106 protein-coding genes (2 of these 106 cut by a window edge) are annotated in these 112271 nt (G+C 70.7%); 58 read left to right on the top strand and 48 right to left on the bottom strand.

Annotation, left to right across the window (positions count from 1 at the left end):
* Positions 1–145: the start of a ribokinase gene (locus tag AB4112_RS11390; RefSeq protein WP_441719598.1), read on the bottom strand. The gene continues 779 nt to the left of window position 1, outside the view; only the first 145 of its 924 coding nucleotides appear in the window; its start codon is at positions 143–145; its stop codon lies off the left edge, out of view.
* Positions 146–353: 208 nt separating this feature from the next.
* Here AB4112_RS11390 and AB4112_RS11385 point away from each other — a divergent pair, with 208 nt between their 5' ends.
* Positions 354–1559 (top strand): M20 aminoacylase family protein, encoded by a 1206-nt coding sequence (locus AB4112_RS11385; protein WP_309797972.1) that lies wholly within the window; start codon positions 354–356, stop codon positions 1557–1559.
* A 149-nt stretch (positions 1560–1708) separates the two neighbouring features.
* On the opposite strand, the gene AB4112_RS11380 is transcribed toward AB4112_RS11385, so the two are convergent.
* Together AB4112_RS11380 and AB4112_RS11375 are read right to left on the bottom strand one after the other, a co-directional pair.
* Positions 1709–2326, bottom strand: coding sequence for a hypothetical protein (locus AB4112_RS11380; protein WP_441719596.1), 618 nt, complete (start codon positions 2324–2326; stop codon positions 1709–1711).
* 79 nt (positions 2327–2405) lie between these two features.
* Positions 2406–3029 carry a TetR/AcrR family transcriptional regulator gene (locus AB4112_RS11375; protein ID WP_309797976.1) on the bottom strand — a complete coding sequence of 208 codons (624 nt, stop codon included), beginning with the start codon at positions 3027–3029 and terminating at the stop codon, positions 2406–2408.
* Between the two features lie 311 nt (positions 3030–3340).
* On the opposite strand from AB4112_RS11375, the gene hemA reads away from it, so the two are divergent.
* From hemA to AB4112_RS11360, 3 genes are all read left to right on the top strand, one after another.
* Positions 3341–4558, top strand: a complete 1218-nt coding sequence (hemA, locus tag AB4112_RS11370) for a 5-aminolevulinate synthase (RefSeq protein WP_309797978.1) — start codon at positions 3341–3343, stop codon at positions 4556–4558.
* Positions 4559–4619: 61 nt separating this feature from the next.
* Positions 4620–5231: a hypothetical protein gene (locus AB4112_RS11365; protein WP_441719592.1), complete on the top strand. Its 612-nt coding sequence runs from the start codon at positions 4620–4622 to the stop codon at positions 5229–5231.
* 262 nt (positions 5232–5493) lie between these two features.
* The gene (locus tag AB4112_RS11360; RefSeq protein ID WP_441719589.1) at positions 5494–6099 is read left to right on the top strand and encodes a LysE family translocator; all 606 of its coding nucleotides are present in this window, start codon (positions 5494–5496) and stop codon (positions 6097–6099) included.
* On the opposite strand, the gene AB4112_RS11355 is transcribed toward AB4112_RS11360, so the two are convergent.
* The 5 genes from AB4112_RS11355 to AB4112_RS11335 form a co-directional block, all read right to left on the bottom strand.
* Positions 6096–7001 carry an acyl-CoA desaturase gene (locus AB4112_RS11355; RefSeq protein ID WP_441719586.1) on the bottom strand — a complete coding sequence of 302 codons (906 nt, stop codon included), beginning with the start codon at positions 6999–7001 and terminating at the stop codon, positions 6096–6098. The two genes, AB4112_RS11360 and AB4112_RS11355, sit on opposite strands and share 4 nt — an antisense overlap.
* A gap of 66 nt (positions 7002–7067) precedes the next feature.
* Positions 7068–7964, bottom strand: coding sequence for a bifunctional 5,10-methylenetetrahydrofolate dehydrogenase/5,10-methenyltetrahydrofolate cyclohydrolase (locus AB4112_RS11350; RefSeq protein ID WP_309797984.1), 897 nt, complete (start codon positions 7962–7964; stop codon positions 7068–7070).
* 89 nt (positions 7965–8053) lie between these two features.
* On the bottom strand, positions 8054–8860 hold the full coding sequence (locus AB4112_RS11345; protein WP_309797987.1) for a carbohydrate ABC transporter permease: 807 nt from the start codon (positions 8858–8860) through the stop codon (positions 8054–8056).
* Positions 8857–9726: a carbohydrate ABC transporter permease gene (locus AB4112_RS11340; RefSeq protein ID WP_441719582.1), complete on the bottom strand. Its 870-nt coding sequence runs from the start codon at positions 9724–9726 to the stop codon at positions 8857–8859. Before AB4112_RS11340 ends, AB4112_RS11345 begins: the two co-directional genes overlap by 4 nt.
* Positions 9727–9819: 93 nt before the next feature.
* Complete coding sequence (locus AB4112_RS11335; protein WP_441719579.1) at positions 9820–11085, bottom strand: ABC transporter substrate-binding protein; 1266 nt, start codon at positions 11083–11085, stop codon at positions 9820–9822.
* Between the two features lie 260 nt (positions 11086–11345).
* Here AB4112_RS11335 and AB4112_RS11330 point away from each other — a divergent pair, with 260 nt between their 5' ends.
* Positions 11346–12377, top strand: a complete 1032-nt coding sequence (locus AB4112_RS11330) for a LacI family DNA-binding transcriptional regulator (RefSeq protein WP_309797995.1) — start codon at positions 11346–11348, stop codon at positions 12375–12377.
* A gap of 4 nt (positions 12378–12381) precedes the next feature.
* Here the strand turns inward: AB4112_RS11330 and AB4112_RS11325 are convergent, their stop codons facing one another.
* Both AB4112_RS11325 and AB4112_RS11320 read right to left on the bottom strand, forming a co-directional pair.
* Positions 12382–13170, bottom strand: coding sequence for a phosphodiesterase (locus AB4112_RS11325; protein WP_309797997.1), 789 nt, complete (start codon positions 13168–13170; stop codon positions 12382–12384).
* A gap of 173 nt (positions 13171–13343) precedes the next feature.
* Complete coding sequence (locus AB4112_RS11320; protein ID WP_309797999.1) at positions 13344–14402, bottom strand: trypsin-like peptidase domain-containing protein; 1059 nt, start codon at positions 14400–14402, stop codon at positions 13344–13346.
* 329 nt (positions 14403–14731) lie between these two features.
* On the opposite strand from AB4112_RS11320, the gene AB4112_RS11315 reads away from it, so the two are divergent.
* Entirely contained in the window at positions 14732–14968 is a 237-nt protein-coding gene (locus tag AB4112_RS11315; protein WP_441719574.1) for a hypothetical protein, read from the top strand.
* 156 nt (positions 14969–15124) lie between these two features.
* On the opposite strand, the gene aroC is transcribed toward AB4112_RS11315, so the two are convergent.
* The 3 genes from aroC to fabI are packed head-to-tail and all read right to left on the bottom strand — an operon-like array spanning position 15125 to position 17562.
* The gene (gene aroC, locus AB4112_RS11310; RefSeq protein ID WP_309798003.1) at positions 15125–16201 is read right to left on the bottom strand and encodes a chorismate synthase; all 1077 of its coding nucleotides are present in this window, start codon (positions 16199–16201) and stop codon (positions 15125–15127) included.
* An 18-nt stretch (positions 16202–16219) separates the two neighbouring features.
* Positions 16220–16714, bottom strand: coding sequence for a GNAT family N-acetyltransferase (locus AB4112_RS11305; protein WP_441719572.1), 495 nt, complete (start codon positions 16712–16714; stop codon positions 16220–16222).
* Positions 16711–17562 (bottom strand): enoyl-ACP reductase FabI, encoded by an 852-nt coding sequence (gene fabI, locus AB4112_RS11300; protein ID WP_441719570.1) that lies wholly within the window; start codon positions 17560–17562, stop codon positions 16711–16713. The genes AB4112_RS11305 and fabI overlap by 4 nt, the downstream gene beginning before the upstream one ends.
* A 112-nt stretch (positions 17563–17674) precedes the next feature.
* Between fabI and AB4112_RS11295 the strand changes: the two genes are divergently transcribed.
* A complete protein-coding gene (locus tag AB4112_RS11295; protein ID WP_309798010.1) occupies positions 17675–19042 on the top strand; it encodes a YihY family inner membrane protein in 1368 nt (455 codons plus the stop codon).
* Positions 19043–19084: 42 nt separating this feature from the next.
* On the opposite strand, the gene AB4112_RS11290 is transcribed toward AB4112_RS11295, so the two are convergent.
* Positions 19085–19555 (bottom strand): RT0821/Lpp0805 family surface protein, encoded by a 471-nt coding sequence (locus tag AB4112_RS11290; RefSeq protein WP_309798011.1) that lies wholly within the window; start codon positions 19553–19555, stop codon positions 19085–19087.
* 118 nt (positions 19556–19673) lie between these two features.
* Between AB4112_RS11290 and pdxH the strand changes: the two genes are divergently transcribed.
* From pdxH to sppA, 4 genes are all read left to right on the top strand, one after another.
* Positions 19674–20348 carry a pyridoxamine 5'-phosphate oxidase gene (pdxH, locus tag AB4112_RS11285; RefSeq protein ID WP_441719566.1) on the top strand — a complete coding sequence of 225 codons (675 nt, stop codon included), beginning with the start codon at positions 19674–19676 and terminating at the stop codon, positions 20346–20348.
* Positions 20345–21331, top strand: coding sequence for a cation diffusion facilitator family transporter (locus tag AB4112_RS11280; protein WP_441719563.1), 987 nt, complete (start codon positions 20345–20347; stop codon positions 21329–21331). Before pdxH ends, AB4112_RS11280 begins: the two co-directional genes overlap by 4 nt.
* A 90-nt stretch (positions 21332–21421) precedes the next feature.
* On the top strand, positions 21422–21994 hold the full coding sequence (locus tag AB4112_RS11275; protein WP_441719561.1) for a peroxidase-related enzyme: 573 nt from the start codon (positions 21422–21424) through the stop codon (positions 21992–21994).
* Positions 21995–22013: 19 nt separating this feature from the next.
* Positions 22014–23759 (top strand): signal peptide peptidase SppA, encoded by a 1746-nt coding sequence (sppA, locus tag AB4112_RS11270; RefSeq protein ID WP_309798018.1) that lies wholly within the window; start codon positions 22014–22016, stop codon positions 23757–23759.
* A gap of 47 nt (positions 23760–23806) precedes the next feature.
* On the opposite strand, the gene AB4112_RS11265 is transcribed toward sppA, so the two are convergent.
* Positions 23807–24550, bottom strand: coding sequence for a TlyA family RNA methyltransferase (locus AB4112_RS11265; RefSeq protein ID WP_309798020.1), 744 nt, complete (start codon positions 24548–24550; stop codon positions 23807–23809).
* Positions 24551–24659: 109 nt separating this feature from the next.
* Here AB4112_RS11265 and AB4112_RS11260 point away from each other — a divergent pair, with 109 nt between their 5' ends.
* Positions 24660–25739 (top strand): Gfo/Idh/MocA family protein, encoded by a 1080-nt coding sequence (locus AB4112_RS11260; protein WP_309798021.1) that lies wholly within the window; start codon positions 24660–24662, stop codon positions 25737–25739.
* Positions 25740–25767: 28 nt separating this feature from the next.
* Here the strand turns inward: AB4112_RS11260 and AB4112_RS11255 are convergent, their stop codons facing one another.
* Positions 25768–26181 carry a hypothetical protein gene (locus tag AB4112_RS11255; RefSeq protein ID WP_441719556.1) on the bottom strand — a complete coding sequence of 138 codons (414 nt, stop codon included), beginning with the start codon at positions 26179–26181 and terminating at the stop codon, positions 25768–25770.
* A 276-nt stretch (positions 26182–26457) separates the two neighbouring features.
* Here AB4112_RS11255 and AB4112_RS11250 point away from each other — a divergent pair, with 276 nt between their 5' ends.
* The 4 genes from AB4112_RS11250 (at position 26458) to AB4112_RS11235 (ending at position 33178) form a co-directional block, all read left to right on the top strand.
* Positions 26458–27525, top strand: coding sequence for an efflux RND transporter periplasmic adaptor subunit (locus AB4112_RS11250; protein ID WP_309798024.1), 1068 nt, complete (start codon positions 26458–26460; stop codon positions 27523–27525).
* Position 27526: 1 nt separating this feature from the next.
* Positions 27527–30640, top strand: coding sequence for an efflux RND transporter permease subunit (locus AB4112_RS11245; RefSeq protein WP_441719553.1), 3114 nt, complete (start codon positions 27527–27529; stop codon positions 30638–30640).
* A gap of 173 nt (positions 30641–30813) precedes the next feature.
* Positions 30814–32265: a hypothetical protein gene (locus AB4112_RS11240; protein WP_441719550.1), complete on the top strand. Its 1452-nt coding sequence runs from the start codon at positions 30814–30816 to the stop codon at positions 32263–32265.
* A 118-nt stretch (positions 32266–32383) separates the two neighbouring features.
* Positions 32384–33178, top strand: a complete 795-nt coding sequence (locus AB4112_RS11235) for an undecaprenyl-diphosphate phosphatase (RefSeq protein WP_441719547.1) — start codon at positions 32384–32386, stop codon at positions 33176–33178.
* Between the two features lie 25 nt (positions 33179–33203).
* Here AB4112_RS11235 and AB4112_RS11230 read toward each other — a convergent pair whose 3' ends face one another.
* From AB4112_RS11230 to AB4112_RS11220, 3 genes are all read right to left on the bottom strand, one after another.
* Positions 33204–33569, bottom strand: coding sequence for a hypothetical protein (locus tag AB4112_RS11230; RefSeq protein WP_441719544.1), 366 nt, complete (start codon positions 33567–33569; stop codon positions 33204–33206).
* A gap of 124 nt (positions 33570–33693) precedes the next feature.
* Complete coding sequence (locus AB4112_RS11225) at positions 33694–34917, bottom strand: family 1 glycosylhydrolase (RefSeq protein ID WP_309798036.1); 1224 nt, start codon at positions 34915–34917, stop codon at positions 33694–33696.
* Positions 34875–35210, bottom strand: coding sequence for a cupin domain-containing protein (locus AB4112_RS11220; RefSeq protein WP_441719540.1), 336 nt, complete (start codon positions 35208–35210; stop codon positions 34875–34877). Before AB4112_RS11220 ends, AB4112_RS11225 begins: the two co-directional genes overlap by 43 nt.
* Positions 35211–35354: 144 nt before the next feature.
* Here AB4112_RS11220 and AB4112_RS11215 point away from each other — a divergent pair, with 144 nt between their 5' ends.
* The 3 genes from AB4112_RS11215 to mdh all read left to right on the top strand — a co-directional run bounded on the left by AB4112_RS11215 (position 35355) and on the right by mdh (position 37937).
* Positions 35355–35780, top strand: coding sequence for an acyl-CoA thioesterase (locus AB4112_RS11215; protein ID WP_309798041.1), 426 nt, complete (start codon positions 35355–35357; stop codon positions 35778–35780).
* A gap of 97 nt (positions 35781–35877) precedes the next feature.
* Positions 35878–36861 (top strand): malate dehydrogenase, encoded by a 984-nt coding sequence (locus AB4112_RS11210; RefSeq protein WP_309798044.1) that lies wholly within the window; start codon positions 35878–35880, stop codon positions 36859–36861.
* A 116-nt stretch (positions 36862–36977) separates the two neighbouring features.
* Positions 36978–37937 (top strand): malate dehydrogenase, encoded by a 960-nt coding sequence (gene mdh / locus AB4112_RS11205; protein ID WP_441719536.1) that lies wholly within the window; start codon positions 36978–36980, stop codon positions 37935–37937.
* Positions 37938–37994: 57 nt separating this feature from the next.
* Here mdh and AB4112_RS11200 read toward each other — a convergent pair whose 3' ends face one another.
* Complete coding sequence (locus AB4112_RS11200) at positions 37995–39017, bottom strand: alpha/beta hydrolase (protein WP_309798049.1); 1023 nt, start codon at positions 39015–39017, stop codon at positions 37995–37997.
* Positions 39018–39264: 247 nt separating this feature from the next.
* On the opposite strand from AB4112_RS11200, the gene AB4112_RS11195 reads away from it, so the two are divergent.
* Entirely contained in the window at positions 39265–39480 is a 216-nt protein-coding gene (locus tag AB4112_RS11195) for a hypothetical protein (protein ID WP_309798052.1), read from the top strand.
* Between the two features lie 4 nt (positions 39481–39484).
* On the opposite strand, the gene panC is transcribed toward AB4112_RS11195, so the two are convergent.
* From panC to AB4112_RS11160, 7 genes are all read right to left on the bottom strand, one after another.
* The gene (gene panC / locus AB4112_RS11190) at positions 39485–40330 is read right to left on the bottom strand and encodes a pantoate--beta-alanine ligase (RefSeq protein WP_309798053.1); all 846 of its coding nucleotides are present in this window, start codon (positions 40328–40330) and stop codon (positions 39485–39487) included.
* Entirely contained in the window at positions 40327–41151 is an 825-nt protein-coding gene (gene panB / locus AB4112_RS11185; RefSeq protein WP_309798056.1) for a 3-methyl-2-oxobutanoate hydroxymethyltransferase, read from the bottom strand. Before panB ends, panC begins: the two co-directional genes overlap by 4 nt.
* A gap of 143 nt (positions 41152–41294) precedes the next feature.
* Positions 41295–41771: a carboxymuconolactone decarboxylase family protein gene (locus AB4112_RS11180; protein ID WP_309798059.1), complete on the bottom strand. Its 477-nt coding sequence runs from the start codon at positions 41769–41771 to the stop codon at positions 41295–41297.
* A 123-nt stretch (positions 41772–41894) separates the two neighbouring features.
* On the bottom strand, positions 41895–43685 hold the full coding sequence (locus AB4112_RS11175) for an ABC transporter ATP-binding protein (RefSeq protein ID WP_441719529.1): 1791 nt from the start codon (positions 43683–43685) through the stop codon (positions 41895–41897).
* A 429-nt stretch (positions 43686–44114) separates the two neighbouring features.
* A complete protein-coding gene (locus AB4112_RS11170; RefSeq protein ID WP_441719526.1) occupies positions 44115–45698 on the bottom strand; it encodes a M28 family metallopeptidase in 1584 nt (527 codons plus the stop codon).
* 316 nt (positions 45699–46014) lie between these two features.
* Positions 46015–47613, bottom strand: a complete 1599-nt coding sequence (locus AB4112_RS11165) for a M20/M25/M40 family metallo-hydrolase (protein WP_441719523.1) — start codon at positions 47611–47613, stop codon at positions 46015–46017.
* A 288-nt stretch (positions 47614–47901) separates the two neighbouring features.
* Positions 47902–48513, bottom strand: coding sequence for a glutathione S-transferase family protein (locus AB4112_RS11160; protein WP_441719520.1), 612 nt, complete (start codon positions 48511–48513; stop codon positions 47902–47904).
* A gap of 199 nt (positions 48514–48712) precedes the next feature.
* Between AB4112_RS11160 and sucC the strand changes: the two genes are divergently transcribed.
* The 11 genes from sucC (at position 48713) to queC (ending at position 61347) form a co-directional block, all read left to right on the top strand.
* On the top strand, positions 48713–49909 hold the full coding sequence (sucC, locus tag AB4112_RS11155; RefSeq protein ID WP_441719518.1) for an ADP-forming succinate--CoA ligase subunit beta: 1197 nt from the start codon (positions 48713–48715) through the stop codon (positions 49907–49909).
* A complete protein-coding gene (sucD, locus tag AB4112_RS11150) occupies positions 49909–50784 on the top strand; it encodes a succinate--CoA ligase subunit alpha (RefSeq protein ID WP_441719515.1) in 876 nt (291 codons plus the stop codon). The genes sucC and sucD overlap by 1 nt, the downstream gene beginning before the upstream one ends.
* Before the next feature lie 384 nt (positions 50785–51168).
* Entirely contained in the window at positions 51169–54081 is a 2913-nt protein-coding gene (locus AB4112_RS11145; RefSeq protein WP_441719791.1) for a 2-oxoglutarate dehydrogenase E1 component, read from the top strand.
* Between the two features lie 42 nt (positions 54082–54123).
* Entirely contained in the window at positions 54124–55383 is a 1260-nt protein-coding gene (gene odhB, locus AB4112_RS11140) for a 2-oxoglutarate dehydrogenase complex dihydrolipoyllysine-residue succinyltransferase (protein WP_441719512.1), read from the top strand.
* A 51-nt stretch (positions 55384–55434) separates the two neighbouring features.
* The gene (locus tag AB4112_RS11135) at positions 55435–55938 is read left to right on the top strand and encodes a hypothetical protein (RefSeq protein WP_309798074.1); all 504 of its coding nucleotides are present in this window, start codon (positions 55435–55437) and stop codon (positions 55936–55938) included.
* Positions 55939–56011: 73 nt separating this feature from the next.
* The gene (locus tag AB4112_RS11130) at positions 56012–56581 is read left to right on the top strand and encodes a TetR/AcrR family transcriptional regulator (protein WP_309798076.1); all 570 of its coding nucleotides are present in this window, start codon (positions 56012–56014) and stop codon (positions 56579–56581) included.
* Positions 56582–56713: 132 nt separating this feature from the next.
* Complete coding sequence (locus AB4112_RS11125; protein ID WP_441719508.1) at positions 56714–57169, top strand: (2Fe-2S)-binding protein; 456 nt, start codon at positions 56714–56716, stop codon at positions 57167–57169.
* Between the two features lie 13 nt (positions 57170–57182).
* Positions 57183–59402, top strand: coding sequence for a molybdopterin cofactor-binding domain-containing protein (locus AB4112_RS11120; RefSeq protein ID WP_441719505.1), 2220 nt, complete (start codon positions 57183–57185; stop codon positions 59400–59402).
* A gap of 218 nt (positions 59403–59620) precedes the next feature.
* On the top strand, positions 59621–60253 hold the full coding sequence (gene queE / locus AB4112_RS11115) for a 7-carboxy-7-deazaguanine synthase (RefSeq protein WP_441719502.1): 633 nt from the start codon (positions 59621–59623) through the stop codon (positions 60251–60253).
* Between the two features lie 13 nt (positions 60254–60266).
* Positions 60267–60623 carry a 6-carboxytetrahydropterin synthase QueD gene (gene queD / locus AB4112_RS11110; protein WP_441719499.1) on the top strand — a complete coding sequence of 119 codons (357 nt, stop codon included), beginning with the start codon at positions 60267–60269 and terminating at the stop codon, positions 60621–60623.
* Positions 60613–61347, top strand: coding sequence for a 7-cyano-7-deazaguanine synthase QueC (queC, locus tag AB4112_RS11105; protein ID WP_441719496.1), 735 nt, complete (start codon positions 60613–60615; stop codon positions 61345–61347). The genes queD and queC overlap by 11 nt, the downstream gene beginning before the upstream one ends.
* Here the strand turns inward: queC and AB4112_RS11100 are convergent.
* A complete protein-coding gene (locus AB4112_RS11100; protein ID WP_441719493.1) occupies positions 61331–62593 on the bottom strand; it encodes an MFS transporter in 1263 nt (420 codons plus the stop codon). The genes queC and AB4112_RS11100 overlap by 17 nt on opposite strands.
* Before the next feature lie 220 nt (positions 62594–62813).
* Here AB4112_RS11100 and AB4112_RS11095 point away from each other — a divergent pair, with 220 nt between their 5' ends.
* Entirely contained in the window at positions 62814–64202 is a 1389-nt protein-coding gene (locus AB4112_RS11095) for an FAD-binding oxidoreductase (RefSeq protein ID WP_441719490.1), read from the top strand.
* Positions 64203–64472: 270 nt separating this feature from the next.
* A complete protein-coding gene (locus AB4112_RS11090) occupies positions 64473–65375 on the top strand; it encodes an SDR family oxidoreductase (protein ID WP_441719487.1) in 903 nt (300 codons plus the stop codon).
* On the opposite strand, the gene AB4112_RS11085 is transcribed toward AB4112_RS11090, so the two are convergent.
* Entirely contained in the window at positions 65372–66280 is a 909-nt protein-coding gene (locus AB4112_RS11085) for a choline sulfate utilization transcriptional regulator (protein WP_441719484.1), read from the bottom strand. The two genes, AB4112_RS11090 and AB4112_RS11085, sit on opposite strands and share 4 nt — an antisense overlap.
* Positions 66281–66413: 133 nt before the next feature.
* Between AB4112_RS11085 and betC the strand changes: the two genes are divergently transcribed.
* On the top strand, positions 66414–67946 hold the full coding sequence (gene betC, locus AB4112_RS11080; protein ID WP_441719481.1) for a choline-sulfatase: 1533 nt from the start codon (positions 66414–66416) through the stop codon (positions 67944–67946).
* 39 nt (positions 67947–67985) lie between these two features.
* Positions 67986–68933: a choline ABC transporter substrate-binding protein gene (locus AB4112_RS11075; protein ID WP_441719478.1), complete on the top strand. Its 948-nt coding sequence runs from the start codon at positions 67986–67988 to the stop codon at positions 68931–68933.
* A gap of 279 nt (positions 68934–69212) precedes the next feature.
* Here AB4112_RS11075 and AB4112_RS11070 read toward each other — a convergent pair whose 3' ends face one another.
* On the bottom strand, positions 69213–70052 hold the full coding sequence (locus AB4112_RS11070; RefSeq protein ID WP_441719475.1) for an alpha/beta fold hydrolase: 840 nt from the start codon (positions 70050–70052) through the stop codon (positions 69213–69215).
* Positions 70053–70369: 317 nt separating this feature from the next.
* Here AB4112_RS11070 and AB4112_RS11065 point away from each other — a divergent pair, with 317 nt between their 5' ends.
* Positions 70370–70834: a MarR family winged helix-turn-helix transcriptional regulator gene (locus AB4112_RS11065; RefSeq protein WP_441719472.1), complete on the top strand. Its 465-nt coding sequence runs from the start codon at positions 70370–70372 to the stop codon at positions 70832–70834.
* A gap of 106 nt (positions 70835–70940) precedes the next feature.
* Complete coding sequence (gene lpdA / locus AB4112_RS11060) at positions 70941–72341, top strand: dihydrolipoyl dehydrogenase (protein WP_441719469.1); 1401 nt, start codon at positions 70941–70943, stop codon at positions 72339–72341.
* 186 nt (positions 72342–72527) lie between these two features.
* On the opposite strand, the gene AB4112_RS11055 is transcribed toward lpdA, so the two are convergent.
* Positions 72528–73217, bottom strand: a complete 690-nt coding sequence (locus AB4112_RS11055; protein WP_441719466.1) for an IclR family transcriptional regulator — start codon at positions 73215–73217, stop codon at positions 72528–72530.
* Positions 73218–73372: 155 nt separating this feature from the next.
* Here AB4112_RS11055 and AB4112_RS11050 point away from each other — a divergent pair, with 155 nt between their 5' ends.
* The 5 genes from AB4112_RS11050 (at position 73373) to AB4112_RS11030 (ending at position 78527) form a co-directional block, all read left to right on the top strand.
* Complete coding sequence (locus AB4112_RS11050; RefSeq protein ID WP_441719463.1) at positions 73373–74572, top strand: CaiB/BaiF CoA transferase family protein; 1200 nt, start codon at positions 73373–73375, stop codon at positions 74570–74572.
* On the top strand, positions 74569–75435 hold the full coding sequence (locus AB4112_RS11045; protein ID WP_441719460.1) for a citryl-CoA lyase: 867 nt from the start codon (positions 74569–74571) through the stop codon (positions 75433–75435). The genes AB4112_RS11050 and AB4112_RS11045 overlap by 4 nt, the downstream gene beginning before the upstream one ends.
* Before the next feature lie 74 nt (positions 75436–75509).
* Positions 75510–76490: a Bug family tripartite tricarboxylate transporter substrate binding protein gene (locus AB4112_RS11040; protein ID WP_309798109.1), complete on the top strand. Its 981-nt coding sequence runs from the start codon at positions 75510–75512 to the stop codon at positions 76488–76490.
* Positions 76490–77017, top strand: coding sequence for a tripartite tricarboxylate transporter TctB family protein (locus AB4112_RS11035; protein ID WP_441719457.1), 528 nt, complete (start codon positions 76490–76492; stop codon positions 77015–77017). Before AB4112_RS11040 ends, AB4112_RS11035 begins: the two co-directional genes overlap by 1 nt.
* A 1-nt stretch (position 77018) precedes the next feature.
* Entirely contained in the window at positions 77019–78527 is a 1509-nt protein-coding gene (locus AB4112_RS11030; RefSeq protein WP_309798113.1) for a tripartite tricarboxylate transporter permease, read from the top strand.
* Positions 78528–78531: 4 nt separating this feature from the next.
* On the opposite strand, the gene AB4112_RS11025 is transcribed toward AB4112_RS11030, so the two are convergent.
* On the bottom strand, positions 78532–78762 hold the full coding sequence (locus tag AB4112_RS11025) for a hypothetical protein (protein ID WP_309798117.1): 231 nt from the start codon (positions 78760–78762) through the stop codon (positions 78532–78534).
* A gap of 107 nt (positions 78763–78869) precedes the next feature.
* On the opposite strand from AB4112_RS11025, the gene AB4112_RS11020 reads away from it, so the two are divergent.
* Together AB4112_RS11020 and AB4112_RS11015 are read left to right on the top strand one after the other, a co-directional pair.
* Positions 78870–79943, top strand: coding sequence for a LacI family DNA-binding transcriptional regulator (locus AB4112_RS11020; protein WP_441719453.1), 1074 nt, complete (start codon positions 78870–78872; stop codon positions 79941–79943).
* An 88-nt stretch (positions 79944–80031) separates the two neighbouring features.
* Complete coding sequence (locus AB4112_RS11015; protein WP_309798121.1) at positions 80032–80343, top strand: hypothetical protein; 312 nt, start codon at positions 80032–80034, stop codon at positions 80341–80343.
* Positions 80344–80364: 21 nt separating this feature from the next.
* Here the strand turns inward: AB4112_RS11015 and AB4112_RS11010 are convergent, their stop codons facing one another.
* Together AB4112_RS11010 and AB4112_RS11005 are read right to left on the bottom strand one after the other, a co-directional pair.
* Positions 80365–81066 (bottom strand): haloacid dehalogenase type II, encoded by a 702-nt coding sequence (locus tag AB4112_RS11010; protein WP_309798122.1) that lies wholly within the window; start codon positions 81064–81066, stop codon positions 80365–80367.
* A 45-nt stretch (positions 81067–81111) separates the two neighbouring features.
* Positions 81112–81507: a winged helix-turn-helix transcriptional regulator gene (locus tag AB4112_RS11005; RefSeq protein ID WP_309798124.1), complete on the bottom strand. Its 396-nt coding sequence runs from the start codon at positions 81505–81507 to the stop codon at positions 81112–81114.
* 56 nt (positions 81508–81563) lie between these two features.
* On the opposite strand from AB4112_RS11005, the gene AB4112_RS11000 reads away from it, so the two are divergent.
* Positions 81564–81893, top strand: coding sequence for a nuclear transport factor 2 family protein (locus tag AB4112_RS11000; protein WP_441719448.1), 330 nt, complete (start codon positions 81564–81566; stop codon positions 81891–81893).
* Positions 81890–82696 (top strand): SDR family oxidoreductase, encoded by an 807-nt coding sequence (locus AB4112_RS10995; RefSeq protein ID WP_309798128.1) that lies wholly within the window; start codon positions 81890–81892, stop codon positions 82694–82696. The genes AB4112_RS11000 and AB4112_RS10995 overlap by 4 nt, the downstream gene beginning before the upstream one ends.
* A gap of 166 nt (positions 82697–82862) precedes the next feature.
* On the opposite strand, the gene AB4112_RS10990 is transcribed toward AB4112_RS10995, so the two are convergent.
* Positions 82863–83807 carry a 2-hydroxyacid dehydrogenase gene (locus tag AB4112_RS10990; RefSeq protein ID WP_309798130.1) on the bottom strand — a complete coding sequence of 315 codons (945 nt, stop codon included), beginning with the start codon at positions 83805–83807 and terminating at the stop codon, positions 82863–82865.
* A 239-nt stretch (positions 83808–84046) separates the two neighbouring features.
* Here AB4112_RS10990 and AB4112_RS10985 point away from each other — a divergent pair, with 239 nt between their 5' ends.
* The 3 genes from AB4112_RS10985 (at position 84047) to AB4112_RS10975 (ending at position 87519) form a co-directional block, all read left to right on the top strand.
* Positions 84047–84586, top strand: coding sequence for a glutathione peroxidase (locus tag AB4112_RS10985; protein ID WP_441719443.1), 540 nt, complete (start codon positions 84047–84049; stop codon positions 84584–84586).
* 298 nt (positions 84587–84884) lie between these two features.
* Complete coding sequence (locus AB4112_RS10980) at positions 84885–86126, top strand: MFS transporter (protein ID WP_441719440.1); 1242 nt, start codon at positions 84885–84887, stop codon at positions 86124–86126.
* A gap of 1 nt (position 86127) precedes the next feature.
* A complete protein-coding gene (locus AB4112_RS10975) occupies positions 86128–87519 on the top strand; it encodes an FAD-binding oxidoreductase (RefSeq protein WP_441719437.1) in 1392 nt (463 codons plus the stop codon).
* Here the strand turns inward: AB4112_RS10975 and AB4112_RS10970 are convergent, their stop codons facing one another.
* Positions 87520–87948, bottom strand: coding sequence for a MarR family winged helix-turn-helix transcriptional regulator (locus AB4112_RS10970; RefSeq protein ID WP_309798138.1), 429 nt, complete (start codon positions 87946–87948; stop codon positions 87520–87522).
* Positions 87949–88051: 103 nt separating this feature from the next.
* Here AB4112_RS10970 and AB4112_RS10965 point away from each other — a divergent pair, with 103 nt between their 5' ends.
* The gene (locus tag AB4112_RS10965; protein WP_441719433.1) at positions 88052–89905 is read left to right on the top strand and encodes a chloride channel protein; all 1854 of its coding nucleotides are present in this window, start codon (positions 88052–88054) and stop codon (positions 89903–89905) included.
* 3 nt (positions 89906–89908) lie between these two features.
* Here AB4112_RS10965 and AB4112_RS10960 read toward each other — a convergent pair whose 3' ends face one another.
* Positions 89909–90691: a gamma-glutamyl-gamma-aminobutyrate hydrolase family protein gene (locus AB4112_RS10960; RefSeq protein WP_441719431.1), complete on the bottom strand. Its 783-nt coding sequence runs from the start codon at positions 90689–90691 to the stop codon at positions 89909–89911.
* 232 nt (positions 90692–90923) lie between these two features.
* On the opposite strand from AB4112_RS10960, the gene AB4112_RS10955 reads away from it, so the two are divergent.
* Both AB4112_RS10955 and AB4112_RS10950 read left to right on the top strand, forming a co-directional pair.
* Positions 90924–91325 carry an SET domain-containing protein gene (locus AB4112_RS10955; protein ID WP_309798144.1) on the top strand — a complete coding sequence of 134 codons (402 nt, stop codon included), beginning with the start codon at positions 90924–90926 and terminating at the stop codon, positions 91323–91325.
* Positions 91322–91813 (top strand): GNAT family N-acetyltransferase, encoded by a 492-nt coding sequence (locus tag AB4112_RS10950; protein WP_441719428.1) that lies wholly within the window; start codon positions 91322–91324, stop codon positions 91811–91813. Before AB4112_RS10955 ends, AB4112_RS10950 begins: the two co-directional genes overlap by 4 nt.
* A 16-nt stretch (positions 91814–91829) precedes the next feature.
* Here the strand turns inward: AB4112_RS10950 and AB4112_RS10945 are convergent, their stop codons facing one another.
* From AB4112_RS10945 to AB4112_RS10935, 3 genes are all read right to left on the bottom strand, one after another.
* Positions 91830–93077 carry an MFS transporter gene (locus AB4112_RS10945; RefSeq protein ID WP_441719425.1) on the bottom strand — a complete coding sequence of 416 codons (1248 nt, stop codon included), beginning with the start codon at positions 93075–93077 and terminating at the stop codon, positions 91830–91832.
* Positions 93078–93178: 101 nt separating this feature from the next.
* Complete coding sequence (locus AB4112_RS10940; RefSeq protein ID WP_441719422.1) at positions 93179–94087, bottom strand: LysR substrate-binding domain-containing protein; 909 nt, start codon at positions 94085–94087, stop codon at positions 93179–93181.
* 71 nt (positions 94088–94158) lie between these two features.
* Positions 94159–94788 carry a LolA family protein gene (locus AB4112_RS10935; protein ID WP_309798152.1) on the bottom strand — a complete coding sequence of 210 codons (630 nt, stop codon included), beginning with the start codon at positions 94786–94788 and terminating at the stop codon, positions 94159–94161.
* A 222-nt stretch (positions 94789–95010) separates the two neighbouring features.
* Here AB4112_RS10935 and AB4112_RS10930 point away from each other — a divergent pair, with 222 nt between their 5' ends.
* Both AB4112_RS10930 and AB4112_RS10925 read left to right on the top strand, forming a co-directional pair.
* Positions 95011–96228: a mandelate racemase/muconate lactonizing enzyme family protein gene (locus AB4112_RS10930; RefSeq protein WP_309798153.1), complete on the top strand. Its 1218-nt coding sequence runs from the start codon at positions 95011–95013 to the stop codon at positions 96226–96228.
* Between the two features lie 10 nt (positions 96229–96238).
* The gene (locus AB4112_RS10925; RefSeq protein ID WP_441719418.1) at positions 96239–97852 is read left to right on the top strand and encodes a GMC family oxidoreductase; all 1614 of its coding nucleotides are present in this window, start codon (positions 96239–96241) and stop codon (positions 97850–97852) included.
* 102 nt (positions 97853–97954) lie between these two features.
* On the opposite strand, the gene AB4112_RS10920 is transcribed toward AB4112_RS10925, so the two are convergent.
* The 5 genes from AB4112_RS10920 to AB4112_RS10900 all read right to left on the bottom strand — a co-directional run bounded on the left by AB4112_RS10920 (position 97955) and on the right by AB4112_RS10900 (position 103358).
* Positions 97955–98377, bottom strand: coding sequence for a hypothetical protein (locus AB4112_RS10920; protein WP_309798155.1), 423 nt, complete (start codon positions 98375–98377; stop codon positions 97955–97957).
* A 287-nt stretch (positions 98378–98664) separates the two neighbouring features.
* Entirely contained in the window at positions 98665–98886 is a 222-nt protein-coding gene (locus AB4112_RS10915) for a hypothetical protein (RefSeq protein ID WP_441719415.1), read from the bottom strand.
* A 165-nt stretch (positions 98887–99051) separates the two neighbouring features.
* Positions 99052–101688 carry a DNA translocase FtsK gene (locus tag AB4112_RS10910; RefSeq protein ID WP_441719412.1) on the bottom strand — a complete coding sequence of 879 codons (2637 nt, stop codon included), beginning with the start codon at positions 101686–101688 and terminating at the stop codon, positions 99052–99054.
* A 10-nt stretch (positions 101689–101698) separates the two neighbouring features.
* Positions 101699–102940 (bottom strand): aminotransferase class I/II-fold pyridoxal phosphate-dependent enzyme, encoded by a 1242-nt coding sequence (locus AB4112_RS10905; RefSeq protein WP_441719410.1) that lies wholly within the window; start codon positions 102938–102940, stop codon positions 101699–101701.
* Between the two features lie 271 nt (positions 102941–103211).
* Positions 103212–103358 (bottom strand): hypothetical protein, encoded by a 147-nt coding sequence (locus AB4112_RS10900; RefSeq protein ID WP_441719407.1) that lies wholly within the window; start codon positions 103356–103358, stop codon positions 103212–103214.
* Between the two features lie 111 nt (positions 103359–103469).
* On the opposite strand from AB4112_RS10900, the gene AB4112_RS10895 reads away from it, so the two are divergent.
* Positions 103470–104696, top strand: a complete 1227-nt coding sequence (locus AB4112_RS10895) for a UbiH/UbiF/VisC/COQ6 family ubiquinone biosynthesis hydroxylase (protein ID WP_441719405.1) — start codon at positions 103470–103472, stop codon at positions 104694–104696.
* Between the two features lie 34 nt (positions 104697–104730).
* On the opposite strand, the gene thpR is transcribed toward AB4112_RS10895, so the two are convergent.
* The 3 genes from thpR to AB4112_RS10880 all read right to left on the bottom strand — a co-directional run bounded on the left by thpR (position 104731) and on the right by AB4112_RS10880 (position 108983).
* Complete coding sequence (gene thpR / locus AB4112_RS10890) at positions 104731–105267, bottom strand: RNA 2',3'-cyclic phosphodiesterase (protein WP_309798166.1); 537 nt, start codon at positions 105265–105267, stop codon at positions 104731–104733.
* Positions 105268–105281: 14 nt separating this feature from the next.
* Positions 105282–106262 (bottom strand): transcriptional regulator FtrA, encoded by a 981-nt coding sequence (gene ftrA / locus AB4112_RS10885; protein ID WP_441719401.1) that lies wholly within the window; start codon positions 106260–106262, stop codon positions 105282–105284.
* Positions 106263–106481: 219 nt separating this feature from the next.
* Positions 106482–108983, bottom strand: a complete 2502-nt coding sequence (locus tag AB4112_RS10880) for a Tex family protein (protein ID WP_441719398.1) — start codon at positions 108981–108983, stop codon at positions 106482–106484.
* Positions 108984–109256: 273 nt separating this feature from the next.
* Between AB4112_RS10880 and AB4112_RS10875 the strand changes: the two genes are divergently transcribed.
* From AB4112_RS10875 to AB4112_RS10865, 3 genes are all read left to right on the top strand, one after another.
* Positions 109257–110735 carry a DHA2 family efflux MFS transporter permease subunit gene (locus AB4112_RS10875; protein WP_309798173.1) on the top strand — a complete coding sequence of 493 codons (1479 nt, stop codon included), beginning with the start codon at positions 109257–109259 and terminating at the stop codon, positions 110733–110735.
* 94 nt (positions 110736–110829) lie between these two features.
* Positions 110830–111633 (top strand): DUF1835 domain-containing protein, encoded by an 804-nt coding sequence (locus AB4112_RS10870; protein WP_309798174.1) that lies wholly within the window; start codon positions 110830–110832, stop codon positions 111631–111633.
* An 18-nt stretch (positions 111634–111651) separates the two neighbouring features.
* Positions 111652–112271, top strand: partial view of an aldolase/citrate lyase family protein gene (locus tag AB4112_RS10865; RefSeq protein WP_441719394.1) — the 5' portion only. The gene runs 145 nt beyond the window's last position; only the first 620 of its 765 coding nucleotides appear in the window; its start codon is at positions 111652–111654; its stop codon lies beyond the right edge, outside the window.

The raw sequence follows: 112271 nt of genomic DNA, 5'->3' as shown, positions 1-112271 counted from the left end.
CCCGCGCCGCGGCCACCGCCTGGTTCGAGCCCTTGCCGCCCGGCTTGGTGACGTAGCTGTCGCACAGCACGGTTTCACCCGGCCGCGGCAGCGCCGCCACCACCATCACCAGGTCCATGTTGATCGAGCCGAAATCCAGGATCACGCGAAGGGTCCTCCCACCGAAGCGGGCGATCCTGGCGCGTCGCGGGGCGGAAGGCAACCGGCGGGGTGGCGACCGGCCGGACGATCCTGTCGGGCGGCCGCGCCGCGACACCTGGGCGCAGGACAGAAAACCTGCAAAGCTGGCGCCCGGCCCGCCGCCCCGACGCGTCGCGGCCCCGAACCAGACGACCAGACAGAGAGGCACGCGAGTGACCGCCGACCCAAAGACCGTGCTGGACGCGATCAAGGCCTATGAGGCCGATCTGGTCGCCATCCGCCATGACATCCACGCCCATCCCGAAACCGGTTTCGAGGAGGTGCGCACCGCGGCGCTGGTGGCGAAGACGCTGCGCGGCTGGGGCATCGAGACCCATGAGGGCATCGCCAAGACCGGCGTGGTCGGCACGCTGAAGGGCGACCGGCCGGGCCAGCGCGCGGTGGCGCTGCGCGCCGACATGGACGCGCTGTTCATCGACGAGAAGACCGGCGCGGCGCACAGCTCGACCGTGCCCGGCAAGATGCATGCCTGCGGCCATGACGGCCACACCACCATGCTGCTGGGCGCGGCCCGCTACCTCTCGGAGAACCGGGACTTCGCCGGCACCGTGCACTTCGTCTTCCAACCCGCCGAGGAGGGGCTGGGCGGCGGCCAGCTGATGGTCGAGGAAGGGCTGTTCGACCGCTTCCCGGCCGACGCGGTCTACGGCATGCACAACAATCCCGGCCGGCCGGTCGGCGAATTCGGCATCCGCCCGGGCGCGATGATGGCGGCGGCCGACACCTGGACCGTCAGCTTCGGCGGCACCGGCGGGCATGGCGGCTCCGCCCCCCACCTCGCCACCGACCCGACCGTGGTGCTGGCGCATTTCATCCTGGCGGCCCAGGCCATCGTCGGCCGCAACGTGCCGTCGGTGGAGCCGGCGGTGATCAGCGTCGGCCACATCGCCGCCGGCGCCGCCGGGTCGCCCAACATCATCCCGCCCGAGGTGGTGGTGTCGGGCACGGCGCGCAGCTATTCGCCCGCGGTGCGCGACACGCTGGAGCGCCGGCTGCGCGAGACCGCCGAGGGGCTGGCCGCCACCTATGGCTGCACCGCCGAGGTCCATTATCACCGCCGCTATCCGCCGCTGATCAACCATCCGGAGCAGACCGCGATCGCCGCCGGCGTGGCCGCGGGCATCGTCGGCGCCGACAAGGTGGCCACCGACATCCCGCGCCTGACCGGGGCGGAGGATTTCTCCTTCATGCTGCAGCAGCGGCCCGGCGCCTTCATCCTGATCGGCAACGGGGTCGAGCCGGACGGCAGCTACCACTACGTTCACACCCCGCATTACGACTTCAACGACGCGATCATCGCCCTCGGCGCGACCTACTGGGTCAGCCTGGTCGGCCATGAGCTGGGGGTGGAGGGGTAAAGGGCGGGGCCTTTCCCGCCCCTTTCATCGTCATTGCGAGCGCAGCGAAGCAATCCATCGGGCAGCCAGTACCGGCACCATGGATTGCTTCGTCGGCTTCGCCTCCTCGCAATGACGGAGGAGGGCTGAGAGGCGGCCAGGCGCCGCCCTCAGGCCTCGGTCGTGTCGGGAACCTCGGTCATCCGCGAGAAGTCGCTGCCGATGGTGCCGTCGGGGCGGAGGCGGACGGTGAAGGGGTCGGCGATCTCGCCGGTGACGCTGAGATGCGACACCCAGCCGCTGACCTCGATGCTGCCATCGTCCAGGGTGCGGGCTGCCGCGGGGTGGATGGCGCCGTCGCGGGCCGGCGGCACCATGTCGCCGCCGCTGCGCAGCACCTCGCCGCCCATCACGATCTCCTCGACCCAGCGCAGGGCGATGGCCTCGCGGGTCAGCGCGTCGGCCGCGTCCCAGCCGGTGTCGGGCAGCAGCAGCGGGGCGAGGTCGTCCGGGCTGGCGACCGTCTGCCAGATGCCGTCGATGGCGACGCCGCGCCACAGCGGCCCGGCATCGGGCACGGCGTGGCCGATGAAGGTGACGCGGTGGAAGCTGTCGGGGCGGTAGAGATAGAGTGGCGCGCCGGCCGGGCCGTCGTCATTGGCGGCCACGGCGGAGCCGAGATAGGCCGCCAGCGCGTCGCCGTAGGGTGGCCGCTCGCTGGCCACGGCAAGGTCGGCCTGGCCCAGGCTGAGCAGAACCGACATGCCCCAATAGCGAAACTTCGCCATCTGCTTTCCCTTCGTCGGTGCCCCTTCGCCTCCCGGAAGTAAGGGGCAATTGCGGCGAAACAAGGGTCCGGACCGCGGCTTACGACACTGTATAGGCTCGGCGGAACACCGCCACGGCGCGCTGCGCCATCCGCCGGATCTCGCCGGCATCCGGCGCCCGCTCGATTCCGAAGAGGTAGCGTTGCCGCCGGCCGCCCTGCAGCAGGGCGACGAAATCCTCCGCCGCCTCGTCCGGATCGACCGGGCGCAGTTCGCCCTGCTCCACCTTCGACCGCATGAATTCCACCAGCGCCTCGCGCACCCGCCCGGGGCCGGCGGCGTAGACGATCCGCGCCAGGTCGGGGAAGGCGTCGGCCTGGGCGATCATCAGCCGCTGGATGCCCAGGGTCTCGGGGTCGAACAGCTTGCGCATCATGTGGTCGCCGAAGGCCAGCAGCTCGGCCCCCAGGTCGCCGGCCGGGTCCAGCCCGCGCAGCGTGTCGTGCTTGAAGCGGTCGGAGACGGCGCGGAGCAGCCCCTCCTTGCTGCCGAAATGGCTGTAGAGGGTCTGCTTGGCGACGCCGGCCCCGGCCGCCACCCGGTCCATGCTGGCGGCATAGCCCTCGGCCATGAAGACCTTCAGCCCCGCCGCCAGGATGGCCTCGCGCTTGCGGCGGCCGCGCGGGGTGGCCGCCGCCCGCGGAATCTCGTCCTGCTCACTCATACCGGGCAAACCAAATCCGTTGCCCCCCACGCCAGGGGATCATGCCGTACGACGCCTGCGGACACCAAATCCTTCGGGCCTCGCTTTCGTCGCATATCCAACAAACCTTCCCTAGTGGGAAGCGGGCTACGGCCGTAACCATCTGGCCGCCGCCGGACCGCCGGGGCGGCGTGCGGCGGATCGCCGCCCGAGACGCCGCAGTCTCGCGTCCTGCCCCAGTTCGACTATGGTGCCATTTCACGCAGGCGCGACAGATGCGTTACACTGGCTGCGTGCCCAGGACCTTGCCCGCGGCTCGGCGAGACGGTGGAATGGACTACGAGAGCATTTTCCAGACGGCGATCGAGACGCTGAAGGCCGAAGGCCGCTACCGCATCTTCGCCGAACTCGAACGCCACGCCGGGGCCTTCCCGCGCGCCGCCCATCACGGCATCGAGGGTTCGCCCGACGTCACCGTGTGGTGCTCGAACGACTATCTCGGCATGGGGCAGCACCCGGCGGTGCTGGCGGCGATGCATGAGGCGCTGGACCGTTGCGGCGCCGGCGCCGGCGGCACCCGCAACATCTCCGGCACCCATATCTACCACCACGCGCTCGAGGCCGAGCTGGCCGACCTGCACGGCAAGGAAGCGGCACTGCTGTTCACCTCGGGCTTCGTCTCCAACGACGCCTCGCTGTCGACCCTGGCGAAGCTGCTGCCGAACTGCGTCGTGTTCTCCGACGCGCTGAACCACGCCTCGATGATCGCCGGCATCCGCCATTCCGGCTGCGAGAAGCGGATCTTCCGCCACAACGACCCGGCCGACCTCGACCGGCTGATGTCGGAATACCCGGCGAACCGGCCGAAGCTGGTGGCGTTCGAGAGCGTCTATTCGATGGATGGCGACATCTCGCCGATCGCCGCGATCTGCGACGTCGCCGACCGGCACGGCGCCATGACCTATCTCGACGAGGTCCATGCCGTCGGCATGTACGGCCCGCGCGGCGGCGGCATCGCCGAGCGCGACGGCCTGACCCGCCGGCTGACCGTGATCGAGGGCACGCTGGGCAAGGCCTTCGGCGTGATGGGCGGCTACGTCGCCGGCTCGGCCATGCTGGTCGACGCGCTGCGCAGCCACGCCCCCGGCTTCATCTTCACCACCTCGCTGCCGCCGGTCGTCGCCGCCGGGGCGCTGGCCGCGATCCGCCACCTCAAGGCCAGCGGCGCCGAGCGCGAGCGGCACCAGGAACGGGCGGCGACGCTGAAGCGCCAGCTGCACGCCGCCGGCCTGCCGGTGATGCCGTCGGCCAGCCACATCGTGCCGGTCTTCGTCGGCGACGCCCGACTGTGCAAGGCGGCCAGCGACCTGCTGCTGGAGCGGCACCGCATCTACGTCCAGCCGATCAACTACCCGACCGTGCCGCGCGGGGCGGAGCGGCTGCGCATCACCCCGACGCCGCTGCATGACGATCTGCAGATGGCCCGGCTGGTCGAGGCGCTGCGCGACGTCTGGTCCACCCTTGCCATCCCGGCCGCCGCCGCGGCCTGAAAGGTTTGCGTCGGTGAGGCACCGCGCTTCATCGCGGTAGTATTAGCCGCTGCGCACGTTCATGATACGTTCCACGAACAAGACGCAGACCGCCCAGACACCAGAGGCCCCAGCCACTCCTGAAGGGGAGCGGGCGGCTCGGCATCTGCGGCTGCTGGCCCGGGCGGCCGAGATCCAGATGGAGGTGATGGAGGCGACCCGCACCGAGGCGCTGGGCGCGTCGCAGCCGGGCGTCGACTATTGCGGCCGGCTGGCCGTCCTCGCGCGGTCGCTGCGGCTGACCCTGCTGCTGGAAGAGAAGATGGCCCGGCCGCGCGAGGAGCCGGGGGCGGCGGTGCCGGTCAAGGACTGGCACCGGCGGCGGGTGAGCCTGGCCATCGCCTCGGCGATCCGCGAGACGGCCGAGAGCGCGGAGGAGGTCTACCGCCGGTGCGCCGAGACGCTGGAGCGGCTGGAGGAGCCGGAGCTGGCGGAGAAGGTCGATGGCTGGCCGGCGGGGCTCGCGGTGGCGCAGCTGTGCCGGATGTACGGGCTGCCGCTGGAGGTCCAGCGCTGGCTCGACGAAGCCGACGACCTGCTGGCGAAGGAGGAGGAGCCCGCGCCTGCCGATCGGACGGCAGCGTTGCCGGGGCGCCGTTCCGCCGGCCGGCGCAAGCCGCCGGACACGGGGTAGGTTGGGTTCGTTTTGGGCGAACCCAACATCGTGCCGCCGGAACCATTGTTGGGTTCGCGAACCGCGAACCCGACCTACGAGGATCACTGTTTTGCCTTTCCCGCGGGAGAGGTCGGAGGCGCTTGCGCTTTTCCCAATGACGATAGGGGGCGGGAGAGGTCACCACTTCTGAACCACGAGGAAGACCGCTCCGCGGCCATTGACATCCTTCCGAATCGAAAACATAAAGATATAAGTATCTCTTTATATATAGAGGCAAGCCATGGCCGTCAGCCTGATCGATGCGGGGTTGTTCTCATTGGCCGCGATCGTGCTGCTGGGGTCGCCCGGACCGGGGATCGCGGCGCTAGTGGCGGTCGGCAAGGCCGAGGGCTTCGCCCGGGGGCTGCGCTTCTATGGCGGGCTGCAGGTCGGCTTGGCCGTGGCCGCGGCGGTCAGCGCCGCCGGGCTGTTCTCGGCGATCCAGGCCCTGCCCTACGCCGTGACCGCGATGATGGTGGCCGCGACGGCCTACCTGCTCTATCTCGCCTTGCGGATCGCGACCGCACCGGTCGGCGCCGGCGGCCCGGCGGCCGCGACCGTCGCTGCGACCTCGGCCGGCGGCTTCCTGCTCGGCGTCACCAACCCGAAGGCCTACATCGCCTTCGCCTCGCTGATGGCGTCGGCCTCCCTCGTCCGCTCCGACAGCTCCGCCGACGCCGCCCTGAAATGGCTGCTGTGCGTGGCGGTGATGATCGTGGTCGACATCCTGTGGCTGTGGCTGGGCGCCGCGATCGAACGCGCGAAGCCGCGCCCGTCGACCGAGCGCGCGATCAACCTCGCCATGGCGGCGACCATCGCCGGCACGGCGCTGGCCGCGGTGCTCTAGGCCGGCTCGGACCCGAGATCGTCGAGGTCCTCCCGGCTGGCGGCGGGCCGCGGGCGGCCGACATCATGGGCCAAGCCCAGCCGCTCCAGGGCGCGGATCGCCCACCAGCCCGGGTCCGCCTGCCCCGGATCGAGGCCGATGCGCGCGGATTCGGGAAAGGCGTGGTGGTTGTTGTGCCAGCACTCGCCATAGGTCAGCAGGCCCAGCCCCGGCAGGTTGGAGGCCTGCACCGCCGCGTCATGCACCCGCCAGCGGCCGGGTCCCGGGTTGTGGCAGTAGTAGGTGATGGTCCAATGGCCGGCGGTGCTGACCAGCACCCGCAGGCAGACGCCCCAGACCACCCAGGACCAGCCGCCGATCAGGAAGAACGGGATGGCCGGCAGCAGCTGGTGCAGCCGCCAGGTCCGCTCCATGAAGCGGTACCAGGGGTCCTCGGCCCAATGCGGCTCGATCGTCAGGGTCGGCGGCCGCTCGAACTCGAACCGGAAGGCGAGCTGCCACAGCAGGTCGAGCGGCAGCGGCCGGGTGTGGGCGAAGAAGTCGTGGCAGGCCGGCTGGCGCTGCGCCCAGTCGCGGGTGTCGTGGATGCGGATGATCCCGAACGGACCCGCCACCCCCACCAGCACCCCGGCATAGACCAAAGCGCGCTCGACCGGCTTGGGGCAGCGGAAGCTGCGGTGGATCATCAGGCGGTGCATGCCGACGCTGTGGCCGACCAGCAGCAGGGCGTAGGTCGAGCCCAGGAACAGGGCCAGGGCCGACCAGGTGAACAGCGGGCCGGCGAAGACCAGGACCACCAGCAGCATGCCGCCGTTCCAGGCCGCCTTGGGCGGGTCCAGGACGGGACGGCCCGAGACGGGGCTGGCCGAGGCCCCCTCGATCCGGCCCACGGGCTTCATCATGCGGAACCCTCCCCCAGGGGAGGCTAGCGGCAAGGCCCGGCGGGGCGCAACGGCGCCCGTGGCCCGTCAGAAGGTCGAGGCGCCCAGCCTTGCCTCGTAATGCGCCTTCTGGCGGCGGGTGGCGACCACGGTGTTGCGCATCAGCACCGCCACCGTCACCGGCCCGACGCCACCCGGCACCGGGGTGATCCAGCCGGCCACCGGGGCGACGCTGTCATAGTCGACATCGCCGACCACCCGGCTCTTGCCCTCGTCGTCGATCACCTCGTTGATGCCGATGTCGATCACCGCGGCGCCGGGCTTGATCATGTCGCCGGTCACCAGCTTGGGCTTGCCCACGGCGACGAACACCGCATCGGCCCGGCGCGAATGCACCGCCAGCGACCGGGTCATGTGGTGGCAGACCGTGACCGTAGCGCCCTCGGACAGCAGCAGGAAGGCGATCGGCTTGCCGACGATCTCGGAATGGCCGATCACCACCGCCTCCAGGCCCTGCAGCTGTAGGCCGGTGCGCTTCAGCATCTCGACCGCGGCCAGGGCGGTGCAGGGCGCCAGCTCCAGCTCGTTGTAGACGATGTTGCCGATCGAGGCCGGGTTCATGCCCTCGACATCCTTCAGCGGATGGATCGTCGTCTGCATCGCCTTGATCGAGATGTGCTTGGGCACCGGGCGCTGCAGGATGATGCCGCTGACCTGGGGGTCGACATTGAGCGCGGCGATGGCGGCCCGCAGCTCCTCCTGGGTGATCCGCTCCGGCAGGCGCCGGGTCTCGAAGGCGATGCCGACGCTCTCGGCGGTGCGGCGCTGGTTGCGGACATAGACGTCGACCGCGCTTTCGTCGCCGACGGTGATCGACACCAGCTTCGGCGGCCAATGCGCCTCGCCCAGCGCCTGCACCTCGGCCGCCACCTCGGCCAGGATGCCGTCCGCCACCGCCCGCCCGGTCAGGTCCCGCTCGCCCATGGTCCGCTCCACCGCATCCCGGAATGCGCGGCTTGTGGCCCGGTCGCGTGGCAGCGTCAACCCACGGTCGCGGATGGCACCCTTGCTGCTTATTTCGCCTGGTGGGCGAAGCCGCGCAGCAGGTGCTTCTGGATGTAGCCCGCGACCAGCAGCACCGGCAGCGAGGACAGGAGGCCGATCGCCATCAGCCGGCCCCACAGCGTGCCGTCCTCGGTGATGAAGGTGGCGACGTAGAGCGGCAGGGTGAAGCGGCTGGGGCGCTGCAGGTACAGGAGCGCGAACAGGAACTCGTTCCAGCACAGGATCAGGGCGAAGATCAGCGTCGCCACCAGCCCGGGCAGGGCCAGCGGCAGCACGATGTGCCACAGCCGGCGCAGCAGGCCGGCGCCGTCGATCGCCGCCGCGGCCTCGATCTCCACCGGCACCTCACGCACGAAACCGAGCAGCATCCACAGGCAGAACGGCAGAGTGTAGAGCTGGTACACCAGCACCAGCCCGGACAGGGTGCCGAGCAGGCCGAGATCGAGCAGCAGCTGATGCAGCGGCAGCGCCACCACGATCGGCGGCATCAGCTTGACCACCAGCACCAGCAGCAGGAACAGCACGTCGAGCCGCTTCGGAAAGCGATACCGGGCCAGCGCGTAGGCGGCGAGGAAGCCGGCGAACAGCGACAGCAGGGTGGCGCCGAAGGCGACGATGGCGGTGTTCTTCAACCGGATGAGGAAGCCGTCGTCGAGCACCGCCCGGATGTTGTCGAGGGTCGGCGCCGTCGGAAAAAAGCCGCGGCCGGCACGGGCCGAATCCTCGAAGGCGGCGCCGACCATCCAGATCACCGGCAGGGCGAAGACCAGCACGAACAGGGCGATGCCGAGATAGGGCAGGGTGCGGCGGATCACTTGGACGAGCCCCGCATCGCCTGGGCGGCATAGACGGCGCACAGCGCGCAGGCGATCGCCATCATCACCACCGAGGCGGCGGCGGCGAGGCCGACATCGAAGAACTTGAAGCCCTTCTGGTAGACATACATCGACATCGTCTCGGTAGCGTTGCCGGGGCCGCCGCCGGTCAGGGCATAGACCTTGTCGAACAGCTTGAAGGTGTCGATCAGGCGCAGCAGCAGGGCCAGGAAGATCTGGCCGCGCACCAGCGGCAGCACGATCCGGGTCAGCAGCACCCAGCCGCGGGCGCCGTCGGTGCGCGCCGCCTCGACCACCTCGGGCGGGATCGACTGCAGCCCGGCCAGGACGATCAGCGTCGTCATCGGCGTCCACTGCCAGCTATCGACCAGCATCACCGACCACAGCGCGATGGCGGGGTCCGACAGCCAGGCCACCGGCGGCAGATGCAGCCAGGTCAGCGCGCCGTTGAGGATGCCGACGTCGTAGTGGAACCAGGACCGCCAGATCGCCGAGCACACCAGGGTCGACAGCATCATCGGGTAGACCACCACCGACAGCACCGCGCCGCGGCCGCGGAATTCGCGGTTCAGCAGCAGCGCCAGGGCGGTGCCGAGCCCGACCTGGACCAGCGAGGCCACCACCGCGAACCGGACCGTGTTGCCGATGTCGACCCGGAAGAACCAGTCGCCGAACAGGGTGATGTAGTTTTCGAGGCCGACCCAGCGCGAGGTGTCGGCCGTGTAGTCGATGTCCTGGAAGGAGTAGATCGCGACCTGCACCACGGGCGCGAGCGCGAACACGACCAGCAGCAGCGCGGCGGGAAGCAGGAGCAGGACGAGCTGCCGGCGATCGGTGAAGAGCATGGGGTTCTGTACGGTCCTGCGCGCTTTAGATCCTCCCCCTCCCTCTACCCCCTCCCGCAGGGGGAGGGGGAGGCCGGAGAGAGCAGACCGCCGTTACTTCTTCGCCAGCGCCACGTCGATGTCGGCCGAGGCCTTCTTCAGGGCCTCCTCGGGGGTGACCTGGCCGACCAGGGCGAGCTGCAGGTAGTCGCCGAGGATCGATTCGACCTGCGGCCACTGCTTGATCCGCGGCCGCGACACCCCGGCCTCGAGCGCCTTCAGCTGGTCCGGGTACCAGCGGTACTTGGCGACCAGGTCCTTGTCGGCGTAGAGCGCGGTCAGCGTCGGCGGCAGGCCGAAGCGCAGGGCCAGCTCCTTCTGCATGTCGGCGCCGTTCAGGAAGGCCAGGAACTTCTGGGCGCCCGCGGCATTCGGCGCGCCCGACGGCACCCCCACCTGCCAGATGCCCAGCATCGGCGCCGGGCCCTTGGTCTCGCCCGGGGCCGGGCCGATCGCGACCTTGCCGACCACCTTGGACTTGTCGGCATCGTCCAGCGACGGCACCCAGGCCGGCCAGACCTCGATCGCCATCGCGGCGCGGCCCTGCTGCAGCGCGTCGCGCACCTCGGTGGCGTTGTAGGTCTCGACCCCAGTCGGGGCGTAGGCCTTCAGCGACAGGAACTGCTGCAGCGCCTTGACCCCGGCCGGCGACGCCAGCGCCGCCTTGCCCGAGCCGTCGATGACCTCGCCGCCATGGGCCCAAAAGATCGGCAGGAAGCCGGTGACGATCGGGTTGCCCTTGGTGCCGCGGAACACCACGCCGGCGACATTCGGGTCCTTGGCCTTCAGCAGCTCGGCCGCCTTGACCACGTCGCTCCAGCTCTTCGGCGCGGCCAGGCCGGCCGCCTGGAACAGGTCGGTGCGGTAGGCGAACATCTCGACATTGCCGGCGAAGGGCAGCGCCACGACCTGCCCGTCCTTGCCCTTGGACAGGGCGGTCAGGCTGGGGATCACGCCCGACAGGTCGGCGGTGACCGGCTTCAGCCAGCCATTGGCGGTGAATTCCGGCATCCAGGTGTCGTCGGCGACGATCACGTCATAGGCGTCGGCACCGCCGCGCAGCGACACCACCAGCTTCTCGTACAGGCTGGCATAGGGCAGCTTCAGCAGCTCGACCTCGGTGTCCGGCGACACGGTCTTGTAGGCGTCGATCGCATAGGTCAGCGCATCGCCGTAGACGCCGTCGCGGCCGGCGATCACCAGCTCGTCCGCGTTCGCCACACCGCCCGCCAGCAGCAGCGCGGCAATGCCCGCCAGGCCGGCCACTTGACGTTTGGCCGCGCGCAACGCGGCGTGGCTGATCAACTTCGTCCCTGTCATCTCAATCCCTCCCAGTCCGCAGGATGGTCGACGGCGCCGATGGAAGCGTGAACACGTGTTCATAACTGCCCATTCCCGACGTCCGGCCGCGCCGCTCTCCGGCAGCTTGTCTATCATGGCTCGGGGACCCGCACGTTTTCAAGGAAATGAATGTTTGGTGACGGTCCCGTGACAATGCCAGAAAGGCCCCGTCGGCCCCTCCAAGCACCCTCGTCTTCGTGAACACGTGTGCGCTATGCTTCTCCCGAAACGGAGCGAGCATGGCACGGCGACGGCAGGACAGGACAGGGCGGCCGGTGACGGCGCAGGCGGTGGCGGAGCAGGCCGGCGTGTCGCGCGCCACGGTCTCGCGCATCATGTCGGGCCAGGCCCGGGTGGCGGCGGAGACGCGCGACCGGGTGCTGGAGGCGGCGGCGGAACTGGGCTACCAGGTCAACATGCTGGGCCGCGGCATGAACCGGCAGCGGTCCGACCTGGTCGGCATCGTGGTGCGCGGCGCCACCGACCCCTACCGCGCCAGCCTGTTCGAGGCGCTGCTGCGCGAGATCGACGCCCGCGGCCTGCAGTCCCTGGTCAGCGAGATCGGCGACGAGGCGGCGCTGGACCGCACCATCGCCCGCTTCCTGCAGTACCGCGTCACCGGGGTGCTGGTGACCTCCGGCGCGCCGCCGATCGCGCTGGCGGAGCAATGCGCCCGGCTGGGCATCCCGGTGGTGGCGATCAACCGGGCGGTGGCGATCGACGGCGTCGACGCGGTGCTGTCGGACAACGCCACCGGCGGCCGGCTGGCGGCCGAATCGCTGCTGGCCGCCGGCTGCCGCCACCTGGGGTTCCTCGGGGTCGAGGGCGGCACCTATAGCGGCCTGGCCCGCAGCGCCGCCTTCGTCGCCGCGCTGGCGCCGGCCCTGGCCGCCGGCCGCGCCACCTTCCGCCCGATCACCGCGGCCGGGCCCGACCACGAGGCCGGGGCCGCGGCCGCCGCCGGGGCCTGGGCGCAGCCGCTGGACGGTTTGTTCTGCGCCAGCGACGTGCTGGCCTGCGGCTTCCTGGACGGGGCGCGCGCGGCCGGCCGCATTGCGCCGCGCGACTTCTCGATCATCGGTTTCGACGACGTGCCCCCGGCCGGGCTGGCGCCCTACCGCCTGACCACCATCCGCCAGGATGCCGGCGGCGTCGCCGCCCGGGCGGTGGCGCTGATGCTGGAGCGCGCCGAGACCCCCGGCCGCCCGGCCACGATCGAGGCCGTGCCGGTGGCGCTGGTCAAGCGGGCGACGGTCGGCCCGGCCGGCTGAGACGTCAGCCCACCCGGCGCTGCACGCCGTCGATCGGCGAGAGATGCGAGATCAGGCGGCTGCCGGTCCAGTACAGCAGCCGGATCATCGGCGGCTCGATGCCGACCACCAGTTCGGCCCCCGGCTCGAGGTTGAAGCCGACCGCATGCGACGGGCTGGGGCCGATCGAGGCCGGGATGCCGGCGAAGGTGGTGTCGACGGCGCGGTGGACATGGCCGCACAGCAGATGCACCACCTGGCGGTGGCGGGCCAGGATCGGCGCCAGCCCTTCCGGGTTGCCGCAGCGCCAGCCATCCATCCGGGTCAGCCCGGTCTCGAAGGGCGGGTGGTGCATGAACACCAGCGCCGGCTGCTGCGGCGCCTCCGACAGCCGGGCGTCGAGCCAGGCCAGCCGGTCCTCGCACAGCACGCCCTCGATCCGGCCGGGGATGGTGGTGTCGAGGCCGATCAGCCGCAGCCCGCCGGTCTCGCCGGCGATGTTGAGGAACGGCCCGTCGGTGCCGATGCCGGCATGGCCGACGAAGGCGTCGCGCATCACCTCGCGCGAATCATGGTTGCCCGGGATCGCCAGCATCGGCAGGCCCAACGGCGCCAGCGCCTTCTGGAACAGGCGGTAGGAATCGAGGTCGCCGCGATCGACCAGGTCGCCGGTGACGAGCAGCAAATCGGGCCGCGGCGACAGGCTGGAGAGATGCTCGACGCAGCGGCGCAGCGCACCGATGGCGTCGACCCCGGTCTCGACCGCGACCTCGGGCGTCGTCACGTGGGTGTCGGTGATCTGGGCGATCAGCATGATCTCTATGATCTCTCCAACCAAACCTGGCGCCGGGGGTGAGGCGGGGATCGGCCCGGTCGCAGGCCGTCGCCCAGAGGTCGACGCCCAGCACCGTTACAACGGCGGCGAGGCCGGGCGCCAGCGCCAGATGAGGGGCGGCCCGTCGGCCGCCCCCGGGGAGAGGACGGGCGCTATTGCCCGCCGAGCGCCACCGGCACGCTGAGCGTGTCCTTGCCGCGGACCACCGTCAGCGTCACCGAGGTCTGCGGCCGCATCAGGCCGACCGCGTTGCGCAGCGCGGTGGCGCCGTCGATCGGATGCCCGTCCAGCGCCGTCACCACATCGCCGACCTTGAGCCCGGCCGAGGCCGCGACGGTGCCGGGGACGATGCCGGTGACCAGCGCGCCGCGGGTCACCCCGATGCCGCGCGACGCCGCCTTGGCCGCGGTCAGGTCCTCGATCGCGACGCCGAGCCGGGCGCGCGACACCGAGCCGAACTGGGTGATCTGGTCGATCGAGTTCTTCACCATGTGCATCGGGATGGCGAAGCCGATGCCGGCATTGGCGCCGGAGGGGCTGAGGATCGCGGTGTTGATGCCGACCAGCCGCCCTTCGAGGTTGATCAGCGCGCCGCCGGAGCTGCCGGGGTTGATCGCCGCATCGGTCTGGATGAAGTCCTCATAGCCCTCGATGCCGAGGCCGCTTCTGCCCGTGGCGCTGATGATGCCGAGCGAGGCGGTCTGGCCGAGGCCGAAGGGGTTGCCGATCGCGACCACGAAATCGCCGACCTTGGGCGCGTAGCTGTCGTCGACCGGCAGCTGGGTCAGCCCCCGGGCCGGGATGCGCAGCACCGCGATGTCGATGTCGGGCGCGGAGCCGACCACCTGGGCCGGTACTTCGCTGCCGTCGCCCAGGGTCACGCCGATCTCGGTGGCGTCCTCGACCACATGGGCGCTGGTGACGACCAGGCCCTTGGCGGCGTCGACGATGACGCCGGAGCCGACGCTGCGGAACGACTTCTCCTTCTCGCCGCCGAAATAGCGCCGCATGTCGGGGTCGCGCAGCATCTCCGCATTGGGGCGGACGCTGCCACGGACCTGGATGTTGATCACCGCCGGCATGACCTTCACCAGCAGCGGATTCAGCGACAGCGGCAGGGCGCCCCCGATGGGGCTGCCCGAGCCGGCGGTGTTGCACGCCGCCAACGCCAGCAGCACGGGAACGATCAACAGCGATCTGACGCGGCGCATTGTTTGTTCTCCTTCCGATCCCCTGGAGATGTGCGCCGGTTTGCGCCAAGCGTCCAGATCTGGGTTCACTCCGTCCACCGAACCCCCGAGAGCGGTGAAAGTTCACCGCCATAGGAACCGGAAGCCTTGGCATCCCGCTGCGAGGGTGACCGCAAGCCCGGCCCGCGGGCAAGGGTTTTACGGCCGCAGGCCGGCCTCCCCCTCCGGGACTCTCCCATTGCCCGCCGCACCCGTCTATAGTCCGACGATTGCGGCTGCGGTACGCCGCCCGGCCCGGCGCGAATCAGGCGCGCCGGATCACCGCGCAGCCAGTCGATCCTGGAGGACCAATGACCGAGCAGATGCAGCAGATTCACCCCGGCGGCGCGGATGCCGAGGCTTTGACGAAATTTTTGTCGGATTTCGGTTCGGCCGCGGTTGCGCCCTACGCCCTGGTGCGCCGGGGCAAGGTGATGTGCTTCTTCAGCGATGCCGCGACGGCGACCGAGAGCGGGACGCGCGCCTATGCCGACCAGGCGTTCTCGGTCTTCGACATCCACACCCGCAACGCCGTCCGCCGCCGCTGAGGCAGGGCGGGGGCTGCGCTTGGTGACACGTCAACCGTCGAAGGATTTCCAGCACCTCATCGTCATCCCCGCGGAAGCGGGATCTCGTCGCGCTTTGACCGGTAAGAGATTCCCGCTTCCGCGGGAATGACGTTCAGGCAAGCAGCGCGCCCGCCCTCAATCCCAGGGTTCGATGGCGCGCTGGCGCAGCAGGTGGTCGGCCAGGACGCAGGCCATCATCGCCTCGCCCACCGGCACGGCGCGGATGCCGACACAGGGGTCGTGCCGGCCCTTGGTCAGGATCTCGGTGTTGTGGCCTTCGATGTCGACCGTCCGCCGCGGCGTCAGGATCGAGCTGGTCGGCTTGACCGCGAAGCGCACCACCACCGGCTGGCCGGTCGAGATGCCGCCGAGGATGCCGCCGGCGTGATTGGCGGTGAAGCGCACCGTACCGTCATTGCCCATCAGCATCTCGTCGGCGTTCTCCTCGCCCGACAGCGCCGCGGCGCCGAAGCCGGCGCCGATTTCGACCCCCTTGACCGCGTTGATCGTCATCATCGCCCGGGCGAGGTCGCTGTCGAGCTTGTCGTAGATCGGGTCGCCCCAGCCCGCCGGCACGCCTTCGGCCACCACCTCGACGATGGCGCCGGTCGAGGAGCCGGCCTTGCGCACGCCGTCGAGATACTCCTCCCAGCGCGAAGCGGTCTCGGCGTCGGGGCAGAAGAACGGGTTGCGGTCGACCTCGTCCCAGTCCCAGCGGCCGCGGTCGATCGCGTGCGGGCCGATCTGCACCAGGGCGCCGCGCACCGTCACCCCGGCCAGGATCTTGCGGGCGACGGCGCCGGCCGCGACCCGGCAGGCGGTCTCGCGCGCGCTGGACCGGCCGCCGCCGCGCGGGTCGCGGATGCCGTATTTCTTCCAATAGGTGTAGTCGGCATGGCCGGGCCGGAACTTGGCCGCGATGTCGGAATAGTCCTTGCTGCGCTGGTCGGTGTTCTCGATCAGCAGCGAGATCGGGGTGCCGGTGGTCTGGCCCTCATAGACGCCGGACAGGATCTTGACCTCGTCGGCCTCGCGCCGCTGGGTGACGAAGCGCGACTGGCCGGGCTTGCGCTTGTCCATCCAGGGCTGGATGTCGGCCTCATCAAGGGGAATCCGCGGCGGCACGCCGTCGACCACCGCGCCGATGGCGGGCCCGTGGCTTTCGCCCCAGGTGGTGAAGCGGAACAGGGTTCCGAAGCTGTTGCCGGCCATGATCTCGTCCCGTCCGGACTAGCTGTCCGCTTTCGCCAATCGCTGGAAGGCGTCGCCCTCCAGCCGATAATAGACCTTCTGCGGCTGTCGCGCCGCCCCAAGCCGGTCGTAGAGGCGCTGCGCCCCTTCGTTCCAGGTTTCGGTGGTCCAGTCGAGCCGGCTGCCGCCGCGCTCCTGCGCCAGCCGCGCCAGGAAGCGGATCAGCGCCTCGCCGGCGCCCAGCCCGCGCGCGCCGTCGCGCACGAACAGGTCCTTCAGCTGCAGATGGCCGCTCAGGCCCGGCCCCGGGAACAGCATGCCGAAACTGGCGAGGCCGACCGGCGCGCCGTCGACCTCGGCCAGCGCGATCTCGGTCGGATGGTCGCCGAACAGGTGCCGCTCGATCCGCTCCGCCGTCACCGCCGCGGGGGCCACCGGCCGGTCCTTGGCGTAGAAGCGGTCGAGCTCCTGGAACAGGGCGACCAGCGCCGCCCGGTCGGAGTCGCCGGCCAGCCGGACCGCGACCCGGGTCACGACCCCGACGACGGCTTCGGCGCCAGGCCCTGCAGCAGCTCCGCCGTCGCCGCGGCGTTGTCGACCGCGACCATGCCGACGGTGTGGTAGCCGCTGTCGACGTGGTGGACCTCGCCGGTCACGCCGGAGCCGAGATCGGAGAGGAGGTACAGCCCGGCGCCGCCGACCTGCTCGATGGTGACGTTGCGCTTCAGGGGCGCGTTCAGCTCGTTCCACTTCAGGATGTAGCGGAAGTCGCCGATGCCGCTGGCCGCCAGGGTCTTGATCGGGCCGGCCGAGATGGCGTTGACCCGGATGCCCTTGCCGCCGACATCGACCGCGAGGTAGCGCACGCTGGCCTCGAGCGCCGCCTTGGCCACGCCCATGACGTTGTAGTGCGGCATCACCCGCTCGGCCCCGTAATAGGTCAGGGTCAGCAGGCTGCCGCCGTTCTTCATCAGCGGCACGGCGCGCTGGGCCACGGCGGTGAAGCTGTAGCAGGAGATGTCCATGGTGCGCAGGAAGTTGTCCCGCGACGTGTTGAGGTAGAGGCCGTCGAGTTCGTTCTTGTCCGAGAAGGCGATGCCGTGCACCAGGAAGTCGAGTTCGCCCCAGGCTTCGCCCAGCGTCTCGAACACGCTGTCGATGCTGGCCTGGTCGGTGACGTCGCAAGGCAGGACGTGCTTGGAGCCGACGCTTTCGGCGAGCGGCTTGACACGCTTGTGCAGGGCGTCACCTTGGTAGGTGAAAGCGAGTTCCGCACCATGGGCGGCGCAGGCGGAGGCGATGCCCCAGGCGATCGAGCGGTCGTTGGCGACGCCCATGATCAAGCCGCGCTTGCCTTGAAGGAGCGGAGAGGGGACCGTCATTGCTGAGCCTCAGTCTGGGTCAGGAAACCCGAACGGGGCGCGCCGCGGGTCCTCGATTAAAGTCGCGCGGATCGTACACGAACGCCCTAGCGGGTCAAATGTGGGCTGATCGATGACATCGGGACCGGGAGAACGGCAAGACAGCAGCTGGCGGGTCGGGCCCGGCATCGCCGGCTTCGCCCGGGCCGTTTATACTTTCGCCCGCTATGCCGGGCTGCGCTTCTGGAACGACCGCGGGGCGCAGGCGGCGTCGGCCCTGACCTATTCCTCGCTGCTGGCGATGGTGCCGATCGCCACCATCGCCTTCTCGATCCTGTCCGCCTTTCCCGCCTTCGGGCTGATCAAGGGCGCCGCCCAGAACTGGCTGGTCGAGATGCTGGTGCCCGAGGTCGGGCACACCGTGCTGAACTATCTCGAAGGCTTCAGTCAGAACACCGGGCGGCTGACCGCGATCTCGATCGTCGGGCTGGTGGTCAGCTCGGTGCTGCTGCTGGCCACCATCGAGGACGCCTTCAACGGCATCTGGCGGGTCAAGGAGCAGCGGGCCTGGGCGGTGCGGATCGTCACCTTCTGGGCGATCCTAACGCTGACACCGATCCTGGTCGTCGCCAGCTTCTCCTTCACCATCACCTTCTTCGGCACCTATGGCGGCGGCGGGCAGGAGCTGTGGGCGCCGTTCATCGGCTTCGTGCCGCTGATGCTGCAGTTCATCGGCTTCTCGCTCTTGTACCAGCTGATCCCCAACCGGTCGGTGCGCTGGGTCGATGCGGTGATCGGCGGGCTGATCGCGGCGGTGCTGTTCGACCTGTCGAAGCGGCTGTTCGCCTGGTACCTGCGCGCCTTCCCGGCCTATGAGACGATCTACGGCGCGCTGGCGACGATCCCGATCTTCCTGCTGTGGCTGTACCTCGCCTGGTCGATCGTGCTGATCGGCGCGGTGATCGCCGCCGCCCTGCCCGACTGGCGCTCCGGCCGCCTGCTGGGCGCCGAGATCGACGCCCTGCTGCCGGGGCCGCGCCTGACCATCGCCGTCGCCATGCTGCGCGAGCTGGCGGCGGCCAGCCGGCTGGGCGTCGGGCTGCACCGCCGCACGCTGGTCGAGCGGGTGCCGGTCGGCATCTCCGCCCTCGACGGCATGCTGGAACAGCTGCGCCGCGCCCGCTTCGTCGAACGCTCGGCCTCGGACACCTGGCTGGTGTCGCGCGACCTGCGGGTCACCACCCTGGCCGACCTGATGCGAGGCCTGGGCATCGGCATGCGCGGCAAGATCGGTGAAGTGCCGGGGCTGGAGGGACCATGGCTGCAGGCGCTGGCCGACCGGATCCACGCCGCCGAGGAATCCCATCAGGACAGCCTGGACACGCCGCTGGCGGCGGTGCTGGTCGACGAGCCGCCGCCGGCCGACCGGCTGCCCGGCCGGCGGCCCGACCCGCCGATCGCGCTGCATCGCGCGCCCCCGAATGCGGAAGGCCCGCCGTGACGGACACGGCGGGCCTTCGTCAAATCGTCGGGATGATCGCCGTCAGCCGTTGACGATCGCCCAGGTGCCGTCGCCGTTGCGGCAGGCGGTGCCGGTGCCGGTCTGGGCCCGGCCCTGGATGTAGATGGTCTGGGTGAATTCGCGGCAGTCGCGCCCGGCGTTCTGGTAGGTGCGGGTTGGGGTGACGGTGCCGTAGTTCCCCGAATCCGGGTTGCGCCAGGAGCTTTCGGTGCCGCTGCGGGTGCCCTCGAAGGCCTGGTTGTAGGTCCGCTCGGCATAGAGCTGGTCGGACCGGTCGAGCGAGGAGCCGACCGAATTGCCGAGCCAGGCGCCGATCAGCACGCCAGCGGCCGTCGCGGCCAGCTTGCCGCCGCCGCTGCCGAACTGCGAGCCCAGCAGGCCACCGCCGGCGGCACCGATCAGGGTACCGGCGCCCTGCTTCGGGCCGAAGTCCTGGCAACCGGCCAGTGCGACGGCGCCGACCAGCGCGGCGACGATGGTGAACTTCTTCATCACTTCGGATCCTCCTGCGATGCCCGTGGCGGGCATCGGACCTGTCCTGCGCGCCATGGACTTCACGGCGTCGATCCCTAATGTAGCCGAAATTCGACCGAATAAAGGCCGAGTCGCCATGACGACCCCATCCTCGACCCCGAATCCCGGCGGTGCCGGATCCGAACCCGCTAACCGGGATTTCGTTCCGCCGGGCGACCCCTTCGACCTGTTCGGGGACTGGTTCGCGCTGGCCACGGCGCATGAGCCCAACGACCCCAATGCGATGTCCCTGGCGACCGTGGCCGCGGATGGCGCGCCGTCGGTCCGGATGGTGCTGCTGAAGGGCGTCGACGGCGCCGAGGCCGCCGCCCGCGGCTTCGTCTTCTACACCAACCTGGAAAGCCGCAAGGGCGGCGAGCTGGCCCGCAACCCGCGGGCGGCGCTGTGCTTCTACTGGAAGAGCCTGCGCCGGCAGGTGCGGGTCGAAGGGCCGGTGACCCCGGTCGACCCCGATGAGGCCGACGCCTACTACGCCAGCCGCGCCCGCGGCAGCCGGATCGGCGCCTGGGCGTCGGCCCAGTCGCGCCCGCTGGCCGACCGCCCGACACTGGAGGCGGCGGTGGCCGAGGCGACGCGCCGCTTCGGGCCTGAGGAGACGGATGGGCCGGTGCCGCGGCCGCCGCACTGGTCCGGCTTCCGCCTGGTGCCGTGGCGGATCGAGTTCTGGCAGGAACGGCCGTACCGGCTGCACGACCGCGTGGTCTACGAACCCGGCCGCGGCGGCTGGCGGCACCACCGGCTGTATCCGTGACCGGCACCGACCCGGTCGACCCCAACCCGGCCAGCTCCGAGCCGGCCGGCCCTGCCCCGGCCGACAGCGACCAGACCCGGCGCGACCGGCTGCTGCGCACCGCGACCACGGTCAGCGTCTCGGTCGCCTCCTGCCTGTCGCTGCTGAAGCTGGCCGCGTGGCTGGTGACCGGGTCGGCCGCGATCCTGTCCTCGCTGCTGGACAGCCTGGTCGACGTCGCCGCCTCCGGCATCCTCCTGATCAGCGTGCGCCACGCCCTGCGGCCGCCCGACCGGTCGCACCGCTTCGGCCACGGCAAGGCCGAGCCGCTGGGCGCCATCGCCCAGGCGGCCTTCGTCGGCGGCTCGGCCCTGCTGCTGATCTTCGAATCGGCGGGGCGCTTCATCACGCCCGAGCCGGTCTCCGACCCGCCGGTCGGCATCGCCGTGATGATGGTGTCGCTGGTCGCCACCGTGGCGCTGGTGATCTTCCAGCGCGGCGTCGCCCGCCGCACCGCATCGACCGCGATCGCCGCGGACCGGCTGAACTATGTCGGCGACACCGCGACCAGCATGGTGGTGCTGGCGGTGTTGCTGATCGGGCAGAGCCCGGGCTGGCTGTGGCTGGACCCGGCGGCGGCGATCGGCGTCGCGCTGTGGCTGCTGGTCAGCGCCGCCCGCATCGCCCGCAACGCCGTCGACCACCTGATGGACCGCGAGCTGCCGCGCGAGGACCGGCTGCGGATCGCCGAGATCGTCCGCGCCGACCCGGAGGTGGTCGACCTGCACGATCTGCGCACGCGGAGCGCCGGCGGCACCCGCTTCATCGAGCTGCATGTCGAGATGGAGGGCGGCCTGACCCTGTGGCAGGCGCACACCGTCTGCGACCGGGTCGAGGCCTCGCTGTCGCGCGCCTTCCCCGACGTCGAGGTGATCCTGCACCAGGAGCCGGCGGGGCTGGACGACGACCGGCTGGACCACCGCATCGCCAGGCGGCCGGGCTAGGGCCGGACGGCCCTGGGCGGCACCGCGCGGGTTCGACCGCCGTGCGGCCGCCTGCTAGGGTGCCGCGGCGCGAGCAACAGGAGACGAGTCGTGCCGCAGCCCGACCATGTGATGGCCTTCCCAATCCCGCCCGAGGCGGCGCTGGACGACGACCTCAAGGCCTATTACGCCAGATGCCTGGAGAAGCTGGGCCTGGTGCCGAACGTGATCCGCGCCTACAGCCTGCGGCCGAAGAAGCTGCGCAACTTCATCGCCACCTACAACGAGCTGATGCTGGGCGACAGCGGCCTGACCAAGCTGGAGCGCGAGATGATCGCGGTCACCGTCTCCTCGGCCAACCGCTGCTACTACTGCCTGGTGGCGCACGGCCAGGCGGTGCGCAGGCTTTCGGACGACCCCGAGCTGGGCGAGATGCTGGCCTTCAACCACCGCGTCGCCCGGCTGCCGCCGCGCCAGCGCGCCATGCTGGACTTCGCCTGGACCCTGACCACCGAGCCGCACCGCGTCGGCGACGCCGAGCGCGCGGCGCTGCACGCGCAGGGCTTTTCCGACGAAGACATCTTCGACATCTGCGACGTGGTCGGGTTCTTCAACATGTCGAACCGGGTCGCGTCCGGCGTCGACATGATGCCGAACCCCGACTATCACGCGATGAACCGCTGACCCCAAGCCAGGACTCATCATGGGCCGCTTCATCCGCGCCATCCTCATCATCTGCGGCGTGCTGTTCCTGCTGCTGGCCGCCGTGGTCGGTGGCCTGGGCTGGTACCTGGCCGACCGCACGCCGCAGCTGCCGAAGGGCGACCTCGCCTTGGTGCTCGACCTGCGCAAGGGCGCCCCGGACCAGGTGCCGGCCGGCCGCTTCAGCCTGAGCGAGAGCCCGCTGACCCTGCACCAGACCATCGACGCGATCGACCGCGCCGCCGCCGACCCGCGGGTCGGCGCCATCGTCGCGCGGATCGCGACGGATTCGGTGCCGCTGGCCTCGGCGCAGGAGCTGCGCGACGCGATCGACCGGGCCCGGCGGGCGGGCAAGCTGACCGTCGCCCATGCCGACGACCTCGGCAGCTCCGGCCCCGGCAACGTCGCGATCTACCTCGCCGCCGGCTTCGACCAGAGCGTGATGATGCCGCTGGGCGGCGTCGGCCTGACCGGCATCACCGTCGAGGTGCCGTTCGTCCGCGACCTGCTCGACACCGTCGGGGTCCAGGCCGAGGTCAGCAAGCGCGGCCAGTACAAATCGGCGCCGGAGACCTTCACCGAGCGCGACTTTACCCCGGCCAGCCGGGCGATGAACGAGGCCATGGCCCAGGGGCTGTACGACCAGCTGGTCGCCGGCATCGCCCAGGGCCGCGGCCTGGTGCCGGACGACGTCAAGCGGCTGATCGACGGCGGGCCCTACACCGCCAAGGAGGCGGTCGATGCGCGGCTGATCGACAAGCTGGCCCATTGGGACGAGGTCGATGGCCTGGTCGAAGCCCGGATCGGCCACAAGCTGACCCAGGTGAAGGCCCGCGACTACCTCGCGGCCACCGAGCCGGAGATCAAGGACGACCAGCCGCGGATCGCGGTGATCTACGCCACCGGCGCGATCGTCGACGCCAGCTCCGACGGCAGCTTCGGGCACGAGATCGTCGGCCAGACCCTGGCCGAGACCATCGACGACGCGGTCGAGGACAGCAAGATCAAGGCCATCGTGCTGCGGATCGACAGCCCCGGCGGCTCGGTCGTCGCGTCGGCGCTGATCGGCCGGTCGGTGCAGCGGGCACGCGACGCCGGCAAGCCGATCGTGGTGTCGATGGGCGAGACCGCGGCGTCCGGCGGCTACTGGATCGCCGCCCAGGCCAAGGCGATCGTGGCCGAGCCGGCGACCCTGACCGGGTCGATCGGCATCTTCGGCGGCAAGCCGGTGCTGCAGGCGCTGTGGAAGAAGATCGGCGTCAACTGGGGCAGCGTGCAGCGCGGCCGCAACGCCGGGATCTGGACCCTGAACGAGCCGTTCGACGCCGGCGAGAAGAGCCGGTTCGAGACCGGCATCGACGCCGGCTACGACGCCTTCCTGCAGCTGGTCGCCAAGGGCCGCAGCATGGACACCAAGGCGGTCGATGCCATCGCCCAGGGCCGGGTGTGGCTGGGCACCGAGGCGTCGAAGAATGGGCTGGTCGACCGGCTGGGCGGCCTCGACGCGGCGATGGTCATCGCCCGCCAGGCGATCGGGCTGGGCCCCGACGCCAAGGTGGCGGTGGTGCGGCTACCGCACCCGCCTTCGGCGCTGGACACGCTGCGCCGCCTGATCTCGGGCGGCCCCTTCAGCGAGGAGGCGCTGGTCCGTGTCGGGCTGGGGCCGGTCACCGAGCAGTTCGGCGCCCTCGCCGCGGCCGCCGATGGCCCGGTGGCGGCGATGCAGCCGCTGGTGCTGGGACGTTAAGCTTGTGGGGGGATTCGCCATGGCGAATCCCCCAAAAATGGGGCAATTCACCCCTCGAATCGCCCGCCGATCAGGAATTCGACATTGCCCTCGGGGCCGGTGATCGGGCTGACGGTGACGCCGAGCACGCACCAACCCGGCCGGGCAGCGAGCCAGGCCTCGATGCGGTCGCAGACCTCGCGGTGCAGTTCCGGGTCGCGCACCACGCCGCCCTTGCCGACCCGGTCGGGCCCGACCTCGAATTGCGGCTTGATCAGCGCCACCAGCCAGGCCCCCGGCGCCGCCAGGGACAGGGCGGCCGGCAGCACGATCTCCAGCCCGATGAAGCTGGCGTCGCAGACCACGATGCCGACCGGGTCGGGGATCAGCGCGCGGTCGAGATGCCGGGCGTTGGTCCGCTCCAGCACCACCACGCGCGGATCCTGGCGCAGCGACCAGGCCAGCTGGCCGTGGCCGACATCGACGGCGTAGACCTTCGCGGCGCCGCGGTTGAGCAGCACGTCGGTGAAGCCGCCGGTCGAGGCGCCGACATCCAGCCCGACCAGCCCGGCCGGGTCGATGCCGAAATGGTCGAGGCCCTTGACCAGCTTCAGCCCGCCGCGGCTGACCCAGGGGTGGTCGCGGCCGCGCACCGACAGCGCCTCGGGCACGGCGACGCCGTCGCCCGGCTTGTCGACCCGGCGCGTGCCCTCATAGACCAGCCCGGCCAGGATCAGCGCCTGGGCCCGGGCGCGGCTCTCGGCCAGGCCGCGTTCGACCAGAACCAGATCCGCCCGCGGCCGCTTCGCCATCTATCCTCTCCGACAACCCGTCAGATGCGGTTTACACCGTTTGCGGTTCTGGAGTGTGATTCCGATCAGATCCCGAGTCGATGGCTCCGAGTCCCGAGGGAACGATCCCATGCCGCCCTGCAACTTCGCCATCGTCGGCCCCGGCTGGCGCACCGAGTTCTTCCTGCGCGCCGCCCGGGCGCTGCCCGACCGCTTCCGCATCGACGGGGTGGTGGTGCGCGACCCCGCCCGCGGCGCCGCCTTCGAGGCGCAATGGGGGCTGCCGACCTTCCGCTCGACCGAGGCGCTGCTGCGCCTGACCCGGCCGCGCTTCGCCGTGGTGTCGGTGCCGCAGCCGGCCGCACCCGGGGTGATCGCCGAGCTGGCGGCCGCCGGCATGCCGGTGCTGAGCGAGACGCCGCCGGCGCCGGACCTGGAGGGGCTGCTGCGGCTGGCCGAGCTGGTCCGCGGCGGTGCCCGGCTGCAGGTTGCGGAGCAGTATTTCCTGCAGCCGACCCACGCCGCCCGGCTGGCGCTGATCGCCGCCGGCCGGATCGGCACGCCCAGCCACGCCCATGTCTCGGTGGCGCATGGCTATCACGGCACCAGCCTGATCCGGAAATATCTCGGCCTGGGCTTCGAGAACGCCGCCATCCGCGCCCAGGGCTTCGCCAGCCCGATCGTGGCCAGCCCGACACGGGCCGGGCCGCCGGACGAGTTCCGCATCGCCCGGTCGGAGCAGACCATCGCGACGCTGGATTTCGGCGAGCGGCTGGCGGTGTTCGACTTCACCGGCGACCAGTACCATTCCTGGATCCGCGGCCCCCGCGTGATGGTGCGGGGCGAGCGCGGCGAGATCCGCGACGACGAGCTGCGCTATCTGGAGGACCACCGCACGCCGGTGACGCTGCGGCTGCTGCGCCAGGATGCCGGGCAGTACGCCGACATCCAGGGCCATCACCATCTGGGCATCCTGGCCGGGGCGGATCGGGTGTACCGCAACCCCTTCCCCGGCGCCCGGCTGAACGACGACGAGATCGCCGTCGCCGCCTGCCTGGAGGGTATGGCGACCTATGTCGAGACCGGGGCGGATATCTACAGCTTCGCCGAGGCGGCGCAGGACCAGTATCTGGCGCTGTCGATCGCGGCGGCACGGGCGTCGGGAGAGGTGGTGCGGACCACCACGCAGCCCTGGGCGCCCCAGCCCTGACGCGGGCTGCAGGGCCGGAGCCGGCAGATCAGTGGATGCTGGCTTCGCGGCCGACGGCGAAGATCGACTGCACCAGGCCGGAGAAGCGGCGCGGGTCGTAGGGCTTGGGCAGGATCGGCAGGTTGCGGTAGGCGGTGGGCAGGCTTTCGCGCGGATAGCTGGTCGCCAGGATCACCGGCACGCCGCGCTGCAGCAGAATGTCGATGGCGGGAAAGGCCGCGGCGCCGGCGAGGTTGAGGTCGACCATGGCGCCGTCGATGGTCTGGTTGCGCGCCATCTCGACCGCGCGCGACACGGTCGTCGCCGGCCCGACCACGGTGCCGCCCCAGGTCCGGAGCGTCAGTTCGAGGTCGAGGGCGACGATCTGTTCGTCCTCGACGATCAGGATGCGGCGGCCATGCAGATCGACCGCATCCTCCGCTTCGCTGTAGAGCAGTCCCATTTTCCACTTACCCACGGTGGCCGGCGCGCTGCGCGCCGGCCCGTCGGGCCCCTTCCTTTTGCCTGCCGAAAAAGGCGGCGGGAATTCGTCATCTCGATGCCATAAACACGCGATCGCATGGCCGGTTCCCCAATGGCAGCGATGCCACGACGGAATCCCGCCCCTGTGCCGTGAAGGATGCGCAAGGCGGAAACCAACAAGAAACGGGCCATTTGGACTACACTGTGCCGGCTGAACCGGCGCGGCGACGGAAGGGGGCTTCGCGGACGCATGCGCGTGTGGAAACAATTTCTGGTGATCGGCCTGCTTGCCGTCGCGGCGGCGGGCGCGTGGCATTTTGCGCCGTGGCGGGCGGACGGCGCGGTCGCGCCGCACCGTGACGCGTCGGTTCCGGTGATGCTGGCGCCGGTGCGCAGCGGCACGGTGACCGAGGCGGTCGACGCCGTCGGCACCACCCGGGCGCGCGAGGCGGTGACCATCACCGTCAAGACCACCGGCATCGTCGGCACCATCGCCTTCGAGGACGGCCAGACCGTCACGGCCGGGACGCCGATCATCCGGCTGGACAGCGCCGAGCTGGAGGCCGCGGTCGCCTCGGCCGAGGCCGAGCTGAGGAACTCCCGCCAGGCCCTGGACCGGGCCGAGACGCTGTCGAAGTCGCGCAACGTCGCCCAGGCCCAGGTCGACGCGCTGCGCGCCGACCTCGAGGTCAAGACCGCCGCCGTGGCGGCGCAGCAGGCGCGGCTGGCCGAACGCGTGATCACCGCGCCCTTCGCCGGCACGCTGGGAATCCGCCAGGTCAGCCTCGGCGCGCTGGTGTCGCCCGGTACCCCGATCGTCACCCTCGACGACCTGACCCGGGTGAAGGTCGACTTCAACCTGCCCGAGATCCTGCTGTCGCGCCTGTCGCCCGGCCTGGCCCTGGAGGTGCGCAGCGACGCCTATCCCGACCGCGCCTTCACCGCCGTCGTGACCTCGGTCGGCACCCGGATCGATCCGGCCACCCGGTCGGTCAACACCGTGGCGGAGATCGACAACCGCGACGGGCCGCTGCGCCCCGGCATGTTCATGACCGTGCGGGTGCAGCTGTCGTCCAACCCCGCCGCCCTGCTGGTGCCGGAGCAGGCGCTGGTGCCGCTGGGCACGCGCCAGTTCGTCTACATGATCGTCGGCGGCCGGGCGGCGCGGCGCGAGGTGACGCTGGGCATGCGGATGCGCGGCGAGGTCCAGATCCTGACCGGCCTGGAGGCGGGCGACCTGGTGGTGACCGAAGGCACCCAGCGGCTGCGCGACGGCGTGCCGGTCGAGGTGCAGGAGGCCGGCGCCACGCCGGCGGCGACCTGAGATGGTCCTCTCCGACACCGCGATCCGGCGGCCGGTCTTCGCCGTGGTGGTCAGCCTGCTGCTGGTGGTGCTGGGCGTCTTCGCCTTCCAGCGGCTGACCGTCCGGGAATACCCCAACATCGACCCGCCGATCGTGTCGGTCAGCACCGCCTATGAGGGCGCGTCGGCCCAGGTGATCGAGAGCCAGATCACCCAGGTGATCGAGGAGGGCGTGGCCGGCGTCGCCGGCATCCGCACCATGCGCTCGACCAGCCAGGAGGGCCGGTCCAGCGTCCGGCTGGAATTCGCCATCGACCGCGATGTCGAGAGCGCCACCAACGACGTCCGCGATTCGGTCGGCCGGGTGATCGGGCAGCTGCCCGACAATGCCGACACCCCGATCATCCGCAAGGTCGATTCCGACGCCAGCCCGATCATCTACGCCACCCTGACCAGCCAGGGCCGGTCGGCGCTGGAGCTGACCGACCTGGCCCAGCGCTATGTCGTCGACCCGCTGTCGGCGGTGTCGGGCGTGGCGCAGGTGACGATCGGCGGCGAGCGCGAGCCGTCGATGCGGATCTGGCTGGACCGCAACGCCATGGCGGCGCGCGGCGTCACCGTGCAGGACGTCAGCAGCGCGCTCGAGGCGCAGAATGTCGAGCTGCCGTCCGGCCGGGTCGAATCGAGCGACCGCGAGCTGACGGTGCGCACCAACACCCGGCTGTCGACCCCGCCGGAATTCGCCCGCATCGTGCTGCGCCGCGAGGGCGAGACGCTGGTGCGGCTGGGCGACGTGGCCCGGGTCGAGGTCGGCGCCCGCGACGACCGCAGCGGCTTCCGCGTCGACGGCCGCCCGGCCATCGGCGTCGGCGTGGTCAAGCAGTCGACCGCCAACACGCTGGACGTCGCCGCCGATGTCCGTCAGGCGATGGACACGCTGCGCCAGTCGCTGCCGCCGGACGTACAGATCGAGATCTCGTCCGACGACAGCGTCTTCATCGACAAGTCGATCGACGAGGTGTTCATCGCGCTGGGCATCGCCCTGGCGCTGGTCATCGGCATCGTCTTCATCTTCCTGCGCAGCGTGCGCGCCACGCTGATCCCGGCGGTCGCCGTGCCGGTGTCGATCACCGCATCCTTCATCATCCTCGCGGCCCTGGGCTATTCGATCAACGTGCTGACCCTGCTGGCGATGGTGCTGGCGATCGGCCTGGTGGTCGACGACGCCATCATCGTGCTGGAGAACATCAGCCGGCGGATCGAGCTGGGCGAGCCGCCGCTGGTGGCCGCCTATCTCGGCTCACGCCAGATCGGCTTCGCCGTGGTCGCCACCACCGCGGTGCTGACCGCCGTGTTCGTGCCGATCTCGTTCCTGCAGGGCAATGTCGGCCGGCTGTTCAGCGAATTCGGCATCACCGTCGCCTCCTCGGTGCTGTTCTCGGCCCTGGTCGCGTTGACCCTGACCCCGGCGATGTGCAGCCGGCTGCTGCGGCCGGCGAATGAGGAGACCTGGCTGCACAAGGTCACCGAGCACGGCTTCGACCTGCTGAACCGCGGCTACCGCGCGGCGCTTGGCTTCGCGCTGGGCGCGCCGGTGCTGATCTGCGCCATCGCCCTGGCGCTGAGCGTCGGCGCCGCGGCGCTGCTGCACAGCCTGCCGCAGGAATTCGTGCCGACCGAGGATCGCGGCCGGGTGATCGTCAGCGCCACCGGGCCCGAAGGCTCCAGCATCGACTACACCGGCGCCCAGCTGGCACGAATCGAGAGTGCGCTGTCGCCCTATGTCGCGGCCCAGGACGTCACCCGCCTGCTGTCCATCCTGGCGCCGGGCTGGGGCCCGACCGGCGTCAACCGGGTCACCGTGATCGGCCAGATGAAGCCGTGGGACGAGCGCACCCGGTCGCAGCAGCAGGTGGTGCGCGAGCTGTCGGCCAAGCTGTCGGACATCCCGGGCATCCGCGCCGTCGGCATCAACCCCAGCGGCCTCGCCCGCGGCTCCGGCGCGCCGGTGCGCTTCGTCATCGGCGGCAACACCTATGAGCAGCTGGCGGCCTGGCGCGACCAGCTGCAGGACCGGCTGCGCGGGTCGCCGGTGCTGCGCAACCTGCAGGCCGACTACGACGAGACCAAGCCGGAGCTGCGCGTCGCCATCGACCGCGACCGCGCCGCCGACCTGGGCATCTCGATCCGCGCCATCGGCGAGACGCTGGAGACCATGTTCGGGTCGGTCGCCGTCACCCGCTACGAGGATGACGGCGAGGAGTACGACGTGGTGCTGCAGGCCCGGGCCGAGGACCGGCAGACGCCGCGCGACCTGTCCAACATCTTCGTCCGGGCGTCCGGCGGCACGCTGGTGCCGCTGACCAGCCTGGTCAAGCTGCAGGACGTGGCCGGCCCGGCCAGCCTGGGCCGCTTCGACCGGGTGCGCGCCATCACCTTCACCGCCAGCCTGGCCGACGGCGCCACGCTGGGCGACGCGGTGACCGAAGTCCGCGTCGCCGTCGCCGACACGCTGCCGGCCGAGGCCCGGCTGTCCTGGGACGGCGACACGCGCGAGTTCCTGGAGAGCAGCGCCTCGCTCTACATCACCTTCGGCACCGCGCTGCTGATCGTGTTCCTGGTGCTGGCGGCGCAGTTCGAGAGCTTCGTCCACCCGGTGACGATTCTGCTGACCGTGCCGCTGGCGATCTTCGGCGCGCTCGGCTCGGTCGCGCTGCTGGGCATGACGGTGAACATCTACACCCAGATCGGCATGGTCATGCTGATCGGGCTGACGGCCAAGAACGCCATCCTGATCGTCGAATTCGCCAACCAGCTGCGCGACGAGGGGCGGGACGTGCTGGCGGCGGTGCATGAGGCGTCCGCCACCCGGCTACGGCCGATCCTGATGACCTCGATCGCCACCGCGCTGGGCGCCCTGCCGCTGGCGATCGCGACCGGGGCCGGCGCCGAGTCGCGCCAGGCGATCGGCGTGGTGATCTTCGGCGGCGTCATGGTCTCGACCCTGCTGTCGCTGTTCCTGGTGCCGGTGATCTACCAGGCCCTGGCCCGCTTCACCGCCCCGGCCAGCCGCACCTCGAAGGAGCTGGAACGCCAGCTGCTGGTCCATCGCAGCGAGAATCCGGCGGCGGAGTAGGGAACGCCGCCGGGCCTGGGAAAATCCGCCGAAGCGTGGCGGAATTTTCGCCGGGCGCCCTCACCCTTCATGCCCCACCCCAGGCGGCCGGCCGCCTGCCGCTGCGGCACGCCGGTTGCTAGGCACCCCATGCCGGCCGAACCGGCCGTGGATGCAGGTGGGGGGGAACAGCCATGAGGCGATGGGCGATCGCGGCCGGGATCGGGGCCGTGCTGATGGTGGCGGCCGGGGCGGCGGCGGGGGCCGCCTATCTGGTGGTGGTGCGGCCCAACTACCCGCAGCTGGCGCCGGCCGACTTGCCCGCCCCCGGCACCCGGGCCGAGGCGCAGCGCCAGGACCTGGAGCGGCTGCGCCAGCTGCCCGAGATCGACCGCAGCTTCTCGCCCGAAGCGCTGGGCCGGTTCGACCAGCGGATCGACGGCCTGCTGGCCGAGGTCGCGGCGGCGGCGCCCGGCGGGCTGGACGACGCCGGGTTCGAGCTGGGCGTCACCCGCGCCGTCGCCCTGGCCGAGAACGGCCACACCTATGTCCGCGGCGGCGCCATGGGCCGGTCGCTCAACGCGCTGCCGCTGCGCCTGGTGTGGTTCGACGACGGCCTCTATGTCGTCTCTGCCCGGGCCGCGCTGGCCGACCTGCTGGGCGCCCGCGTGGTGACGCTGGGCGGCCGCACGCCGGAGGCGCTGGCCGGCACGCTGCGCCCCTATTTCGGCGGCCGCGACAGCCGGGCGCGGCTGCTGTCGGTCTCCCTGATCTCGTCGCCGGCCGCCCTCCACGCCCTGGGCCTGCTGCCGTCGCCCGATGCGGCTTCCCTGGTGCTGGACCTGGCGGACGGCCGCCGCGTGACCCGCGAGATCGCCGCCGACCCGCGGCCGGCGATGCGCGGAGAGGGCGCGGTCCGCCAGCCGGCGATCGACCTGCTGCCCACCGCCCTGCCGGAGGATGACGGGCCGTGGCAGCATGTGCTGTCCGGGGCCGCGACCCTGCCGCTGTACCTGCAGCAGGGCGACCGCACCTACTGGCAGGCCTATCCCGACGCCGGCACGCTGTTCGTGGAGCTGCGCGGCATCAGCGACGATGCCGGGACCGGCCTGGCGGACTTCCTGGCCCAGGTGGTCGAGGAGGCGTCACGGCGCAAGCCGAAGAGCGTGATCGTGGACCTGCGCGCCAACCCCGGCGGCAACTATGTGCTGACCGCGGATTTCACCCGGCGCCTGCCCCAGGCGCTGGGGCCGGAGGGTCGGATCTATGTGCTGACCGGGCCCGACACCTTCTCCGCCGCGATCACCACCCTGGCCCGGCTGAAGTATTTCGCCCCTGGCAATGTCGAGATCGTCGGCCAGGCCACGGGCGATTTCACCGCCTTCTGGGCCGAGGGCGGGCGCACGGCCCTGCCCAATTCCGGCATCTCGATCCGCTATGCCAGCGCGTTCCACGACTGGCGCAACGGCTGCGGCCTAGCCGAGATCGGCCGCTGCTTCTGGCTGAACTATGTGTACGGCGTCGCCGCCGGCGACCTGTCGCCGACCGTGCCGACCGGCTTCACCTTCGCCGACTACCGGGCCGGGCGCGACCCCGCCCTCGACGCCATCGCCGCCCGCGGGCCGGCCGCCTCGGCCGGCGGCTGACCCTCGCCCGTCAGCGAATTACGAAACTTTAACCGGTGCCGCGGGTTGAAGCCGGGTTCCCAAACCGGCTGGGTTCGTTCACAAGCGATCCGGCCGCATCATCCCGGAGAGCACCGTCTTGGACCATCTGAGCGCGATCATCCTCGGGGTGATCGAGGGCATCACCGAATTCCTGCCGATCTCGAGCACCGGGCACCTGATCATTGCCGAGCATTGGCTGGGCGAACGGTCGGACACCTTCAACATCGTGATCCAGGCCGGCGCGATCCTGGCGGTGACGGTGATCTACTGGCGCCGCCTGCTGGACCTGATCCTGGGCTGGCGCCAGCCGGAAAACCGCCGCTACGGCATCCGGCTGCTGGTCGCCTTCGCCATCACCGCGGTGCTCGGGCTGGTGGCCAAGAAGCTGGGCTTCACCCTGCCGGAAAACATAGCGCCCATCGCGTGGGCGCTGATCATCGGCGGCGTCTGGATGATCTGGGCGGAACGCCAGGCGGCGAAGCAGCCCGACAGCTCCCGGGTGACCTGGCTGGTCGCCATCGTGGTCGGCCTGGCACAGGTCGTCGCCGGCGTTTTCCCCGGCACCTCGCGGTCGGCCGCGACCATCTTCGTCGCCATGCTGGCCGGCACCAGCAACCGCGCCGCCGCCACCGAATTCGCCTTCCTGGTCGGCATCCCGACGATGTATGCGGCCAGCGCCTACCAGCTATACGGCGCGTTCAAGGAGGGCGCCCCGCACGAGGATTGGAGCGCGCTGGGCATCGCCTTCGTGGTCTCCACCATCACCGCCTTCATCGCGGTGAAATGGCTGCTGGGCTACATCCAGTCGCACCGCTTCACCGCCTTCGCGATCTATCGGATCGTGTTCGGCGTGCTGTTGCTGGGCGCCGCCGCGCTGGGCTGGATCGCCTGATTCGCGAAGGCGTTACCCGACGGTTCTAACGGCTGCGGCCGTAGCCGCCATATCCGCCATGGCCGTATCCACCATAGCCGCCGCGGTAGCCGTAGCCGGGCTGGCCATAGTAGCCGCCGCGATTGCCGTAGTAGCGCGGATAGCCGCCGTAATAGTTGCGATACCCACCGTAGTAGCGTGGGTAGCCGCCATAGTAGTAGTTCGGCTGCACATAGGCGTAGCTGTCGCCATAGCCGTAGCCGTCATAGCCGCCGTAGCCCACGGGATAGGCGACGCAACCACCGAGACCGACCGCTGCTGCGGCCAAGACGCCGGCCAGAACAAACCGGCGCAGACGGGTCCGTGACATGACCTGATACTCCATCAGGTCGCGGGCTGTTGCCGCAGTCATCGCGGCATCCGCGACCTCATGGAATAACGTTGGGCGGCGTTGCAGGTTCCACCAGGAGCCTCGGCGTCACAGCGGATGCACCCTCCGTACGCCTCTGCTGTACGCTTCTGGCATACGTTCGCACCTATCCGCGGATCCGCTGCTGCAGCCAACCCCAGCTGGCCTTCGGCTGTGGCACGTCGGCCCGGTCGGCCCAGGCCACCAGCCCGGCGGGCGGGGCCCGGCCGTCGTCCAGCACCGGGCCGGCGAAGACGGTTGCGACCGGCACCCCCGCCGCCCAGGCCGCATGGGCGGCCTCGAAATGCGCGTCCAGCCGGGCGATGCGAACCGTGTCCTCGATCCGCCCCTCCTGGGCCGGCGGGTCGTCGACGGCGAGGCGCAGCGACAGCTGGACCGGCAGCTTCGGCCAGGCCTGGACAAGCCGGTCGAGCGCCCGGCGCAGCGAGTCGGGGCCGGCGGTCTCGATCGCTACGGCGCCGCGCGGCCGTTCGGCCAGCGCCACCCCGCCCGGCGCATCCGCCTCCATCCGGGCCCACAGCGGCCCGGCATGGTCCAGCAGCAGCAGGTCGACCGGGCCGCGGCAGCGCGCCGCGTCGTCGTCCACCACCACCCGGCCCAGCCGCTCCAGCGCCAGATCGGGATAGCGGCCGTCGCGCAGCGTCGCCACCGACGCCTCCCAGCCCAGCGCGTCGGCGAAGGCCACGGCGTCGGACGAGGCCAGAGTGTCGTCCCAGGGGTCGGGCGGCGGCGACGCCAGGGCGGCGCCGAGGCGCCAGCGCGTGCTTTCCTGGCGCAGCGCCGCCAGCGCCAGGCCGCGGCCGAGCAGCAGGTGGTGCAGCGCGGCGGTGAAGGCCGCGGCTTCGGCCATGCCGATCGGCCGGTCGCGCCATGCCGCCTCGTCGCGGGCGAAGCCGGGCGCGCCGGCATCGATCGCCAGCGCGGCCATGCGGTCGCCGATGCGGTCGGCCGCGCGGCAGGCGAATTCGGCGAAGCGCCAGGCGGTGTCGCGCCCGGTCCAGCCGCCGCGCAGCCGCAGCTCGCGCGGCAGCCGCGCCGGCGCCAGCACCGGCCACGGGGCCAGCCCGGCCTCGCCCAGCGCATCGACATGGCGGTCCAGCCGGCCCAGCGCCGCGGGGTCGAGGCGGCCACGGCCTTCCGGCTGCAGCGTACCCCAGTCGAGCGCGAAGCGGCCGGCGACGGCCCCCATCTCAGCGGCCAGGCGCAGCGCCTCGGCCGCCTGCTGCGGCGGCGCCTCCGCCCCCGGGCCGAGATCGGCGCCCCAGCGCGGTTCGGCCGGCGCCGGCTCTAATTCGTCTCCCCGCCCTCCGGGCCCCAGAAGATCACCCATGTCGCAAAATCATCGCTGAACTCCTCGAACCGGTGCTCCATATGCGCCGGAACGAAGATCACGTCACCCGGCCCGAACGGCTTGCGCTCGCCGTCGCGGAAAAAGACGCCGGTGCCGCGCCACACGACATAGAGCTCGTCGCGCTTGTGTGGGCCCTGCGGATCGGTGCCGCGCGGGGCGTACAGCCCGGTCTTCATGGTGCCGTGCTGCATGCGGTCGATGAACTGCTCCGCCGGCAGCCCGGGGATCAGCGCGGCGGTCTGGGCTGCGGTGATCAGCCAGTCCTGGTCCATGGCGTCCTCCTTCGTCCCTGTTTTCGGAAACGGTAGGACGATGCGGGCCGCCGGGCGACCGGAACCTTGTCTCGCGACAACCGGCGGCTTTGCACTGGGGCCGATTCGGGTCTATGTCGCGGGAAGCCCCGCCCGGAGAGCGACATGACCGAGACCAGCTTCGATCCTACAGATCCCGCCTCCTATCCGCATTGGGCGGACGAGCGCGTGCGCTATTCCGACACCGACGCGCTGGGCCATGTGAACAACAACGCCTATGGCGTCTATTTCGAGACCGCCCGCCTGCACTTCTTCCTCGATTCCGGGATCAAGCTGGGCAAGAGCCGCGGTGCCGTGGTGGTGCGCATCACCATGAACTTCCTGCGTGAGCTGACCTGGCCGAACGACGTGCGCATCGGCACCCGGATGACCAGGCTGGGCGGCAAGTCCTTCACCTATGCCCAGGCCCTGTTCGTCGGCGACCGCTGCCACGCCACGGCGGAGACGGTGAGCGCGATGTTCGACCTGGAGACCCGCCAGTCCTTCCCGCTGCCGGAGGAGCTGCGCGCCCGCTTCGCGTCGCAGGTCTGATCCCGTCCGACCGCGCCCGGCCGGCGCTTCCCATCGGCCCGGCGCTTCCATAAAGTCCGCCCGAAAGCCGCTTCGGGCTTGCCAGGAGACCCCTCCCATGCCGAAACCCGCCCTTCATGTCGCCGTCACCGGCGCCGCCGGCCAGATCTGCTACTCGCTGCTGCCCCGCATCGCCCAGGGCGACGTGTTCGGCAAGGACCAGCCGGTGGTGCTGCAGCTGCTCGACCTGCCGCAGGCCCTGAAGGCGGTCCAGGGCGTGGTCATGGAGCTCGAGGACTGCGCCTTCCCGCTGCTGGCCGGCATCGTCGTCACCGACGACCCGAAGACCGCCTTCCGCGACATCGACGCCGCCTTCCTGGTCGGCTCCCGCCCCCGCTCCCAGGGCATGGAGCGGCGCGACCTGCTGTCGGCCAATGCCGAGATCTTCAAGGTCCAAGGCCGCGCCCTGAACGAGGCGGCCAAGCGCGACGCCAAAGTGCTGGTGGTCGGCAACCCCGCCAACACCAACGCCTACATCGCCACCCGCAGCGCGCCCGACCTGCCGCTGGGCAACATCACCGCCATGGTCCGGCTGGACCACAACCGGGCGCTGGCGCAGCTGGCGGCGAAGGCTGGCGTTGGCACCGCCGCGATCGACAAGCTGGTGATCTGGGGCAACCATTCGCCGACCATGTTCGCCGACTACCGCTTCGCCACCGCCAACGGCCGCAAGCTGCCGGAGCTGATCGGCGACGAGACCTGGTACCGCGAGACCCTGATCCCGACCGTGGCCCGCCGCGGCACCGCGATCATCGAGGCGCGCGGCTCCTCCTCCGCCACCTCCGCCGCCAATGCGGCGATCGACCATATGCGCGACTGGGTGCATGGCAGCGACGGGCGCTGGGTGTCGATGGCGGTGCCCTCCGACGGCTCCTACGGCGTCCCCGAAGGCCTGGTCAGCGGCGCGCCGGTGATCTGCGCCGGCGGCAGCTACAGCCGCGTCACCGGGCTCGAGATCGACGGCTTCGCCCGGTCGATGCTGGACAAGACGGTGGCCGAGCTGACCGAGGAACGCGACGCGGTCGCCGCCCTCCTGGCCTGATCCTGATGCGGCCGGGGGCGTGCCCGAAGCGGGCATGCCCCCGGCTTGCTGCACCTGCGAAATCGCGCTAGGACACCGCCTGTCTTTTCTGCGGCTCATCGGAAGGATGGCACGTCATGGCGCGCAACAAGATCGCCCTCATCGGCGCGGGGCAGATCGGCGGCACCCTCGCCCTGCTCGCCGGGCTCAAGGAGCTCGGTGACATCACCCTGTTCGACGTGGTCGACGGTGTGCCCCAGGGCAAGGCGCTTGATATCGCCGAGGCCTCGCCGGTCGAGGGCTTCGACGCCGTGCTGAAGGGCGGCAGCGACTATTCCGCGATCGCGGGCGCCGACGTCGTCATCGTCACCGCCGGCGTGCCGCGCAAGCCGGGCATGAGCCGCGACGACCTGATCGGCACCAACACCAAGGTGATGCAGGCGGTCGGCGCCGGCATCAAGCAATACGCCCCGGACGCCTTCGTCATCTGCATCACCAACCCGCTGGACGCCATGGTCGGCGTGCTGCGCGAGGCCTGCGGCCTGAAGCCGGAGAAGGTGGTCGGCATGGCCGGCGTGCTCGACTCCGCGCGGTTCCGCTACTTCCTGGCCGAGGAGTTCAAGGTCTCGGTCGAGGACGTCACCGCCTTCGTTCTGGGCGGCCATGGCGACAGCATGGTGCCGCTGGCCCGCTATTCCACCGTCGCCGGCATCCCGCTGCCCGACCTGGTGAAGATGGGCTGGACCACGCAGGAGACGCTGGACCAGATCATCCAGCGCACCCGCGACGGCGGCGCCGAGATCGTCGGCCTGCTGAAGACCGGCAGCGCCTTCTACGCCCCCGCCTCCTCCGCCATCGCCATGGCCGAGAGCTATCTGCGCGACAAGCGCCGCGTGCTGCCCTGCGCCGCCTACCTGACCGGCCAGTACGGCGTCACCGGCCTGTACATCGGCGTGCCGGTGGTGATCGGCGCCAACGGTGTGGAGCGGATCGTCGAGGTCCAGTTCACCGCCGAGGAGAAGGCCGCCTTCGACACCTCGGTCGCCGCGGTGAAGGGCCTGGTCGAGGCCACGAAGAAGCTGATCGCCGCGGCCTGATCCGCCGCCCACTCTCGATCGTCCGGAACGGCCGGCGCATTGCCGGCCGTTTGCGTTTCAGCCGGTGAAGGGCAGCGTATACCGGCCGCCGCCATCGGCCCGGCGGCCCGTCACCGCATCGCTGGCCGTGCCCTTCAGCACCTGGACGATGTCCGCCGCCACGCGTGGGATGCGCCGATAATACTGGTGGGTGTCGAGATCGGCCTGGTCCACCGGCACCACCGGCGAGCAGTTCACCACCGCGACATTCGCGGCCAGCCCGGCCGGCAGCGACGGCCCCTGGCGGCCCAGCCGCAAGGGATTGGCCATCACGGACCAGCTGAACCAGAGCGGCACGTCCTGCTGGTTGAGATAGACCGTGACCCGGTCGGTGAGGCCGCAGAGCCGCTGCAGCTTTCCCGCGTCGGTCAGGGTGTCGAAGTCCTCGTCCGCCGCGGCCAGGATGGTCTCATCGGCCAGCCGCGTTGCCGGGAGGATCTGGCCCCGCTGCAGCAGCGATTGCACCCCGTTCCGCAGGGCCCAGTTCCCCATGCTGTGGGCAAGGAGGATACGGCGCGGCTGCGATGGCAGCGTGGGGCCGAAGTTCGACCAGCGGATCAGCGCGTCGCCACAGGCGATGCCCGAGCGCTGCGCCGCATCTCGATCGGCGCGATAGGCGGATTTGCCCTCGCCGACCAGGGACCCGAAATCGATGACCTTGCCCAGGGATGGCCAGCAGAACACGAAGGGGCAGAGCGGGCCGGAGCCTTGCGCCTGGTAGAAGCCGGTCAGCTGCGCCGCGCGCGCCAGCGCGTTGCGGAAGGTGTTGGCGAAACCGTGGACGAAGAACATCAGATCCGCCGGCTCGGCCTGGATCTGCTGCCGCAGCGTGTCGAAAGTGGCGGTGACGCCGTGGCGCCCGGCCCCGGCATCGTCCGATTCGCGCGGCACGTTCAACCCGGTGGCGTTCCCGTTCGAATCGACATCCGCCCAGCCGAACCAGATTTCGTCCGCCGCGATGCTGGACAGTTCGGCGGTGAAATCCGTCGGGTTGGATCGCGGGCTGGGCGCCCGGTTGGTCGCGAAATAAACGCGGGTCATGGTCAAATCCCCTTTGACTATGGGCCGCGTCGCGCCGCCGGGGCGGAGCCGCGCGGATCGGCGATGATACCACCACTCGCGCGGCTCGGGCGCCGTGAGCCGTCTCACGGCGCCCACCGGTTCACCCTTCCGATTTCCGCCGCAATCGCACGGCAGCCTACGGGCCGGCCAGGGGCTGCGGCGCCCCCTCGCCTTGGCCTGCCCGGATGACTACAGTGCCCGCCGATCGAGACTGGAGGACTGACCGATGACCCGCCTGATCCTGGCCGCCGCGGCCGCCACCCTGCTGCTGGCCTCCTGCGGCAGCGACACCATTCCGATCGACAAGTCGCAGCAGGCCGAGCCTTCGCCGCCGGCGGTTCCGGCCGAACCGATCGAGCGCCAGCCGCTGTCGGCCCCGCCGGCATCGCTGACCGGCGCGCCCGACCCGTCGCAGACGACGCCGCAGACCCCGCCGAAGTAGGGCCTTACGCGACCGGCAGGTTGTCGAGCAGCCGCGTGGCGCCGAGCCGGACCGCGGCGATCAGGCGCCGCGGCCGGCCCGGCACCGGGTCGGCCAGGGTCTCGGCATCGCGCAGCACAAGATAGTCGACCGCATCGAATCCCGCGTCGCGCAGCCGGTCGGGCCCGGCCGCCAGCCGGCCCGGCTCCGCCGCGATCTCGGCCAGGATCCGGTTCAGCCGCCGGGCCACCGCCAGCTGCGCCTCGGTGAGGAAGGCGTTGCGCGACGACAGGGCGAGGCCGTCGCCATCGCGCACCGTCGGCACGGCCAAGATGGCGCAGGGCAGGTCGAGGTCGCGCACCAGCCGGCGCACCAGCAGCAGCTGCTGGTAGTCCTTCTCGCCGAAGGCGGCGATGTCGGCCCCGGCCTGGATCAAGAGCTTCGCCACCACCGTCGCCACCCCGGCGAAATGGCCGGGTCGGATCGCGGCCTCGAGATCGGCCACGATCGGCCCGCCCGGCACGATCGAGAAGGCGAAGCCGGGCGGATAGATCTCCTCCACCGTCGGCAGGTAAGCCAGATCGGCGCCGATGCCGGCCAGCTTGGCCAGATCCTCGGCCTCGCGCCGGGGATAGCGGCTGAAATCCTCCTTCGGCCCGAACTGGGCCGGGTTGACGAAGATGCTGAACAGGATCCGGTCGGCCCCCGCCCGCCGCGCCGCCTCGGCCAGGGTGAGGTGGCCCTGGTGCAGCGCGCCCATGGTCGGGACCAGGCCGATCCGGGCGCCGTCGCGGCGCCAGCCGGCCACCACGGTGCGCAGTTCGGCCGCCGTCCGGGCGACCAGCGGAAGGGCGGGCGCCGCAGGGCTCATGACGGCTTCTTCTCGGCAAAGACGTGTTCGGGGCCGGGGAAGCGCCGGGCCTTCACATCCGCGGCGAAGGCCGACGCCGCCTCGGTGATGGCGCCGGCGAGGTCGGCGTAGCGGCGGACGAAGCGCGGCGTGCCGGCCCCGGTCAGCCCCAGCAGGTCGTCCACCACCAGCACCTGGCCGTCACAATCGACCGAGGCGCCGATGCCGATGGTCGGCACCGCCACCTCTTCCGTGATCCGGCGGGCCAGCGGCTCGACCGTGCCTTCGATCACCAGGGAGAAGGCGCCGGCCTCGACCATGGCCTTCGCTGCCGCCAGGATGCGCTCGGCCTCCTCCGGGCTGCGGCCGCGGGCGTTGTAGCCGCCGAGCATGTTGACCGATTGCGGCAGCAGGCCGACATGACCCATCACCGGGATGCCGCGGGCGGTGAGGAAGGCCACCGTCTCCGCCATCTCCGCGCCGCCCTCCAGCTTCACCGCCGAGGCGCCCTCGACCATCAGCCGGTGCGCGGCGGCGAAGGCGTCGCGCGGCGACGCCTGGTAGCTGCCGAAGGGCAGGTCGGTCACGATCGCGGCACGGACGGAACCGCGGCGCACCGCGGCGGTGTGCAGGGCCATCATCTCGACCGTGACGCCGACGGTGCTGTCCAACCCGTGCACCACCATGCCGACGCTGTCGCCGACCAGCAGCACGTCGACATGCGGGTCGAGCAGCCGGGCCACCGGCGTGGTGTAGGCGGTCAACGCGACGATCGGCTCCTGCCCTTTGCGGGCGCGGAGCTGCGGGATCGTGATGCGCCGGATCGCGGCGGAAACGCTCACCTCGGTGCTCTCCCAGTCGAACGGGATCTGTCGTCCCCGGACCAGGATGCTGCAGTGCAAAATCATCCAGCGCAAGCCGGATGTCATGTAGTGAAAAACCGTGGGCGGCCGAGGCCGCCCACGGTCAGGTCATGGGCCGGACGTCAGGCCGCGGCGGCCTGGGCGCTGGCCGCGTCCGGCTTCGGCGCCGCGGCGAAGCCGACCGCGATCCGGTTCCAGCTGTTGATCGAGCACACCGCGAGGGTCAGGTCGACCAGGTCGCGGTCGCTGAACTCCGCCTTCACCGCCTCATAGATCGCGTCCGGCACCTGCCGGGTGTCGGCGATGCGGGTCAGCGCCTCGGCCCAGGCCAGCGCCGCCTGCTCGCGGGCGCTGAACAGGCCATGCGCTTCGCGCCAGCCGGCGACGCAGTCCAGCCGCTGCTGGCCCTCGCCGTCCTCGCGCAACGCCTTGGAGTGCATGTCGAGGCAGTAGGCGCAGCCGTTGATCTGCGACACCCGCAGGAAGATCAGCTCCTGCAGGGTCTTCGGCAGGTTGGAGCTTTCGAGATAGGCGTGCACGCCCAGCTGGGCCTGCAGGGCACCCGGCGCGGCGGCGGCATAGTTGAGACGCTTGGACATTTCGGAACGGCTCCCGTTTCGGATCGGAGCCGCCGCTCCCCATGGAAACGGCGGCCTCGATCATAAGACGAGATGGTGCTCGCGGATGTGACAGGGGCGGGAGAAGAAGGTTCCGATCCTCCCCTATGCCGCCTCCTGGCCGTCGATCAGGCCCATCGCCTGGTGCTCGAACAAGGCGCGGTAGTGGCCGCCCTCACGCTTCACCAGCTCGGCATGGGTGCCCTGCTCGACGATGCGGCCGCGGTCGAACACCAGGATGCGGTCGACCTTCTGCACCGTCGACAGCCGGTGGGCGACGATGATCGTGGTGCGCCCGACGATCAGCTTCTCCACCGCCGCCTGGATCAGCGATTCCGACACGCTGTCCAGGCTGGACGTCGCCTCGTCCAGGATCAGGACCGGCGCGTCGGCCAGGATGGCGCGGGCCAGGGCCACGCGCTGCCGCTCGCCGCCCGACAGCTTCACCCCGCGCTCGCCGACCGGCGTCTGGTAGCCCTGCGGCAGGCGCTCGATGAAGTCGTGGGCATAGGCCTGCTTCGCCGCATCGATGATCTGCTCCAGCGTCGCCTCGGGCCGGCCATAGGCGATGTTCTCCGCCAGCGAGCGGTGGAACAGGATCGGCTCCTGCGGCACCAGCGCGATCTGGCGGCGCAGGCTCTCCTGCGTCACCGCGGCGATGTCCTGGCCGTCGATCCGGATGGCGCCGCCATCGATGTCGTACAGCCGCTGCACCAGCTTGACGAAGGTGCTCTTGCCGCTGCCGGAATGGCCGACCAGGCCGATCTTCTCGCCCGGGGCAATGGCCAGCGAGAAGTCGTCATAGATCGGGTCCCGCTGCCCCTGGTAGCGGAAGGTCACGGCGTCGAGGTCGATGCGCCCGGCTGCGACGGCGATCTCCGGCGCGCCCGGGCGGTCCTCGACCCCGAGCGGCTGGTCCATGAAGTCGACCAGCTCCTCCATGTCGTTGACCGCACGCTGCAGGTTGCGGACGTGCATGCCGACGCCGCGGAGATAGCCGTGGATCAGGGCGTAGGTGCCCAGCACATAGGTGATGTCGCCCGGCGTCGCCTGGCCGCGGCTCCACAGCCACAGGGCGATGCCCAGCACCATGCCGTTCAGCGCCACCATCAGCAGGTTCTGGGTGGTGCCGGAATTGGTGCCGCGGTGCCAGGTGCGGATGGTGCGGCTGCGCCAGATCTCGACCGTGCGAGCGATGAAGGCGTCCTCGCGCCGCTCGGCGCCGAAGGTCTTCACCACAGCGTTGCAGCCGATCGAATCGGCCAGGTTGCCGCCCAGCTTCGAATCCATCTCATTGGCCAGCCGCGCCGCCGGGGCGACGTAGCGCAGCACCAGGATCAGGCTGAGCAGCAGGAACAGGGCGACGCCGAACGCCACCGCCACCCCCATGATCGGCCAGCGCGCCGCCAGCAGCGCGGTGGCGCCGAGCAGAACCAGCACCGAGGGCAGCAGCTCGACCAGGATGACGTCGTTGAGCAGGTCCATCGCCCAGGTGCCGCGGTTGATCTTGCGCACCGTGGCGCCGGCGAAGCTGTTGGCGTGCCAATCGGTCGAAAAGCGCTGGACCCGCCAGAACGCTTCCTGCGTCATCGCCTGCATGATCCGGGTGGTCAGCCGGATGATGGCGCGGAACACGGTGTCGCGCAGCGCGACATAGACGATGCCGAGCCCGACGATGGTCAGCAGCGCCGTCAGCGCCGCGTCGAAGCCGCCGCCGCCCGCCGCGATGGCGTCGACCATGCGGCCGGCGAAGATCGGCAGCACCACGTCGATCGCGGTCGAAGAGACCACGGCGCCGATGGCGATCGTCACCGCCAGCGGATGGCGGCGCCAATGGGCAAAGGTGAAGCGCAGCACGCGCGCGAGGGGATTCTGGGTGTTCTGGTCTACGGCCACGGTCGTTCCGACACCGCCAAAGCGGCATCCTCCCGGCTGAATCGTTCTGGCGAATCGACAACGGCGCGAACCGGCATCGACGGCGATCTGGAGGGGTTTCGGGACGGGACGCCGGTTTCGGAAGTCGTCGGGCGTCCTCGGCGTGGATCCGGCGGCCCCCGGGGCCAAACCTGCCGGGAGCGCGGGGCGGGACCTACCTAGTGACGGAGGTCCGGGGAGCTGGCGAAGCGTGTTGGTGTCACTGCAACTCCCCCTTTGTCGTTTCGTGGACGCCGATCAACCCGCCGCACGGGACGGGAGAGTCTTGATACCAGCGACCGAATGTTTCGGCAAGCCGGCATGGGAAGAATGTCGGCACAAGCCGGATCGCGGGCATGAAAAAAGGGCCGGGCGTCGCCACCCGGCCCCTCGAGATTCGACCGGCTGCGATCAGCGCTGCAGCATCGGACCCTTGTACAGCGGGCCGCGCTGGGCCGAGGCGGCGCGCTTGGCGGCCGACGCCGCGAACCCTGCGGTGTCGACCACCGGGTCGCGTCGCATCGCGAAGGTGATCACCGAATTCGCCACCGCGTCCGAGAACTGGTCCAGCGCGGTGTTGCTGACGTTGGCGATGCCGTCGCAGGGCTGGTGGTAGCAGGCATCGTAGGGCTGGCCGGCGGTGCCGCCATAGATCCGCGCCTCGGCCGCGGTCTTGACGTTCTCGGCGCCGCTGAACAGGCCGCCGGCCGGGATGCCGTTCTCGATGAAGGGGCCGTAGTCGGACCGGCCGTCGAAGGCGGTGGGGGCGGTGGCCAAGTTCTTCCGGGCGAAATGGGCCAGGAACACGTTCTCGATCAGGCCCGAGCCGTTCGGCCCCGCATCCGGGGTGTCGGAGCCGTTGCCGTCATAGACGAAGCGGACGTAGTTGGGCGACGCCAGCATGTCGAAGTTCAGGTTCAGCAGGATCTTCGCCTTCTCGGCGTCGCTGAGCGATCCGACGTAGTGGGTCGAGCCGAGCAGCCCCAGCTCCTCGCCGCCCCAGAAGGCGAAGCGCACCTTGTTGCGCAGCAGCAGCTGGCGGCGGCCCACCTGCTCGGCGACCTCGAGATTGGTCGCGGTGCCGCTGCCATTGTCGTTGATACCAGGGCCGACCTGCACCGAATCGAGATGCGCCCCGACCGTGACGATCTTGTTCGGGTTGCCGAACCAGGTGTCGGCGATCACGTTCCAGTTCGTCCGCCGCTCGTTGACCGCCTGGACCTTGATGCGGACGGTGACCGGGCCGGACTGGGCCTGGGTGTACAGCTCGTTGCCGACCTCGAAGGTGGTGAACACCCCCGGATACGGCCGCGGCGCGCCGAGGCCGACGCCCTCGACCACCTCGGTGCGGCCGGGTTGACCCTCATTCATGATGATGACGCCGATGGCGCCGGCCGCCTCCGCCATCTCCGCCTTCTGGGCGAAGGGGCAGGTGCCGCGCTGGATCAGCGCGATGGCCCCCGCCGTCTCCGGCGGATAGTCGGCGGCCTCGCAGCCGCTGGCCGAGCTCGGCTCCGGCGTCGGCGGCAGGACGATGTTGCGGGTCGGGACCACCCGGCCGGTGAGCTCGGTCGAGGCGGAGTAGAGCGTGGTCGCGAAGTCGGTGTGGGGCGTGTAGGTCCGCGGCGCCGGCGACACCCGCCCGAACTCCGGCGTCCCGGTCTCCTGGAAGAAGTCGAACGGGAAGGGCTGGACGGTGACCTGGTAGCCGGCGCGCTGCAGCCGCTGCTTCACATAGTCGACCGAGGCCTTGTAGCCCGGCAGGCCGGCGGCGCGGTTGCCGCCATTGGCGGTGGCGATCGCCTGCAGCGCGGTCAGGTGCTGGCGGATGCCGGCGACCGTGACCGCGCGCTGCAGATCGGCGCTCATCAGCCCGGTGATCAGGTCGCCGATCGGATTGCTGCTCTGGGCGGAGGCCGTGGCGGCATGGGCCGAAGACGCAGGAATCGCGATGGCGGTCGCCAGCAGGGCGACCGCCAGACAGCGGATTTTCACGATGGATCCCCCTTCAATTCGTTGCGGAGGGGCTTGTGCCGCCCGAGTCGCATCGAATGGCCCCGTCTGGCCAGCCCCCACTTGACTGCACTGTCCGGCACCGTCGCAAGAGACGTCAAATGTTTTGTTACGGTTTTCTTTGAGAAATATTTGAGAAAATTTTATCTTATCTCGATTTAGTCTTTCATAATCTTAGAACTCTGGAATCATCCCTTTCAATTTCCGGACAATACGTGATTTTCCCTTGGCGAGGCCTGAGACAAAGAAAAGGGCCGGACGCGAGCGTCCGGCCCCCTCGATGGTCAGGTTGCAACCGTCAGCGGATGAGCAGCGGGCCCTTGTAGAGCGCACCGCGCGTCGCGGCGCGGGTCGCGGCACGCTTGGCGGCCGAGGCCACCAGGCCGGCGGTGTCGACGACCGGCTGGCTGCGCTGGGCGAAGACGACGACCGAATTCGCCACCGAATCCGAGAACTGGTCGAGCACGGTGTTGTTGATGTTGGCGATGGTGTCGCAGGCCTGGTGATAGCAGGCGTCGTAGGGTTGGCCGGCGGTGCCGCCGTAGATCCGCGCCTCGGCCTCGGTCTTGATCCCCTCGGCGCCGGTGAAGATGCCGCCGGCCGGGATGCCGGCATCGGTGAAGGCGACGTAGTCGGACCGCCCGTCGAAGGCGGTCGGGCTGGTCGCCAGGTTGCGCTGGGCGAAGAACGCCAGGAACACGTTCTCGACCACGCCGGAGCCGTTCGGGCCCGCCGCGTCCGGGAAGGTCGACCCGTTGCCGTCATAGACGAAGCGCACGTAGTTGGGCGACGCCAGCATGTCGAAGTCCAGCATCACCTTGACCTTCGCCCGCTCGGCGTCGCTCAGCGTCTCGACATAGTGGAACGCGCCGAGCAGCCCGAGCTCCTCCGCGCCGAAGAAGGCGAACCGCACCTTGTTGCGCAGCAGCAGCTGGCGGCGGCCCAGCTGCTCGGCGACCTCGAGGTTGGTCGCGGTGCCGCTGCCGTCGTCGTTGATGCCCGGGCCCGCGGGCACCGAGTCATTGTGGGCGCCGACCACCACGACCGAGTCGGGCCGGCCGAAATACGTCTCGGCGATGACGTTCGAGGTTGGACGGTTCTCGGACAGCGTGTTGGTGGTGACATGCACGGTGACCGGGCCGGCCTGGGTCTGGGCATAGAGGTCGGCGCCGACCTGGAAGGTGGCCTTCAGCACCGGAATGTCGATCGGCACATCCATGGCGGCGGTGGGGAACAGGTCGGTCCGGCCGGGCTGGCCTTCGTTGAAGATGACCACGGCCCTGGCCCCGGCCGCCTTGGCGTTGGCCGCCTTGGTGCTGAAGTCGCAGGTGCCGCGCTGGACCAGCGCGATCTGGCCGGACACCGCGGCCGGGAAATCCGCGGCCTCGCAGCCGCTGCTCGAATTCGGCGCCGGGGCCGGCGGGATTTCGATGTCGTTGGTCGGCACCAGCCGCCCGGTGACGTCGCCCGACCCCGAGAACGGCATCGTGGTGAAGTCGGTCAGGTCGACATAGGTCTTCGGGGTCGGCGCCGTCTCGGCGAAGCTGCCCGGGCCGAGCTCCTCGTAGAACGGGATGTCGAAGTTCTGCACCGTCACCCGGTAGCCGGCGCGCTGCAGCCGCTGCTTGAGGTAGTTGACCGTGGCGACGTTGCCCGGCGTGCCCGCGGCGCGGGTGCCGTCATTGGCGTCGGCGATCCGCTGCAGGGCGTTGAGGTGCTGGCGGATGCCCGGGACGGTGACCGCCCGCTGCAGGTCCAGGCTCATCAGACCGGTGATCAGGTCGCCGAGCGGATTGCCCTGGGCGGAGACGTTGGTGGCCGTGGCGGCCAGGGCAGAAGACGCAGGAATGGCGATGGCGGACGCCAGCAAGGCGGCCGCCAGATGACGCACTTTCACAATGGTCCCCCTTCATTTCGTTGCGGTGGGGCTTTTGGCCGCCCGGATCGCATCGAATGGCCTTAGGTCCAGGCCAGCCCCCACTTGCCGACACTGTCAAACAGTGCAGAGACAAAGGTCAATAGACCAAAGTTGAATTCATTTTATCCATCTTTGAGCAAACTTGACGTCAGATTGATCGAGTTTGCCCTTCTCTTGTCCTATCTTATGAACGCTTGCTCAATTGCCAGACAAAACGTTGGATTGCTCCGGCAGGGACTGCATAACCGCGTCCTCACCGCCCGCGTCTCAGTCGAAATACTGGACCCAGGCCTCGGCCACGACAGGGTTCGCCAGCATCCGCTCCCAGGCGATGCCCAGCGGCGGCATCTCCTCGCGGAAGTCGTACCAGGTCAGCAGCATCAGCAGGTACAGGTCGGCCGCCGTCATCTGGTCGCCCAGCAGCAGCGGCCCGGGGTCGAGCGCGTCGGCGATCAGCGCCCAGCAGCGGTCCACGGCGCGGTCCGCCGCCTCCTTGACCCCCGGCGCCCCGGCGGGGTCGGTGGTGTAGCGCTCGGGGTGGAACTGCCGCAGGGCGGCGCCGTACAGGTTCACCGCCATGAACAGCAGCCAGCGGTCGAACCGGGCGCGGTCGGCGCTGCCGGGCGGCGGCGCCAGCCCGGCCTGCGGGTGGGCGTCGACCAGATGCAGCAGCATCGCCGCCGATTCGGTCAGCACCGTGCCGTCGGGCAGCACCAGGGTCGGCACCTCGCCCATCGGGTTCAGCCGGAGATAGTCGGGCCGGCGGTGCTCGCCCTGGAGATGGTCGATCCGGATCCGTTCGCAGGGCACGCCGGCCAGGCGCAGCACCACGTCGGGCGCGAAGGCGCCGGTGTCCTTGTTCCAGTACAACCTGTACATCGCCGACATCCTCGCCCCAGGGGACCACCGCGGAGCATTGTATCACCGCGGCGGGACGATGGCCGGGATCAGCGAGCCCGTCGCCCGCGGTTTTGCTGCATTGCGGCGACTCGGTTGCCCGCTGCGATTCAGGTGCTATTGTGCCGCCCGTTTCGCGGGCGGCCTCAGGCGCCGCGCTCTCACCCAGGACGGACGGTCCATGAACATCCACGAATATCAGGCGAAGGCGCTGTTGGGACGGTACGGTGTCCCGGTGCCGCGCGGCGGGGTGGCGTACACGCCGGAGGAGGCGGTTCGCGTGGCGGAGGGTCTCGGCGGCGGTGTTTACGTCGTGAAGTCCCAGATCCATGCGGGCGGCCGCGGCAAGGGCCACTTCAAGGAGGATCCGGCGGGCAAGGGCGGCGTCCGGGTGGTGAAGTCGGTCGAGGCGGTGAAGGCCGAGGCCGAGGCGATGCTGGGCCGGACGCTGGTGACGGTGCAGACCGGGCCGGCGGGCAAGGAGGTCGGCCGGGTCTATGTCGAGGAAGGCTGCGACATCGCCCGTGAGCTGTATCTGTCGCTGCTGGTCGACCGCAAGAGCGGCCGGGTGACGGCGATCGCGTCGACCGAGGGCGGCATGGCGATCGAGGAGGTGGCGGAAGCCACRCCGGAGAAGATCCTGACCATCGCCATCGACCCGGCGACGGGGCTGTCGGACTTCCACGCCCGCAAGGTGGCCTTCGGGCTGGGGCTCGAGGGCAAGCAGGTCGGGGCCGCGGTCAGCTTCCTGAAGGGGCTGTACAAGGCGTTCACCGAGCTCGACGCCGCGCTCTTGGAGATCAACCCGCTGGTGGTGACGGGCGCGGGCCAGATCATCGCGCTCGACGCCAAGATGGGCTTCGACGACAACGCGCTGTTCCGGCACCAGGAGATCGAGGAGCTGCGCGACGAGAGCGAGCAGGACCCGACCGAGACGGCGGCGGAGAAGGCRTCGCTGAACTACGTCAAGCTGGACGGCAACATCGGCTGCATGGTCAACGGCGCCGGGCTGGCGATGGCGACCATGGACATCATCAAGCTGGAAGGCGGCGAGCCGGCCAACTTCCTGGATGTCGGCGGCGGCGCCACGCGTGAGCGGGTGACCACGGCGTTCAAGCTGATCCTGTCGGACCCGAATGTCGAAGGCATCCTGGTCAACATCTTCGGCGGCATCATGCGCTGCGACGTGATCGCCGAGGGCGTGGTRGAAGCCGCGCGCGAGGTGGCGCTGCACGTGCCGCTGGTGGTGCGTCTCGAAGGCACCAATGTCGAGCGCGGCAAGCAGATCCTGGCCGAGAGCGGCCTGCCGATCCTGTCGGCCGACGACCTCGGCGAYGCCGCGACCAAGATCGTCCGTGCCGTGAAGGAGGCCGCATAATGGCCGTGCTCGTCGACAAGACCACCAAGGTGCTGTGCCAGGGCTTCACCGGGGCCCAGGGGACGTTCCATTCCGAGCAGGCGATCGCCTACGGCACCCGCATGGTCGGCGGCGTGACGCCGGGCAAGGGCGGCACCAGGCACCTGGACCTGCCGGTGTTCGACACCGTGGCCCAGGCGGTGGACCAGACCGGGGCCAACGCCAGCGTAATCTACGTGCCGCCGCCCTTCGCGGCGGATGCGATCCTGGAGGCGATCGACGCCGAGATCCCGCTGGTGGTGTGCATCACCGAGGGCATTCCGGTCCTGGACATGGTCAAGGTGAAGCGGGCGCTGGCCGGGTCGGGCACGCGGCTGATCGGGCCGAACTGCCCGGGGGTGATCACGCCGGGCGAGTGCAAGATCGGGATCATGCCGGGGCACATCCACCGTCGCGGCAAGATCGGCATCGTCAGCCGGTCGGGCACGCTGACCTATGAGGCGGTGGCGCAGACCACGGCGGCGGGCCTGGGCCAGACCACCTGCATCGGCATCGGCGGCGACCCGGTGAACGGCACCAGCTTCGTGGACGCGCTGGAGCTGTTCCTGGGCGAYCCGGAGACCGAGGGCATCATCATGATCGGCGAGATCGGCGGCGACGCCGAGGTGATGGGCGCCGAGTTCCTGAAGGCCAGCGGCACCAAGAAGCCCGTCGTGGGCTTCATCGCCGGGCGCACCGCGCCGCCGGGCCGSCGCATGGGCCATGCCGGGGCGGTGATCTCCGGCGGCCACGACACCGCCGACCACAAGATTGAGGCGCTGAAGGCCGCCGGCATCGCCGTCGCCGAATCCCCCGCCGATCTCGGTCGCACCATGCTCGCGGCGATGAAGGGCTGATCGGCCCGTCACCGCACGACACCAGCCCCCGACCGGTGCACGCCGGTCGGGGGCTTTTTCTTGGCCGGACGGGATCGCCGCGCCGCCGGAGAGTGGCTAGGCGCCTGATGTCTGTGCGATCGAATCCGACATCCGCACCGCCGATCCGGACAGATTCGACCTTTCTGTTCCCGACACCATGTCGCGTTTGCGTTCTTTGCGTGGGTGATCTGTCGTAATGACGCCGGAAATTGCTCGTTCCGCGCCCGACATATCTTTCATCGCCAACACTTTCGGCGTAGGTTGCGCGCCACTTGGACCCGTCCCGCAAGGGACCGCCCGGTCGCGGCGTCAACGCGACAGCCGACCGCCAGGGAAACGGCCGGACACCGGCCGTTGAGAATGATGGGTAGCCCGTCGGAACAAAGTTCCTTCCTTTTCGCCCCGAACGCAGAATTCATCGCCGAGCTGCATGACCGGTACAGGGCCGATCCGGCCTCGGTCGACGACAGCTGGCGTGCGTTCTTCGACGGCCTCGACGAGGCCGTGCCGGAGACCGAGGCCGGACCCTCCTGGGGGCCGCGCAACGGCGCGATCCCGGCGGTCAGGCTGAACGGCCTGGGCGAGGCCTTCGGGCTGGAGGCGCCGACCGAGGCGCCGGCCAAGGGCCAGAAGTCGGGCAAGGCCCCGGCGACGGCCGCACCGGTCGGGGCCGATGCCGATGCGGTCCGGCGCGCCGCGCATGACACGCTGCGGGCGATGCAGCTGATCCGCGCCTACCGGGTCCGCGGCCACCTGCTGGCCGATCTCGACCCGCTGGGCCTGACCGAGCACAAGTCGCACCCCGACCTCGATCCCGCGACCTACGGCTTCACCGAAACCGATTTGGAGCGGCCGATCTATGTCGCCGGCCAGCTCGGCCTCGACACCCCGACGCTGGGCCAGATCGTGACCCGGCTGCGCGCCACCTATTGCGGCCATATCGGCGTCGAATACATGCACATCCAGGACCCGGCGGTCCGCGCCTGGATCCAGGAACGCATCGAGACGATCGAGAACCGCACCGAATTCACCCCACAGGGCAAGCGCGCCATCTATGAGCGCCTGACCGCGGCCGAGACCTTCGAGCGCTTCCTCAACGTCAAGTACACCGGCACCAAGCGCTTCGGCCTGGACGGCGGCGAGGCGATGATCCCGGCACTGGAGCAGGTGCTGAAGCGCGGCGGCCAGCTGGGCCTCGAGGACGTCGTGTTCGGCATGGCCCATCGCGGCCGGCTGAACACCCTGACCAACGTCATCGGCAAGCCGTTCACCGCGATCTTCTCGGAGTTCCAGGGCAACCCGGCCAACCCCGAGGACGTGCAGGGGTCGGCCGACGTCAAATACCATCTGGGCACCTCGTCCGACCGCGAGTTCGACGACAAGGTCATCCACCTCTCGCTGACCGCCAACCCGTCGCATCTCGAATGCGTCAACCCGGTGGTGGTGGGCAAGGTCCGCGCCAAGCAGACCCAGCGCCGCGACGAGGACCGCAGCCGGGTGCTGCCGCTGCTGATCCACGGCGACGCCGCCTTCGCCGGCCAGGGCGTGGTGGCCGAGACGCTGATGATGTCCGACCTCAAGGGCTACCGCGTCGGCGGCACCGTCCATTTCGTCATCAACAACCAGATCGGCTTCACCACCGCGCCGGTCTATTCCCGCTCGGGCCCCTACTGCACCGATGTGGCGCGGACGGTCCAGGCGCCGATCTTCCACGTCAACGGCGACGATCCGGAGGCGGTGGTCCACGCCTCGCGCATCGCCATCGAGTTCCGCCAGGAATTCGGCCATGACGTGGTGGTGGACATGTTCTGCTACCGCCGCTTCGGCCACAACGAGGGCGACGAGCCGGCCTTCACCCAGCCGCTGATGTACAAGACCATCGCCCAGCACGCCTCGGTGCGCGAGCTGTACGCCAAGCAGCTGGTCGAGGAAGGCCTGCTGAAGGCCGAGGAGGCCGAGGGCATCGTCCGCGACTTCCAGAAGCATCTGGAGGACGCGTTCCAGGCCGCCACCTCGTACAAGCCGAACAAGGCGGACTGGCTGGGCGGCGCCTGGTCGGGCTTCACCATCGCCGCCGGCGACGAGCGGCGCGGCGCCACCGCGGCGCCCGACGCGCTGCTGCGCGAGGTCGGCCGCGCCATCAGCAGCGTACCGGACAGTGTCAAGGTCAACCCCAAGGTCGCGCGCCAGCTCAAGGCCAAGGCGCAGATGATCGAGACCGGCCGCGACATCGACTGGGCGACGGCCGAGGCCCTGGCCTTCGGCACGCTGGTGGCCGAGGGCATCCCGGTGCGGCTGTCCGGCCAGGATTCCGGCCGCGGCACCTTCAGCCAGCGCCATTCGGTGCTGGTCGACCAGGAGACCGAGGAGCGCTACGTCCCGCTGAACCATGTCCGCGAGGGTCAGGCGACCTTCGAGGTGCATGACAGCCCGCTGTCGGAATTCGCGGTGCTGGGCTTCGAGTACGGCTATTCCCTGGCCGAGCCGCGGGCCTTGACCCTGTGGGAGGCGCAGTTCGGCGACTTCGCCAACGGTGCCCAGACCATCATCGACCAGTTCATCTCCTCCGGCGAGCAGAAGTGGCTGCGCATGTCCGGCCTGGTGATGCTGCTGCCGCATGGCTATGAGGGCCAGGGGCCGGAGCATTCCTCGGCCCGGATCGAGCGCTACCTGCAGCAATCGGCCGAGGACAACTGGCAGGTGGTCAACCTGACCACCCCGGCCAACTACTTCCACGCGCTGCGCCGCCAGATCCACCGCGACTTCCGCAAGCCGCTGGTGGTGTTCACGCCGAAGTCGCTGCTGCGCCACAAGGAATGCGTCTCGACCCTGGCCGATTTCGGCGTCGGCTCGGCCTTCCACCGCGTGCTGCCGGAGACGGCGGAGCTGGTGGCCGGCGGCGAGGTCAAGCGCGTCGTGATCTGCTCCGGCAAGGTCTATTACGACCTGAAGAAGGAGCGCGACGAGCGCGGGCTGAAGGACGTCGCCATCATCCGCCTGGAGCAGCTGTTCCCATTCCCGCGCAAGACGCTGGGCGCGGAGCTGGCGAAGTATCCGAAGGCCGAGGTGGTGTGGTGCCAGGAGGAGCCCGAGAACCAGGGCGCCTGGTACTTCGTCGACCGCAAGATCGAAGCCGTGCTGGGCGACATCGGCCGCGCCGGCGCCCGCCCGCGCTACGCCGGCCGGCCGGAGGCCGCGGCCCCGGCCACCGGCCTGCTGCGCCGCCACAACCAGGAACAGGCCAAGCTGGTCGACGAGGCCCTGTCGGTCGGCTGACCCCCGGACTGCCACCGCCCCGGTCGAAGGAATGGAGACTCTATGAGCGTCGAGATCAAGGTGCCCGCGCTGGGCGAATCGGTGACCGAGGCCACCGTCGCCCGCTGGCTGAAGAAGCCGGGCGAGGCGGTCGCCATGGATGAACCCCTGGTCGAGCTCGAGACCGACAAGGTGACGCTCGAGGTCAACGCCACCGCGGCCGGCGTGCTGGAATCGGTGACGGCCGAGGAAGGCGCCAATGTCGAGGTCGGCGCCCTGCTGGGCAGCATCGGCGAAGGTGCCGGCGCCCCGGCCGCCAAGCCGGCGGCGAAGGCCGAGGCTGCTGCCCCGGCCCCTGCGGCCAAGCCTGCCGCGGTCGCCCCGGCTGCCAAGGTGAATGGTGGCGACGCCCCGATCGTGATGCCGTCGGCGGCCAAGATCATCGCCGAGACCGGCCTCGACGCCGCCGCCATCGCCGGCAGCGGCAAGGGCGGGCGCATCCTGAAGGAGGACGCGCAGAACGCCGCCGCCGGCGGCGCCAAGCCGGCGGCCACACCGGCCACCGGCGCCACCATCGAGATCCCCGCCTTCACCCGTCCCGACAGCGGCCCGCGGCCGCAGAAGGACCGGGAAGAGCGGGTGCGCATGTCCAAGCTGCGCAAGACCATCGCCTCGCGGCTGAAGCAGGCCCAGAACAACGCCGCCATGCTGACGACCTTCAACGAGGTCGACATGACGGCGCTGATGGCGCTGCGCAACCAGTACAAAGACAGCTTCGAGAAGAAGCACGGCGTGAAGCTGGGCTTCATGTCCTTCTTCCTGAAGGCCTGCATCGTCGCGCTGAAGGAGCTGCCGGCGGTCAACGCCGAGATCGACGGCGACGACCTGGTCTACAAGAACTACTACGACATCGGGGTCGCGGTCGGCACGCCGAACGGGCTGGTGGTGCCGATCGTACGCGACGCCGACGCCCTGTCCTTCGCCGAGGTCGAGAAGACCATCGGCGACCTCGGCCGCAAGGCGCGCGACGGCAAGCTGTCGATCGCCGACATGACCGGCGGCACCTTCACCATCTCCAATGGCGGGGTCTACGGCTCGCTGATGTCGACGCCGATCCTGAACCCGCCGCAATCCGCCATCCTGGGCATGCACAAGATCCAGGAGCGGCCGATGGCGGTGGCCGGCAAGGTCGAGATCCGGCCGATGATGTACCTGGCCCTGTCCTACGACCACCGCATCATCGACGGGCGCGAGGCCGTGACCTTCCTGGTCCGGGCCAAGGAGTGCCTGGAGGATCCCCAGCGCATCCTACTCGACATGTGATCGTCACGAAGGGCACGCTGGGCGTGCCCTTCTTCGTTTCGGAGCCCCGCCTTGGTCCGCGCCGCCGTCCTCGCCCTGCCTGTCCTGCTTGCCGCCACGGCTGCCGCCGGCGCACAGGAGGCCGAGGGCTGGGGCACCAACTACCATCTCGGCACCTTTTACGCCGGCCTGACCAATGCCGGCGGCGCCCATCTCGGCGTCTACTGCGCCGAGATGGTGGGCGTGGCGGGATCGGCGGCCCCCACCGGCCCCTATGTGCTGTTCTCGGTGCCGCGCAAGCTTGCGGTGGCCGGGCCGAAGGCGACCGTCACCTTCCGCGTCAACGACAAGCCGATGCCGGTGCCGATGACGGCCACGGTCGAGGAGGCGTCGACCAGCTTCGACTGGCGCCCGGGCAAGGCCTACACCGCCGACCAGATGAAGGCGCTGGTCGAGGCGCTGCGCCACGGCAAGACGCTGCGCGTCGATCTGGCCGACCCGGCCGTGGCCGAGCCCTTCACCCTCGCCGGTTCCGGCGCCGCACTGAACGGCATCCTCGACTGCGGCAAGGGCTGACGGCCCGCCGTCGTTCTTGACAGCGAAGCGGCTTGCCGGCTAACTAGAACGAACGTTCGATCGAGTACAATTCATGGATGGCGACAGCAAACGCGGCGCGATCCTGAAGGCAACCCTGGAGTTGGTGGCGGAGCGTGGCTTCCACGACACGCCGATGTCCCTGGTGGCCAAGCGGTCGGGCGCCAGTCCGGGGGTGATCTACCACTACTTCACCAGCAAGGACGAGCTGATCCGCGACCTCTACAGCGAGGTCAAGGCGGTGAAGGGGCGGGCCCTGGTGCAGGGCGATTTCGAGGGTCTTTCGCCGAAGGAGACGTTCAAGCGCACCTGGCTGAACGCCTATGCGTTCTACCGCACGCATCGGCAGGAGGCCCAGTTCCTCGACCAGTACGAGAACTCTCCCTATCACCGGCCCGTCGAACTGGCGGCGCTGGCGGCCGAGGACCCGAACTTCGCCTGCCTGGCGCAACGGCTGAGCCTGAGCGACGGCAGCAGCCCGTTCAAGGCCCTGCCGTCGGACATCGTCCAGGACCTGACCTTCGCGGTGGCGGCGCGCCTGGCCAAGCGGACGACGGAGACGCCGCTGGACGATGCGGCGCTGGACGACATTGCCGAGGGCTGCTGGCGCGCAGTGGCCCGTTGAGTCGATTTTTTGACCGGAACCAGATCGAACATTCGATCTAGGACAAAGATCCGCCGGTTTCGAGCGGACATGCCAGCCCCGGCGCGGTGCCCGGCCCTCTTCGCACCGCACACTCAAATTGGGACATCGACCATGGTGAAACTGAACATCAATGGCGCGGACCACGAGCTCGACATCGATCCGCAGATGCCGCTGCTGTGGGCCCTGCGCGACCACCTCACGATGACCGGCACCAAGTTCGGCTGCGGCCAGGCCCTGTGCGGCGCCTGCACCGTGCATCTCGACGGCCAGCCGGTGCGGTCGTGCCAGACCTTCGTCGGCGATGTCGGCGCCAGCAAGATCACCACCATCGAGGGCGTCTCCGGCAAGGTCGCCGAAGCGGTGCGGGCCGCCTGGACCAAGCTGGACGTGGTGCAGTGCGGCTACTGCCAGTCCGGCCAGATCATGTCGGCGATCGGCCTCTTGACCCAGACGCCGAAGCCGACCGATGACGACATCGTCTCGGCGATGGATGGCAACATCTGTCGCTGCGGCACCTACCAGCGCATCCGCGCGGCGATCCACGACGCCGCGTCGACGCTGGCATAGGGAGGACGCATCCATGTTCGCCAAGCCCATCGCCGCCTCGGCCCTCGCCGCGTCCAGCGTCGCCGCCGAATCCGCCACGCCGAACCGCCGCTCCTTCCTCAAGGGCGCCAGCGCCCTGGGCGGCGCGCTGGTGATCGCCACCCACCTGCCCCTCGTCCGCCGCGCCATGGCCGCGGCCGGGGACGCGCCCTTCGCCCCCAACGCCTTCGTCCGCATCGCGGCCGACGACACCGTGACGGTGCTGATCAAGCATTGCGAGATGGGCCAGGGCGTCACCACCGGCCTGACCACCATCGTCGCCGAGGAGCTGGACGCTGACTGGGGCCAGATGCGCTTCGGCTTCGCCCCGGCGGACGCCAAGACCTACAACAACACGCTGTTCGGGCCGATCCAGGGCACCGGCGGGTCGACCTCCACCGCCAATTCCTGGGACCAGCTGCGCAAGGCCGGCGCCACCGCCCGCGCGATGCTGGTCCAGGCCGCCGCAGCCGCCTGGAAGGTGCCGGCCGGCGAGATCACCGTGCTGAAGGGCGTCGTCGCCCATGCCGCCTCCGGCAAGTCGGCCCGCTTCGGCGAGCTGGCGGCCCAGGCCGCGACGCTGACGCCGCCGGCCGAGGTCACGCTGAAGGACCCCAAGGCCTTCACCCTGATCGGCACCCGCGTGCCGCGGCTGGACACGCCGGCCAAGATCACCGGCAAGGCCGGCTTCTCGATCGACGTCCGCCGCCCCGGCCAGCTGACCGCGCTGGTCGCCCACCCGCCCCGCTTCGGCGGCACGCCCAAGAGCGTCGACGCCGCGGCGGCGAAGCAGGTGCCGGGCGTGGTCGACGTGGTGACCATCCCGACCGGCGTCGCCGTGGTCGCCCAGGACACCTGGGCGGCGATGAAGGGCCGCGAGGCGCTGAAGATCGAATGGGATGCGGCCGCGGGCGAAGGCCAGTCCAGCGATGCGATCATGGCCGGCTACAAGGCCGCGGCGCAGACGCCGGGCCTGACCGCAGCCAAGCGCGGCGATGCCGAGGCGGCGCTGAAAAAGGCGGCCAAGGTGGTCGAGGCTGAGTTCGAGTTCCCCTACCTCGCCCATGCGCCGATGGAGCCGCTGAACGGCGTGCTGGAGCCGACGGCCGACGGCGCGGTGTGGTGGGCCGGGTCGCAGTTCCAGACCGTCGAGCAGGCCACCATCGCCGCCATCCTCGGCCTGAAGCCGGACCAGGTGACGATCAACTCGACCTACACCGGCGGCTCCTTCGGCCGGCGCGCCACCCCGACCGCGGATTACGCGGCCGAGACCGCGATGATCGTCAAGGCCACCGGCATGAAGGCGCCGATCCACCTGATGCGGACGCGCGAGGACGACATGAAGGCCGGCTATTACCGGCCCATGGCCTACCACAAGGTCCGCGCCGGGATCGACGCCGCCGGCGCCATCAGCGGCTGGGACCATGTGGTGGTGGCCAAGTCGATCATGATCGGCACCTCGTTCGAGGCCTTCGCGGTGAAGGACGGCATCGACGCCACCAGCATCGAGGGCGCGTCGGACACCGCCTATGCCGTGCCGGACCTGACCGCGACGGTGCACAACGCCAAGGAGGGCGTGCCGGTGCTGTGGTGGCGCTCGGTCGGGCACACCCACACCGCCCATGCGGTGGAGACCATGGTCGACGAACTGGCCCATGCCGCGGGCCAGGACCCGGTCGCCTTCCGCACCGCATTGCTGAAGGACCAGCCGCGCCATGTCGGCGTGCTGGCCCTGGCGGCGGAGAAGGCGGGCTGGGGCCAGGCCATGCCGGCCGGGACGGGACGCGGCGTCGCCGTGCACCAGTCCTTCGGCACCTATGTCGCCACCGTCGCCGACGTCTCGGTCAAGGACGGCGCGCTGAAGGTCGAACGGGTGGTGGCGGCGGTCGATTGCGGCATCGCGGTCAATCCCGACGTCATCCGGGCCCAGGTCGAGGGCTCGGTCGGCTTTGCCCTGTCCGTGGTCCTGCGCAACAAGATCACGCTGAAGGACGGCGAGGTCGAGCAGGCCAATTTCGACACCTATGAGCCGACCCGGATGTCGGAGATGCCGAAGGTCGAGGTCCACATCGTGGCATCGGCCGAGGCGCCGACCGGCATCGGCGAACCCGGCGTGCCGGGGCTGGCCCCGGCGATCGGCAATGCGGTGTTCGCCGCGACCGGGCAGCGGCTGCGGTCGCTGCCGCTGGACCTGAGCAAGCTGACCAGCACCTGAGCCGTCGGCCGCAACGGATCGGCTGAACCCGGATCAAGGCTCGCGCTCACCCGCGGGCCTTGATCTGTTTCCGGCGCCGGCGCTGCCCTGGATTGCGCGACTCGGCGGGGTCCGTGGCAATTCGCACCTGACCCCGCGGAACAAAAGGTCTACAAACGCGCCTCGCGGAAGGCGCGGCCCCGATCGTCAGGCCCGCCTGGCATCGCCGGATTGGTGGCATGGGCTACGTCGTCAAAGAGATCTTCAAGACCCTCCAGGGCGAGGGCCGCAACGCCGGGCGGGCCTCGGTGTTCTGCCGCTTCGTCGGCTGCAACCTGTGGACCGGCCGCGAGGCGGACCGGGCCGGGGCCGTGTGCAAGTTCTGCGACACCGATTTCCTCGGCACCGACGGGCTGGGCGGCGGCCGCTTCGACGACGCCGAGGCTCTGGCCGACGCCATCGAGGCCTGCTGGGCCGGGGCGGCGGCCGACCGCTTCGTCGTCTTCACCGGCGGCGAACCCCTGCTGCAGCTCGACCCCACCCTGCTCACGGCCGTGCGGTCGCGCGGCTTCACCGCGGCGGTCGAGACCAACGGCACCATCGAGCCGCCGGCCGAGCTGGACTGGGTCTGCGTCAGCCCCAAGGCCGGCGCCCCGCTGGTCGCCCGCCGCGGCGACGAGCTGAAGCTGGTGTTCCCGCAGCCCGGCCTGATGCCGGACGCGGTGGCGGACCTCGATTTCACCCATTTCTGGCTGCAGCCGATGGATGGGCCCGACCGGGCGGCGAACACCGCCGCCGCGGTGGCCCATTGCCTCGCCCACCCGCAATGGCGGCTGAGCCTGCAGACCCATAAGCTGATCGGGATTCCATGAAAGTCGTCTGGCCATGAGGATCACCCAGGCCTTCACCTTCGAGGCGGCGCATCGGCTGCCGCATGTGCCGGCCACCCATCGCTGCCACCGGATGCATGGCCATTCCTACCGGGTCGAGCTGCGGCTGGACGGCCCGGTTGATCCGGAGACCGGCTTCTTGATCGACTTCTTCGATGTCGAGGCCGCCTTCGCCCCGCTGCTGGCCCGGCTCGACCATTACTGCCTGAACGAGATCGAAGGCCTGGAGAATCCGACGGCGGAGCACATCGCGATGTGGATCTGGACGCGGACCAAGCCCATGCTGCCGCTGCTGTCTGCCGTCGCGGTCTACGAGACACCCCTTTGCTGGGCGGAATACGATGGTCACTGACAAGAAGGACGGCGCCCTGGTGCTGTTCTCCGGCGGCCAGGATTCGGCCACCTGCCTGGCCTGGGCGCTCGACCGCTTCAAGCGGGTGGAGACGGTAGGCTTCGACTACGGCCAGCGGCACCGGGTCGAGCTCGACGTCCGACCCAGTATCCTCGAGGTGTTCCGCACCGAGTTTCCCGACTGGGCGGGCCGGCTGGGCCCCGACCAGCTGCTGCATCTCGCGGCGCTCGGCGAGGTCAGCGAGACGGCGCTGACCCGCGACGTCGAGATCGCGATGGAGGACAGCGGCCTGCCGAACACCTTCGTGCCCGGCCGCAACCTGATCTTCCTGAGCTTCGCCGCCGCCCTGGCCTATCGCCGCGGCCTGCGCCACATCGTCGTCGGCGTCTGCGAGACCGACTTCTCCGGCTATCCCGACTGCCGCGACGACACCATGAAGGCGATGCAGCTGGCACTCAACCTGGGCATGGACCGGCGCTTCGTCGTCCACACCCCGTTGATGTGGATCGATAAGGCCGAGACCTGGCGGCTGGCGGCATCGCTGGGCGGCCCCGCGCTGGTCGAGCTGATCCGGGACGAGACCCACAGCTGCTATCGCGGCGACCGCGGCACGTCCCACTTGTGGGGCCATGGCTGCGGCGAGTGCCCGGCCTGCAAGCTGCGCGCCGAGGGCTGGCGCCGTTACCGCGCCGCCCCCGCCGCCGGCGTCACCGTGCGCTGCTAGCCGACCCGGCCGGCGACGGCCGGCGCTGCAGGCTGCGGTGGATCGCCCAGTTGGCCACCGCCCCGGCCAGCATCAACGCGCTGGTGGCGAAGAACACCGAGCGCATCCCGAACTGCGCGCCGACGAAGCCGCCGACCAGCGGGCCGGTGATCTGGCCGAGATACTGGGCCGACTGGGAATAGCCGAGCACGCCGCCCGTCACCGTGTCCGGCACGCTGTGGCGGATCAGCGAGGTGATCGACGGCAGCAGCCCGGCCAGTGCCAGCCCCATCAGGAAGCGCAGGCCCACCAGCTGCCAGGCGTCGGTGACGAAGGCCTGGGGGATCAGCAGCACGGCGCAGGCGGCGAGGCAGCCGATCACCACGCCCCAGGCGCCGATCCGGTCGGCCAGCCGGCCGACGCGCGGGGCGGCGATGATGCTGGCCAGCGCCGCCGCCGCCATCACCAGCCCCGACATCAGGGCGATGCGCCCGCCTTCCGGCACCAGCTGGGCGACATAGACGGTGATGATCGGTTCGATCGACATGTTGGCGAACATCAGCATCAGCGCCGTCGCCAGCATGGCCAGCACCGGGCGACGGTCCGGGATCGCCGCCCAGGTGCCGATGCGCGGCGCGCCCGATGCGCGCCGGGCGGCCAGCGCGCCGTGATCCTCGCGGATCAGGAAGCAGGTCGCCAGGAAGGCGATGAAGATGGTGCCGCCGGCCGCGAAGAAGGTCTGCCGCAGCCCGATCAGATCCGGCAGCACGCCGCCCACCAGCGGCCCGACGAAGCTGCCGGCCATGACGCCGATCGACAGCGTGCCGAGCGCCCAGGCGGAGCGGTCCTTCGGCGTCTGCATCGCCACCAGGATCACCGCGCCGGAGGCATAGCCGCCGGCCAGGCCGGTGAGCAGCCGCAGCGCCACCAGCTCATAGACATTGTGCGCCAGCCCCATCATCGACATCACCACGGCCATGCCCAGGCTGGCCCGCACCAGCATCAGCTTGCGGCCATAGCGGTCGGCCAGCCGGCCCCACAGCGGCGACACCAGCGCCGCGGCCAGGAAGGTGATGCCGAAGGCCACGCCGGACCATTGCACGATCCCCGCCGGCGACCGCACGCCGAGATGTTCGACATAGAGCGGCAGGAACGGCAGCAGCAGCGTCATGGCGATGATGGTCGTGAACGACCCGAACAGGCAGACATAGAGGTTCTGCCGCCAATGGGCCGCTTCGGTCGGGATCGCGGGAGTGTCGGAGAGCATGGACGCCAAGTGGTCTGCTTTGCCGGGCCCTGTCAACGCGTCGGAGCGGGTGTATCTGCCATGCCGATGCAATCGGCGGGACGTCGCCTGAGGTCCCCACATCAAGGCATCGCGGCCACACATCGCCTACAGCCGTAACCCGATGCCCCGATGAGGACATCACGACGTAACGGAGCGGCGACACGCTTTGCCCTCAACCGATCTCCCGGCGAGGAAAAGCATGGCGACTCCAAGGCTGAAGCGGCGCGACGGCGCCATCGTCGACGCGGCGTCGATCGCGGCGTTTGCGGAAGGGTTCAGCGGCGCGGTGATCCAGCCCGAGGACGCCGGCTACGACGCGGCGCGGCGGATCTGGAACGTCAGCATCGACAAGCATCCCGGCCTGATCGCCCGCTGCCAGGGCGTGGCCGACATCGTCCGCGCCGTCCACTTCGCCCGCGACAACGGCCTGCTGGTCGCGGTCCGCGGCGGCGGCCACAATGTCGGCGGCCGGGCGGTGTGCGATGACGGCATCGTCATCGACCTGTCGGCGATGAAGGCCGTCTTCGTCGACCCGCAGCAGCGGACGGTGCGGGTGCAGGGCGGGACGACGCTGGGCGACCTGGACCGCGAGACCCATCTGCACGGCCTGGCGGTGCCGACCGGCGTGGTCTCACGCACCGGCATCGGCGGCCTCGCCCTCGGCGGCGGCGTCGGCTGGCTGGTGCGCAAGCACGGCCTGACCTGCGACAACATCCTGTCCTGCGAGGTCGTCACCGCCGCCGGCGAGATCGTCACCGCCAGCGCCGAGTCCAACCCGGACCTGTTCTGGGGCCTGCGCGGCGGCGGCGGCAATTTCGGCATCGTCGCCTCGTTCCTGTTCCAGGCGCATCCGGTCTCGATCGTGCTGGGCGGCCTGGTCCTGTACCCGCGCGACCAGGCGGCGGCGCTGCTGCGCCACTATCGCGGCTTCATGGCCACCGCGCCGGACGAGCTGACCGCCTATTGCGGCCTGATCTCGACCCCGGACGGCATGCCGGCCGCCGCCGTGGCCCTGTGCTACAGCGGCGACATCGCCGAGGGCGAACAGCTGCTGCAGCCGCTGCGCGGCTTCGGCACGCCGTTCCTCGACATCGTGCAGCCGATGCCGTTCCCGGCGATGCAGCAGCTGGCCGACGGGTCCTTCCCGGACGGCACCCACAACTACTGGAAGTCGACCTTCCTCTCAGACCTGAGCGACGAGGTCATCGACCTGATCGTCGAGCACGGCAACCGCGCAAAGTCGCCGCTGTCCGGCGCCCTGGTCGAGTTCTACGGCGGTGCCGCCGGCCGGGTCGCCCCGGGCGACACCGCATTCGCCCAGCGCCAGTCGGAGTTCAATGTCGGGATCACGGCGCAGTGGACCGACGCGGCCGAGACCCAGCAGCACGTCGCCTGGGCCCGCGAGGCGTGGGACGCGCTGCAGCCCCATTCCAGCGGCGGCTACTTCCTGAACTTCCTCGGCGAGGAGGCCCCGACCACGATCCAGGCGGCCTTCGGCGCCAACCACGCCCGGCTGGTGGCGCTGAAGACCAAATACGACCCGACCAACTTCTTCAGCCTCAACCAGAACGTGGCCCCGGCGCGCTGAACCGCGCGCCCCGTCCCGGACTCTCCGCCGGTGGGCCTGGCGGAGAGTCCGGCCGAAATCGTTTGAACCCCCGGAATCCTGTCCCAGCATGCCCCGATCGATGCGAGGTGAGAGCAGGCGATGCACCCGCGCTAGGCTGTTGGGTGCCTCGCATGGTTCAGCGCGGCGGCCACGGTGATCCTGTTAATGATTATACCTGTATAATCTCACGACTTTAATAGAACTGGATACGGCGCGACACGACTCTCCGAACCAATCGGAGAGTCTCCCATGCGTGTGTTTCTCACAGGCGCGACCGGCTTCATCGGGTCCCGCATCGTGCCCGAGCTGCTGGCCGCCGGGCACCAGGTCCTGGGCCTGACGCGATCCGACGCCGGCGCGCAATCCCTGGTGGCGGCCGGCGCGGAGGCGCATCGCGGCACCCTCGAGGATCTCGACAGCCTGCGCGCCGGTGCGGCGCAGGCGGACGCCGTGATCCACACCGCCTTCGATCACGACTTCGCGCATTTCGTCGCGAACTGCGAGAAGGACCGGCGGGTGATCGAAGCCCTGGGCACCACGCTCAAGGGTTCCGACCGGCCCCTCATCATCACATCCGGCACCGGGATGGGCGGTGCCGGGCTGGGCGGCCTCGCGACGGAGGATGTGCTCGACCGGAGCCACCCCAATCCGCGCATCGCCTCCGAGCTGGCGGGCCAGGCGCTGCTGGAGGCGGGGGTCGACGTGCGCGTGGTGCGGCTGCCGCAGGTCCATGATCCGGTCCGGCAGGGGCTGATCACGCCCCTCATCGCGATCTCGCGGCAGAAGGGCGCCGTGGCCTATGTCGGCGAGGGCGCCAACCGCTGGCCGGCGGCCCATGTGCTCGATGTGGCGAAGCTCTATGCGCTTGCCCTCGACAAGGGCCGCCGGGGCGCCCGGTACCATGCCGTTGCCGAAGAGGGCATCGCCGCGCGCGACATCGCGGAGGTGCTCGGCGCGGGTCTCGGCCTGCCGGTGGTGTCCCTGTCGCCTGAGGAGGCGCAGGCGCATTTCGGGTGGCTCGCGATCTTCATAGGCCTGGACCTGAGCGCCTCCAGCGCCTGGACCCGCGAGCAGCTGGGCTGGAACCCGACCGGCCCGGGACTGATCGCCGACCTCAAGCGGATGGACTATTCCGCATCGGCGGCTGCCTAGCCTGTAGCCTCGGCCACCAGCCAGTCGCGGAACGCGGCTCGCAGGGGGTCGGGGCGGTCGGCCAGGGGCTGGGCCAGGAAATAGCCACGCTGGGTGCGGTAGGGCGCGGCCAGGCCGGCCACCAGCTGGCCGGCCGCCAGCAGGTCGTCGACCAGCGGCCGCCAGCCCAGCGCCAGCCCCTGCCCGGCCAGCGCCGCCTGCAGCACCAGCGGATAGTTGTTGAGGCGCAGCGACCGGCCATGCGGCGCGCCCTCGACCCCCTGGCCGCGGAACCAGCCGGGCCAGTCGAGCCAGCGCGACGGGTCCGGGCTGTCGAGATGCAGCAGCGGCAGCCCCAGCAGGTCGGCCGGCGCCGCGATCCGCGGCAGGCGCGCCAGCAGGGCGGGGCTGCAGATCGGCAGCACCACCTCGGGGAACAGCCGGTCGACGGTGCAGCCGGGCCAGCGCCCCGCCCCGAAGGCGACCACCGCATCGACGGCACGGTCGCGCGGGTCGATCACGTCCTGGCTGGCCAGGATGCGGATCTCGACCCCGCCCAAGGCCCCGCGCAGCCGTTCCAGCCGCGGCAGCAGCCAGTAGGTGGCGAAGGCGAAATCGGTGGCGACGGTCAGCCCGCCCGGGTCGCGCGCCTGCCGGATCTCGGCCGCGGTGTCGGCGATGGCGTCGAGCGAACGCGTCACCACCTGCAGCAGCCGCTCGCCGTCCGGGGTCAGGGCGACGCCGCGGTGCAGCCGGCGGAACAGGGCGGTGCCCAGCCGCGCCTCCAATGCGGCGATCTGATGGGAGACGGCCGGCTGGGTGGCCCCGAGCTCGCGCGCCGCGGCGCTGAAATTCGACAATCGGCCTGCGGCCTCGAAGGCCAGCAGCGCCGGCATCGGCGGCAGGTCGCGGCGACGCGTTGCCATAAATCCAGCTAATGCCTCCATGAGCGGCGCCGGTCTTCACCGGCCGGCCGGCCGCGCCCCATCCTGTCGGTTGAACTGAGACACGCCGCCGGCCCCGACGCAAGCAGGGCCGCGGTGCCAGGAGGGGCTGATCGTGACATCGCGGCGACCGAACATCCTGATCCTGATGGCGGATCAGCTGACGCCCTTCGCCCTGCCCGCCTATGGCAACCGGGTGGTGCAGGCGCCGGTGATGACGGCGCTGGCGCGGGACGGCGTGGTGTTCGACGCCGCCTATTGCAACAGCCCGCTCTGCGGCCCCTCCCGCGCCGTGTTCATGTCCGGCCGCCTGCCCTCGGCGATCGGCGCCTATGACAACGCCGCGGAGTTCCCCTCCGACATCCCGACCTTCGCCCATGGGCTGCGGGCCCAGGGCTACCGCACCATCCTGGCCGGCAAGATGCATTTCTGCGGCGCCGACCAGCTGCACGGCTTCGAGGAGCGGCTGACCACCGACATCTACCCCGCCGATTTCGGCTGGACCCCGGACTGGGACCGGCCGGAGGCGCGGCCGAGCTGGTACCACAACATGGCCTCGGTGCTCGACGCCGGGCCCTGCATCCGCACCAACCAGCTGGATTTCGACGACGAGGTGGTGTTCGCGGCCGAGCGCCGGCTGTACGACCTGGCCCGCCGGGTGCCGGGATCGGCCGATGACCGGCCGTTCTGCCTGACCGTGTCGCTGACCCATCCGCACGACCCCTTCGCGGTGCCGGAGCGGTACTGGAACCTGCATCGCGACGAGGACATCCCGCTGCCCGAAGGCGAGCCGGCCGACGACCCGCATTCGCGCCGGCTGCGTGCGGTGTGCGAGCTGGACCGCACCCCGGTGACGCCGGAGCAGACCCGCCGGGCCCGCCGCGCCTATTACGGCGCCATCGCCTATGTCGACGAGCAGTTTGGCCGGGTGATGGAGGCGCTGCGCCGCACCGGCCTGGCCGAGGACACGATGACGATCGTCCTGTCCGACCACGGCGAATTCCTGGGCGAGCGCGGCCTCTGGTACAAGATGAGCTTCCTGGAGGGCGGCAGCCGCATCCCGCTGATCGTGCATGCGCCCGGCCGCTTCGCCCCGCGCCGGGTCGGGGCTGCCGTGTCCTCCGCCGACCTGCTGCCGACCCTGATCGACCTGGCCTCGCCCGCAGGCGCGGCGCCGCACCCGACCCCGCTGGACGGCCGCAGCCTGCTGCCGCATCTGGCCGGCACCGGCGGCCACGACCTGGTCCATGGCGAATACCTGGCCGAGGGCGCGGTGGCGCCGATGGTGATGGTCCGGCGCGGCGCCTGGAAGTTCATCCACAGCCCCGCCGATCCCGACCAGCTGTACGACCTGGCCACCGATCCGGGCGAGCGGGTGAACCGCGCCGGCGACCCGGCCGAGGCCGCCCGCATCGCCGCCTTCCGGGCCGAGGTGGCGGCGCGCTGGGACCTGCCGCGGCTGCATGAGCAGGTGCGCGAGAGCCAGCGGCGACGGCACTTCGTCGACACCGCGCTGCGCCAGGGCGCGGCGCATGGCTGGGACTGGCAGCCGCGCCAGGACGCGACCCGGCAATACATCCGCAACCACATGGATCTCGACGACCTGGAGGCCTCCGCCCGGTTCCCGCGCGTGGCGCGCGGTGGCTGACGACACCGGCGACAACGATAACAACGGGGAGACTGCATCATGTCCGGACCACGTCTCATCATCCTCGCCTTGACCGGCCTGCTGCTGGCCGCGGCGCCTGTAGCGGCGGCCGATCCTGACGCTTGTGCCACCGTGCGCATGTCCGACCCGGGCTGGACCGACATCACCTCGACCAACGGCATCCTCGGCACCCTGCTGGCGCCGCTGGGCTACACCCAGAAGGTCGACACCCTGGCCGTGCCGGTCACCTTCGAAAGCCTGAAGAACCAGCAGATCGACGTGTTCCTGGGCAACTGGATGCCGGCGCAGAAGCGCTTCATCGAGCCGCTGACGGCCGAGAAGGCGATCGAGGTGATCCGCCCCAATCTGGACGGCATCCGCTTCACCCTGGCGGTGCCGGCCTATGTCGCCGAGGCCGGGATCAAGGATTTCGCCGACCTCGCCAAGCATGCCGACCGGTTCGACCACAAGATCTACGGCATCGAGTCGGGGGCGCCGGCCAACCAGAACATCCAGAAGATGATCGACGCCAAGGATTTCGGCCTGGACGGCTGGTCCCTGGTCGAATCGAGCGAGCAGGGGATGCTGAGCCAGGTGGACCGGGCCACCCGGAAGAAGGATTGGATCGTGTTCCTGGCCTGGGAGCCGAACCCGATGAACACCAAGTATCCGCTGAACTATCTCAGCGGCGGCGACGCCTATTTCGGCGCGAATTACGGCGGCGCCACCGTCTACACCGTGACGAGGCGAGACTTGTCCCAGAATTGCCCCAATCTCGCCCGGCTGCTGTCACAGCTGACATTCACGGTGGAGATGGAAAATCAGATCATGGGGTCGATCCTGGACCAGGGAGAGGACGGCAAGACCGCCGCCACCCGCTACCTCAAGGATCATCCCGATCTTCTCGCCGGCTGGTTGGCCGGTGTCACCACCCGCGACGGACAGGATGGGCTCACCGCCGTCCGCGCCGCATTGACCAAGGGCTGAAGGAGGCCCGACGCGCATGTGGACCGTGATCCGGGGTTGGATCGACCAGCTGATCAAGCCGCGCTATCGCCCGGAGCGGCACTACATGCGCGGCCGCCCGTCCAACCCGACGTCGCGCTGAGAGACGTCGCCTCGGCGACAGGCCCAGAACAATTCGTCGTCGCGAGCCCCGCTCCTTACACTTGATTGGGGGCGTGGCGATCCAGCGGCACCGACCTCTGGATCGCCACGGCGCTTTGCGCCTCGCGATGACGGTTCACATCACCGGCGGACCGGCGGTCAGCCCTTGACGAAGGCCAGCAGGTCCGGGTTGAGCACCTCGGCATGGGTGGTCAGCATGCCGTGCGGGTAGCCCTTGTAGATCTTCAGCGTGGCGTGCTTCAGCAGCTTGGCCGAGAGCACGCCCGCATCCGCATACGGCACGATCTGGTCGTCGTCGCCATGCAGCACCAGCACCGGCACCTCGATCGCCTTCAGATCCTCGGTGAAATCGGTCTCCGAGAACGCCTTGATGCAGTCGTAATGGGCCTTGGCGCCGCCGATCATGCCCTGGCGCCACCAATTGTCGATCACGCCGGGATAGACCTTCGCGCCCGGGCGGTTGAAGCCGTAGAACGGCCCTTCCGGCAGGTCCCGGTAGAACTGCGCCCGGTTCGCGGCCAGCGCGGCGCGAAGGCCGTCGAACACCTCGATCGGCAGCCCGCCGGGGTTCTTGTCCGACTTCACCATGACCGGCGGCACGGCGCTGACCAGCACCGCCTTGGCCACCCGGCCGTTGCCGCCATGCCGGGCGACATAGCGCGCCACCTCGCCGCCGCCGGTGGAATGGCCGATATGGACGGCGCCCTTGAGGTCGAGATGCGCCACCAGCTGCGCCACGTCGGAGGCGTAGGTGTCCATCTCGTTGCCGGTGTCGGTCTGGCTGGACCGGCCATGGCCGCGCCGGTCATGGGCGATGACGCGGTAGCCCTGGGCCAGGAAGAACAGCATCTGGGCGTCCCAGTCGTCGGCGCTGAGCGGCCAGCCGTGATGGAACACGATCGGCTGCGCGGCGCGCGGGCCCCAGTCCTTGTAGAAGATGTTGGTGCCGTCCTTGGTCGCGAACAATCCGCTGCTCATGGTGCTGTCTCCCGATGTTGGCCGTGTGGGTGCGGCGCCATTCTGCGCCAGGGAAGAATGCGGCAGGGCCGCCACGGCGGCGAGTCCAACCCCCGCCGCCAGAACGAGCCGGCGCGAGATTCCGTCCGTCCCATACTCGCTGTGAACCATCTGCGGCTCCGTTGGTATCACCATAATGAATAGGTTACATCGCGATAATTATTATCGCGATAAATAAAGAGATAGCCGACCGCTCTGCCCGCGTCCAGCGAAATTTTTATCGCGATATTATTTTTCATGATAAATATGATCGCGCATCAGGAACAGGAGGGCGCCGCATGCCCTTGCCGAAGGACCGCCCGCTCGCGCTCGACGAGCAGATCTGCTTCACGCTGTACCGCACCGCCATGTCCATCAACCGGACGTACAAGCCGATGCTGGACGAGATGGGCATCACCTATCCGCAATACCTCGTGCTCAACGTGCTAGGCGAGGAGGACGGCCGGACGATCGGCACCATCGCCGCCCGCCTCGCCCTCGATTCGAGCACGATCACGCCCCTGGTGAAGCGGATGGAGGCGGCCGGGCTGGTGCAGCGGCGACGCAGCCAGGACAATGAGCGCGAGGTCCAGGTCCGGCTGACCGAGGCGGGCCGCGCCCTGTTCGCCCGCAGCCGGTGCCTGGGCGAGGCGCTGCTGCAGCGGTCGGGCCTGACGCTGCCGCAGCTCGACGCCCTCAACCGCGAGATCCAGGCGCTGGGAGCCGCCCTTGATGACCAGCGCGGCCGCGGCTTCGGACCATAGGCCCGCATATCATCGCGAGATGGCAGAACTCCGCTCGACGCAGTTGCGGCGGCGGCCCCGCTCATGCAGGGTGCGGCCACCCTTTCCGCCACGCTGAGTGCGAGCGATGACTGACCCCGTTGCCTCCTATGACGTGATCGTGATCGGTTCCGGCCCCGGCGGCTATGTCGCCGCCATCCGCGCCGCCCAGCTGGGGCTCAAGACCGCCTGCGTCGAGAAGATGCCGACCCTCGGCGGCACCTGCCTGAACATCGGCTGCATCCCGTCCAAGGCCCTGCTGCACGCGTCGGAGAAGTTCTCCGAGGCCGGCCATGCCCTGGCCGCCTTCGGAGTCAAGGTGGCGGGCGTCGAGCTCGACCTGCCCGGGATGATGGGCCACAAGGACAAGGTGGTGAAGGCGAACGTCGACGGCGTCGACTTCCTGTTCAAGAAGAACAAGATCGACCGCCTGCTCGGCACCGCCCGCTTCACCGCCAAGGACCGCATCGAGGTCGAGGGCAAAACCTACGCCGCCAAGAACTTCATCATCGCCACCGGCTCCGACTCGACCCCGCTGAAGGGCGTGGAGGCCGACGAACAGCGCATCGTGACCTCGACCGGCGCGCTGTCGCTGCCGGAGGTGCCGAAGCATCTGGTGGTGATCGGCGGCGGCGTCATCGGGCTCGAGCTCGGCTCGGTCTGGTCCCGCCTCGGCGCCAAGGTCACGGTGGTGGAGTTCCTCGACCGCATCCTGCCGACCAATGACGGCGAGGTGTCGAAGCAGATGCAGCGCGTCCTGACCAAGCAGGGCATGGCGTTCAAGCTGAGCTCCAAGGTCACCGCCGCGCAGAAGACCGACAAGGGGGTCACCCTGACGGTCGAGCCGGCCAAGGGCGGCGATGCCGAGACCATCGAGGCCGATTACGTGCTGCTGTCGATCGGCCGCCGCCCCTACACCGAAGGGCTGGGGCTGGACGCGGCCGGCGTGGCGCTGGACGAGCGCGGCCGGGTGAAGACCGACAAGCACTTCCGCACCAATGTCGAGGGCATCTACGCCATCGGCGACGTCATCGCCGGGCCCATGCTGGCGCACAAGGCCGAGGATGAGGGCATCGCCGTGGCCGAGATCCTGGCCGGCCAGGCGGGCCATGTGAACTACGACGCGATCCCGAGCGTGGTCTACACCTGGCCCGAAGTGGCCTCGGTCGGCCGCAGCGAGGAAGAGCTGAAGCAGGCCGGCGTCGCCTACAAGAGCGGCAAGTTCCCGTTCCTGGCCAATGGCCGGGCGCGCGCCATGAACGCGACCGACGGCTTCGTGAAGATCCTGGCCGACGCCAAGACCGACCGGGTGCTGGGCGTGCACATCATCGGCGCCGAGGCCGGCACCATCATCGCCGAATGCGTGCTGGCGATGGAGTTCGGCGCCTCGGCCGAGGACATCGCCCGCACCTGCCACGCCCACCCGACTCTGAACGAGGTGGTCAAGGAAGCCGCCCTCGCCGTCGACGGCCGCCCGATCCACATCTGAGACGGGCGGCGGCCCTCGGGGGGGCGGTCGGGACACAACGCGTCGGCTCTCCCGCCTCCCTTCTCCGTCATTGCGAGCGCAGCGAAGCAATCCATGGCGCCGTCCGGCATGGATTGCTTCGTCGGCTACGCCTCCTCGCAATGACGAAGAGGGGGCGGCGCGCTCCCTCTGGTGGCCCCCTCGCCCCTACCCCAGCGCCGGTTTCAGCCTTGCGGTGGCGTCGTGCAGCAGGGCCAGGGCCCGGTCGCGGGCGGGGGCGTCGAAGCGGGCGGCGAGGCCGGAGACCGCCAGGGCGCCGCGGAACCGGCCGGCGCCGTCGAACACCGGCACCGACACCGCCGCCACCAGCGGGTCGCGTTCGCCCAGCGAGACGGAATGGCCCTGTGCCCGGACCGCCGCGCTCGCCGCATCTTCTGGCGCATCCTGCGGGGCCGTGAACGCCATCAGGATGCGGGCGCTGGCGCCGGCGGTCAGCGGCAGCTGCGCGCCCTCGTCGAGATGGTGGCGTGCCGCCTGCGGCGAGTTCTGGCGGTACAGGCACACCCTGGTGTCGCCGTCGCGGACATAGAAGGACGCGGTCTCGCGCGTCGCCTCGACCAGCCGCGCCAGCTCGGGCCGGATCGCGTCGGCCAGGTCGAAGCCGCTGCGGTAGACCGTGCCCAGCCGCCCCAGCGCCGGCCCCAGCCGCCAGGCGCCGTCATCCTGGCGCAGCAGGTAGCCGCAATGCTCCAGCGACCCGGCCAGGCGCAGGATGGTGCTCTTGTACAGGCCGGTCGCCGCCGCCAGCTCGGCCAGCGTCCGCCGCGGCTGCGCCGCATCGAAGGCGCCGAGGATCGCCAGGGCGCGCTCCACCGCCTCGACCCTGTCCTGCGTCATCCCCCGCCCTCCGTCGTCGTGCCCGCACAGTGTCGCGCAACATCGTTCTGACTGCCAGAACGATATTGCACCTGACGGAATTCCAGACTAATAGAACATCATTCTATCAGTCGGAACGACCGTCCGGAAACAGGGCGGTCCCGCGGGAGGGCACCTTGGGTCTGCTGTCGGGCGTGCGGGTTCTCGATCTGACCAATGTGCTGGCCGGGCCCTTCGCCGGCTATCAGCTGGCCCAGCTGGGCGCCGACGTGATCAAGGTCGAGACGCCGCAGGGCGGCGACCTGGCCCGCCAGCTGGGCGCCGACCCCGAGCTGAACCGCCGCCACATGGGCGTGTCCTTCCTGGCCCAGAACGCCGGCAAGCGGTCGATCACCCTGAACCTGAAATCGCCCCAGGGCGTCGCCGCCTTCAAGCGGCTGGTCGCCACCGCCGATGTGGTGATCGAGAACTTCCGGCCCGGGGTGATGAACCGGCTGGGCCTGGGCCCGGCTGTGCTGATGGAAGCGAAGCCCGACCTGATCTACTGCGCCATCTCCGGCTTCGGCCAGGACGGGCCGCTGCGCGACAACCCGGCCTATGACCAGATCATCCAGGGCCTGTCCGGGGTGATGAGCGTGACCGGCGACGCCGAGAGCGCGCCGCTGCGGGTCGGCTATCCCGTCGCCGACACCATGGGCGGCATCACCGCCGCCTTCGCCGTCGCCGCCGCCCTGGTGCAGCGCGGCCGCACCGGCCAGGGCGAGGTGATCGACGTGTCGATGCTGGAATCGACCCTGGTGGCGATGGGCTGGGCGGTGTCGAACTGGCTGATCGCCGGGGTGGCGCCGCGGCCGATGGGCAACGAGAACATGACCGCCGCCCCGTCCGGCACCTTCCGCACCGGCGACGGCCTGCTGAACATCGCCGCCAACAAGCAGGAGCAGTTCGTGACGCTGTGCCGGCTGATCGGCCGCGACGACCTGGCCGCCGACCCGCGGTTTTCCGAGCGAGAGGAGCGCAAGCGCCATCGCGCCGCCCTGACCGCCGAGATCGAGGCGGCGCTGGCGGACAAGCCCGCCGCGGAATGGTCGCCGCTGCTGAACCGCCACGGCGTGCCGGCCGGCGAGGTGCTGTCGGTGCCGGCGGTGCTGGAGCACCCGCAGCTGGTCGAACGCGGCCTGCTGCAGCGCTTCGAGACGGTGCCCGGGGTCGACCGGCCGGTCCGGGTGGTGCGCAGCGGCTTCCGCCTCGCCAGCGGCGATCCCGCCCCGTCCGGCCCGCCGCCGGCGCTGGGCGCAGATACCGGTTCGATTCTGGCCGAACTCGGATACTCTGCCTCCGAGATCGATGCCCTGAGGGGAGAGGGGGCACTATGAGCGGACGTCCGCAGAAGACGCCCGAGGACTGGTGGGCGACCGGCATCATCGAGATGCGGCCGGGCCATATCGCCATGCGCGGCTATGCCATCGAGGACCTGATCGGCCGCGTCTCCTACGCCGAGATGGTCTATCTGATGACCCGGGGCGAGCTGCCGGGCCGCGAGGCCGCGGCGCTGCTGGAGGCGGCGCTGGTCGCCGCCGTCGACCACGGGCCGCAGGCGCCGTCGATCGCCGTCGCCCGCATCGCCGCCACCTGCGGCGTGGGTATCAACAACGCCATGGCCTCGGCCATCAACACCCTGGGCGACGTCCATGGCGGCGCCGGCGAGCAATGCGTCGCCCTGTATGGCGAGATCGCCGCCGCGCTGCCGGAGGGCGAGATCGATCCGGACGAGCTGCACCGGGCGGCCGCGGAGGCGATCGACGCCCTGGCGGCGCGCGGCATCCGGCATGTGCCGGGCTTCGGCCACCGCTTCCACCCGCTGGACCCGCGCGCGCCACGGCTCTTGGCCCTGGTCGACCGCGCCGCCGAGGCCGGCACCGTGACCGGGCGCTTCGCCGCCATCGCCCGCGCGGTCGAGGCGGTGCTGGCGGCGCGCAAGGGCAAGCCGATCCCGATGAACATCGACGGCGCCACCGCCGTGGTGTTCGCCGAGCTGGGCTTCCCCCCGCCCCTGTGCCGCGGCCTGTTCGTGCTGTCGCGCTCGGTCGGGGTGCTGGCCCATGCCTGGGAGGAGATGCAGTCGGGCGAGCGCAACAAGGGCCCGATCCCGCGCCACCTGATCTGGAGCTACACCGGCCAACCCGCGCGGCCGGTGCCCAAGCCTCGCGAGGACCAAGACGAGGCGTCGACACACTGAGAACCGCGCCGGCCGGCCGCCGGACAAGGACGCCCGAGAGCGTCCGGCTTCACTATCGACACGGGGGAGACCTGATGATCAACCGACGCCACCTTCTGCTCGGAACCCTCGCCGCCCCGGCGCTGGCCGGGCTGGCGACGCTGCTGCCGGCCGGACGGGCCGAGGCCGCCATCGACCTGCTGAAGATCTTCGTGCCGGCCGCGCCCGGCGGCGGCTGGGACCAGACCGCGCGCACCATCGAGCAGGTGCTGCGTGCCACCGGCGCCGTCGGCGGGGTGCAGATCACCAATGTCGCCGGCGCCGGCGGCGTGGTCGGCCTGCCGCAATTCGTCAACCAGTGGAAGGGCCAGGGCAACGCCCTGATGGTCGCCGGCATGGTGATGGTCGGCGCCATCGTCGCCAACAAGAGCTCGGTCGACCTGACCAGCACCACGCCGATCGCCCGGCTGACCGGCGAGTTCCTGGCCCTGGTGGTGCCGGCGGAATCGCCGTTCAAGACCGCCAAGGACTTCGCCGACGCGCTGAAGGCCGACCCCACCAAGGTGCCGGTGGCCGGCGGTTCGGCCGGCGGCTCCGACCACATCCTCTTGGGCCTGATCGCCAAGGCGGTCGGCGTCCAGGCGTCGCAGCTGGGCTATGTCGCCTTCGCCGGCGGCGGGCCGGCCACGGCGGCGCTGCTGGGCAACCAGGTCGCCGCCGGCATCTCCGGCTACGGCGAGTTCTCCGAGCAGGTCAAGGCCGGCAAGCTGCGCATCCTCGCCATCTCGGCCGACAAGCGCCAGCCCGGCATCGACGCCCCGACCCTGATCGAGCAGGGCATCCCGGTGGACCTGTTCAACTGGCGCGGCGTGTTCGCCCCGCCGGGTGTCGACGACGCCGAGCGCGCCGCGATGATCGAGATGATCAAGGCGCTGGCCGCGGCGCCGCAATGGGCCGAGGCCTGCAAGACCCGCGACTGGACCCCGATCCCGCTGTTCGGCGACGAGTACAAGGCGTTCCTCGAGACCGAGACGGCGCGGATCGCCGGCATCCTCAAGGATCTCGGGCTGGCCTGATGAGCGGGCAGCAGGCGGACCGGCCGGTGCCGCGGCACCGGCCGGTGGGGGAGCTGGTCATCGCGCTCGGCGTGATCGCCCTCGCCATCGTGATCTACTGGCAGACCCGGGCGATGCCGGTGTCGCCGATCTACGCCCAGGCCGGGCCGACCATCGCGCCGAAGATCTCGGCCGCGGGCCTCGGCCTGCTGGGCCTGGCGCTGCTGGCCTCCGCCCTGCGCGGCGGCTGGCAGCCGGAGGATGAGCGCGAGACGGCGCCCGACCTGCCGGCCCTGCTGTGGGTCCTCGCCGGGCTGGTGCTGAACGTGCTGCTGATCGGCGTCGCCGGCTTCACCGTCGCCTCGATCCTGCTGTTCGTCTGCGTGGCGCGGGGCTTCGGCTCCCGCGCCTTCCTGCGCAACACCCTGATCGGCGCCGCCTTCGCCCTGATCGCCTATTTCGGCTTCGCCGAGGCGCTGGGCATCAACATCGGCGCCGGCTGGGTCGAGAACGGCCTGGATTCGCTGCTGCGCGGCAGGGGGCATTGAGATGGACAGCTTCAACCAGCTGCTGCACGGCTTCGCCGTCGCGCTGACCCCGGTCAACCTGCTGTGGTGCCTGCTGGGCACCACCGTCGGCACCGCCATCGGCGTGCTGCCCGGCATCGGCCCGGCGCTGACCATCGCGCTCTTGCTGCCGATCACCTTCCAGGTCGAGCCGGCGGCGGCCTTCATCCTGTTCGCCGGCATCTACTACGGCGCGATGTATGGCGGCTCCACCACCTCGATCCTGCTGAACACGCCGGGCGAGAGCGCCACCATCGTCACCGCGCTGGAGGGCAACAAGATGGCCCGCAAGGGCCGCGGCGGCGCAGCGCTGGCGACCTCGGCCATCGGCTCCTTCGTCGCCGGCACCATCGGCACGCTGGGCATCGTCTTCCTGGCGCCTGTCGTGGTCGACTTCGCGCTGAGCTTCGGCCCGGCCGAGTACTTCTCGCTGATGGTGTTCTCCTTCGTCACCGTCTCGGCGGTGCTCGGCTCCTCCGCCATCCGCGGCCTGACCTCGCTGTTCGCCGGCATCTTCCTCGGCCTGGTCGGCATCGACCTGCAGACCGGCCAGGCGCGCTTCACCTTCGGGGTGCCGGAGCTGCTGGACGGCATCAATGTCATCGTCGTCGTGGTCGGGCTGTTCGCGGTCGGCGAGACCTTCTACGTCGCCTCGCGCTACCGCCACGGCAAGGACGAGATCATTCCGCTGAAGGGGTCGATCTGGATGACGCGGGACGAGTGGAAGCGGTCGTGGAAGCCGTGGCTGCGCGGCACCGTCATCGGCTTCCCGATCGGCGCCATGCCGGCCGGCGGGGCCGAGATCCCGACCTTCCTGAGCTATTTCGTCGAGAAGAAGCTGTCGTCGAAGCCGGAGGAGTTCGGCCATGGCGCGATCGAGGGCGTGGCCGGGCCCGAGGCGGCGAACAACGCCTCCACCGCCGGGGTGCTGGTGCCGCTGCTGACCCTGGGGCTGCCGACCTCGGCCACCGCCGCGATCCTGCTCTCGGCGTTCCAGAGCTACGGCATCAACCCCGGGCCGCTGCTACTGGAGAGCCAGCCGACGCTGGTGTGGGGCCTGATCGCGTCGCTGTTCATCGGCAACGTCATGCTGCTGGTCCTGAACCTGCCGATGATCGCGCTGTGGGTGAAGATGCTGCAGATCCCGGCGCCGCAGCTCTATGCCGGCATCCTGGTCTTCGCCACCATCGGCACCTACGGCATCACCCAGTCGCCGGTCGACCTGGTGCTGCTCTATGTCGTCGGCGCCATCGGCTACGTCATGCGGCGCTACGACTTCCCGACCGCGCCGGTGATCATCGGCATGATCCTGGGGCCGCTGGCGGAGCAAAACTTCCGCCAGGCGATGACGATCTCGGCCGGCGACATCTCGGCGCTGGTGACCCGGCCGCTGTCGGCCACGCTGCTGGCGCTGGCGGTGCTGGCGCTGTTCGGGCCCAGGCTCTACGCCCTGGCCACCCGGCCACGGCAGCCGAGCCGCACACCGGGCTGACCGGTCACGCCGCCCGCCGCGGCGGCGGACAGCGATCCTGCATCGGGGACGGCACCGCGCCGTCCCCGATCGCGTTTCCGGGCGGGGCCGCAGGCCTCGCCGCAGCCGCGGCCTCCTGGTCCGCCGCGAACGCCTCCAGCTCCGCCGCCACCGTCGGTGGCAGGTGCGAGAACCGACCGGCCAGCCTGCGTTCCATGAGATAGCCGACCAGCGGGAATCCGGTCATGAATGCCATGACGGTCTCCTTTGAATCGATTTTTTGAATCGATTCATATTTGGTGCGGACGGTCCCGTGGTCAAGCAGAATTTGAATCGGTTCAAAGCAGCCGGTAGGGTGTCGCCATGACCGCGGACGATCCTCTCCCGAAGCCCAAGGCCCGGCTGCGCGACATCGCCGTCGCGGCGGGGGTGGCGCAGGGCACCGTCTCCAACGTCTTCAACCATCCCGAGCGGGTCAGCGACGCGATCCGCGCCAAGGTGATGGCAGCGGCCGAGGCGCTGGGCTACCAGGGCGCCGACCCGCTGGCCCGGATGCTGCGCACCGGCCATATCGGCACCATCGCGGTGGTGATCCCGGAGGGGCTGGGCTACGCCTTCGGCGACCCGGCGGCGCTGGCCCTGATCCAGGGCGTCGCCGCGGTGTGCGACGAGACCGGTCGCGGCATCTCGGTCTACGCCGCCGCGGATGTCGAGGCGGCGCGCAAGGCCCTCGCCTCGGCCGCGGTCGACGGCTTCATCATGTACTGCATGGAGGAGGAGCCGGGCGTCCTCGACATCATCCGCGGCCGCGGCCTGCCGGTGGTGACGGTCGACCAGCCGCTGCTGGAGGGCTGCCGCACCGTCACCGTCGCCGACCGCAGCGGCGCCGCGGCAGCCACCCGGCACCTGCTGGGCCTGGGCCACCGCCGCATCGGCGTGCTGTCGATGGAGCTGATGCCGGATTCGCGCGAGGGCGAGGTGTCGCTGGACCGGATCCACGGCTCGATCTACGCCGCCGGCCAGGAGCGGCTGTTCGGCATTCTCGACGCGGCGTTCGCGGCCGACATCCCGGCCGCGCGGCTGCCGATCGAGGAATGCCTGTTCGACGTGGAGTCAATCGAGCGCGGCACGGCGCGGCTGCTGCAGCGCCAGCCCGGCCTGACCGCGATCCTGGCCACCTGCGACCGGCTGGCGCTGGGGGCAATGGGCTGGCTGGCGCGGCAGGGACTGGCGGTGCCGGGCGACGTCTCGGTGATCGGCTTCGACGACATCCCGGCCGCCGCGACCGCCGCCCCGCCGCTGACCACCATCCGCCAGCCGCTGGTCGGGAAGGGCCGCGCCGCCGCCGGGCTGCTGATCGACCCCGGCGACCGCCGCGAGATCCATTTCGAGACCGAGCTGGTGCTGCGCGGCTCGACCGGCCCGGCCAAGGGCTGACCCGGAACCATTCCCGCCGCGCCGGGTTTTTCAGGCCGCCCGCGCGCTTCGCCGCGGGATCCCGAGAGAGCCCAAGGGGAGCCCTTCCGTGAAGAGCCTCTTTCTCGCCGCGACCCTGACGCCGCTGCTGGCCCTGCCGGCCTTCGCCGACTGCACCGCCGATTTCACGGCGCAGACCAGCAAGATCCCGGCCCTGCAATCCGCCTCGCTGTTCAAGCTGGGCGCGCCGCCGGCCGAGAAATGCGCGGCGCAGAAGGACCTGCTGGACGGCTACATCAGGCTGAGCGAGATCTACAAGACCTGCCAAGCCGAACTGAAGATCCCGGAGTCGGACATCAAGGACCAGGACCAGGTCATCGCCGACCAGCAGCAGAGCTACGCCCAGGATTGCGGCGGCTGATCCGGGCCGGTCCGCGGAGTCTCAAGCCCCGACCAGGGCCGGCAGCTCCGCCAGCGACGCCACCTGCCGGTCCGGCGCACCGGGCAGGCGTTCCGGCCGCTGGCCGTAGCGGTTGCACCACACCACGCGCAGGCCGAAGGCCGAGGCGGCGAAGGCGTCCCAGGCGTTGGACGACTGGAAGGCGATTGCCCCGGCCGGCAGGCCGAGCGTGTCGAGCGCCAGCTGGTAGACGCTGGGATGCGGCTTGTAGACACCGACCTGCTCGACCGACAGCACCGCGTCGAACTGGTCCTGCAGCCCGGCGCCGGCGACCAGCGCCTCCAGCATCGCCGGCGTGCCGTTGGACAGGATCGCCGTCTTCAGCCCGGCGGCACGCAGCCGGCGCAGCACCGCCGGCACCTCCGGGAACGGTTCGAGCGTGAGGTACAGGTCCATCAGCCGGTCGCGCAGGCCGGGTTCGCGGATCCCCTGCGTCTCCAGCGCGAAATCGAGCGCGTCGCCGGTGACCTGCCAGAAATCGGCGTGGCGGCCCTGCACCGCCCGCAGCCAGGAATAGCCGAGCTGCTTGTCGCGCCACAGCGCGGCCAGCGGGCCGACCCGGTCGCCCAGCGCATCGGCGCAGCGCCGGGCGGCCGAGACCAGGTCGAACAGGGTGCCATAGGCGTCGAAGACGCAGGCCTTGACCCCGGTCAGTGGCACCCCGGTCAGCGGATCGGTGTCCATGCTGTCACTCGCTCCTCGGTCGTGGCCCCCCGGACTCCGTTCGTGTCAGCCCGCCGCCGGGTCAGCCGCCGCGTCGTCCGGCCGCAGCTCCGCCCATCGCAGGATCTCGTCCAGCGCCGGGCACAGCGCCTGGCCCCAATCGGTCAGCCCGTATTCGACCTTGGGCGGCACCTGGTGATGGACGATGCGGCGGACCATGCCGTCCGCCTCCATCCCCCGCAGCTGCTGGATCAGCATCTTTTGCGAGATGGCGGGGATCGCGCGCTCCAGCTCCGAGAAGCGCAGCACCTTGCCGCCGAACAGGTGGAACAGGATCAGCAGCTTCCACCGCCCCTCCAGCATCTTCAGCGCCTGTTCGATGCCCTCGGCCGCGCTGCCGGCGGTGTAGGCCGGGCGCTTACTTTCCGGTGGGTACCTTACTTTTTCGTGCGTTCTTGCCATTGCGAAACCGTATTCCCATCCTTGGCGTCATGCAATCCGCCCGCCGAGGAGCCGTCATGACCCTGTCGCTGCCCGAACCGATCGCCACCTACATCGCCGCGGAAAACGCCGATAATGCGGCGGCGCTGTCGGCTTGCTTCGCCGCCGACGCCGTGGTCCGCGACGAGGGCCGCACCATCCGCGGCCTGGAGGCGATCGCGGCCTGGAAGGCCGAATCCAAGCGCAAATACCAGCACACGGTCGAGCCCCTTGATGTGACCGAGGCGGACGGCAGGACCGTGCTGACCGCCCGGGTCACGGGCCAGTTCCCCGGCAGCCCGGTCGAGCTGCGCTTCGCCTTCGGCCTGGCGGGCGACAGGATCGCGTCCCTGGAGATCGTGGGATGACCAGCCGTCGTCCCGTCTTCACCGCCGACCCGCGCGAGCTGGCAGGCCGGCGCGCCCTGGTGACGAGTGGCAGCCGCGGCATCGGCGCCGCGGTGGCGGCGCGGCTGCGCCGGGCCGGGGCCAGGGTCCTCGCCGTCGCCCGCAGCCGGCCCGCCGAGCTGGACGATGGCGAGCCGTTCGTGGCGGCGGACCTGGCCACGGCCGAAGGCTGCGCCGCCGTGGCCGATGCGGTGCGCGGCGATCTCGGCGGCGCCGACATCATCGTCCACGTCCTCGGCGGGTCGAAGGCGCCGTCCGGCGGCTTCGCCGTGCTGGACGACCGGGAATGGCAACGCGCCTTCGACCTGAACCTGCTGCCTGCTGTGCGACTGGACCGGGCGCTGCTGCCGGAGATGCTGGACCGGGGGTCGGGCGTGATCGTCCATGTCGGGTCGATCCAGAGCCGGCTGCCGCTGCCCGAGGCCACCACCGCCTACGCCGCGGCCAAGGCGGCGCTGTCCACCTATAGCAAGGCGCTGTCGAAGGAGGTCGGCCCCAGGGGCGTGCGCGTGGTGCGGGTGTCGCCGGGCTGGGTCCAGACCGACGGCGCCACCGGGCTGATCGCGGAGCTGGCGGCCAAGCTGGGCACCGACACCGAGGGCGCCCGCCAGGCCCTGATGGCATCGCTGGGCGGCATCCCGATCGGCCGCCCCGCCTGGCCGGAGGAGGTGGCGGAGCTGGTGACCTTCCTGGCCTCCGACCGCGCCGCATCGATCCATGGCAGCGAGCATGTGATCGATGGCGGCACCGTGCCGGTGGCCTGAGAGCCTGTTTGATAATGCACCTGGCGCGGCCGTCTGACGGCGGTTTCTGCACTTCCGGTGCTCACGGACCCAAACGTCCGCTGCGCGCCGGGTCTCGAAACCACCGCCAGCCGACTCACGCCAGCGTATTTCCAAACAGTCTCTGAGCCGCAGGCCGCCGCTTTCGTCAGCGCGCGTTGGTCAGGGGCCGGCCGGCGAAGAAGTTGTCCAGGCTTTCGATCGTCATCCGGCACATCTCGCGATGCGCCGCCTGGGTCATGCTGGCGATGTGCGGCGCCAGCACCACATTCTCCAGCCGGATCAGCGCCTCCGGCACCGCCGGCTCGTGCTCGAACACGTCGAGTCCGGCGCCGGCGATGGTGCCGGACTCCAGTGCCGCGATCAGCGCCGCCTCGTCCACCACCTCGCCGCGGGCGATGTTGACGACATGGCCCTGCGGCCCCAGCGCCGCCAGCACGCTGCGGTCGACGATGCCGCGGGTGCTTTCGTCGGCGCGGCAGGCGACGACCAGGATGTCGGCCCATTCCGCCAGCGACGCCAGCGTGTCGTGATAGGCCCAAGGGGCATCCGGCTTCGGCCGGCGGTTGTGGTAGGCGACCTCCATGTCGAAGGCCGCCGCCCGGCGCGCGATCTTCTCGCCGATCGAGCCGAGGCCGAGGATGCCGACGCGACGCCCGGCCATGCCGGTCGAGATCAGCGCCGGCGGTGCCGCCGGCTTGGTCCAGCGCCCGGCGCGCAGGAAGCGTTCGCCCTCGCCCAGCCGGCGGACGCTGGCCAGCAGCAGCGCCAGCGCCATGTCGGCGACGCAGGCGGCGTTGGCGCCGATGTTGCTGGTGACGACGATGCCGCGCTCCCGCGCCGCGACGATATCGATCCGCTCATAGCCCGAGCCGTAGCAGGCGATGATGCCGAGGTTGGGCAGCCGCTCGATCAGCGCGCGGTCGATGCCGATCACGCCGATGGTGACCACGCCGCGGATGCGGTCGGCCTGCGGCAGCGGGTCGGCGGCGATGCCGGCGAAGGCCCGCTCGACCAGGTCGTAGCGCTCGCGCAGCGGGCGGAGCGACGCTTCCGGCATGCCGGGATGAAGGTTCAGGACGGTTTCGGGCACGGGCGTGGATCCATCGCCGGGGAGGTCCGGCCGAGATCCGTCCTAGCACGGGAGGCCGGCCGCGGCGACCGGCCGCCGATGCGGCCGGCGCAGATCCGCCATCGCCGGGCCGCGGGCGGCGAACAGGGTCTTGTCCGGCGCGGCCTGACGGTGCAGCGTGGCGGGACGATCCTGAGATCGTCATCCGGACCGCCCGGCGCGGCGTATCCATACGGACGACGTGGCTTGGAGATCCCGCGATGCTGGCCCGATTCCTGCTCCTGGTGCTGATCATGACCACGACCCCCGCCGCGGCCACGCCGCTCGACTGGTCCGCCTTGCCGCTGCCGAAGATCGAGGGCGGCGCCTTCACCCCCGACGCCTTCGCCGGCAAGGTGGTGCTGGTGGTGAACACCGCATCCTTCTGCGGTTACACCAAGCAGTATTCCGGGCTGGAGCAGCTGTGGGCCGGGCATCGCGACCAGGGCTTCGTCCTGCTCGGCGTACCGTCGAACGACTTCGGCGCGCAGGAGCCGGGCAGCGCCGACGAGATCAAGGATTTCTGCGAGACCACCTTCGGCATCGACTTCCCGATGCTGGCCAAGCAGGTGGTGGTCGGCGACACCGCGCATCCGCTGTATCGCTGGGCGGCGAGCCAGGCCGCCGGCGCGGTGCCGAAATGGAACTTCCACAAGCTGCTGATCGGCCGCGACGGCACCCTGCTGGACGCCTTCCCGAGTTCGGCCGAGCCGACCGGGCCGGAGGTGACGAAGGCGGTTGAGGCGGCCCTGGCGCGCTGATTCACCAACCCCCGCATCTTCCCCGCGACCTATTTGTCCGATCTGTCGCAACGGACGCTTGCAGCCGCGTCCGGATGCGGCTTACGATCGAAATACCTTAAGCTTAAAACAATTGGCAGGGCTGGAGACGGCCGTACCGCGCAACCGCGGTGACGGCCAAACTCGGCCCGGCGATCCGACGTCGGGCCGGCACCCGTCCGGGGCCTGTCCCGTCGTCCAACGCGGGGGGCAGGGCATGTCGGCAGACGCAGCAGCAGTCGCGGTCTCGGCACGCGATGGCGGGACCCTGAGACGGGCCGTGATCGCCTCGGTCGTGGGCAACACGCTCGAATGGTACGATTTCTTCCTGTACGGCACCGCCGCGGCGCTGGTCTTCGGCCGGCTGTTCTTCCCGGCCGGCACCGACCCGATGGTCGGCACGCTGGCGGCCTTCGCCGGCTACGCCATCGGCTTCATCGCCCGGCCGCTGGGCGGGCTGGTGTTCGGCCATCTCGGCGACCGCCAGGGCCGCAAGGTCGCCCTGGTCTGGACCCTGTCGATCATGGGCTTCGCCACATTCGCCATCGGCCTGCTGCCGGTCTACGCCACCGCCGGGATCTGGGCGCCGGTGCTGCTGGTGGCGCTGCGCCTGCTGCAGGGCGTGGCCGCCGGCGGCGAATGGGGTGGCGCTGTGCTGATGACGACCGAGAACGCGCCCGCCGGACGGCGCGGCTTCTACGGCGCCTGGAGCCAGGTCGGGGTCGGCGGCGGCTTCATCCTGTCCGCGCTGGTCTTCTACCTGGTGCAGCAGCTGCCGGAGGCCGACTTCCTGGCCTGGGGCTGGCGCATCCCGTTCCTACTCAGCGTCGCGATCTTCGGCGTCGGCATCTACATCCGCTTCAGCGTGCAGGAGAGCCGCGACTTCCAGGAGGCCGCCGAGCGCACCGGCGTCCCGCACCAGCCGATCCTGGAGCTGTTCCGCCGGCATCCGCGCGAGATGCTGGTCGGCATCGGGGCGCGGCTGGCGGAGATGGGCGGGTCGCACCTGATGATCGTGTTCTCGCTGGCCTACGGCAAGTTCGTGGGGGCGCCGACCGATGTGCTGCTGCTGGGCGTCGCCCTGGCCATGGCCGTCGATGCGGGGATGATGCTGGTGTTCGGCGCCCTGTCGGACCGCTACGGGCGCCGCCGCGTCTATCTGTTCGGCATCATCACCATGGCCGCCTTCGGCTATCCCTTCTTCCTGATGATCGCCAGCCAGTCGACCGCCCTGATCCTGCTGGCGCTGCTGGTCGGCAACGGCGTCTGCCATGCCGCCATGATCGGGGTGCAGCCGGCCCTGTTCACCGAGCTGTTCCCGACCGAGCTGCGCTATTCCGGGCTGGCCGTGGCGCATGAGGTGTCGTCGGTGGTGGTCGGGGCGGCGCCGCTGATCGCGACGGCGCTGTTCGCGCATTACCAATCGGCGGTGCCGGTGGCGATCTACCTCGCCGTGCTATGTCTGCTTTCGGCCATTTCCGTGCTGTGCGCCCGGCCGGCGCGGCCCGACACCGGAGTTTAGGATGACCGAGGCGGCGACCATCGCCGATGCCGCAGTGGCGGCCCTGCTGGCGGCGCTGGGGGCGGACCTGGTCCGCACCGGCGACGCGATCGACCCGCGCTTCCACCACGACTGGGCCGACTACCCGGCGACGCGGCCGAAGGCCCTGGTGCTGCCCCGGACCACCGAGGACGTGTCCGCCGCCCTGCGGATCTGCCACGCGCATCGCCAGGGGGTGGTGACGCAGGGCGGCCTGACCGGGCTGGCCGGCGGCGCCCATCCCGGCCCCGATGACGTCGCCCTGTCGCTGTCGCGCATGGTCGGGATCGAGGAGGTCGACGCCTCCAGCGCCACGCTGACGGCGCTGGCCGGCACGCCGCTGGAGCAGCTGCACCAGGCGGCGGAGGCGGCAGGCTTCACCTGCGGCATCGATCTCGGCGCCCGCGGCAGCTGCACCATCGGCGGCAATGTCGCGACCAATGCCGGCGGTATCAACGTGCTGCGCTACGGCATGACCCGGCAGAATGTCCGCGGGCTGGAGGTGGTGCTGGCGGACGGCACCGTGGTCCGCTCGCTCAACAAGCTGATCAAGAACAACACCGGCTACGACTGGCCGCAGCTGTTCATCGGGGCGGAGGGCACCCTGGGCGTCGTCACCCGCGTGGTGCTGGCCCTGCACCCGCCGGTCCGCAGCCGGCAGACGGCGCTGTGCGCGATCCGGGACTTCGACGCGGCCCTGGCGATCCTGCGCTTCCTGGAGGAGGAGATCCCCGGGCGGCTGCTGGCTTTCGAGGCGATGTGGCCGGACTTCTACCGCTTCGCCACCCGGACGGCGGGGATATCGGCGCCGCTGCCCGGCGACGCGCCGCTGTACCTGCTGGTCGAGACCAGCCTGCCCGACCAGGAGAGCCTGGAGGCGCCGCTGGCCGTCCTGCTGGAGCGCGGGCTGCTGCACGACGCGGTCCTGGCCAAGTCGGAGGAGGAGCGGCGCAAGCTGTGGGCCATCCGCGAGGTGCCGGCGGAATACGCCCGGCATTTCCGCGGCGGCAGCGTGAAGTTCGATGTCGGCATCCCGCTGGGCCATATGGGCGAGGCGGTGCGCACCCTGCGGGACCTGATCGACCGCAGCTGGCCGGAGGCGACCGCCGTGTTCTACGGCCACGTCGCGGACAGCAACCTGCACCTGGTGCTGGGGCGGCTGGACGGCGCTGTCCTGCCGCAGCACGAGATCGAGGACGCGGTCTACGGCATCGTCTCGCGCTTCGAGGGGTCGGTGTCGGCGGAGCACGGGATCGGCCGCAGCAAGAAGGCCTACCTGCCGCTGTCGCGGTCGCCCGAGGAGCTGGGGCTGATGCGCCTGATCAAGGGCGCGATCGACCCGCTCGGCCTGCTCAACCCCGGCAAGGTGCTGTAGCTACCCCTCCGTTCCCAGCCGGGCCAGCAGCGCCGCGAGCGACGGCCCGAGGCGGCGCAGCTCGTCGCGATGGATCGCCGACAGGCCAGCCAGCACGGCTTCGGCCTGGTCGGTCAGCGCGACATGGATGCGGCGGCGGTCCGCCGGATCGGCCTCACGCCGCACCAGCCCCAGCGCCTCCAGCCGGTCGACCAGCCCGACCGTGCTGTGGTGCCGCTGCACCAGCTGCTCCGCCAGCTCGCCGATCGTCACGGAGTCGCGCCCGGGGAAACCCTTGATCGCCAGCAGCGCCTGGTGCTGCTGTGGCGTCAGCCCTTCCGCCTTCGCCGCCTCGCCGCTGAAATCGAGGAAACGCCGCAGGGCATGGCGGAAGGCGGCCAGCGCCTCGTAATCCGCCTTGGTCAGGGCCGTCTCGGGGGCCTCGGTCATCGGGTCGCACTTCCCTGCCCTTGAAATTATATCGTACTGCGATATTTATCCGGCATCCGGGCTCAGCGTCGGATACCCCTTTGATCATCCGGAATCCGGCCTCATGTCGAGACCCGCAGACCAGGCGGCGCCATCCCGCGCCGCATCGGCCCGTCCCGCTCCGCATCCGCCCGGCCCGGCCGACCGCGCCGTCAGCCGGTCCGTCCGCATCCTGGGCGACTTCACGGTCGACCCCGGCGTGCTGCGGCTGGTCGCCATGGCGCCGATCGTCGGCACCGCCGGCACCGCGGCCGCCTGGGTGCTGCTGCAGCTGATCGCGCTGGTCACCAACCTCGCCTATTTCGGCCAGATCTCCACCGCCCCGGTCGATCTCGGCCAATCTCCCTGGGGCATCGCCGCAGCGCTGGTGCCGCCGGTCGGCTGCCTGATCATCGGGCTGATGGCCCGCTACGGGTCGGAAAAGATCCGCGGCCACGGCATCCCCGAGGCGATCGAGGCGATCCTGATCGGCAGCAGCCGGATCCAGCCCAAGGTGGCGATCCTGAAGCCGCTGTCCTCCGCCATCTCGATCGGCACCGGCGGGCCGTTCGGCGCCGAGGGGCCGATCATCATGACCGGCGGCGCGCTGGGGTCGCTGTTCGCCCAGCTGTTCCACCTGACCGCGGCGGAGCGCAAGACCGTGCTGGTGGCCGGCGCCGCCGCCGGCATGACCGCGATCTTCGGCACCCCGGTCGCGGCCGTGCTGCTGGCGGTCGAGCTGCTGCTGTTCGAATGGAAGCCGCGCAGCCTGATCCCGGTCGCCACCGCCGCGATCGCCGCCGCGGCCTGGCGCCCGCTGGCCTTCGACGCCGGCCCGCTGTTCGCCTTCCACGGCATGGTCGACCTGTCCGGCCCGGCCCTGGCCGCGGTGATCGGCGTCGGCATCGTCGCCGGCCTGGGATCCGGCATCCTGACCGCGCTGGTCTACGGCTTCGAGGACCTGTTCGAGAAGCTGCCGATCCACTGGATGTGGTGGCCGGTGCTGGGCGGCATCGCCATCGGCGTCGGCGGGCTGATCGACCCGGCGGCGCTGGGCGTCGGCTACGACTCGATCCGCGCCCTGCTGGCCGGCAGCCTGTCGCACCAGGAGGTGCTGCGGCTGTTGATCGTCAAGGCGCTGATCTGGTCGATCGCGCTGGGGTCCGGCACCTCCGGCGGCGTGCTGGCGCCGCTCTTGATCCTGGGCGGGGCGCTGGGCGCGCTGGAGGGGCTGGTGCTGCCCGGCGGCACCGGCGTGTGGGCCCTGCTGGGCATGGCGGCGATGATGGGCGGCACCATGCGGTCGCCGCTGACCGCCGCGGTGTTCGCGGTCGAGCTGACCGGCGACCTGGCGATGCTGCCGGCGCTGCTGGCCGCCTGCATCGCGGCCTATGCGGTGACGGTGCTGCTGCTGAAGCGGTCGATCCTGACCGAGAAGATCGCCCGGCACGGCCACCACGTGCTGCGCGAATACATCGTCGACCCGTTCGAGCTGACCCGCGTCGCCGACGTCATGGTGGCGCCGGTGGACACCCTGCCGGCGGCGATGACGGTGCAGGACACCATCGCCTTCTTCACCAGCGACGCCGACCGCCCGCGGCACAAGAGCTATCCGGTGGTCGACGCGGCCGGTCAGGTGGCGGGCATGGTGGCCCGCGCCGACGTGCTGCGCTGGACCGTCGCCGGTTGGCCGCACGGCACCACGCTGGGCGAAACGCTGGCAGATGGGCCCCTGCTGGCCGGCCATCCCGACGAGATGGTCGGCCGGCTGGCCGACCGCATGGCGGAAGCCGATATCGGCCGCGTGCCGGTCACCCGGCGCGAGGACGGGACCCTGGTCGGCATCGTCGCGCGCAAGGACCTGCTGCGGGTGCGCGCCAAGCTGCGGAGCGAGGAGATCGAGCGCGCGGGGCTGCTGCGCCCCGGCGGGCAGCGCTGAGGCCTATTCCGCCGCGGCGCGGTGGGCGTCGCGGTCGGCGACATAGCGGCGGACCGCCACGCCGAAGGCCTTGAACAGCGCGGTCGAATCCGGGTTCTCGCGGAAGCGCCATTCCGGGTGCCACTGGGTGGCGAGGCCGAAATAGGGGGCGGCCTCGATCCGCACCGCCTCGATCTGGCCGTCCGGCGCCGTGGCCTCGACCGCCAGGCCGGCGCCGAGCCGGTCGATGCCCTGGGCATGGATGGTGTTGACCGTGGTGCCGGCCTTGCCGAACAGCGCGGCCAGCGCGCCGCCTTCCGCCAGGGCCACGTCATGCGCCGGGCCGTACTGGACCTCGACCGCCTTGCTGTCGTCGGCACGGTGGTCGACCCGGCCGGGCACCCGCTCGACATGCTGGTGCAGCGTGCCGCCGCAGACCACGTTCAGCTCCTGCAGCCCGCGGCAGATCGCCAGCACCGGGATGCCGCGTTCGATGGCGCGGCGGATCAGCGGCAGGGTGGTGGCGTCGCGGTCCGGGTCGTGCAGCGTGCCGGGTTCGCTGGCCTCGCCGTCATAGTGCTTCGGCTCGACATTCGAGGCGCTGCCGGTGATCAGCAGCCCGTCCAGCCGGTCCAGCACGGCGTCGATGTCGTACCAGCCGCCCAGCGCCGGGATCAGGAAGGGCAGGCAATCCGCCCCCTCGGACACCGCGCGGATGTACTTGTCGCCGACCGCGTGGAAGGGGTGGGCCCCGACCGGCTTGATGCAGGCGGGAATGCCGACGACGGGGCGGGACGGGGCAGGCATGCGATGGCTCCAGGACCAGGCGCCGCGCGGCGATGCGGCGACAGCCCTATATTTCGGCCCGCGGCCGGTTTCGACCAGCCCTGCACGGACGGGAATGGCCCTGCGGCGGGCGCATGGCTCGCGGCGCGGGATCGGCGCGGCTGCCCGCCTCGACAATGCCTTGTTCTGCCCCCTATCGGCCGGCCGGGATCCGTGGTTATAAGCGATTCAGAACAGCGAAAGCGGGGGCCCCATGTTCCTGGTTCCGACCTATGTCGCGCCGAGCGCCATCCATGGCCTGGGCGTCTTCGCCACCGCGCCGATCGCCCGGGGCACGCCGATGTGGCGGTTCGAGCCGGCGCTGGACAAGGTGGTGCCGGAGGATGTGGTGGCCGCCCTGCCCGACGTGCCGCGCCGCTTCTTCGAGACCTACGCCTATCTGTCGCCGGACATTCCGGGCGGCTTCGTGCTGAACGGCGACGACGCCCGCTTCCTGAACCATGACGACGACCCCAACACCGACAATTCCGGCCCGGTGACCCTGGCCGCGCGCGACATCGCGGCCGGCGAGGAGATCACCTGCGACTACCTGGTGTGCTGCCTGGAGGAGCGCGACGGCCCCCTGGCGCGCCGGCTGGAAACCACGGGGTCGTGAGCGGCGGCCTGACCGTCCGGCCGATCCGCGAGGCCGATCTCGACGCGGTGCGCCGGCTGCAGGCCGAGTCCTTCGCCGCCCTGGCCACCGCCCTGCACAGCCCGGCGCAGATCGCAGCCCATGTCGCGATGATCATGGCGCCGGACTATGCCGGGGACCTGCTGTCCAACAACATCCTGGTGGCCGAGGCGCCGGGCGGCGCGCTGGTCGCCACCGCGGGCTGGTGCCGGGTGCCGGACGACGCCGCCGTGGCCCGGCTGCGCAAGGTCTTCGTCGCCCCCGACCGGGCCGGCCAGGGCCTGGGCCGCCGCATGGTCGAGGCGGCAGAGGCTGCCGCCCGTGCCGCCGGCTTCGCCCGCTTCCGGGTGCGCGCCAACGCCAATGCCGAGGTCTTCTACGCCAGGCTCGGCTACCGCGCGATCCGGCACGAGGAGATGCCGACCCCCGCGGGCGTCGCCATGCCGACCGTGATCATGGTGAAGGGCTGAGAGCGGGCCCTGCGCGTCAGGCCCGCGCCGGGGCGGAGTGGACCGGGATGGTCACCGCCCGGTCGTTGATCGGGAAGTGCAGCGCCGCCGCCACCAGCCCGGCGGCCGCGGTGGCCGCCCAGATCAGCGAATAGGAGCCGGTGACGTCGAAGACGAAGCCGCCCAACCAGGCGCCCAGGAACGAGCCGATCTGGTGGCTGAGGAAGCAGACGCCGAACAGCGTCCCGAGATGGCGCGTGCCGAACACTTTCGCCACCAGCCCGCTGGTCAGCGGCACCGTCCCCAGCCAGGTCAGCCCCATCACCGCCGCGAAGATGACGACCGAGGCGCTGGATTTCGGCAGCAGGAAGAAGGCGGCGATGGCGACGCCGCGGATCAGGTAGAGCCATCCCAGCACATAGTGCTGGCGGTAGCGCCCGCCCAGCCAGCCGCAGGCCCAACTGCCCACCATGTTGAACAGCCCGATCAGCGACAGGGCGGTGGCCCCGAGCCCGACCGGCATGTGGCAGAGGACCAGGTAACCCGGCAGATGGGTTCCGATGAAGGCCAGCTGGAATCCGCAGGTGAAGAAACCGATGGTGAGCAGGCGATAGCCGCTGTGGCGACAGGCCTGGGACAAAGCCTCGCCCAGCGACGGCGGCGGCGGGCCTTGCACCGGCGCGACGCTCGACTCGCGGCGGTCGAGGATGATGCCGAGCGGCGCCGCCGCCAGCACCAGTAGCGCGAGCACGAGAAGCGATGCGGCGATGCCTGAGGTTTCCGTCACCACCTGCGCCAGGGGCACGATCAGGACCTGGCCGAGCGACCCGCCGGCGCTGGCGAGGCCCATCGCCATGCTGCGCTTCTCGGCGGAGGCGACGCGGCCGACCGCGGTCAGCACCACGCCGAAGGTGGTGCAGCTGACGCCGATGCCGACCAGCACACCCATGCCGACAACCAGCATGATCCCCGACGGCGCCACGGCCGCGAGCACCAGCCCGGCGGCGAAGGCGACCGCGCCGAAGGCCACCACCGGCGCGGCGCCGTAGCGGTCCGCGGCGGCGCCGGCGAAGGGCTGGGCGAAGCCCCACACCAGGTTGTGCAGGGCGATGGCGAAGGCGATCAGGGTCACCGGCAGGCCGCGGTCGAAGGAGAACGGCCCGATGAACAGCCCGAAGGTCTGCCGGATCCCCATCGCGGCGCTGAGGATCAGCGCGGCCGCCAGGACCACCAGCGTGGCCTTGTTCCTGAACGTGCCAAGATATGGTCGATGTGCCGCCGGCATGCTGGGCCCTCCCTCGACCGGACAATGGCAAGGGGCGGCCGCAGCGGCAAAGGAGAAGGTTTCGACGATGGATGAAGGATCTTCACCTGTCGCCCGATCCGTCAGGGCTCCCGGCAACCCTCGAAGGCTTCGGCCTCGCGCAGCAGCCATTGCTTGAAGCCCAGCAGGTCGGGCCGGTGGTCCGCCCCGTCCGAGCTGACCAGCCAGTAGGCGGTCTGGGCGATCCTCTCTTCCGGGCTGATGGCGACCAGCGTCCCGGCAGCGAGGTCGCGGTCCACCAGCGGGCGCCGCCCCAGCGCCACGCCGAGGCCCTCGATGGCGGCCTCGAACGCCAGCTGGATGGTGTCGAAGCGCAGGCCCCCGGCGGATTCGACGCCGGCGACGCCGCTGCCGTCCAGCCAGGCCTGCCAGTCCTCGCTGGCGGGGGTGACATGGATCAGGGTCGCCCGGCGCAGATCGATGGCCCCGGCCTCATCGACCAGGGTGTCGCGATAGGCCGGGCTGCACACCGGCACCAGCCTTTCGCCGAACAGCCTGGTCCAGGCCGCCCCGGCGACCGGGGCCCGGCTCATCCGCAGGGCGAAATCGAAGCCGTCGACGGGAAAGCCGACCTGGCCCCGCGAGGTATCGACGCTGACGCTGACATTCGGCCAGCGCTTGCTGAAGCCGTGCAGCCGCGGCAGCAGCCAGCGCGAGGCGAGGGTCGGGGCGCAGCTGACCGCGATGGTGCGGTTGGCGCGGTGGTTCGGCAGGCGCTGCGTCCCCATCGCGATCAGGGACAGCGCCTCGGAGACATAGGGCAGGTAATCCGCGCCCTCCGGCGTCAGCGACAGCCGACGGGGCTCGCGGATGAAGAGTTCGACGCCGAGGGCCTGCTCCAGCCCCACGATGCCGTGGCTGACCGCGCTCGGCGTCACGTTCAGCTCCGCGGCGGCGAGCTTGAAGCTGCGATGCCGTCCGGCGGCCTCGAAGAACCGAAGGGGCGACAGCGGTGGCAGGCGCAGCGGCATCACATGTCCCCGACGTCGGCTCGACCGATACCCACCCCAACAGCCCGCAAGGCCCGCGACAGGAGCTTACGTCAGCGCGACGGCCGGCGGCCGCGTGGCACGATGAACAGCTTGTTGTCCAGCTCCACCCCCGGGCGGATGCCGGTCAGGTCGACCTGGGTGACGGTGCCTTGTGGGTCGACCGCCACCCAGCTCTGCAGCAGGATCGGCGTGGCCGTGAAGTTCAGGGTCAGGCTGCCGTCGTCCGGCTTGTCGGTCTGCACCAGCTGGACGCTGAGCAGGTTGTTGCCGCGGGTGACCTTGGTGACGGTGACGTCGCCCGACAGCTTGACGTTCGCCCGGGTGATGAAGTCGGCGATGGTGGAGCCCAGCGGCACGTCCTTCCGCTGGTTGAGCTCGGCATCGTAATAGGTCAGCCAGGTGCCGTCGGCGATGTACATGAACGAGATCGGCGGCTCGTATTCCAGCCGCATCTTGCCCGGCCGCTTCAGGTAGAAATGGCCGCGGTAGAGGTCGGTGTTGTTGGTGGTCTGGACGAAGTCCGCCTGCACCGTGGTCAGCCCGCCGAGATACTGCTCGACCCGCCGCAGGTCGGCCTGGTCCTGGGCGGTCAGCTGCGCCGGCTGGACCGCGGCGACGGCGGGGCCGGCGGCGAGGAGGAAGGCGGCCAGGGCCGCGGCGATGAGGCGTGCGATCGTCATGTCGGTCCGATTAGCCCGGTTGTGTGTTCCAAGTTGGGCACGGATCGCCGGAAGTCCAGTGCGGCCTTTGCGGATGGCCGGCAGTTCACCATCCCGCCAGGATCGAAAGCCCGCCGGGATCGAGAGAACGTCGCGCCTGAGGCAGCGGGGTTCGAACCGAGGCGCAAACCCGGACACCGCACTGTTAGGATGGGCCCGGTTTCGCAGCAGCCGAGGCACCGCATGAAGATCGCATCGCTCCAGACCCATGTCGTCGCCGTGCCGCCGCCGCATATCGGCGGCATGTACTGGATCTTCGTGCAGCTGAAGACCGACGACGGCATCGAAGGCGTCGGCGAGATCTACTCGACCGCCTTCCACCCCCGGGCGATGGTGCCGCTGATCGACGACGTGTTCGAGCGCCACCTGCTGGGCCACGACCCGCACCGGATCGAGCGGTTCTGGCGGTCGGCCTATTCCAGCGGCTTCACCCAGCGCCCGGACCCGACGATGATGGGCATCGTCTCGGGGCTGGAGATGGCCTGCTGGGACATCATCGGCAAGGCGGCGGGCCGGCCGGTCTACGACCTGCTGGGCGGCCTGGTGCATGAGAAGCTGCGCGCCTACACCTATCTCTATCCGAAGAACGCGGCCGGCGAGTTCGACTTCAACGACCCCGATTTGGCCGCCGAATGCGCGGTCGAGATGGTCGGGATGGGCTTCACCGGGGTGAAGTTCGACCCGGCCGGCCCCTACACCGCCTATTCCGGGCACCAGGTGTCGCTCGGCGTGATGGACCGCTGCGAGACCTTCTGCCGCAAGGTGCGCGAGGCGGTGGGCAGCAGTGCCGACCTCTTGTTCGGCACCCATGGCCAGATGGTGCCGTCCTCGGCCATCCGCCTGGCCAAGCGGCTGGAGAAATACGACCCGCTGTGGTTCGAGGAGCCGGTGCCGCCGGGGCAGGAGGAGGCGATGGCGCAGGTGGCGCGCGCCACCTCGATCCCGATCTCGACCGGCGAGCGGCTGTGCACCAAATACGAGTTCCAGCGGGTGCTGGAGCTTGGCGCCGCCTCGATCCTGCAGCCCGATATCGGCCGGGTCGGCGGCATCCTGGAGACCAAGAAGATCGCCAGCATGGCCGAGGCCTACTACGCCCAGATCGCGCCGCATGTGTATTGCGGCCCGGTGGTCGCTGCCGCCAGCATCCAGATCGGCGCCTGTTCGCCGAACTTCCTGATCCAGGAATCGATCCTCGATTACGGCGGTTTCCACGGCGAGATCCTGAAGACGCCGCTGACCTTCGACGACGGCTATCTGATCCCGTCGCGCGAGCCCGGGCTGGGGGTCGAGCTGAACCTGGACGTGGTGGCGAAGCATTCGCCCTACACCGGCGACCGGCTGCACCTGCAGATGGCGTCCGAGCCGGCCGACGTGAAGCAGTTCGCCCCGGCGCGGGGGTGAGAGCCGACCCATGACCTACGACTACGTCATCGTCGGCGCCGGTTCGGCCGGCTGCATCCTGGCGGCACGGCTGAGCGAGAACGGTCGGCACAGCGTGCTGCTGCTCGAGGCCGGCGGCCGCGATGATTCGGTCTGGTTCCGCATCCCGGTCGGCTACGCCCGCAGCTACTACAACCCGCGGGTCAACTGGATGTACTGGTCGGAGCCGGAGGCGGCGCTGGGCGGCCGCCGCATCTACTGCCCGCGCGGCAAGGTGCAGGGCGGGTCGGGGTCGATCAACGCCATGGTGTTCGTGCGCGGCGCCGCCGCCGATTTCGACGACTGGGCCGCGGCCGGCAATCCCGGCTGGACCTATGGCGACGTGCTGCCGCATTTCCGCAAGCTGGAGCGCCATGCCGGCGGCGCCTCACCCTGGCATGGCGGCGACGGGCCGATCCATGTCACGCCGATGCGCGGCGCCACCCATCCGGTGACCGACGCCTATCTCGCCGCCTGCCGCGAGCTGCAGCTGCCGGCAAACCCGGACTTCAACGGCGCCGCGATCGAGGGCGCCGGCGTCTACGACGTCAACACCCGCAACGGACAGCGGTCCTCCTCCAGCTTCGAATACCTGCACCCCGCGCTGCAGCGGCCGAACCTGACGGTCGAGCGCGACGCCCTGGCCCGGCGGATCATCCTGGATGCCGACCGCCGCGCGACCGGGGTCGAGGTGCGGCAGGGATCGCAGACCCGGGTGTTCACCGCCCGGCGCGAGGTCATCCTGGCCGCCGGCGCGGTCGACACGCCGAAGCTGCTGCAGCTGTCCGGCATCGGCGACGGGGCGCAACTGGCCGCGGCCGGCATCGCCACGGCGCATCACCTGCCGGCGGTCGGCCAGAACCTGCAGGACCATCTCTGCGCCAGCTTCTACTACCGCTCGCGGGTGCCGACGCTGAACGGCGACTTCGGCAGCCTGTGGGGCCAGGCCAGGCTGGGCCTGCGCTGGCTGCTGACCCGCAAGGGTCCCTTCGCCATGAGCGTCAACCAGGCAGGCGGCTTCTTCCGCGGCGCGCCGGACGAGAAGCGGCCGAACATCCAGATGTATTTCAACCCGCTGTCCTACCGCATCCCGGACAGCCCGAAGGCCGGGCTGAAGCCCGAGCCCTATCCCGGCTTCCTGCTGGCGTTCAACGCGTGCCGGCCGACCAGTCGGGGCACCATCTCCATCGCCTCGCCCGACGCATCGGCGGCGGCGAAGATCCGGCCGAACTACCTGTCGACCGACCGCGATATCGAGGAGGTGCTGCAGGCCAGCCGGCTGGCGCGCCGGATGATGGCGGCGCCGAGCCTGGCCGCGATCGCGGTGGAGGAGATGCCGCCCTCGGCCGGGGCCGAAAGCGACGCGGCGCTGCTGGACTGGTTCCGCGCCAACAGCGGCTCGATCTACCACCTGTGCGGCAGCTGTGCGATGGGGCCGGACGCGGGGACTTCGGTGGTCGACGCGACGCTGCGGGTGCACGGGCTGGCCGGGCTGCGGATCGTCGACGCCTCGGTGTTCCCCAACATCACGGCCGGCAACATCAACGCCCCGACCATGATGGTGGCGGAGAAGGGCGCGGCGCTGATCCTGGCCGACGCCGCCTGAGGCGCCGCCGCCGAGGCCAAAGAAAAAGGCCCGGCCGCATCTTGCGACCGGGCCTCCGTCATCGGGTGGTCACGCCGCCGGGGCAGCGCGGGATCGGCTGGATCACTCGCCGTCGGTCGACGGCGCGTCTCCGGCAGGCGCGCCCTGATCGGCCGGCATCTGGCCCGACGGCGCCATCTGGTCCTGCATGCCCTGCCCCTGCATGCCCTGGGCCGGGGCCGGGGCGCCCCCACCGCTCAGCTGAGCCTGGTTCAGCTGCCGGGTCTGTTCCTCTTCGGCGCTCGAGGCCTTCGAGCCGCGGCGGTGATGGGTGGTTGCCTGGTCGTCGCTCGAGGTCCGGGCGTGATGGCGGCGGTGATGCTGGGTCTTGTGGTCCATCGAATCCATGGACTGCGACGGCGAGGCGGCGGGAGCCTCGACGCCAGGCGCCGCGCCGGGGCTCGGCTCGGTCGTGGTCTGCGCCATGACGGGCGCCGCGAACAGCACCGGCAGGGCGAGGGCGGCGAAGACAAAACTCCTGCGCATAAAGATCTCCATCGAAGGGTCCAAGAGACCGGGGCTGCGACGGCGGACCGACCGCAGCATCTGGTCCGATCAGATCCTCAACAAGGAACGGCGCCGAATGGATCCCGGAAAACGACATCATGAACGATGTTTCACGTTACAGATGTAGAACCGAGGCCTCCGCGGCCGGATCTGCCGCGGCCATAAAAAGAGGCCCGGCTGCTCGCGCAGCCGGGCCTCTGGGGCCGCGGGATCTCGTCTCGGAWGGGGGGGGTGGGGACGAGGTCCTTTGGGGCGGCCCTAACCGGTTACGGGGCCTTGCTGAGCTGGCCTTCGTTCAGCTTGCGGGTCTGATCCTGCTCGCTGGTCGCCGTCGTGGCGCGCTTGTGGTGGGTGGTCCGCGCCGCGTGGTGATGGGACTTCACCATGGTGGTGGCGCCGGCGGCGGCCGGGGCCTGCGACGCCGCAAAGGCGGGGGCCGCGGCGAGAACCGGCACCGTGAGCACGGCGAACAGAAGGCTCCTGCGCATAACGATCTCCATCGAGAGTCAACGAAGATCGGAGGAGAGGCGAGGCGGGAGGCCGCGTCTTGGCTCCGATGAGGAGACGGTAGCGCGACCCGGATGACGCCCCGGTGGGCTGGACATGAAATCCACGTAACCATCCAGCCCGAACGAGGCGGCAGACACCCAGCCCTAGTGGTTGCCCGCCAGGACCTCGCGCTTGCCGACATGGTTGGCCGGGCTGACCACGCCCTCCTGCTCCATCCGCTCGATCAGCCGCGCCGCGCGGTTGTAGCCGATCTGCAGGTGGCGCTGGATGAAGCTGGTCGATGCCTTGCGCTCGCGCGCCACCAGCGCCACCGCCTGGTCGTACAGGTCGTCGCCGGAGCCGCCCTCGCCGTCGAGGCCGAGCGAGTCGAAGGCGCCGCCGTCGTCCTGGTCCTCGAGCACCGCGTCGTTGTAGGCGGGCTCGCCCTGGGCCTTGAGGTGGCGCACCACCTCCTCGACCTCGCCGTCGGACACGAACGGGCCGTGGACGCGGGTGATGCGGCCGCCGCCGGCCATGTACAGCATGTCGCCCTGGCCCAGCAGCTGCTCCGCCCCGCCTTCGCCCAGGATGGTGCGGCTGTCGATCTTGGAGGTGACCTGGAAGCTGATGCGGGTCGGGAAGTTGGCCTTGATCGTGCCGGTGATGACGTCGACCGAGGGCCGCTGCGTCGCCATGATCAGGTGCAGGCCGGCGGCGCGGGCCATCTGCGCGAGGCGCTGGATCAACGCCTCGATGTCCTTGCCCGCCACCAGCATCAGATCGGCCATCTCGTCGACGATGATGACGATGTAGGGCAGCTCGGTCAGGTCGATCGGCTGGTCCTCGAACAGCGGCTTGCCGGTGTCGGGGTCGAATCCGGTCTGCACCCGCCGGGTCAGCACCTCGCCCTTGGCCTTGGCCTCGCGCAGCCGCTGGTTGTAGCCCTCGATGTTGCGGACGCCGACCTTGGACATCGCCCGGTAGCGGTCCTCCATCTCGCGCACCGCCCATTTCAGCGCCACCACCGACTTCTTCGGATCGGTGACGACGGGGGCGAGCAGGTGCGGGATGCCCTCGTAGATCGAGAGTTCGAGCATCTTCGGGTCGACCATGATGAAGCGCACCTTGTCCGGCGGCAGCCGGAACAGCAGCGACAGGATCATGGTGTTGATGGCAACCGACTTGCCCGAGCCGGTGGTGCCGGCGACCAGCAGGTGGGGCATGCGGGCGAGGTCGGCGATGATCGGGCCGCCGCCGATGTCCTTGCCCAGCACCAGGCCGAGCTTGGACCCCGCCTTCTCCATCTGGTCGGAATCGAGCAGCTCGCGCAGCAGCACCATCTCGCGCTTCGGGTTCGGCAGCTCGATGCCGATGACGTTGCGGCCGGGCACCACGGCGACGCGGACCGACACCGCGCTCATCGACCGGGCGATGTCATCGGCCAGGCCGATGACGCGGCTGGACTTGGTGCCGGGCGCCGGCTCCAGCTCGTACAGCGTGACCACCGGGCCGGGATTGACCTTCACGATCGAGCCGCGGACGCCGAAATCGCTCAGCACCTGCTCCAGCGCCGCGGCGTTCTGCTCCAGCACCCGCGGGTCCATCACCGCCGGCCGCTTGGTCGGGTCGGGCAGGGTCAGGAGGTCGAGCGGCGGCAGCTCGTAGGTGTCGGACGGCGCCAGCTCGAAGCTGGTCTGGCGCGGCGGTTGCGGGGTCGGGCGTCGCGCCGGGGGCTCGATCGCGGCAGGGGCGACGCGCTGCGGCGGCACCGGGCGGCGTGGCGGTTCCACCACCGGCCGGGCCGAGGGCAGGTCGATCAGGTCGTCGTCATCCTCCTCCGGCCCGTAATCGTCGTCGATCGCAGGACGGTCGCCGCCGCCGATGATGATCGGCGGGCGCGACGGCGCGGGCTCGTCGCCCGGCTCGAGGTTGCGCGGGGCGGGCGGGTTGGCGCGGGCGAAGCGCGGCCGGGCGGCGGGCCCCGCCTCGGGCATGGCGAAGGCCGGCGCGGTGGCGGGGGCCGGCTCGCGCCGCATCATGCTGCCGGCGACGGTGCCGGCGCCCTCCAGGGTGCGTAGGCCGAGCCAGCGCAGCACCCGGCCGAGCGTGCGGGTCATGCTGGCGCTGACCGCCCAGCCGGCGCGGGTGACGGCGCGGATCACCGCCCCGACGCTCTGCCATTCGGTCGGCGACAGGCCGAGCGCGATCAGCACCAGCAGCAGGCCGAGGGCGCCGACGGCGAGCGCCAGCCAGAAGGTGGCGACCGGCCCGGCCGAGAGGATGATGGTGTCGGAGATGCGGTGCAGCAGCATGCTGCCGACCACGCCGCCGAGCGACCCGCGCGCGGCCCAGCCTTCGATCGCCGGCAGCGGCGACAGGCCGGCGGCCAGCAGCAGCACGCCGAACAGCATGCTGGTGACCCGCCACCACAGCCGGTCCAGCGGCTGGTGCCGCATCAGCCGCCAGGCCCAGAACAGCGGCAGCACGGCGAGCAGGAAGGCGCCAATGCCCAGCGTCTGGATCAGGAGGTCGGCGAGATGGGCGCCGGGCCGGCCGAGCAGGTTGTTGGCCATCCCCGCCTTGGCGGTGTTCCAGGACGGGTCGGCATGGTCGTAGCTGACCAGCGCCACCAGCACGCCGCAGCCGAGGGTGGCGATGCCGAGGCCGCTGAGCTCGCGCACCCGGTTGCGCAGGAAGTCGCGCACCACGGGCGGGAGGAAGGAGCGCTTGGCCGGGGCGCCGCGCGAGCTGCGCGTCACCGCGGTGCGGTTGCCGCGGGAGGGGGTTCCGGCCATCGTCATGCGGCCCTCGTCATGCTGCGGCCCCAGGCGCTGCAGAGTCGCCCTGGGACAGGATCTCGCCGAGCCGGGTCAAGGCCCGGCCGACGGTCTCGGAATCATGCACCACGGCGATGCGCAGGTAGCGGCGGCCGATCTCCGGCCGCACCGAATGCGCGATATAGCCGCCCGGCAGGGTGCGGATCGCGGCCTCGGCCCACAGCCGGCGCGCCGCCGCCTCGCCGTCGCCGACATCCAGCCACAGGAAGAACCCGCCCTCGGGCCGGCGGAAGCCGAAGCGGCCGCCCAGCGCCGCCTCGGCGGCATCGAACTTGGCGCGGTACAGCGCGCGGTTGGCGACGACATGGGCGTCGTCGGCCCACAGCGCGGCCGAGGCCGCCTGGATCGGCAGCGGCATCCCGGCGGCGGAGTGGTTGCGCAGCCGCAGGAAGGCGGCGACCAGCGCCGGGTCGCCGGCGACGAAGCCGCTGCGCAGCCCGGCCGCGTTCGACCGCTTGGACAGCGAATGGAACACCAGCAGGTTGTCGAGCGACCCGCCGTCCCGCGCCGCCGCGACCTCGAGCACGCCGACCGGCGGCGTCTGGTCGTAGATCTCGGCGTAGCACTCGTCCGCCGCCAGGATGAAGCCGTGGGCGCGGGCCAGGCCGATGGCGCGGTCGAGATAGGCCCGGCTGGCGACGGCGCCCTGCGGGTTGGTCGGGTTGCAGAGGTAGAGCAGCTTCAGCCGCGCCAGCAGCGGGGCGTCGGCCTCCAGCGCGTCGAGGTCGGGCAGGAAGCCGGTGGCCGGGCCTGCCGGCAGGAACACCGGCTCGGCCCCCGCCATGGTCGCCGCGCCCTCATAGGGGGCGTAGAACGGGTCGGGCAGCGCCACCGCCGGCACCTGGTTGGCACCGGGCCTGTGGTCGACCGCCAGCTGGGCCGCCAGGAACAGCGCCTCGCGGGTGCCGGACAGCGGCAGGATGTGGGTGGGGTCGATCAGCCCAGCCGGCAGGGAGAAGCGGCGCTGCAGCCAGGCGGCGCAGGCCTCGCGGAAGGCCGGGGTGCCGGCAATGCCGGGATAGCGGTTCCAGCTGTCGGCGTTGGCGGCCAGGATCTCGGCCAGGAAGGCCGGCGGCGCGTGCTGCGGCTCGCCCACCGACATGGCGAGCGGCGCCAGCCCCTCGGGCGGCGTGACGCCGGCCAGCAGGGACGCCAGGCGCGCGAACGGATAGTCCGCGAGCCGTTCCAGTGCCTCGTTGAGTCGAACGCCCCGCATGCTCTTCTGCAACACCCGCTTCCGTGCCGGACCGGCCGTTGCCGGCCTTTCCCCCTCGCCTCCGGCAGCCCAAGGCCGCCGTGAAACAGCTCTTAGATTCCAACTACTTTATCCGTTCTTCTGACCTCTCCTGTCAAATCAAGCGTGGCGCCGCGGCCGGCGCCGGACGCTTTTCCGGCCACAGTGTGGCCGGGTCGGCACGCTTTGAGAACGAACGGACGAATCACGAACGAATCAGGATCGGCGCCCGACTCGCGGCAAACCTTGAGGTTCAGGGGCCGATCGGGATCGACAGCGCCATCATGCTGCCGCTGCCGCCGGAGGAGCCCCAGCTGCCGCCGCCGGCCAGGCCGACGCCCCGCCGCTCGGAACATGCGGCCACCAGGATGAGGGAGGTGAGAAACAGGATCCGGACCATGCCATCGCTCCGATCGCCGGCAGGAACTCTATCACATTGCGATGGCAGAACGGAGCCGACGCGACACGGCGCCACTGGACAGCGGGGCGCGGCACACCGATTCTGCGCGGCATGAACGACAGCACTTCCCTGCGCACCCAGGTGGTCGTGGTCGGCGGCGGCCTGGCCGGGGCGACCATGGCGGCCGCGATCGGCCAGGCGGGCATCGACACCGTCATCCTCGACCAGGAGCCGGCGGCGACCCGCACACTGCCGGAGTTCGACGGCCGCACCACCGCCCTGTCCTTCGGCTCGCGCAAGATCGTGGCCGGGGCCGGCCTGTGGGATGCGGTGGCGCGCCAGGCCGAGCCGATCCTGGACATCCGCATCGCCGACGGCCGGGCGCCGGTGTTCCTGCATTTCGACCACCAGGAGATGGCGGCGGAATCGGATGGTGCACCCTTCGGCCACATCGTCGAGAACCGGCTGCTGCGGCTGGCGCAGTTCGAGCGGCTCGAATCGCTGCCGACGGTCCGCCACATCGCCCCGGCCAAGGTGGTGGCGGTCGAGACCGGAACCGGCCATGCCGCGGTGACCCTGGCGGACGGACGCGTGGTGCGGGCCGACCTGATGATCGGCGCCGACGGCCGCGCCTCCTTCACCCGCCAGGCCCTGGGCATCCCGGCGCGCAGCCACGCCTACCGCCAGAAGGCGGTGGTCTGCGTCATGGCCCATGCCGAGCCGCATGACGGCATCGCGGTCGAGCATTTCCTGCCGGCCGGCCCCTTCGCGGTGCTGCCGATGACCGACGACGCCGTGGGCACCCACCGCTCCTCGATCGTCTGGACCGAGGAGCCGGACACCGCCGACGACCTGGTGCATCGCCCGATCGCCGCCTTCGACGCCGCGCTGCAGGCCAAGGTCGGCGACTGGCTGGGGCCGGTGCGGACGCTGGGCAAGCGCTTCGCCTACCCGCTCGGCGTGGTCCATGCCCGGCACTACAGCACCCGCCGCGCGGCGCTGATCGGCGAGGCGGCGCACGGCATCCACCCGATCGCCGGCCAGGGCCTCAATCTCGGGCTGCGCGACATCGCCGTCCTCGCGGAGCTGCTGGTCGAGCGCAGCCGGCTGGGCCTCGACCTCGGCGATCCCACTCTGCTGCGCCGCTACGAGCAGCGGCGCCGGCCGGACAATGTCGCCATGATCCTGGCGACGGACGGGCTGAACCGGCTGTTCTCGACCGACCTGGCCCCGGTGCAGCTGGCCCGCGACATCGGCCTCGCCGCCGTCGGCCGCCTGCCGCCGGTGAAGCGCTTCTTCATGCGCCAGGCGATGGGGCTGGGGATCAGGCCGCGGTGAGCGTGTAGGTTGGGTTCGCGAATGCGAACCCAACCTACGATAGCGGATAGCTTTCCAGGATCTCGTAGACCGCGCCCTCGCGGCCGAGATGGCTCTGGTAGAGGTGGAAGGCGTCGACCGGGAACGGGTCGGCGCGGAACAGCCCGTGCTCCAGCAGCCAGCGCTCCACCCGCTCCGCCGGCGCCTGTCGCAGCCGGGCCAGGGTGACGTGGGGGGCGTAGCTGCGGTCGTCCGGCGGCTGGCCGGCGGCGACCAAAGCGCGGTCGATCTTGGCGTGCAGGAAGCGCAAAGCCGGCTCCGCCGCCACCCCGGCCCACAGGATGGTGGCCGCGCGCTTCGTCCCGAAATGGCCGACGCCGTCCGGCGCCAGGGTGAACCCCGGCGCGGCGACGGCACGCAGCGCCTCGTCGATCTCCTCCGCCTCCAGCGCGTCGACTTCGCCGATGAAGCGCAGGGTCAGGTGGAAATCCGCAAGGTTGGTCCAGCGCGCCCCGGGCACGCCGCCCTGGAGCAGGGCCAGGCGCTGGCGCAGGACTTCGGGGATGGCGATGGCGACGAACAGACGGAACATGGCGTTGCCCCGGCTCAACCGAGGCTGAAGCCCGCGCGGTACCGCGCGGGACTGGTGGCGAGGCGGCGGCGGAAATGGTGGCGCAGCGTGTCGGCCGAGCCGAAGCCGCATTCGGTGGCGATGCGTTCGACCGGCAGTTCCGTGGTCTCCAGCAGGTCGCGGGCCAGCGCCAGGCGTTCGCCGACCAGCCATTCCGCCGGGGTCATGCCGGTGGCGTCGCGGAAGCGGCGCAGGAAGGTGCGCAGGCTCATCCCGGCCTGGTCGGCGAGGCGATCCAGCGGCAGGTCCTCGGCCAGGTTGCGCCTGATCCAGTCGAACAGCGCGGCCAGGCGCGGCCGGTCCTCGACCTGCACCGGCCGGTCGACGAACTGGGCCTGGCCGCCCTCCCGGTGCGGCGGCACCACCAGGCGCCGCGCCACCTGGTTGGCGATCCGCGCCCCCCAGTCGCGCCGCACGATGTGCAGGCAGAGGTCGAGCCCGGCGGCGCTGCCGGCCGAGGTCAGCACCTGGCCCTCGTCGACATACAGCACGTCGGGCACCACGGAGATGTCGGGATAGCGCGCGGCCAGCGCCTCGGCGTAGCGCCAATGGGTGGTCACCCGCCGGCCGGCCAGCGCCCCGGCCGCGGCCAGCACGAACACGCCGGAGCAGATCGAGACCAGCCGGGCACCGCGGTCGCGGGCCCGGCGCAGGGCGGCCAGCAGCGGTTCGGGCGGGATCTCGCGGATGTCGCGCCAGCCGGGGACGACGATGGTGCCGGCCTCCTCAAGCGCCTCCAGCCCGGCGGCCGCCGTGACCTGAACCCCGCCGATGGCGCGCAGCGGCCCGGTTTCGACGGCGCAGACGGTGAAGCGGTACCACTCGGCGAATTCCGGCCGCGGCAGGCCGAACACCTCGACCGCGACGCCGAACTCGAAGGTGCACAGCCCGTCATAGGCCAGGACGGCGACGGTGCGGTTCGGCGGCGAGGTGGGGCGGTTGGACGGCGAGGGCATGGCCGGGAGATGGGACGCGATCGGGGGCTGAAGCGTCAAGGGCGGGGGATGTGCAGCGGCTCCGACACGCGCGACGACTCTCCCAGCGGCAAGGTCTCAATCGTCATTGCGAGGAGGCGCAGCCGACGAAGCAATCCATGGAGCCGCCTGGCATGGATTGCTTCGCTGCGCTCGCAATGACGATTAAGGGAAGACGGAAGCGACTCCCCGCCCTGATCGCTACCGCCGCTTGCTGGTGCCACTGCCGGCCAGGCCGGCGCGACGCAGGGCCTCGGCCATGGCGCCATCGGGCTCCGGCGCCGGGGCGCGGGGCTTCTGCTGGTAGGGCTGCTGCTGCGGCCTGGACTGGCCCTCGCGCTGCGGCCCGGACTCCTGCCGTGGCCGGTCCTGCCGCGGCTGGCCTTGTCCGGCCTGGGCCTGGCGCGGCTGCCCCTGCCCGGGCTGCCCCTGGCGGCCCTGGTGCTGCCGCGGCGGGCCTGAACGGTCGCGGCCGCCGGGGGTGCCACCGCCCTCGCGGCGCGGCGGGCGGGCGGCGCCGTCATCGTCCAGCCGCATGGTCAGGCCGATGCGCTTCCGCTGGGGGTCGACCTCCAGCACCTTGACCTTCACCACGTCGCCCGGCTTGGCGATGGTGCGCGGGTCCTTCACGAAGGTCTTGGACATCGCCGAGATGTGGACCAGCCCGTCCTGGTGCACACCGATGTCGACGAAGGCGCCGAAGGCCGCGACGTTGGTCACCACGCCTTCCAGCACCATGCCCGGCTGCAGGTCGGACAGCTTCTCGACGCCGTCCTTGAAGGTGGCGGTCTTGAAGCCCGGGCGCGGGTCGCGGCCCGGCTTCTCCAGCTCGCGCAGGATGTCGGTCACCGTCGGCACGCCGAAGCTGTCGTCGGTGAAGGCCTCCGGCGACAGGCCGCGCAGGGTGGCCGCATCGCCGATCAGCGCCTTTATCTCCCCACCCGTCGCCTCGATGATCCGGCGCACCACCGGATAGGCCTCCGGATGCACGCCGGACGCGTCGAGCGGGTCGTCACCGCCGGGGATGCGCAGGAAGCCGGCGCATTGCTCGAACGCCTTGGGCCCGAGGCGCGGCACATCCTTCAGCGCCGCGCGCAGCCGGAACGGCCCGTTGGCGTCGCGATGCTGCACGATGTTCTGCGCCAGGCCTTCGCCGACGCCCGAGACCCGGGCCAGGAGAGGCGCGGAGGCGGTGTTGAGGTCGACCCCGACCGCGTTGACGCAATCCTCGACCACGGCGTCGAGCGAGCGCGACAGCTTGGATTCGGCGAGGTCGTGCTGGTACTGGCCGACGCCGATCGACTTCGGGTCGATCTTCACCAGCTCGGCCAGCGGGTCCTGCAGCCGGCGGGCGATCGAGACCGCGCCGCGCAGCGACACGTCCATGTCCGGCAGCTCCTGCGACGCGAAGGCCGAGGCGGAATAGACCGAGGCCCCGGCCTCGGACACCATCGCCTTGGTCAGCTTCAGGTCCGGGTGCAGCTTCATCAGCTCGGCGGCCAGCCGGTCGGTCTCGCGGGACGCGGTGCCGTTGCCGATGGCGATCAGGTCGACGGCATGCGTCTTGGCCAGCTCGGCCAGGGTGGCGATCGAGTCGTCCCAGCGCTTCTGCGGCTCATGCGGGAAGATCGCGGTGGTGGCCAGCACCTTGCCGGTGGCGTCGACCACGGCGACCTTCACCCCGGTGCGGAAGCCCGGGTCCAGGCCCATGGTGGCGCGGGTGCCGGCCGGGGCGGCCAGCAGCAGGTCGCGCAAATTGCCGGCGAAGACCTTCACTGCCTCCTCCTCCGCCGCCTGCCACAGCCGCAGCCGCAGGTCGACGTCGAGATGGACCAGGATCTTGGTGCGCCAGGCCCAGCGCACGGTCTCGGCCAGCCACTGGTCGCCCGGGCGGCCCTGGGCGACCACGCCGAAGCGATGGGCGATGCGCTGCTCGTAGAGGCCGGGGGCCTTGTCCTTGAGCGCGGAGTCTTCGGGCGCCTGCTCCGGCTCCAGCGTCAGCGACAGCACCTCCTCCTTCTCGCCCCGGAACAAGGCGAGGATGCGGTGCGAGGGCAGCTTGGTCAGGACCTCGGCATAGTCGAAATAGTCGGAGAACTTGGCACCCGTGGTCTCCTTGCCCTCGCGGACCTTGGACAGCAGGCGGCCGCGCGACCACAGCTCCTCGCGCAGGCTGCCGATCAAATCGGCGTCCTCGGCGAAGCGCTCGACCAGGATCGAGCGGGCGCCGTCCAGCGCCGCCGCCACATCGGCCACGCCCTTCTCGGCGTCGACGAAGGGCTCGGCCGCCACCTGCGGGTCGTTCTCGGGACGGCCCAGCAGCCCGTCGGCCAGCGGCTCCAGCCCCGATTCGCGGGCGATCTGCGCCTTGGTCCGCCGCTTCGGCTTGTAGGGCAGGTAGATGTCCTCGAGCCGCGCCTTGGTCTCGGCCGCCTCGATCTGCGCGCGCAGACCGTCGTCCAGCTTGCCCTGCTCGGCGATGCTGTCGAGGATCGTCTTCCGCCGTTCCTCCAGCTCGCGCAGATAGCGCAGCCGCTCATCCAGCGCGCGCAGCTGGATGTCGTCCAGCCCGCCGGTCGCTTCCTTGCGGTAGCGGGCGACGAAGGGGACCGTGGCGCCGCCGTCGAGCAGTTCGATCGTGGCCGCGACCTGGTTTTCGCGAACCGCAAGCTCGTCGGCGATGCGCTGGCTGATGGAGATCATCGGCTGACCGGAAGGGTTGTGAGGAAGGAACAGAAGGCGCTGCTTCTACCGCGCGGCGAGGCCGCAGGTCAAAAGCCGCTTCCACGGGGCCGAGGGTCGAGGGCCGGATTAAAGTCCCCCTGCGATTCTTGCGGTGGTCCATCGTGACATGATACTGAACCACACAGTTAACAAAAACCGCGCCGCCCCCGATCGACAGATCGGGCGGAGAGCCGGGCCATCGCGTCACGGGCGCCGGGCCGGGACCGGCGCAAGCGAAGGGGAAACGCCATCATGACGGACAGCCGTACCACCGACCGGACCTCCGTGCCCCCGGCGCCGGGCAGCGGGCGCTGGCTGGCGCTGACCATCCTGTGCCTCGGCGTGCTGATGATCGTGCTGGATTCGACCGTGGTGAACGTCGCCCTGCCCTCGATCAAGGCCGATCTCGGCTTCACCGAAGCCAGCCTGGCCTGGGTGGTGAACGCCTATCTCCTGACCTTCGGCGGCTTCCTGCTGCTCGGCGGCCGGCTGGGCGACCTGTTCGGCCACCGCCGGCTGTTCCTGATCGGCCTGGCGGCGTTCACCCTGGCGTCGCTGGCCTGCGGCCTGGCCGGCAGCCAGACCTTCTTGGTCGCGGCCCGCGCGGTGCAGGGGCTGGGCGGCGCCGTGGTCTCCGCCGTGGCGCTGTCGCTGATCATGGACCTGTTCACCGAACCGGCCGACCGGGCCAAGGCGATGGGCGTCTACGGCTTCGTCTGCGCCGGCGGCGGCAGCATCGGCGTGCTGCTCGGCGGCCTCTTGACCGGCGCCTTCAGCTGGCACTGGATCTTCCTGGTCAACCTGCCGATCGGCATCGCGGTCTTCGCCCTGTCGCTGATGCTGCTGCCCGCCGGCCGCGGCGAGGCCCCGTCCAGCCGACTCGACATCGCCGGCGCGGTCACCGTGACCGCCGCGCTGATGCTGGCGGTCTACGCCATCGTCGGCGGCAACGAGGCCGGCTGGACCTCCGGCCGCACCCTCGGCCTGCTGGGCGGCGCGGTGGCGCTGCTGGCGGTGTTCCTGGTGATCGAGTCGCGGGTCAGCGCGCCGCTGATGCCGCTGGGCCTGTTCCGGCTGCGCAGCCTGGCCGTCGCCAACATCGTCGGCGTCCTGTGGGCCGCCGCCATGTTCGCCTGGTTCTTCCTGTCGGCGCTGTACCTGCAGCAGGTGCTGGGCTACGACCCGATGGCGGTCGGCCTGGCCTTCCTGCCGTCCAATCTGATCATGGCCGCCTTCTCGCTCGGCCTGTCCGCCAGGCTGGTGATGCGCTTCGGCATCCGGGCGCCGCTGGGCGGGGGGCTGCTGCTGGCCGCGGCCGGGCTGGCGCTGTTCGCCTGGGCCCCGGTCGACGGCAGCTTCACCCTGCATGTCCTGCCCGGCATGCTGCTGCTGGGTCTTGGCGCCGGCATGGCGCTGAACCCGCTGCTGCTGGCGGCGATGAGCGAGGTGGGGCCGACCGACTCCGGCCTGGCCTCGGGCGTGGTCAACACCGCCTTCATGATGGGCGGGGCGCTGGGCCTGGCCGTGCTGGCCAGCCTGGCCGCGGCGCGCACTGGCGGGCTGCTGGCGGCGGGCGCCGACCGGCTGGTGGCGCTGCTCGGCGGCTACCAGGCCGCCTTCCTGGTCGGGGCCTGCTTCGCGGCGCTGGCCGCGGTGCTGGGCGCCGCCCTGCTGCGCAACCCAGCCACGGCAGCGCCGGACGAAGCCAAGGCCGAGACCGTGACCCCGTAGCTGCCGGCCGCAGAGAGCATGCGGCGAATTAGGCGAACGTCCTGTTCGACCGCGGGCGGGTTGCTATAGTCCCGGTCCGGTCCGGAGAATCGCGATGCCCGTTCCCGTCCTGCATGTCTGCTGCGGCGACAGCGCCGCCGAAGTGATCCGCGCCGGGCTGAACCTGCCCGAAGCGGCGGTGCTGGTCCTGCGCGACGACCTGGCGGTCGGGCCGCTCGGCGATGTCGACAGCGACCGGCCCGACGCCCGCGCCGCCTTCTGGCATGCGGTGTTCCCGGATGAGGATCGCGCGGCGATCGAGACCGGCGGCCGGCTGGTCGACCAGTTGGCGGAGGAGGCGGCGGTGCTGCGGGCGCTGCCGGACGCGGCGGAAACGTTCGTCCTGTGGCATGGCAGCGGCGCCGCCGAGCAGTTGAAGCTGCGCCGGGCGATCTGGGCGCTGCGCGACGCCACCGCGCCGCTCGAGGAGGTGGCGGTCGGCCCGGACCTGCTGCCCGGAGCCTTGCGCCGCGACATGACGGCCGTGGGCATGCTGGAGCCCGAGGATGTCCCGCGCGCCGCGGCCACGGCCCGGCCGGTCGATCCCGATCGCCGGGCCCGGTTGGCCGCCGAGTGGGAACGACTGCGCGCCGATGGCGGCGGGCTGCGGCACCACCGGGGCGGCATCATCACCACCCATCCGATCGACGCGCATGACGCCGAGATCCTGGCCGCGGTCGGGACCGATTGGATGCCCGCTGCCCGCGTGATCGGCCAGCCGATGGGCACGATCGCCGGCTTCTTCGCCACCGACGCCTTCTGCTTCTGGCGGCTGCGCCAGCTGGCGGCGCAGGGCCGGGTGGAGTTCGAGGGCAGCCCGGCCACCATCCGTGGCTGCCGGGTGCGGCGGACACGCTGACAGAGGAACGAAACACCGATGGAACTCGACCGGAACCGGTTCAAGGCGGCGCTGGCCGCCGGGCACACCCAGATCGGGCTGTGGAGCAGCCTGTGCAGCAACATCGTCGCCGAGATCATCGGCGACAGCGGCTTCGACTGGATCCTGTTCGACACCGAGCATTCGCCGAACGAGCTGCCGGACCTGCTGGCGCAGCTGCAGGCGGCGGCGCGCGGCACCGCGACGGGCATCGTGCGGCCGGCCTGGAACGACCCGGTGCTGATCAAGCGCATCCTCGACATCGGCGCCCAGGCGCTGCTGATCCCCTTCGTGCAGAATGCCGAGGAGGCGCGCCGCGCCGTGGCCGCCTGCCGCTACCCGCCAGCCGGCATCCGCGGCATCACCACCAGCGGCCGCGGCAGCCATTACGGCCGGGTCGCCGACTACCTGAAGAAGGCGGATGCCGAGATCTGCGTGCTGCTGCAGGTCGAGACCGGCGAGGCGCTGGCGCGGATCGAGGACATCGCCGGGGTCGACGGCGTCGACGGCGTGTTCATCGGCCCGTCCGACCTGTCGGCCTCGATGGGCCATATCGGCAACCCGGCCCATCCGGAGGTGCAGGCCGCGATCCAGGACGCGGTGCGGCGGCTGACCGCGAT

Source organism: Inquilinus sp. 2KB_23, assembly GCF_052115705.1.
Taxonomy (GTDB): domain Bacteria; phylum Pseudomonadota; class Alphaproteobacteria; order DSM-16000; family Inquilinaceae; genus Inquilinus; species Inquilinus ginsengisoli_A.
This window is presented reverse-complemented; position numbering and strand designations above follow the sequence as displayed.

Excerpts from the sequence above, each read along its gene's own strand:
- AB4112_RS11380 (WP_441719596.1), bottom strand. The coding sequence starts at position 2,326 with ATGGCGAAGTTTCGCTATTGGGGCATGTCGGTTCTGCTCAGCCTGGGC.
- AB4112_RS11375 (WP_309797976.1), bottom strand. The coding sequence starts at position 3,029 with ATGAGTGAGCAGGACGAGATTCCGCGGGCGGCGGCCACCCCGCGCGGC.
- hemA (WP_309797978.1), top strand. The coding sequence starts at position 3,341 with ATGGACTACGAGAGCATTTTCCAGACGGCGATCGAGACGCTGAAGGCC.
- AB4112_RS11365 (WP_441719592.1), top strand. The coding sequence starts at position 4,620 with ATGATACGTTCCACGAACAAGACGCAGACCGCCCAGACACCAGAGGCC.
- AB4112_RS11360 (WP_441719589.1), top strand. The coding sequence starts at position 5,494 with ATGGCCGTCAGCCTGATCGATGCGGGGTTGTTCTCATTGGCCGCGATC.
- AB4112_RS11355 (WP_441719586.1), bottom strand. The coding sequence starts at position 7,001 with ATGATGAAGCCCGTGGGCCGGATCGAGGGGGCCTCGGCCAGCCCCGTC.
- AB4112_RS11350 (WP_309797984.1), bottom strand. The coding sequence starts at position 7,964 with ATGGGCGAGCGGGACCTGACCGGGCGGGCGGTGGCGGACGGCATCCTG.
- AB4112_RS11340 (WP_441719582.1), bottom strand. The coding sequence starts at position 9,726 with ATGCTCTTCACCGATCGCCGGCAGCTCGTCCTGCTCCTGCTTCCCGCC.
- AB4112_RS11335 (WP_441719579.1), bottom strand. The coding sequence starts at position 11,085 with ATGACAGGGACGAAGTTGATCAGCCACGCCGCGTTGCGCGCGGCCAAA.
- AB4112_RS11330 (WP_309797995.1), top strand. The coding sequence starts at position 11,346 with ATGGCACGGCGACGGCAGGACAGGACAGGGCGGCCGGTGACGGCGCAG.
- AB4112_RS11325 (WP_309797997.1), bottom strand. The coding sequence starts at position 13,170 with ATGCTGATCGCCCAGATCACCGACACCCACGTGACGACGCCCGAGGTC.
- AB4112_RS11320 (WP_309797999.1), bottom strand. The coding sequence starts at position 14,402 with ATGCGCCGCGTCAGATCGCTGTTGATCGTTCCCGTGCTGCTGGCGTTG.
- AB4112_RS11315 (WP_441719574.1), top strand. The coding sequence starts at position 14,732 with ATGACCGAGCAGATGCAGCAGATTCACCCCGGCGGCGCGGATGCCGAG.
- aroC (WP_309798003.1), bottom strand. The coding sequence starts at position 16,201 with ATGGCCGGCAACAGCTTCGGAACCCTGTTCCGCTTCACCACCTGGGGC.
- fabI (WP_441719570.1), bottom strand. The coding sequence starts at position 17,562 with ATGACGGTCCCCTCTCCGCTCCTTCAAGGCAAGCGCGGCTTGATCATG.
- AB4112_RS11295 (WP_309798010.1), top strand. The coding sequence starts at position 17,675 with ATGACATCGGGACCGGGAGAACGGCAAGACAGCAGCTGGCGGGTCGGG.
- AB4112_RS11290 (WP_309798011.1), bottom strand. The coding sequence starts at position 19,555 with ATGAAGAAGTTCACCATCGTCGCCGCGCTGGTCGGCGCCGTCGCACTG.
- pdxH (WP_441719566.1), top strand. The coding sequence starts at position 19,674 with ATGACGACCCCATCCTCGACCCCGAATCCCGGCGGTGCCGGATCCGAA.
- sppA (WP_309798018.1), top strand. The coding sequence starts at position 22,014 with ATGGGCCGCTTCATCCGCGCCATCCTCATCATCTGCGGCGTGCTGTTC.
- AB4112_RS11265 (WP_309798020.1), bottom strand. The coding sequence starts at position 24,550 with ATGGCGAAGCGGCCGCGGGCGGATCTGGTTCTGGTCGAACGCGGCCTG.
- AB4112_RS11260 (WP_309798021.1), top strand. The coding sequence starts at position 24,660 with ATGCCGCCCTGCAACTTCGCCATCGTCGGCCCCGGCTGGCGCACCGAG.
- AB4112_RS11255 (WP_441719556.1), bottom strand. The coding sequence starts at position 26,181 with ATGGGACTGCTCTACAGCGAAGCGGAGGATGCGGTCGATCTGCATGGC.
- AB4112_RS11245 (WP_441719553.1), top strand. The coding sequence starts at position 27,527 with ATGGTCCTCTCCGACACCGCGATCCGGCGGCCGGTCTTCGCCGTGGTG.
- AB4112_RS11240 (WP_441719550.1), top strand. The coding sequence starts at position 30,814 with ATGAGGCGATGGGCGATCGCGGCCGGGATCGGGGCCGTGCTGATGGTG.
- AB4112_RS11230 (WP_441719544.1), bottom strand. The coding sequence starts at position 33,569 with ATGACTGCGGCAACAGCCCGCGACCTGATGGAGTATCAGGTCATGTCA.
- AB4112_RS11225 (WP_309798036.1), bottom strand. The coding sequence starts at position 34,917 with ATGGGTGATCTTCTGGGGCCCGGAGGGCGGGGAGACGAATTAGAGCCG.
- AB4112_RS11220 (WP_441719540.1), bottom strand. The coding sequence starts at position 35,210 with ATGGACCAGGACTGGCTGATCACCGCAGCCCAGACCGCCGCGCTGATC.
- AB4112_RS11215 (WP_309798041.1), top strand. The coding sequence starts at position 35,355 with ATGACCGAGACCAGCTTCGATCCTACAGATCCCGCCTCCTATCCGCAT.
- AB4112_RS11210 (WP_309798044.1), top strand. The coding sequence starts at position 35,878 with ATGCCGAAACCCGCCCTTCATGTCGCCGTCACCGGCGCCGCCGGCCAG.
- mdh (WP_441719536.1), top strand. The coding sequence starts at position 36,978 with ATGGCGCGCAACAAGATCGCCCTCATCGGCGCGGGGCAGATCGGCGGC.
- AB4112_RS11200 (WP_309798049.1), bottom strand. The coding sequence starts at position 39,017 with ATGACCCGCGTTTATTTCGCGACCAACCGGGCGCCCAGCCCGCGATCC.
- AB4112_RS11195 (WP_309798052.1), top strand. The coding sequence starts at position 39,265 with ATGACCCGCCTGATCCTGGCCGCCGCGGCCGCCACCCTGCTGCTGGCC.
- panC (WP_309798053.1), bottom strand. The coding sequence starts at position 40,330 with ATGAGCCCTGCGGCGCCCGCCCTTCCGCTGGTCGCCCGGACGGCGGCC.
- AB4112_RS11180 (WP_309798059.1), bottom strand. The coding sequence starts at position 41,771 with ATGTCCAAGCGTCTCAACTATGCCGCCGCCGCGCCGGGTGCCCTGCAG.
- AB4112_RS11160 (WP_441719520.1), bottom strand. The coding sequence starts at position 48,513 with ATGTACAGGTTGTACTGGAACAAGGACACCGGCGCCTTCGCGCCCGAC.
- AB4112_RS11145 (WP_441719791.1), top strand. The coding sequence starts at position 51,169 with ATGGGTAGCCCGTCGGAACAAAGTTCCTTCCTTTTCGCCCCGAACGCA.
- odhB (WP_441719512.1), top strand. The coding sequence starts at position 54,124 with ATGAGCGTCGAGATCAAGGTGCCCGCGCTGGGCGAATCGGTGACCGAG.
- AB4112_RS11130 (WP_309798076.1), top strand. The coding sequence starts at position 56,012 with ATGGATGGCGACAGCAAACGCGGCGCGATCCTGAAGGCAACCCTGGAG.
- AB4112_RS11125 (WP_441719508.1), top strand. The coding sequence starts at position 56,714 with ATGGTGAAACTGAACATCAATGGCGCGGACCACGAGCTCGACATCGAT.
- AB4112_RS11120 (WP_441719505.1), top strand. The coding sequence starts at position 57,183 with ATGTTCGCCAAGCCCATCGCCGCCTCGGCCCTCGCCGCGTCCAGCGTC.
- queE (WP_441719502.1), top strand. The coding sequence starts at position 59,621 with ATGGGCTACGTCGTCAAAGAGATCTTCAAGACCCTCCAGGGCGAGGGC.
- queD (WP_441719499.1), top strand. The coding sequence starts at position 60,267 with ATGAGGATCACCCAGGCCTTCACCTTCGAGGCGGCGCATCGGCTGCCG.
- queC (WP_441719496.1), top strand. The coding sequence starts at position 60,613 with ATGGTCACTGACAAGAAGGACGGCGCCCTGGTGCTGTTCTCCGGCGGC.
- AB4112_RS11100 (WP_441719493.1), bottom strand. The coding sequence starts at position 62,593 with ATGCTCTCCGACACTCCCGCGATCCCGACCGAAGCGGCCCATTGGCGG.
- AB4112_RS11095 (WP_441719490.1), top strand. The coding sequence starts at position 62,814 with ATGGCGACTCCAAGGCTGAAGCGGCGCGACGGCGCCATCGTCGACGCG.
- AB4112_RS11090 (WP_441719487.1), top strand. The coding sequence starts at position 64,473 with ATGCGTGTGTTTCTCACAGGCGCGACCGGCTTCATCGGGTCCCGCATC.
- AB4112_RS11085 (WP_441719484.1), bottom strand. The coding sequence starts at position 66,280 with ATGGCAACGCGTCGCCGCGACCTGCCGCCGATGCCGGCGCTGCTGGCC.
- AB4112_RS11075 (WP_441719478.1), top strand. The coding sequence starts at position 67,986 with ATGTCCGGACCACGTCTCATCATCCTCGCCTTGACCGGCCTGCTGCTG.
- AB4112_RS11070 (WP_441719475.1), bottom strand. The coding sequence starts at position 70,052 with ATGAGCAGCGGATTGTTCGCGACCAAGGACGGCACCAACATCTTCTAC.
- AB4112_RS11065 (WP_441719472.1), top strand. The coding sequence starts at position 70,370 with ATGCCCTTGCCGAAGGACCGCCCGCTCGCGCTCGACGAGCAGATCTGC.
- lpdA (WP_441719469.1), top strand. The coding sequence starts at position 70,941 with ATGACTGACCCCGTTGCCTCCTATGACGTGATCGTGATCGGTTCCGGC.
- AB4112_RS11055 (WP_441719466.1), bottom strand. The coding sequence starts at position 73,217 with ATGACGCAGGACAGGGTCGAGGCGGTGGAGCGCGCCCTGGCGATCCTC.
- AB4112_RS11045 (WP_441719460.1), top strand. The coding sequence starts at position 74,569 with ATGAGCGGACGTCCGCAGAAGACGCCCGAGGACTGGTGGGCGACCGGC.
- AB4112_RS11040 (WP_309798109.1), top strand. The coding sequence starts at position 75,510 with ATGATCAACCGACGCCACCTTCTGCTCGGAACCCTCGCCGCCCCGGCG.
- AB4112_RS11035 (WP_441719457.1), top strand. The coding sequence starts at position 76,490 with ATGAGCGGGCAGCAGGCGGACCGGCCGGTGCCGCGGCACCGGCCGGTG.
- AB4112_RS11030 (WP_309798113.1), top strand. The coding sequence starts at position 77,019 with ATGGACAGCTTCAACCAGCTGCTGCACGGCTTCGCCGTCGCGCTGACC.
- AB4112_RS11025 (WP_309798117.1), bottom strand. The coding sequence starts at position 78,762 with ATGGCATTCATGACCGGATTCCCGCTGGTCGGCTATCTCATGGAACGC.
- AB4112_RS11020 (WP_441719453.1), top strand. The coding sequence starts at position 78,870 with ATGACCGCGGACGATCCTCTCCCGAAGCCCAAGGCCCGGCTGCGCGAC.
- AB4112_RS11010 (WP_309798122.1), bottom strand. The coding sequence starts at position 81,066 with ATGGACACCGATCCGCTGACCGGGGTGCCACTGACCGGGGTCAAGGCC.
- AB4112_RS11005 (WP_309798124.1), bottom strand. The coding sequence starts at position 81,507 with ATGGCAAGAACGCACGAAAAAGTAAGGTACCCACCGGAAAGTAAGCGC.
- AB4112_RS11000 (WP_441719448.1), top strand. The coding sequence starts at position 81,564 with ATGACCCTGTCGCTGCCCGAACCGATCGCCACCTACATCGCCGCGGAA.
- AB4112_RS10995 (WP_309798128.1), top strand. The coding sequence starts at position 81,890 with ATGACCAGCCGTCGTCCCGTCTTCACCGCCGACCCGCGCGAGCTGGCA.
- AB4112_RS10985 (WP_441719443.1), top strand. The coding sequence starts at position 84,047 with ATGCTGGCCCGATTCCTGCTCCTGGTGCTGATCATGACCACGACCCCC.
- AB4112_RS10975 (WP_441719437.1), top strand. The coding sequence starts at position 86,128 with ATGACCGAGGCGGCGACCATCGCCGATGCCGCAGTGGCGGCCCTGCTG.
- AB4112_RS10970 (WP_309798138.1), bottom strand. The coding sequence starts at position 87,948 with ATGACCGAGGCCCCCGAGACGGCCCTGACCAAGGCGGATTACGAGGCG.
- AB4112_RS10965 (WP_441719433.1), top strand. The coding sequence starts at position 88,052 with ATGTCGAGACCCGCAGACCAGGCGGCGCCATCCCGCGCCGCATCGGCC.
- AB4112_RS10960 (WP_441719431.1), bottom strand. The coding sequence starts at position 90,691 with ATGCCTGCCCCGTCCCGCCCCGTCGTCGGCATTCCCGCCTGCATCAAG.
- AB4112_RS10955 (WP_309798144.1), top strand. The coding sequence starts at position 90,924 with ATGTTCCTGGTTCCGACCTATGTCGCGCCGAGCGCCATCCATGGCCTG.
- AB4112_RS10945 (WP_441719425.1), bottom strand. The coding sequence starts at position 93,077 with ATGCCGGCGGCACATCGACCATATCTTGGCACGTTCAGGAACAAGGCC.
- AB4112_RS10940 (WP_441719422.1), bottom strand. The coding sequence starts at position 94,087 with ATGCCGCTGCGCCTGCCACCGCTGTCGCCCCTTCGGTTCTTCGAGGCC.
- AB4112_RS10935 (WP_309798152.1), bottom strand. The coding sequence starts at position 94,788 with ATGACGATCGCACGCCTCATCGCCGCGGCCCTGGCCGCCTTCCTCCTC.
- AB4112_RS10930 (WP_309798153.1), top strand. The coding sequence starts at position 95,011 with ATGAAGATCGCATCGCTCCAGACCCATGTCGTCGCCGTGCCGCCGCCG.
- AB4112_RS10925 (WP_441719418.1), top strand. The coding sequence starts at position 96,239 with ATGACCTACGACTACGTCATCGTCGGCGCCGGTTCGGCCGGCTGCATC.
- AB4112_RS10920 (WP_309798155.1), bottom strand. The coding sequence starts at position 98,377 with ATGCGCAGGAGTTTTGTCTTCGCCGCCCTCGCCCTGCCGGTGCTGTTC.
- AB4112_RS10915 (WP_441719415.1), bottom strand. The coding sequence starts at position 98,886 with ATGCGCAGGAGCCTTCTGTTCGCCGTGCTCACGGTGCCGGTTCTCGCC.
- AB4112_RS10910 (WP_441719412.1), bottom strand. The coding sequence starts at position 101,688 with ATGACGATGGCCGGAACCCCCTCCCGCGGCAACCGCACCGCGGTGACG.
- AB4112_RS10905 (WP_441719410.1), bottom strand. The coding sequence starts at position 102,940 with ATGCGGGGCGTTCGACTCAACGAGGCACTGGAACGGCTCGCGGACTAT.
- AB4112_RS10900 (WP_441719407.1), bottom strand. The coding sequence starts at position 103,358 with ATGGTCCGGATCCTGTTTCTCACCTCCCTCATCCTGGTGGCCGCATGT.
- AB4112_RS10895 (WP_441719405.1), top strand. The coding sequence starts at position 103,470 with ATGAACGACAGCACTTCCCTGCGCACCCAGGTGGTCGTGGTCGGCGGC.
- thpR (WP_309798166.1), bottom strand. The coding sequence starts at position 105,267 with ATGTTCCGTCTGTTCGTCGCCATCGCCATCCCCGAAGTCCTGCGCCAG.
- ftrA (WP_441719401.1), bottom strand. The coding sequence starts at position 106,262 with ATGCCCTCGCCGTCCAACCGCCCCACCTCGCCGCCGAACCGCACCGTC.
- AB4112_RS10880 (WP_441719398.1), bottom strand. The coding sequence starts at position 108,983 with ATGATCTCCATCAGCCAGCGCATCGCCGACGAGCTTGCGGTTCGCGAA.
- AB4112_RS10875 (WP_309798173.1), top strand. The coding sequence starts at position 109,257 with ATGACGGACAGCCGTACCACCGACCGGACCTCCGTGCCCCCGGCGCCG.
- AB4112_RS10870 (WP_309798174.1), top strand. The coding sequence starts at position 110,830 with ATGCCCGTTCCCGTCCTGCATGTCTGCTGCGGCGACAGCGCCGCCGAA.